Below are 115073 nucleotides of genomic sequence, written 5' to 3' on the forward strand. Positions count from 1 at the left end.
GCTGCCTGTCGCTGAAGCGCTCACCGGCATCCGCAAGGGCGTCGACGTCTATCTGTTCCTGATCGGCATGATGCTGATTGCCGAGCTGGCGCGCCGCGAGGGCCTGTTCGACTATCTGGCCGCCTATGCCGTGGAGCACGCGCGCGGCTCGCCGCAGCTCCTGTTCCTGCTGGTCTATGCGGTCGGCACCCTGGTCACCGTGCTGCTCTCCAACGATGCCACCGCGATCGTGCTGACGCCGGCCGTCTATGCCGCCACCCGCGCCGCCGGCGCCTCGCCGCTGCCCTATCTCTACGTCTGCGCCTTCATCGCCAATGCCGCGAGCTTCGTGCTGCCGATCTCCAATCCGGCCAATCTGGTCGTGTTCGGCGAACGCATGCCGCATCTCACCGAATGGCTGCGCCAGTTCACCCTGCCCTCGATGGCCGCGATCGCCCTGACCTATGTCGCGCTATGGCTGACCCAGCGCCGCGCGCTCCGTGAGGAGACGCTGCGCACCGATGTCGAGAAACCGCACCTGAGCCGCGAGGGCCGGCTCGCCGCGTTCGGGATCGGCGCCATCGCAGCGGTGCTTCTGACTGCCTCGGCGCTCGACGTGCAACTCGGCCTGCCGACCTTCGTCTGTGGCGTCGTCACGGCGACCGCGATCCTGCTGGTCAGCCGGCAATCGCCTTGGCCGGTGATCCGCGGCATCTCATGGGGTGTGCTGCCCCTGGTCGGCGGCCTGTTCGTGATGGTCGAGGGTCTAAGCCGCGCCGGCGCGATCGGACAGCTCAGCGCCTGGTTGCACCAGGGCGTGACGTCGTCGCCGCACGGCACGGCGTGGGCCGCGGGCCTGATCACCGCAGTGGCCGACAACATCGCCAACAACCTGCCGGTCGGCCTGGTTGCGGGCTCCGTCGCTGCCAGCGACCACCTGCCGCATGAGGTCATCCGGGCCATCCTGATCGGGGTCGATCTCGGCCCGAACATCTCGGTCACAGGCTCGCTTGCCACCATCCTTTGGCTGACGGCGTTGCGGCGCGAGAAGATCGAGGTGACCGCCTGGCAGTTCCTGAAGGTCGGACTCGTCGCAACACCGCCCGCGCTGATCGCGGCGCTGGCGGCAGCGATCTGACATCGATTGATTCGCGATGGGCACGTTGATGAGTGTGGGAGCCCCTACCGCTCCAGGGCTCCGTTGAAGAAGTCGACGAGCCCGAATGGCGCGCTGTCGCCGAGGCAGAGTTTGAGGATCATGTGCGCGCCCGCGGCCGCCGACTCGCTGCGCGGGAATAACGCCTCTTCATAGACGGTGAGTGCCGCTTCGATGTCGCCGGGGTGGGCGGCAATCGCCTTGCCGAGCTCGGCGCCGTCGAACATCGCCAGGTTCGCGCCCTCGCCCGCCGGCGGCGCCAGGTGCGCGGCATCGCCGAGAAGCGTCACTCCAGGCACACGATCCCATCGATGGTCGTTCGGAAGCGTGTGGATCATGCGCGGGACCGGCGGGGTTTCGCCGTCGGTGATCAGCGCGGTGAGCGCGGGCGCCCATCCGTCGAACTCGGCCGCGATCCGGGCGGTCGCAGCGGCAGCGTCCGTGAAGTCGATGCCGGCGATCCACGCGGCGGAGCGGTTCAGCGCGACGTAGGCGTGAAGAACACGATCCGCCTCGCGGTGCGCGAAGATCCCCTGCCCCGGAGCGAGCGCGAACAATGCGCCGCCGCCGACCGCCTCGGCCGCCGCGGTGTGCCGCTCGTCGGCATCATGCAGGTAGGTCTCAATGAACGTCGTGCCGACATATTCCGGCTTGGCGGCCGACAACAGCGGCCGAACCTTCGACCAGGCGCCGTCGGCGCCGACCAGGAGGCTCGTGACCACGCTCGACCCGTCCGCGAATCTCAGTTCATGCCTGTGGTCGCCGAGGGGCACGGCGCCGGTCAGCTTCTTGCCCCACCGGATCGTCTCTTCTGGAAGGGAATCGAGAAGAAGCCGCCGCAGATCGCCGCGCAACACCTCGGGGCGTCGACCGTCATCGGCCTGTGCGAGCAGCACCGTGCCATGCGGGTCGAGCACGCGCGAAGCCGCGCCGCCGTCATGGATGATCGCACGGAACGCGTCGATGAGGCCGGCGTCTGCGAGGGCACGTTGCCCGTCGTGCTCGTGAATATCGAGCTGGCCGCCTTGCGTCCGAGCTTCCGCGGACGGCTCCGCCTCATAGATCGTCGCCGGGACGCCGTGGACATGGAGGACGCGTGCGAGCGTGAGGCCACCGAGGCCCGCACCGACGATCGTGACGGGTGTCGTCATCATCTGCCTTTCAACCGGCCTGGAACACCGTTCCATGAAAGTTGATTGGAACAACGTTCCAATCATGTCAAGATGATGGTCATGGCGACCAGATCAATACGGACGGAACGGCGCGCGGACGCGCTCTCGAAGGAGAAGATCGTCGAGGCGGCGATCGAGATCCTGGACGCCGGCGGCGAAAGCGCTCTGACCTTCCGCGCGCTCGCGGCTCGGCTGGCAACCGGGAGCGGGGCGATCTACTGGCACGTCGCCAACAAGAGCGACTTGCTCGCAGCGGCCACCGATGACGTCATTGCCCGCGTCATGACCGGCGTCGGCGGCGATGCCGAGCCGCGACAGGCAATCCGTGCCGTCGCGCTCGGGGTGTTCGATGCGATCGACGCCCACCCGTGGGTCGGCGCCCAGCTTTTCCGTGAACCGTGGCGGTCCGCGATGCTGCAGATCGTCGAAAGCGTCGGCGGACGGCTCCAGACGCTCGGTGTCCCCGAAAGAGCCCTGTTCGATGCCGCGTCTGCGCTGGTGAACTACATCCTCGGCGTGGCCGGGCAGAACGCCGCGAACGCCCGCCTGCTGCCGCGCGAGACAGACCGTGCGGCGTTCCTCGGATCGGTCGCCGCGCAATGGGCGCAGCTCGATTCCGCCGAGTACCCGTTCGCCCATCGCGTGGCGACGGACCTGCGCGAGCACGACGACCGCGAGCAGTTTCTTGCCGGCATCGACCTCATCCTGGCCGGGATCGGAACCATCCGATAGGCAGCGACCGACTTGCAGCCCTGTCGTCAGAACGCAGGGAAAGACGCAAACCGGCGGGAGAAGATCGAGGTCGGCACCTTGGCAGGCTCCAACCAGCCACCAACGGTGCGACTCGTGACGACGCCGCCGGCGCTGGTGGCACGCTGGCGGCGGCGTTGGGGTCACGATCGACCTGACGATCAGGCCGCAGCTTCGTAGTTGACCGCGGTCTCAGCGATCTTGGTCAGCGTCTCGTCGGTCTTCCGCTCTTCATTCAGCGTCTGGTCGAGCAGCTTGGCGGCTTTCGGCAGGTTGAGCTTGAGGGCCCAGGCCTTCAGGGTGCCATAGCGCGACATCTCGTAGTGCTCGACCGCCTGCGCTGCAGCAAGAAGGCCGGCGTCGAGCGCCTGGGTCCCCTTGTACTCGTCCATGATCTCCTTGCCCTCGTCGATGATGCCCTCGATCGCATCGCACTTCTTGCCGCGGGCGGGCTTGCCGATCAGCTCGAAAATCTGCTCGAGCCGCTCGATCTGGCCTTCGGTCTCCTCCTGGTGCTTCTCGAACGCCGCCGCCAGCTTCTCCGACTGCGCCGCCTTGGCCATTTTCGGCAGCGTCTTCAGGATCTGCTTCTCGGCGTAGTAGATGTCCTTGAGGGTATCGAGGAAGAGCTCGTTGAGGTCTTTGTCGGCAGGCATGGTGTGCTCCTGTTGATTGTGAGCCGACAACCAGAAAGCCATACCCTAGTTCCTGCCACCGACGAGCCCGCCGCAAGAAAATCCTGCCCGGAGCGCTGTCGGCGGCCTCCGAGCCTCTTGTAACAAAACTGTCACCCGGCAAAACTAAAGCTCTTCCCTGCGGCGAGACGCCGCGATTCCGCCGATTGCCTTCAGGAGTTTTCAATGCGCCGCCCGCTCGTGCTGCTGTGCGCCGGACTGACCTTGCTGTCGTCTGGAGCCGCATTTGCGCAGAACGCCACCCCCCATAATCTCATCCTGTTCATTCCAGACGGCCTGCGTGCACTCAAGGTGACGCCGGAGACCGCCCCGGCCATGGCCGCCGTCCGCGACAAGGGCGTCAACTTCAAGAATTCGCACTCGCTGTTTCCGACCTTCACGATGGCCAACGGCTCGGCCATGGCGACCGGCCACTATCTCGGCGACACCGGCACATTCTCGAACACGATCTTCACGGGCTACACCTCGGCGCCGGCCGGCGATACCGTCGTGCCCTTCATCGAGAACGACGCCGTGCTCGGCGACATCGACGAGCATTTCAACGGCGACTACCTCAACGAGGACACGATCCTGAAGCTTGCCCGCAAGGCCGGTTATTCGACCGCCGCGATCGGCAAGCTCGGCCCGACCTATCTGTTCGACCACACCGGCTGCCCTTGCAAGCCCGGCGCGACCTCCTCGATCGTGATCGACGACTCCACCGGCAACAAGAATGGCGTGCCGGTGACCGACGAGGTCAAGGACGCCATGACCAAGGCCGGCCTGCCGCTGGCGACGCCGTCGCGCGGCGACAACGGAAAGGCGGGCGACGCCAAGACGCCGGGCACGACCTCGGCCAACGTCGCGCAGCAGGCCTACATGGTCGACGTCGCCACCAAGGCGGTGCTGCCGATGTTCAAGGCCCGCAACAAGCCGTTCGTTCTGGTGTTCTGGTCGCGCGACCCGGACGGCAGCCAGCACAATCACGGCGACAGCCTCAACACCATCACGCCGGGCATCAACGGCCCGACCTCGATGGCCGGCATCAGGAATGCCGACGACAATCTGGCGGCGCTGCGCAAGGCGCTCGACGATCTCGGGCTTGCCGCCTCGACCAACATCATGGTCCAGGCCGACCACGGCTTCTCGACCATCTCCAAGGAGAGCAAGACGAGCCCGTCGGCCAAGGTCGGCTACGACGACACGCCGAAGGATTTCCTGCCGATGGGCTTCCTGGCGATCGACCTCGCCAAGGCGCTCGATCTGCCGCTGTTCGATCCCAACGACAAGAACGCGGCCGTATCTGAGGGCAAGCACCCGAAGGCCGGCAACGGCGTGCTCGGCAAGGATCCTGCCAAGCCCGATCTCGTCGTCGCCACGAATGGCGGCTCCGACCTGATCTATCTGCCCAACAACGACAGGAAGCTCGCCCGCCGCACCGTCAAGGCGCTGCTGGCGCAGGACTACGTCTCCGGCATCTTCGTCGACGACAAGCTCGGCGAGATTCCCGGCACGCTGCCGCTGTCGCGGATCAACCTGCAGGGCAAGGCGGTGACGCCGCACCCGGCGATCGTGGTCAATTTCCGCTCCTACGTCGCGCCGGACTGCGACCAGCCGTCCAACTGCCAGGTCGAGGTCGCCGACACCGTGCTGCGCCAGGGCCAGGGCATGCATGGCTCGTTCGGCCGCGGCGACACCTACAACTTCATGGCGGCCATCGGACCCGACTTCAAGGCTGGCTTCGTCGATCCCCTGCCCGTCAGCAATGCCGATGTCGGCATCACCGCGGCGAAGCTGCTCGACCTCAAGGTCGCGCCGAAGGGCAAGCTGATCGGCCGCATCATGACCGAGGCGATGCCGAACGGCACAACGCCCAAGGCGACGTCGGACGTCATCAAGTCGGACCCGGCCGCCGGCGGCCTGCGGACCGTGCTGAAGCTGCAGCGCGTCGGCACCCAGCGCTATTTCGACGTCGCCGGCTTCCCCGGCCGCACCGTGGGCCTGGACGAGGAAGCGCCGAAGCAGAAGGCGGCGGCGAAGTAGTCAGGCGTTGCGACGCCCGTCCAAGACCAAAAGACTTAGTGCCCCGTGAAAGCGGGGCATTCTTGTTTGCTAGGTCAAAGGCTCCTTCCGCCTTGCAAATTCGCATTGGCACTAGACGACCGTTTCCAAAGTCCTGGCCATATTGATATGGACGTGCAGACCCCCGCTGTCATCGTCCGCGAAGGCGGACGATCCAGTACGCCGTGACGTCTCGGTTCAATATCTTCTGCCGCGGACTACTGGATGCTCCGCCTTCGCGGAGCATGACAGCCGTGGAGACGGCGAGAGCTCAACCCAGCAACCACCGTCGGTTCTAAGGAAACACTCGTCTAGCCAGACGCACGGACAGCTATCGTGGTCCGCATGCGCTGCAGTCTGAGCGCAACGAACGAGAAGCCGATCATCAGTCCCGCTGCGAGCGCGCCGGCCGCAGCAAATAGGAAGTACTCCGGAATCATGAGCATCTCGATTGCATAATCATAGTGCTGGCGACTCGCAGTTGCCGTGATGATGTCCCATTCGCGATGCACGGCCGCGACAAAGCTGCCGAGATAGCCGCCCGCGGCCCCGGTCCAGACAAACGCGATCGTGTTGAGCCGATAGAGCCACGCCAGACAAATGGCGACAGACATGATCGCAATCACGATCGCGATGTAGGGCTGCCATTCGAACCCGGATGTCCACTCGAGCATGAGGTATGTCGCCAGGGCAGCAGCAGCGAGCGACAGCAACATTAGCACCACCGAGTGCAAACTCCGCAAACGATCGATGAGACCTCGATCGTTCGAGGTCTGTAAGCCCCAGCGCGCCAGAATAAGCCTCACCTGTGCGGCGCAAATCCCTCCTAAGATTTCCAGCACAAGATCGCCAGAGAACGCGAAGTCCCGCGCGACCGCGAACCAGGCTCCCTTGAGATTCCACAACAGCCATAGTTGGAACAGGATCGGCGCGAACGCGCTCAGGAGCACCCGCGGAACGTAACGCCTGTTCCAGATGTAGGGCAGCGCACATACGAAGCCAAAAAGCCAAGCTTCGAGGCTTCGGATCACGATCTCCACGATATCCCCCGATCTGCGCAATCACGGCAGGTGCACCGGCGCCAGCGGAGTATTTCAATGCCACCGGTCCGCCTCGTCAAGCAGCGGGTCTGCGCCTACAGGAGCCGACGCACGCCACGCATACGCCGAAAAGAAAAGAGCGCGATGATGTCATCGCGCTCCTCGAACTCGGTCTCGTGGATGAGGCGTGCTGCGCTTACATCCCGATGTCGATCATCGACGGCAGTTGCGCCAGCGGCAGCACGGTGACGCCGACGAGCGTCGCGACCATGGCTCTCAGGACGCGGTTGCCCTGGCGCTTGCCGCGCATCTGCTTGGCGACCCATTCCAGCACGTCGGTGCGGACGCCGCGCGCATTGGCCGGCGCCCAGCTCGCGATGTCGGTCTCGGCGGCCAGCGCGACGCTGCGCGGCGGCACCGGCAGGCCGGATGCGGAGGCGGTGTGATGCGCAATCGCCTTGGCGAGCAGGTCCTCGAACCGGCCGTTATCGTTGCGTTCGGTCGCGGCCTGGTCGATCGCGAACAGGGCCTCGGCTTCGGCACGGCTCACCGGGGCATCGTTCACCGCAGCGGCGGTGAGGATGCGCACGCACCAGGCGACGTCGTCGGCATCGAGCACCCGGGAGAAATGCACGCGTCCCGCGGTGGTCGGACCCTCACCGGTGATCACGCCGTCGCGCACGATGCCGAGCGCGAAAGCAGCGGTCTCACAGGAGGACGGTTCGAGACCATCGATGCCGATGGTTTTTGGTGCAGAGGTAGCCATGTTCTCTTCTCAGTTGCTGTGTTGACCCACCTTGTCGGCGCGCGTCTGAACGAGTGGTTAACGGTTCGAAACGCTGCTGTGGGTTTTTGTATCGGTTGCCGATTTGCCGCAGTGACCTCGATCACGGTTCAATGCCGAGGGCCGTCAGGGGGCGGCGTGTTGCGACCGCCAGATGGCGAAATCTGGGCAACCGGTCGTCTCACGGATGTTTCGTCGCAGCGCGGGAACTCAAAAGAAGTTGTTGGCTCCGTGAGTTCCAGAGAAATCTTTTTCTCTTTCTCGTGAGACAGTTCCCTTGAGGAGCAGTATTTCCTATAGTGTTTAGAAGAATTTATTTCCGCCACTGCAATGAATTGAGGACTGCCATGGCTCTCCAGATCGGCTCCACTGCCCCGGACTTCGAGGCGCAAACCACCGAAGGCAAGATCAAATTCCACGACTGGATCGGCGACAGCTGGGCCCTCTTGTTCTCGCATCCGAAGGATTTCACCCCGGTCTGCACCACCGAGCTCGGCGCGCTGGCGCGGCTGAAACCGGAGTTCGACAAGCGCGGCGTCAAGCTGATGGGCCTGTCGGTCGACCCGGTGGAGAACCACGCCAAGTGGTCCGAGGACATTCGCGAGACGCAGGGTGCCGCGCCGAACTACCCGATGATCGGCGACACCGACTACAACGTCTCCAAGCTCTACGACATGCTGCCGGCGGCGATCTCCGGGGATCCGTCCAAGCGCAGCGCGGCCGACAACCAGACCGTCCGCAACGTCTTCATCATCGGGCCCGACAAGAAGATCAAGCTAATCCTGGTCTACCCGATGACCACCGGGCGCAACTTCCAGGAAATTCTCCGCGTCATCGACTCGCTGCAGCTCACCTCCAAGCATCGCGTCGCCACCCCCGCCGACTGGAAGCAGGGTGAGGACGTCATCATCGCCGGCTCGGTGTCCGACGACGAGGCCAAGACGATCTATCCGAACGGCTGGAAGGCGCCGAAGCCGTATCTGCGCGTGGTGCCGCAGCCGAAGTGACGGCGGCAAACGACGTTTAACGACGTCATCCCGGGACGCCTCGCAGAGGCGGACCCGGGATCTCGATAGACTGGGCTCGAACTCTGAGCGCTTCGGGCCGACGCCACTTCAGCCCCGTGGCGTCGCCCAGTCCGCGATCAGCAGCCCGAGTGTCGCCGACACCGCCGTCACGAACACGCCCCAGCTGATGTCGACCGCCACGACCGCCCAGGTCCATTGCTTGAGCATCGCCAGCGACGTCAGCTCGAAGGTCGCGTAGCAGAACAGCCCGAACAGCGCGCCGTAGAGCAAGGTCGAGCGCCATGTCGCGTCGGCCGTCCCGCTGACGAAGATCAGCACGCCCACGACATAGAGCAGATAGAACAGCACCGCCGGCACGGGGCGGATCTCGCCCAGCATCTCGCCGACCTGCGACTGGAAGAAGCCCCTGGCGACGACGCTCAGGAACGGGATGTCGAAGCCGAGCAGCACGGCCAGTGTCGCGAAATACAGAACGGCGTACCGGCTCATGCGCGGCTCCTCCCTGGTCCTGCCGATAACGCGGAGCGACGGCAGCCTCCGCCCGGGCCGGGCCGATCAGCCGCGGCGCTTGGCCTTGGCCTTCTTTCCACCCGGCGCCTTCGCCCGCGAGGGTCTGTCTGAATACGTCTGTCCGCCGTGGCTGGACTTGTCGCGATGCTGCTTTTTGTTCGCGAACGCCGGCTGTTGGCCGGGTTTCGCCGGCCCCTCGCGATGCGGCTTGCCGCGCGGCTTGGCGTCCCTGCCCCCGCGCGGCTCATCGTGCTGCAGCGGATGGTAGGCCGTCTCGTCCGCCTCGCGGCGCGGCGGCCGCTTGTCGGCGCGCGGCTTGTCCGGCGACGCCTGCCCCGAGGGCGCGCCCGCCAGCGGCTCGATCCGGATATTGTCCTCCTTGTCGGGACGGCAGATGTTCGCAGTGAAAGCGTCGGCGACGCGCGCGGCGATCTCGAACTCGGTCGTCGTGTCCTGGATCTTGATGGCGCCGATGTCGTGCTTGTCGATGCCGCCGCGGCGGCAGATCATCGGCAGCAGCCAGCGCGCTTCCGCATTCTTCCTGCGCCCGATCGCCGCCCGGAACCAGACGCTCGGCTCGCCCATGCCGTGGCGCGCCGACGGCTTTCCTGTCTTCGTTCGGGGCGCCGGCGGCCGCTCCTCGCCGCGCGCCGGCCTGGCGGTGTCGCGACCGCGATCCTCCCGCGCACGGCCGCGATCCTGGCCCGGATCGAGAATGTCCTCGGGCGACGGCAGCCGCGCGCGATAGAGCCGCGCCAATGCGGCGGCGATGTCCTCGGCCGACCGCTCCGCCAGCAGCGCCTGCGCGAGCGCCAGATCCTCCGCCGTCGTCTCCTCGGTGAACACCTGGTCGTGGAGCATGCGCTCCTGATCGAGCTTGCGGATCTCATCAGCTTGCGGCGCCGCGCCCCACGCGGCCTCGATGCCGGCGAGGTTCAGCAGCGTTTCCGCCCGCCGCCGCCGCGCCGGCGGCACCAGCAGCACGCTCACGCCCTTGCGGCCGGCGCGGCCGGTGCGGCCCGAGCGATGCTGCATCACCTCCGGATCGTTCGGCAGCTCGGCGTGGACCACGAGGTCGAGCTTGGCGAGATCGATGCCGCGTGCTGCGACGTCGGTTGCCACGCACACCCGCGCGCGCCCGTCGCGCAGCGACTGCAGCGCCGTGGTCCGCTCGTTCTGGGTCAGCTCACCCGACAGCGCGACGACGGAAAAGCCGCGTTCCAGCAACGCCGCCTGCAGGTGGCGCACCTTCTCGCGGGTGTTGCAGAATACGATCGCGCTCGGCGACTCGTAGAAGCGCAGCACGTTGACGACCGCGTGCTCGACATCGTCGGCGGCGATGCGGATGGCGCGGTACTCGATGTCGGCATGCCCGCCTTCGTCGCCCTCGACCTCGATCCGGAACGCGTCGTCCTGATACTGCTTCGCCAGCGCCACGATGCCGCGCGGGAAGGTCGCCGAGAACAGCAGGGTCCGGCGCGTTTCCGGCGTGGTCTCGAGGATGAACTCGAGGTCCTCGCGAAAGCCGAGATTGAGCATCTCGTCGGCCTCGTCGAGCACCACGGCCTTCAATTCCGAGATGTCGAGACGCCCGCGCCGGAGATGGTCGCACAGCCGCCCGGGCGTGCCGACCACGATATGGGCGCCCGCCTCGAGCTCGCGCTGCTCGCGGCGCGGATCCATGCCGCCGACGCAGGAGACGACGCGCGCGCCGGCGTGCTGATAGAGCCATGCGAGCTCGCGCTGCACCTGCAAGGCAAGCTCGCGCGTCGGCGCCACGATCAGCGCCAGCGGCGCGGTCGCCCGCGCAAACCGCTCGGCCTCGCCGAGCAGGTTCTTCGCAAGCGCCAGCCCATAGGCCACGGTCTTGCCCGAGCCGGTCTGCGCCGAAACCAGCAGGTCACGGTCGACGGCGTCATGTGCAAGCACGGCGAGCTGTACGGGCGTCGGAGTCTCATAATTGCGCTCGGCCAGGGCGCGGGCGAGCGGCGGATTCGTCGTGGGAAAGGACAAGTGACGGGAAACCTCGTTTCGATCCGGCTGCTTTACGCCATGCCGCGCCGGAACACGAGGGCCGTGAACGGTCAAATGCCGTCCTGCTCAGTGCGCCCAGCCCGCCCGGACGACACCGATGGTCGACGGCCGCGCGGCCGGGAAGGCGAGACGCGCGGCCACTGCCGCGCCAGCTCTCGGCTACTCGTCGCTCCACGGCCAATGCCAGTGATGCCAGCCCCAGTTGCGCGGACCGCTGGCGTCCATGGCCGCCTTCTGCTTGTCATCGAGCGAGTCGTACAGCGCCTGAAACGCCGGGCGGACGATCTTGATCGCCTGCTGCATCGTGTCGAGGCGCTGTTCCGCCAGTGCGAGGCGGTCGGTCGCCTTGACCGGCGGCGTCGCCGGGCAGTCCTTCGTGATCAGCTCCGCGGCCTTGGCCGATGCCGCCTTGAGATCATCGAGCCGCGCCCGCTGCGTGTCGTTCGGCTTGATGGCGGCCTCGATCTGCGACATCCGCCATTCGGCAAATCCGGCCATGCGGGGATTGCACAGGAAGCCGAAGCCCCGACCGCCCATCATCCCCGGCCCCATCATCATGCCGGGGCCCCACCCTGGTCCGCCCGCGCCCGGCTGGGCAACGCCCGGTGCGGCGGTGACGGTCACGATTGCGGCCGCGAAGACCAGCGCGCGTGGATCTAATCGCATGGCAGAACTCCTTGACGTGGCACCGATGAGTTTGCGCAAACTAAGCGCGCGGCGAGCTTTCGTGCTTGAGCGAGATCAACGGATCACTGCAGAGCCATGGCGAATTGAGGAGATGACAACGATACGCAGCTATCGCTGGATATGGACATCGGCGGTCGCATCGGGCTGCGGGACGCTGGCGCATATCGGCCTGATGGAGCTCAAGAGCCGGCTTCACCTGTTGCCGCAGTTCGATCCCGCCACGGCGCTTCTCGACACGCTCTCGCCCCTGTTCGCCCGAGCGATGCATGATGGGGCGCCGCTGTGGTTGCTCTCGCAGCTCAACGGAGCCTTCCTGATCGGCCTGCTGTTCGGGCGCTTCTTCCACCGCCTGCCCGGCGGCAGCGGTGTCGCCAAAGGCTTCCTGCTCGGGCTCGCCGGCTGGTTGCTGCTCGGAATCGGGTTGTTTCCCGCCATCGGCCTTGGACCGTTCGCAACGTCGCTCGGCCTGGGCGCCGGCCCGGCGCTGTTTTCGCTGGCGATGGTCGAGGCGTATAGCGTCGTGCTGGGCGCCGTGTATGCGGCCCTGCAGAGACCGGATCAGAAGATCGAGCCTGGCCGCGGAGAGAGCAATCACGCCTGACCGCCGCTGGGAGGTCGCCCGCCCCATTTCGAAAAGGCCGAATTTTCCTCTTTCGTTTTCTCGTAAATCGTGTATGATCCGCGTCGTCCTGCCCCATGCAGAGGGACGTACGCGTCGTCACGAACGTCGGTGCGGGATGCGGTGGCCGCGAACCATGCCGGACGCGCGTTTCGCGCAGACGACTGGCATGATCGCGGACGTGAAGTCGCAGCGTCCTGACACCCCGAAGCTGGTGTCACGTTCGCGACGGCGCTAACGCGCCGCGCGGATCATGGTGGCCAACACGCTCGGCGCACCAGGGAGACTGCGTATAAGCGTGAAGACATCGCGCAGGGAATGCCGGGGCGGATTCAATTGGTCGTCGCAACACTCGATGAGGAGGTTGCGATGGGCATTCGAAAGAAACGGTCAACGCGGGGCAAGCTGGGATCATTGGGGCGCCCACCAGTTGCGGGGCGTGCGGAACAGCAGAAATTTTGGCGTGGGATTGCCGCTGGGTTGAACAGCGAGAATGCTGCGCTGGCTGCTGGATTATCGGATGCTGTCGGCCCCCGATTATTTCGAAAAGCGGGCGGCGTGGCACCGGCAATGTTCCGACCTTCAGCGAAGCCGCTCTCCGGACGGCACCTCTCTTTTTCTGAGCGCGAAGAGATTGCGCTGCTGAATGCGCAGCGCCATTCTGTACGAGAGATAGCGCGGCGTCTCAATCGATCTCCCTCGACCATCTCCCGTGAACTCGATCGCAATGCGGCCACGCACGGCGGCAAGATGGCCTATCGGGCGACGGCCGCCCAGTGGCATGCAGATCGATCGGCCCGGCGTCCTAAGCCGAGCAAGCTTGCAAGCAACGCCGCCTTACGCGCTTATGTTGAAGAGCGGCTTGCAGGGTTTGTCGCACCTCCAGGCGGCGTTCGGCGGAAGGCCGGTCGTGCGGGCTCTAGCCAGAATCAGGGGTGGACGAAAGCGTGGAGTCCCGAGCAGATTGCCCGGCGCTTACCGATCGACTTCCCGGATGACGAGGCGATGCGCATCAGCCACGAAGCCATTTACCAGGCGCTTTTTGTTCAGGGCCGAGGAGCGCTGAAACGCGAGTTGTCGTCCTGTTTGCGAACGGGACGTGCGCTGCGCGTGCCCCGAGCGCGTACGCGGAAGCGCAGCAAAGGCTTCATATCGCCAGAGATCATGATCAGTGAGCGTCCGGCCGAAGTCGCGGATCGAGCTGTGCCGGGACATTGGGAAGGAGATCTGATCGTCGGCTCCGCCAGCTCGGCAATCGGCACGCTGGTCGAACGCAGCACGCGGTTTACAATGCTCCTGCACCTTCCACGGCTGCCGGGGTTTGACGATGGCCCACGTACGAAGGATGGGCCTGCGCTCTCCGGACACGGAGCTGAAGCGGTACGCGATGCGATCACGCGCACCATCGTCACCTTGCCCAAAGAACTCCGCCGCTCGCTAACCTGGGATCAGGGGACCGAAATGGCTCAACACAGTGACCTCAAGATCGATACAGACCTTCAGATCTACTTCTGCGATCCAAGAAGCCCCTGGCAACGTGGCACGAACGAGAACACGAATGGCCTGCTGCGGCAGTACTTCCCGAAAGGTACCGATCTGAGCGTCTACGATGCTGACGAGATCGCCGCCGTGGCCGCAGCGCTCAATTCCCGACCGAGAAAGACGCTAGGATGGAAAACTCCAGCAGAAGCGCTTGACGAGCTGCTGTCACGAATGAAAACACTTGGTGTTGCGACCACCGATTGAGCCCGCCGGTTGAATCGGCTTTGCCTGTGGTACCTGCCGCCTGCATTTTTTCTGCAGGCGGGCCATGGGTGAGGCCTTCACCCGGCATTCCCTGCGCCCTCTCGTTTTGCAGAGGGTAAACAGGCCGCAGAACTCGGGCTCATCGTGCCGCGGGAATGCGAGGTCATGTCTTGAGACGCTTGCGCAGATCTCTGTTGTCGTCCCGGGCACTGTTCGTGATCCAGGGCCTGACGGAGGACGGTCTCGGCTACATCGCGCGCGTGACCGCCCCCCACCTCCTCATCATGATCGCCTTCGTGCTTCTGCTCACGCTGTTTCCGGGCATCGTGACCATCCTGCCACGATTGCGCTACGGGTGAGCAGCCGTGTGTCAGGCCGCGCGCATGCCGTCGAGGAACTTCTGCACCTCGGCCTTCAGCCGCAGGCTCTCGCCGGACAGCGCCTGGGCCGAGGCGAACATCCGGTTGGAGCTTTCGCCGGTCTCGCCTGCCCCGCGCGCCGCGCTGCGGATGTTCTCGACGACCTCTGCGGTGCCGGTTGCGGCCGAGCGGACGCTCTGGGTGATGTTCTGCGTAGCGGCGCGCTGCTGTTCGACGGCGGCGGAGATCGAGGCGGCGATCCCGTTGATGCGCTCGATGGTCGAGCCGATCGCCTTGATGGCGTCGACCGATTCCTGGGTCACGGTCTGCATGTTGGCGATCTGGCTGGAGATCTCCTCCGTCGCCTTGGCGGTCTGGCCGGCCAGGGTCTTGACCTCCTGAGCGACCACCGCGAAGCCGCGGCCGGCATCACCAGCACGGGCGGCCTCGATGGTGGCGTTGAGCGCCAGCAGGTTGGTCTGCTCGGCGATCGAGGTGATCAGCTTGACGACGTCGCCGATGCGGTTGCCGGCGTCGGACAGCTCCTTGATGCGCTGGTCGGTCGCGGTCGCCTGGTTGACCGCCTCGGCGGCGATGGCGTTGGACTCCTGCACGCGGCGGATGATCTCGGCGATCGAGCCGGACAGCTCGTCCGATGCAGCAGCCGCAGTGCGGACGTGCTCGGATGCGGTCTCCGACGCGCCGGCCGAGTGGCCGGACAGGTCGGCGGTGGTGCGCGCCGTCTGGGTGAGCTGGCGCGCCTCGCGCTCGAACTCGCCCGACGAGGTCAAGACGTTCTCGATGATGCCGCCGATGCTGGCCTGAAACGAATCGACGAAACGCTGCAGCTCGGCCTTGCGCTGCTCGACAGCCGCTGCGGCCGCAGCGGTCTGCTCCTCGCGCATCCGGCGCCGCTCGCTCGCGGCACTGCGGAACACGACCAGGCTGCGGGCGATCTCACCGATCTCGTCGCTGCGGTCATCGGACTTGATCGCAACGTCCTCGCGGCCCTCGGCGATGGCGGTGAGCGCGTCGGTCACCGCGGCGAGAGGCTTGGTGACGCGGCGAACCGCCAGCATGGTCAAGCCGAGCACCAGCAGCGCGGCGATCGCAGCGGCGACGACCATGGTCCGCATCGCCTGCGACAGCATGGCGTCGAGCTCGGCCATGGGCACGCCGACATAGAGAATGCCGATCACCTTTCCAGCCGGATTGGTGACAGGAAAATAAGCGGTCATGAACGACTTGCCGAACAGCGTCGCGGGGCCCTTGTAGGCCTCGCCGCGGCGCAGCAGCGCCTGCGCCGGATGATCCGCGGCAAGCTGGGTGCCCACGGCGCGGTCGCCATTCTCCTTCTTCACATTGGTCGAGCGGCGGACGAACTGGCCGCTGTCATCAACCACGAACAGCGTGGCGCTGCCGCCGACATAGGACACCGCGCGATCGACGATCGCGTGATCCTTGATCTCGGGAATCGCCGGAATCTCGATGCGCGTAACGACGCCGTTCTGCACGCTGACTTTCGCGTCGCCGAACGTTTCGGTGAACGTCAGCGCGAAGGTGCGCAGATTGCCTTCGATGTCGCGTTTGGCGCGATCCGTGAAATCGGAGGACAGCGACCAGTACGCCGCGCCGACCACGAGAGCTGTGTTCAGGGCGATCACGACAACGGCGCCAATCAGCGCCTTGGTGCCGAGCTTCAATTTGACGGACACGAGATAAACCTTCCAGGGGAACTGCAACTGAATCTCAAACTGCCCGTAGTTGGTTTCAAAGCGGTTATTTTCCGGAGCGTAGAATACCGGAACTCTCGATAAAAACGGCAATAAGATACCCTGATCATGTCCTCCTCCCCCATCATCGTATGGTTTCGCGAGAGCCTGCGGCTGTCTGACCACCCCGCGTTGCATGAAGCAGCGAAGTCGGGCACTCGGATCGTTTGTAGTTACGTCCACGATCAGGAAAGCCCTGGGTTGCGTCCGCTCGGCGGCGCGGCGCGCTGGTGGCTCGCGCAATCGTTGCGTGCACTCCAGGCCGAACTACATGCGCTCGGCGCCGAGCTCGTGATCCGGCGCGGCTCCGCGGCCAAGGTGCTCGGCGAGCTGGCGCGCCAAACCAGGGCCAGCGCGGTGTATTGGAACGACGTCGCGCAGGCCGGCCCCCGCGCCGTGGCTGCCGGCGTCGAAGCAGCACTCGCCGAGATCGGCGTCTCTTCACGCGTGTTTCCCGATGACCTTCTGGTCGATCCGGCCGAGTTGCGCGGCAAGGATGGGCGCGGCCCGCGCGTGTTCACACCGTTCTGGAAGCGGGTGCTCGCTCTGGGTGATCCGCCGAAGCCGCTGCCGCGGCCGCCCCGGCTGTCGCACGCCCCCGGCGGCGCAAGCTTGCCGATCGGTGAGCTCGCGCTCGAGCCGCGCAAGCCCGACTGGGCCGGCGGCCTGCGAGCGTCATGGCAAGCCGGCGAGCGCGCGGCACAGGCGCGCCTCGCCAGCTTTCTCGAAACGGCCGTGCAGACCTATGCCGCCGATCGCGACCGGCCCGACATCGAGGCGACCTCCCGGCTGTCGCCGCATCTGCGTTTCGGCGAGATCAGCCCGCGCCAGGTCTGGCATGCGGCGCGATTTGCCGCCGCCGAGCGTCCAGCTTCCGCCGCCGGCATCGACAAGTTCCTGAGTGAGCTCGGCTGGCGCGAGTTCAGCCGCCACCTGCTCTACAACAATCCCGACCTCGCAACCCGCAATCTGCAGCCGGCCTTCGATGCCTTTCCCTGGGCGCAGGATCATTCAGCGCTGCAGGCCTGGCAGCGCGGGCGAACCGGATATCCGACCGTCGATGCCGGGATGCGCGAGCTCTGGCATAGCGGGAGCATGCACAACCGCGTCCGTATGGTGGTCGCCTCGCTGCTCGTGAAGCACCTTCTGATCGACTGGCGGCTCGGCGAACAGTGGTTCTGGGACACGCTGGTCGACGCCGACCCGGGCAGCAATCCGGCCAGTTGGCAATGGGTTGCGGGATCGGGCGCCGACGCCGCGCCCTACTTCCGCGTCTTCAATCCCGTGCTGCAGGGCGAAAAATTCGATTCTCGCGGGACCTATGTCCGCCGCTGGGTGCCGGAGCTGGCGCGCCTGCCGGCCACGCTGATCCACCAGCCCTGGGCGGCGAAGCCGCTCGAGCTCGCCGAGGCCGGGGTTGAACTCGGCCGCACCTACCCGGCGCCGATCGTGGATCACAAGCCCGGGCGGGAGCGCGCGCTGGCAGCCTACGCGAGCTTGCGCACAAGTGATTAGTTGGGGTGCGCTTTGACAGCACAGAGAATCCAGCTATCGTCGCAGGGTTTCCAACAAATCGGGGGACCCGATATGGACGACACTCCACTCTCTGATCCGACCGTGACCGAGACCAGCATGCCCGCCGAGGCACCGAAGGATCCGGTGATCACGACGGCACCTAAGGCCCGACGAGCGGCCAAGAAGACCGCGAAGAAGACCTCTAAGAAGGCTGCACCCAAGCGGGCCGCCGCCAAGGCCAAGAAGGTCGCGACCAAGAAGTCCGCCAAGAAGACCGTGAAGAAGGCGGCCAAGAAAGCTGCGAAGAAGACGGCCAAGAAGGCCACCAAGAAAGCGGCGAAGAAGACGAAGAAGGCCAAGCGCTGATTCTGCCTGGCTCGGGATCGAAGGCGACTCGTCACCTTCGCTGATGGTCTTGGCGAAACAATCCAGTGCCCGGTAGTGGGGACGATCTGGCGCTGGATTGTTTCGTTTGTCGCCGTGCGGTTGGGAGCCGGGACCTGGCATCCGCGGCGCGACGCAGCGACCGGTGATGCCGCGCGGACGCCGGGCCGGCTTGCGATTGGATTGCCGGCAGAGGTCTGCTGGGACAGAGATTCAGTGCGGGCGGTGCCCTCACCAGACGTCGGGACAGGGGTCGACGATCTTCCAGAGTTCGATGCCGTTCTTGATCCGCTTCATCTCGGTGGTGAGCCCGCCGTTGCGCCGGATCCAGTCCTTCACCGAATCGGGGTAATAGGACATCAGCTCGGACGTCCCCTCCATGCTGGTGACCTTGATGCCGAACGTGAACGCCTTGTCGTAATAGGCCTGGTGGAAGCCGAGGCTGGCCCTGGGCGTGACGCAGATCCTGTTGAGCGGCACGAAGCCGAAGACGAGCGTGCAGGCGGAATTGCAGATGCCGTCGATGATGACGCGCTGACGCGTTTCCCTGACGTGCCTGTACTTGGCCTTGTACTCTTCGATGTAGCCACCATGGTCGCGCGTAATGTGCAAATCCGCACGCGCCGGGCTAGCGGCGACCAGCAGGAGCACGACGCTTGGGATCAGGCGATTCATGGATCGGACGGCAAACCCGGTCTTTTCTGGCGCTGTCGCGACAACGCCTCGGGCCCAATGCACGACGGCACTTGCCGGACCTTGTCATGATCTTCTTAAGCACGCGGAAAAGGCCAAAATTTTGACGGGTTATCGCCTTTTGCGCACCCTTTCCGCCACTTCCGCGTTAGGCTATCAGCCAGACGGCCGGCCTTGACGTCGTTTTCCGGAGAAGAAAAGTCATGAGCAAGCTCGCATCCCTCGCCGCCGCCTTGATCGTGTCAATTGCCGCCCTGGTGCCGGCCACGTCCGAGGCGCGCAGCCATCATCGGCATCATCGCCACCACTACGGGCTGCCCTACGCCATCAGCTTCCTGCACAATTATGGCCCCGGCCCGCTGCCCGGCACCTTTGCGTTCTATGACGGTCCTTCCACCAACCACTGCTACCAGAGCTCGGCGGCCTATATCGGCCAGGACCGACGCCGGCATCCCTGCTTCTGACACCATCCATGGACGCCCCGCCAGCTTCGGCGCATGACCGTTCATGTCCTGCGGAGGCTGGCCTTGGCCATCCAAGTCTGGTATCCCGGTGACGCGGGAGATTTGGCCCGCATCGCGCGCTCGTAGCTCAGCTGGATAGAGCATCGGATTTCGATTCCGAGGGTCGGGAGTTCGAATCTCTCCGAGCGCGCCAGTCATCACCCGACCCAGCACTCGACCCTTGAGCCCGTACCACCCGACGCTGCGGGCGGCATGTCGAGAGCATCTCCGGCGACCGCCGCAGTTTCGATGCCGGGACCGGCGGCCTTCAGGCGCTCGCGATGTCGTGAGTGAGCCGGCCGACCTGGATCAACGGCTGCGTCGCATCGCCGACGCCACCGAAGACCTTCAGCTCGATCTCGACGCGGGCACGGCCCGACGTCGTTGGCTTCGTCGTCGCCCGCCACGTATCGATCATCTGCGCGAACGGGGCCACGAAGGGCGGCTTCACGCCCGGATCGACCGCTGACGGGGTCGGCGTCAGCAGGTTGATCGGCAGCCGCACGCGCGGGATCGCCGGCTGGCCGGCCACGATCTCGTAGCTGTACATGCCCTGCATCGCGACCTCGTCGCTGGTGCCGCCATTGCCGCCGGCATAGAGCCCCGCGAAGAACGTCGTCAGGCGCGCGTCGAGGTCACCGGTCGCCCCCGACATCGCGTCGAGCGAGAACGCCGTGTAGTTCAGCTGCGGAACCACTGTGGACGCGAACCGCACCTCCGGCGTCTGGAACAGGAACGCCGGGTTGGTGCTGGTGGTCTTGAGATCTGCCAGCGGGAACAGCGCGAGATTGCGCTGCACGAACACCGACGCCCAGCCGCTCTGGTATAGCAGCACGTCGAGCGGAGCGATCGAAACGGTTCGGGCCGGCAACCCACGTGCCTCCTCTTCGCCGAGATAAACCGTCTTGCCGTCGACCTGACGCGCATAGACGTAGGCGATCTGCACGCCGACGGGCAGCTCTGCCGGAGGCACGGCCTGGGGCGTATAGAGCTCGGGTGCAATCGCGATCGCGGGCGCCGGAAGCGTGGTCGTGCCGTTCGAAATCGTGTTGGCCGCCGCATTCCAGCTCGCCGCCGTTCCATCGATGGTGATGTTGACGAGATTGGTGCGCGCGTGCCCGTCGCTGGTGCTGTCGAGCGTCGACAGAAACTTCACGATCACATGCGCCGGTGCGACCGCCAGCCTTGCAGGCCCGACCGTCTCCCGCGCATAGGCATCCGCGATCTGCCTGGTCTCCAGCGCAAAGGCGGCGGTCGCCTTGCGCGCGGCGGCCAGCGTCGCCGGATCCGGCTCGGCGCCGTCGATGCCGACCAGATACTGGTTGAGGTCGCGCAGGATCGCCGGATAGTTGGTGACGAATTGCGCGAGCGCGGTGAACAGGTCGGGCTCGCCGCTCAACCTGGCCGAGCCGCGCAGCGTCGGCTCGGTCGGCCGGTTGAACTCCATCGTGCAGGACACTGCGTCGGCTGCCGCCTGCTGATAGAGGTAGTCGAACGAATAACCCCAGGCGTTCAGCTTCGATGGATCGGTCGTGCCCTCGCCGGTGAGCTGCCGCGCCTGCTGCGCGGAGACCGTCGGCGGCGTCGGCAGATCGCGGTTGACCACGGGAATGTTGGTGACCTGCGTCCCCAGCGGATAGCTGAACGGCCCGTTGACGAAGGCGAGCCATCGCGAATCGACATAGCCGTCGATTCCGGGGACGGTGCGCCGCGCGAATTCGAGATGAGTGAGCGAGAGCGTGAGCTCGAGCGGCACATAGGCCTGGTCGACGACGTTCTTGGTGGCGAACACGAAGGCCAGCCGCGGATCGTACCAGGTCTTGCTGGCGGGATCGTAGACTTCGCCGAGCGGGATGCGCGTCGGCGTCAGCGTGAAATTCTGATTGTCCGCGGCGCCCTTGATGCTGCCGCCCGGCTGACCGTAGAGGTTCGGCGGACCGGCCGGGTTGCTATCGCCTCCGCCGGTCACCTCGGTCAATCCGAACACGACGGCCGCACCGGCCCGATAGGCTGCGCCAAGCTGATTGAGCAGCTGCTGGCGCAGCTTCTCGCTGGCGGCGAATCCGGTTGAAGGATCGCCCGCGCTGGTCGACAGCACCGGCAGCGTCTTCAGGCTGATCGTATCGGCCAGCGATTCCTTGGTCGTCAGCACGCTTCCCAGCGAACCGTCCTTGAGCGGATCGGTCACGCCGTCGATCCGGTCGAGGATGAACGCGTGCGGCGCGTAGTCGGCCGACAGGAACTGATCGATGGCATCCAGCGCGCTCTGGAACCACTGGTTCAGATCGACACCGTCGAGATGCAGCGTGTCGGTGTCGCCGCTGTCATAGCGCGTGATCGTCGCATCGCCGCTGGCAAGCGCCTTGGCGATCGGCTTCGGCGCAAAATAGCTCGGTGACGTGCCCAGCTTGAAATGGATGCCCTGCCCGGCCGCCTTGCCGAAGCGGACGGCCCAGAGCTGCTGAGCGCCGTCGGCCGCATCCTCGCCGTCGCGAGACAGGCCCTGCCCGACCTTGAGATACCAGTCGGCGGTGACGAAGACCGTTTCGACGACCTTGCTGAACTCCGTGTAGGATACATTGCCGTCGCCGTCGGCGCGCGGCAGGATCGCCGCGGCCACGCCAGTGTCGCCCTGCAACGCCGCCACCGCCGGATCGACCAGCAGCGGATTGCGGCTGAACGTGAGCGTGACATCGAGCTCGAGGATGTTGCCGGCGGCGATCGCATTGACGTCGACCGGAAGCGACAAGGTCACAGCCGGGGCTGCGGGCGCCTGGCCGCGCGTCACGAGCTTCAGATACAGCACACACGCACGCACATAGCTGCGAATGATGTCCGCCTGCGCATCGGTGAGGTCCACGTCGGGCTTGGCAAGCAGCGAATTCGACAGCCGCATCGCTACCGCGTTACCGGAGACACCCGGCACGGGGACGGCGACATCGGCGGAATAATCCTGATGCAGCTGATAGTAGATTCGGGTGTAGAGCGAGAGATCGTCGGCGGCCCGCGCCGCTCCGTCCGGTCCGGCATAGGCGGCGGCGTTGAGGGATAATGCGAGCTTGAACGCGGCACCGCCCGCCGCGTCATAGCTGTAGCTGGCATTGGTATTGATCCAGGACCCCAGCCCGATCAGCTCATCGCGGTACAGCATCGACACCGCAGCCCCGTTGAGCGCGCCGCGGTACCCTTGCGGCGGCGCCTCGAACGGTGTCACCGTGGTGTTGCCGAAGATATCGCGCCATTGCAGCGCGACCTGCGCCATGGTGCCGACGCCGAGATAGGGATTGGCCGCCTTCGGCGGCAGATCCGGATCAGACGGGTCCGGCGCGGCGTTGACCAGCGCGAACTGCGCCCCAATGCCGATGGACTGGCGATAGTCGAGATCGGCGATCGCGACCTGCGCCAGGCGGTCGCCGCGCGTCCGCGCCGAGCGCGCATGGCTCTCGAACGCGCTGGACTCATCGTCGTCATGGTCTTGGGGACCGAACGGCATGCCCAGCGGAGTAGCCTTGTAGAAGACGTTGCCCGCGAGTCCCGCGGCCAGCGAGGTGTAGAGCTGATACATCGTCTTCTTGGCAAAGTCCGGCGCCGCTGGATCGTCCGGCGGCAGGCCGAGATTGTCGCGCGTCAACGAGAACCCGATGTTCTGCGGTGGCAACTGGTCGCGCAGGGAGAACAGCTGCGGATCGAGATCGAGCACGGCATTGACCGGGAACAGCCCGGGCGCTGCGCTGGCGCCACGGGCGATCAGGTCGACATCCAACCCGTAATAGGAGGCCATGCTGGCAAAGCTCATCCCGGGCGCGGCCGAGGAACTGACCTGATAGGCCAGCGGCGGGATGTAGAACACGGCGGCCAGCGCAACAGCGACTTGTGGATTGAATGTGGCGATGTCCTGGCCGGTGATCGGATGGACTGCACCGGCTGAGAACAGTCTGGCGAGCTTGTCGAGCGTGGCCTGCGCGTCGATGGCCGCCCCGGTGCCGCGAACCAGATCCGCGTCGGTCAGTTGGCGCACCGCGCCCACGATCGGCACCAGCGCGCCCGCGGCGAGCGGCTTGGTCGCGTTGACCTCGGCGATCCGCCCGGGCCCGGGGCCGTAGATCGCCGCGAGCGCATCGAGCGATGCTCCCGCCGCAACCGGTGCCGTCTGGGCGGTCGAGGCGAGCGACACCGTCTGTACCAGATCGCTCTGCGGATCGACAGCGTCGGTCGTCACGAAGGCGTTGACGAAGTCGGGAAGCGTGGTGCCGAAGGACTCGCTGCCCTGCGCCGCGAACGTCACGACCATTGTCACGATGCCAGAGCCGGAGGAATCGAAGACGGCCGCCGGCAGGCCTTCCTCGCTTTCGACGTTCTCGTAGTAGAGATAGTAGCCGCCGCTGCGGACCGTGCTGAGCTCCCACATCAGGCGGATGAACTGCGCCGGCGAATTGGCAATGCCGCGCGGCGGAGCGTCCTCGGCGCTCAGCATCAGGCGCAGCGCCGCCGCAGGATTGGTCTCGGTCGACAGGTTGGTCTGGGTGATAAAGGCGAGGAAGTCGGCGTCCGCAGGCGTCACCAGCATCGGCGCGCCGGGTCCGGACTGGTTGTAGAGCAGGAAGACGGCGGAGGCGATGCCTTCGCCCAGCGCATCCATGGCGGTCAGGATGCGCTGCAGCCGCACCGCGTCCTCCGAGCTGGGTCCGACGAGCTCATAGACGAACGGCAGCGACGGCGCCGATGCCGGACCGCTCGGCAGATCGCCTGCGCCGGTGCCCTGAGCAGCCAGCGCCGTTGTGTCCGGCAGACGCTTGATCTCAATATCGAGCCGCGTGCACCAGGCCCAGCGCCCCAGGTCCGCATAGTCGGTGCGTCCGGTCGCGGGATTGCTGCGCCCGGTCTGCGGCTGGAACTTCGGCAGCAGCGCGAAGGTCGAGCGGAGATCCGGCATGACCGCGCGGATCGACTGCTCCCGCGTGGCGACCAGATTGGTCTGCGCCGGCGGCAGGCTCCATAGCGTCGGCTGCACCTGCGCGCCGGCATCGGCCGCCGCGGCCACGCCGCTGCGGTTCGTCAGAGCCAACAGGCTCGCGACGGATCCGCTCGACCAGCGCGCGTAGCCGCTGGCGGTAAACGGCCGCGGCTGACGCTCGGCGAGCGGCAGCGCCGCAAACGTCGGGCTCGGGACGAAATTGCCCGGCGCCCTGGCCCAGCTGACGACGACGTTCAGCGCGGCATAGGCCTGACTCAGATCGACGTCCATGCTGAGGTCGGTGGTGTCGTTCAGCAAGATGAAATCGAGCGGGACGCCGTGGCTCTGAGTCTCGCGTGCGAAGCCGACCTTGTAGCTCGTGGCAGAACTGGGCGTCGGGAATTGCTGGCCGGTGAGCTGATAGACGCCGTAGCCCGATTGCGTCCTCGGATAGAGGAACGCAGGCGACAGGGTCAGTCCATCCCGGACCGGCAGCCGCAACCCATAGACCAGGAAGCGCGAAACCATGCCGGCGGTCTGCCCGACCTGGCCCGTGGCCGCGATGGCCGACCACAACGCGCCGACCGACAGGGCCTGAAGACTGCCGACCGTGAGCAGGCCGCGCTCCGCCTGCACCGAGAACAGGCCGGCGACGCCGCGATTGGCGTCCGCCACTGCAACCGCAGTGGTCTGGAACAGGCTCGCGACCGTCGACAAGGTATCGGATGACGGGCCGGAGGTCCCTGCGGTCCTGTAGGCGATCGGCCAGATCGCGAGCGGCAAGGTCGGCTGCAGCAGGCCGGCGACGCCGTAGAGCACGCTCTGTGCAGCGAGCGCGTCGATCGAGATCGCGCCGAGCTGCAGCGCGATGTCGTCGAAGCTGTCGCCCTGCCGCGTCACACAGATCTGCTCCTGGCCGTGGCTGTTGGTGAGCAGCAGGACGACGCCGCCCTGCAGCATGTGACGGGCCCGGTTGGCCACGATCAGGCGGTCCGGCGTCGTGATCCAGCGCGGCGGCAACGCCGCATCGGAATAGCGGCCGGCGATGCCTTGCAGGGTGTCCCCGCTCTGCACCACATATTCGAGGCCGTCGATATGCAGGGACAGCCCGGCCCCCAAGGCATGGTCGACATTGGGCTGTACGATATCCGCAATCGTCAAGGCGTTGCCGGCGATCCCGTTGAGCTCATCGAGAATGGCACCGATGCTGCTCGTCGGGGTCAGCGGATAGGCATAGCTCTGCAGCGCGTCGGCCGCGGCCTGGAGCAGTTGGCGCGCGATCAGCGTGAAGGTGTCGACGAACACCAGGGCCGCCATCGACTCCGCCGAGCTCGCATCGGTCTCCGCGGCAAGCCGGCGCGTTTCCTTGTTCTGGGCCTCGATGTTCGCGGCGACCTGCGCGAATATTTTGCTGACCGCGGTCGCGTAGCCGGGCGTGGCCGTGGTGTAGGTCTCGAACGCGATCGGCGAGGTCTGGCCACCGGACATGCCGGGGACCTGCAGCTTCAATCCGTCGAACACCGGAAACAGCACCGAACCGGCATCGAGCTTGGTCTTCAGCCCCGACGATTGCGCCGTCGCCGGATTGAAGATGTCGAGCGTGAAGCCGTCGGCCAGGAACTGCAGCAGGCCCTTGATCGACAGGAACGGATCGGCCGTGTCAGCGAGACGCGCGACATAGGCCTCGAGCTGGGTGAGCGTCACCGACATGGCCAGCGTCTCGGTGAGCTCGGCCGCATCCCCGCTCTCGTTTCCCAGTGCGTCGATGATCCAGGGGAAGTAGACCTCGGCCAGCACATCGAAGGACGTCTTGGTGGCGGACGGCGCGCTCGCCGCGGCATCCGGCGCGTCCATTGCGAGCAGGAGCACGAATGCCCCCTGGTTCGAGGCTGCGTCTGTGGCTGCCTCCGGAGCAAGCACGGTGTACTGCGCGCCCGCCATCAGCGACAGCTTCGGCTTGTTGCCATCTGCGGCGGCAAGGCCCATCCGGCGGGCGCTAGCGGGCCCGAGCCGCTTCGGTCGCGGCTTCAAGCTGCGCGCCAGCCGCATGGCCGCGTCCGGTCCGCGCGCGTGAGCCCGCTGCATCAGCAGCGCGTCGGCGCGTGCCCCCTGAACCTCCCATGGCGCCGTGCTGGTCTGTCCGATCACGAAGGTCGCAGAGACCTGGGCCGAGAACGACAGGCTGATGGAGATCGAGAACAGGCCGAGATTGATCTTGACCTTGAGGCTGATCGTCACGCTCGCGTTGGCGACCACCGGAATCTCGCGATAGCTCTCATAGGTGAGCTGGATCGACAGCACGATCTTGACATTGACCGAGGCTGAAATGATCGCGAAGTCGACGCTGCCATACAGCAGGCCGATGATGCCGACCGTTCCCGACAGCTTGAAATAATAGTCGCTCTGCAGCGCGCTGCTGCTGGCGCGCGATGCCAGCGTGCGCGCGGGGTCATAGGGATGCCACGGCGCCACGACGCCTTCGACGATGCCGAAGACGGTGAGCGCAAAGCCCGCCTTCAGAGGCCCCTTCTCGAAATTGTAGCCTAGACCGAGCTGCAGCCCGATGCCGAACTCGATGACGGGATCGAAAGTGCCGAGGTTGGTCTTCGGGATCTTGGTCGAGGTCGCGTTAGACAGTTTGCCGATGTAGAAGCCGCCCGCGCCCAGCACCGGCACGCCGTACACGATCACCGAGATCGAGAAGGAGCGGCGGAAATCGAGATTGTACGGGAAGCCGATGTCGATGAAGAAATCGCCGTTGGTGTAGACCTTGATCCCGAGCTGCGGCAGCGTGATCGACACCGCACCAAAATTGAGGTTGCGGATGATGTCCGGGAAGGTGAAGTCGATCTGGTAGACGCCGATGTCGTCGGTGATCTTCTTGTAGAGGATGTCGACGACGAGGTTGGCGAGCCCGCCCATCTTCTCGCCGGCGAGTGCCAGCCGCAGGCCGTAGAGATTCGGGTCGTTGAACACCAGCATGGCATCGATCGACCAGGCGCCGGCCACCTTCATCAGGCCGAGATGCCCGGCAATGAGCCAGTTGTTGGACTGGTCGTAATAGGGCAGTCCGGGCGTCCCGCCGTCGTCCGCATTGGGATCGACCGGATTCATCTTGCCCGTCGTGCTGGGGACAGACTGCAGTGCGCAGATCACCTCCTTGGTACTGTTGAAGCTGGAATGGCCGGTGATGCCGATGCGCTGCCCGAGCACCAGCAGGAACAGCTTGAACCATTCCTCGCCCCGGCCGGGCACCGACGGCAGGTTCTGCACGTCCTGCCCCTTGGCCGGATCGAGCAGATTCTTGAACGCCGGATCGTCGGCGACCAGTGGGCTCGAGCCCTCGATGGCGAGCGTCACCTTGCCGTCGGTGCCGCGACGGAAGGTCAGCGCGGTGATGCTGATGAAGCCGAGATTGATCGGGCTCGACAGCTCGTAGCTGGCCGACAGGCGCTGCGAGAAGCTCTCGCCGCTCTTGAGCGAGACGTTGACACGCAGCGCATCGAGCGAGATCTGGTTGAGCAGGTCCCATGGCGAATCCAGCGTGAAGTAAGGATTGCCGAGCGTACGCACCAGCGCCTGCACCAGCGAGCCGATGCTCCAGCCCTTGAGGCTGAACGTGACCAGCTCCTTGCCGCTCTCCCAATCCGCTCGAAAGCCCTCCCACTCGACGAACAGAATGTTGTTGGAGCCCGCCTCCGTCGTCTCGAACTCATAGCCCATCGTGAGTTTGAGGTTGATCGCCGAGTAGATCCAGGTGCCTTGCGCGAAGCCGGAGAACTGCTGCTGGGCCGGCTTCTGGCCGTCATAGCTGACGCCGAGCCGCGCCGGATCGATGCCGACGGTCTGATCGCCGAAGGCGAACGTCCAGCTGAAGCCGACGGTGATGTCGTAGCTCGTCTTCAGCTCGCCCTGCTCGGCCGGAATGGTCGCGGTGATCGCGAATTCGGAGATGATGAGGTCGCCGGGCAGGAAGCTCGGGAAACCGTAGGCGCTGCCGGGCGAAAAGAACTGGTTGATCAGGTCCGAGACCTCGAGCGGTTCCTCCAGCGAGGCGGCGAGGTCCCACCGCTTCGGCGTTTCGAACCCGTCATAGGTCACGCTGACCTTGGTGTGCAACGGGCCGACATCGAGGAAGCCTCCGACGCTCGACTTCCATTGCGTCTGCGAGGCGGTTTGCAGCGCGCCCCCTCGCGAGGTCCGCAGCATCGGCAGCGGCGCCGCCCGCAGCAGCGTCGTCGCATTGCCCCCGTCTGGCGTCTGCGTCGGAGTCTGCGCCGCGATTGAGACCGTCCCCTCTCGCACGGCAAGGATCGGCTGGTTGTTGATCTTGAGCAGATTGAGCGTGAGGCTGAAGCCGGCGTCGAACTGAAAGCTCTGCGCGCCGTAGTCGACCGCGACCGCGATGTCGCCAAGCTCGAAATCGCCGACATTCTCGACGTCGAGCACGACGGCACCGCCGGACAGTGCCGTCAGGAAGTCGCTCAGCTTCGCGGTCCCGGCGAAGGATGCGAAGAACTGCTTCGCGGAGGTGAACTGGACGGTGAACACGCCGTCGCCCTCGCCGTCGGGCCCCTTGAAGACGCTCGGCGCCAGTACGAACTCGGTCGTGAAGTCGTAGGTCTGTTGCCGCTTGGTGCCGTCGAACGGATAGGCCATCGACCATTGCAGCGCGAAGCTCGTGATCTTGAAGTCGAGCACCCCGGTCGGCGGCAGGATCTGCCAGCTCGTATCCTTCGAGCTGCCGATCTCGATCGAGACCGCCGTGATCGTCGGCGAGCGGCCGAGCGTGCCGGCGATCGAGAAGCCGTTGAGACCGACAAAGGCGAGGAACTGCTGCAGCACATCGGGAGTCGCGGCGAGATAGCCGCCATTGCCGCCCATCACCTCGATCACCGTGGCCGGCGTCAGCGGCGCGCCGCCTTCGACGACGGCAAGTGCCACCGAATAGTTGGCATCGGCGCCGGGTGTGATCTCGACGTCGAGCTGATAGGAGCCGGTGCTGCCGACGTCGAACTGCGAGGAGATCGCGAGCGTCGGCGCCTGATCTCCGGCATCCGGATCGGCGGGATCGGCCAGCACCAGCACGCCGTCGACCTCATCGGCGCCATCGGGCGCGGGAATGGTCAGAGCGAGGCTCGGATCCCTGACCGTGAACTGCGACGCGAGCTTGAACGTGCCGTCCTGGATCGCGGCCCGCAGCTGCCCCGGCGGGAACAGCACGGTCTCGCCGTTGAAGATGTCCATGTTGAGCGCGCCGCTCAGCAGCAGATCGCCGGTCGGCGCGGTGAGGCCTGGAAACAGCAGCAGGAACGGCTTGGCGACATCCGGCAGAGCGACCTTGGCAACGAAATTCTGCACCGCGCCGCCGCTCACGGCACGCCCTGCGGAGTCACCATACGGGTAGGTGCCGGTCGCCGTCGAGAACACGAAGCTGACGTTCTTCAGGGTGCCGAACTGATTGAACGGGAAGCCGCCCATGAAGGCGAAGCTGCTGGTCCAGGTCCAGTTCGATGGCGTCGCCTCGGCCTGCACGATCAGTTGGTCGCCGTCCACGGTGAAGACAAGCGTGGCCTTCGCGGCCAGCGGAGCCGAGGCGCCGATGAACGGGATCGTCGCCGACTGCACCGTGAACGCCGTCCCTTCGACGGGCCCGACATCGGATTTTGCCACCGTCACCTTGAAGTCGGCCGCGGCCTTGAGGAAGAAGGCCTGGCTCAGCCAGGCGTCGTAGTCTGCGGGGACCTTCACGGCGGGATCGGCGAGGCCCGCCGTCAGGAAGGCGGCATCGAGCGCGAAGGCGGTGTCGCCGGCGGCGGCTTCGACAGCGGCACGGAGATTGTCGATAGCGCTCATCAGCCGGCGCTCCCTCAGATGTCGGCAGAGATGCCGAAGTGATCGCTGGTGTTGCGAACGCGTCCGTAGTTGCTCCAGCCGGTCAGATTTCCGGCACCGCCGATCCCCGGATAGTTCGCCGCCGTCGGTGCGCCCGGCCACCCCATCGGCGGCGCGGTGAACTGGTTGGCCAAAGCGATTGCACCGGGGGGAGGATTGTCCGGCGGCGCCATGACCGCGTTCATCGGCGTGCCGGTCACCGTGTTCATGATCGTGGTCTGATAGTTGTGCATGCCGTTGTGCGGCCAGACCAGGACGTTGTCGATCGAGTAGAACGGCGCGGCGACGAAGTTCGAGCCGACATAGCCGTAGCCGGGATAAAAGCTCTGCCCCGGCCCGCCGCCGTTGGACCAGAGGAACTTGGACGCCGCCGTCTTGTCCTTGCCGCGAATATGGGTAGAGAAATAACCCTTGTACTGGTCGAGATTGACAGGAACGCCCACCGCCGTCGGACTGACGAGCAGCGTGTAGGCACCGGGACCGCCGGTGAGCGGATTATAGAGGCCCGAGGCGGTACCATTGACGGCGAACAGGTTGACGTTGAAATCGCCGCCGATCACCCGCGTCTCGTTCACGCCCAGAGCGCCGACGACGTCGTTGATCGTCGACAGCGTGGTGATGTAGTTCGCCGCCGCCGGATTGTTCGGCGGGGAATGGATGCCGAAGATGGTGAGGTCTCGCTGCACGACGCCGAGATTATTGGCCTCGGTGAACGTCGCCATGAACGGCTCGCGCAGCCCGGCAAAGGCAACAGGAGCGCCGAGCGTGGTCGTGAAGGCGATCCGCGCCGCGACGACGTCCTCGTTGAGGCCGCCATTGTGCTGGGCACCCGCAGGGATCTGGCGCACTCCGCCCAGGCCCGGAGGCACCAGCATTCCATTGACGTTGACGGCACCGAGGGGCACCACCATGCCATTGTACGGCGTGGCGACGCCGCCGCCCGGCGGCACCGACACGCCGCCATGCCCGCCGGTCCAGATGTTGGGCCCGGTGAAGTAGCGGTTGAGGGTGCCAGCGGTGTTGGTGCGGCGATAGAGAATGCCAACCGTCTCTGAGCGCCCGCCGACCCCGGTGTAGAGCGGCGGCACGGCGTTCCATCCGCCCGCCACCATCGTGGCGGGGTTGTTGAGCCCGAACTGCACCATGGCGAGCGCATTGATGCCGCCGGTCTGGCTCGCCAGCGCGTTGGGCGCATTGTCGCCCGAGCTCACCTCGATGATGACGATGATGTCCGGCTGCACGGCCGTCAGCACGGCATTGATCACCGCGCGGCGCTGGATCGCGCTCTGCATGTCGTTGAGACCGCCATGCCCGCGTTGCCGCTTGATCGAGGCCGAGAAGATCTTGTTGATCGAGAATTTCTCGATATTCCAGAACAGGATCCGCGTCATGATGACGGCTCCTGAAGCTCGGGCTTGCGTGCGGCGAATGCGAGCGACTGCTCGCAGCCCGGATTGTCGTCGGCGACATAGGCGGCGTACCAGCCGAGGCTGCCGGTGTTGTCGGGATCGCCGAACAGGAAGAACTGGATGTTGGCGGACGGCGGCAGCTTGGCGATGCCGAATATCTTGATGGCGATATCGTCGATCCGCAGGCAGTAGAACCACTTCGGACCGTCATCCGACAGCTTGCGTCCCGATGCGGTCGGCACCGGCTGGCGCAGGATCGAGATCGCCCCGACCGCAACCTTGATGACGCCCTGGATGCTGAACAGGCTGGCGCCGGGCGCCGCGCCCGGCAGGCTCATGCCGATGAAGACCGCGTGCTGCGCATCCGACCCGGTGGTGACCGGTGACCATGCCGCGAGCAGCTGCGACTGGAAGCCGACGCCAGAGGCGAGCGCCCCCGGACCGCCCAGCGTGATGTCGTAGACGACGCCGAACCAGGGCCCCTCGAGTTCGGTGAGGTTGAGCTGCGACGTCACCGGCAGGAAGCCGAGATCGGACGGCTTCTGATCACCGGTCGCGTTGACGAAGCTCTTCAGTTGCAGCGCGAAGCCGCGGAACAGGCTGGTGTCGCGCATCGTCGAGCCGTTGAGATTCCAGGCCAGGTTGCCGGTCGCGACCCCAAACCTCTTGGCTCCGGGCGTCGCCTGCGGATAGGTCATGCCGATGACGAGGCCGGAGAAGGCGAGCCCGACACCGAGCGCCTCCTCGGGCGTATCCGGCGGACTGCCGAACGACAGCAGGTCGAGCGTCTCTCCGATGGTGCTCTGAAGCGCCGTGAAATCGAGCTGCCCCCAGACGAGGAAGTTACTCGCCACCGTGGCGCCCTGGTCCTGGATGCCAATCGTGTTGAACTGCACCCGGTCGAAGGCCACGGCCGGCAGCACGTTCGACGGGCTGGTCAGCACGTTGGTCGTGTTCTGCTCGAAGACATAGGCGCCGCGGCCGCCCTGATCGACATAGCTGCCCTTGAGCACGATTCCCGTGAAAGGCTGCGGCTTGCCGCGCGAGTACAGCCGCGCCACCGGCGCGCCGAACAGCGCCGCGACCGAGAGCTGGACGTGGCTGTCGAACCGCGTCAGCCTGGCGTTCTCGAACAACGACTGCAGCTGCAGCACGGTAAAATCGAACTCGCCGCTCATCTGCACCGCCACCGGCACGTCAGGCGCAACGCCGTTGGAGATGTTCATCGCATAGCGCGGGTCTTCGTAGTCGATCAGGCCGAACAGGCTCGAATTGCCCTGCGGCATCGTGATCCGACCGCTCCGGCCGTCGACCGTGACGCGGCTGACGGTGAAGCCGAAATGATGGGCGTTGAAGCGGGTGAAGTCGATGCCGGCGGCAAGCCCCGCAATCTCGGGCGGCATGTCACGCTGGCCGAGGTCGGCCGCGAGCACGATGACGCCGGTCCAGTTCGGGTCTTGGGCGATGCGCGCGAAATTCTCGTAGAATGGGCCGGACGGTCCCTTCGAGCGTGCGATGGCGTCCGCGATGTAGTCCTGTAGCCATTGCGACAGGCCTGTGTAGGACAGCGCAGCGGTGACCGGCGGTGTGCCGGGCAACAAAGAGAACTGCTCCGCGGACGTCCACCGATTGGCATTCGTGACCCGCTCCAGCAACGAGCCGGAGCAGAACTTCATGATCATCACGTTGCGGTAGGCGGTGGCAGAGGCGCCGGCGCCGACCGCCGCGGTCATGGTCCAGCCCGCAATATTGACGGTGTTGGCGAACTGGGCGCCTGTGCCGAACGGCTCCGGATTGACGGCGACCAGAAAGAGCTGGTTGGTCTGCAAGGCGTCCTGCATCGCCTGGGAGGGAGCGGATAGCGCGAATGGCAGGGTGTTGCCGTCGCGGTCGATCGACTGCGCCATGCTGACCTTCAGATAGGCCCCCGTCGTCGGATCTCGCTCGATGATGAAGCCCTGCGGCGTCGTCCCATCGGTGCTCGGGCCGTCCGGCAGCGTGCCGCGCAACGCGTGAGCCCGCGCCGCCTGCACACGCGCCGACCACGTCTTGCTGCCATAGCTCGAGATCAGCGACTTGCGGGTTGCAGCCACGATCTGGCTTTCGAACTGGACGAGCGTCGCGCCATCGAGGCCGCTACTCGCAGCAGCTCCATAAGGCGCCAGCGGGAACGTCTTGTCGCTGCCCTGGGCGAGCGGCATGAATGGCGGTGCCGATTGCAGGATCTCCGCATTCGGAGCGCCGGCCGCGGCCGTACTATAGATCGCGCTGCCCTCGGGCTCGGCCAGATAGTCGACGGCCCCGCCCCCGGCGACGATGGTCACCCAGGAGGTCTGGTGGTCGTCGGTCAGGCGCGGCGCAACGGCACCGCTCGCGGGACGGTTGAGATCCGCCGTCTCGAATGGGAACACCGGCGCGTAGCCGGGCTTCGAGGGAATGGCGTTGAGACGATCGTTCTGCGCTGCGGGCTGGCTGGCGTCGTACGCCTTGAAGCTGAGCGCCTCCGATCCGAATAGTCCACCCATCAGCTTCGCAAGCTGCCCCGTCGAACTGCCATCGGCGCCGAGCGCATAGTGGCCGGCCAGGCTGAGATAGGTCGTGCCAGTGTCGACCGCGGCCGTCTTCGCGGCGCTGGTCGCAAAGGCGAAGCCCCCTGCTCCGAGCGCCGGCGCCGTATCCGTGCTGCTAGCCCCGAGCGGCGTCAGTTGCACGACACGCCCGCCGGTCGTGCGGAATTCGCTCGTCAGCGCAGGCGCCCCCTTGATGGCGAACCCCGAACGCAGATACCCCTGCTCGAGCTGCTCTCGGCCGATCACGCGGTTGGCCGGATCGCCGAGGTCGAAGGCACCTGCGATCGAAAGCTGCGACGGCAACGCCGCCACCGTCATGGCTGCATATTGCGCAGCTTGCAGCGACGTCGTCGCGCTGTTGTTGATGACGTAGCGGATGCCCTGCTCCAAGCCCTGGCTGACGAACGCCTGCTTCGAATCGAGCAGCCCATCGAAGGTTACGCAACCGGTGTTGGCGCCGCCGAACGGCACATAGGCGTAGATGCGATTGTTGGAGGTCGGCGCAAGGCGAATGCCCAGCGGGTTGTCGCCCTTGCCCGAAAAGCCGATGAACGGAGGTGAGCTCAGCGCCGAGCCCGACAGGCGCAGCGCCCCACCCTCGATATCGATCCGGCTCTGATCGAGGATGTAGAACTTGGCGTTGCTGGCAAACCACAGGTTCAGGTTGCCCGAGACCTGGTAGACCGGCGGCAGATTGATGAAGGAGACGCCATAGCGCTCGAAGTCGCCGAACGCGACCGGGTTGGCCGACGCGAGCCAGACGACAGCACGATTGCGCGTCGCCTTGCTGATATAGGCCCGGACACGCTCGGCGAACCCGCCGGGATCCCGATCGAGATCGGCGGGCCGCTGTGTCGCAAACAAATAACTGCCACCGTACTTCTTCAGCGAGTCGTCGTAATTGATGAACGGTGGCAGAGACGAGCCCGTGCCGAGAAGGTAGCCGGCCCAGCCAACCGAGCCGGCAACCCTGGTCTCGTAAATCGCAGAGGAGTCGACCTGCTCGAACTGCGCTGACGCGGACGCGTCCATGCTCGTATCACCCGATCGGGAAGATGCCGAGCAAGGTGCCCGCCAGTGAATAGAGGGCACGATCGTCGATGATGTCGCCCTTGATGATGGTCACCGTATATTGGGCCGAGCCCAGCGCAGCATATTGCACCGTGATGCCCGCCTTCCACGTCGTCGCGCCGATCGTGATATCAGCGGCGAGGACCGCAGTGATCTGGGACTGCGAGACGATCGGCGTCCAGACCGGAATTCGTCCCTGGTACTGGAATGAGACGTAGGTCGTGTTGTTGGTGTCGCCGCTCGGCGTCGTCACCACGTTGCTGTTCGGGCTGGTCGGGGTGTTCACCGTCGGCAGCGCCGTGAAGGCCGCGCGCGGATATTCCTCGGTCCGTGCGGTCGCGGATGGCGCTGCCTTGACATCCAAACCGATCGGGAAGATGCCGAGCGTCACGCCCTGGAGCAAGTAGAGCCCACGATCGTCCACGATCTCGCCCGAGATGATGGTCACGGTGTACTGGGTCGATCCCAGCGCCGCATACTGGATCGTAATGCCCTTGCGCCAAGTCGTTGCGCCGATCGTGATGTCAGCCGCCAAAACGACTTGAGGTTGTGCCTGCGAGACCACCGGCGTCCAGACCGGAATGCGCCCCTGATACTCGAACACGAGCTGCGTCGTGTTGTTTTGATCGCCCGTCGGCGTCGCGACGACCTCGGTGTTGGGGCTTGTGGGAGTGGTAACGACGGCAGGAGCCGAAAAACGCACGCCTTCATGATGAGCCATGGCTATCTCCTTTTATAAAACACAGATCAAAACCCGCAGTACGCAACTGCCGGCGCGGCTGAAACGAATGGAAAATCGACTAAGCTACCAATGATTGAAATCTATCAGAGGTTGTGGCGTGTAACAGGGTTCGCGACGGTGGTCAATCGGGCCAGATCACAGTCTTCCCCCAACGCCCGGTCACATTCTGGTGTTTACATTTCGGGCGAAGCCGGGCGTCGCTCAGCGGCTGACTTGTTTCCGAAGCATCTGCATCGCTCGCTTCATCGCTGCGGACCGGATGAACGAGCCGAGCACGAATCCGGTAAAGCTGCTCTCCTTTCCGGAATCGACAATCTCCCCGCTCATCGTGACCGTGTAGTAGCGACCCATCGGGTGCATGGTCACCGTCAGCCCCTTGCGCAGGACAATGCCTGCAATTGCAATGTCCTCGGTCAGTTCGACCTCTACTTCGCCAATCGACACCAGCGCTCTCCAGCACGGGATCGTACCGTTGAAAAAGAAGGTCACCCAGGTGCTGTCATTCGTGTCGAACGTTGCAGCCACCTGCGCATTGCAATTCGTCGTCAGCTGGGTGTTGACGGTTTGATCGGTGAGCTGAGATGGCGCAGCGGGCAAGGCGGCTTCCGTCCTCGTTCAAGCGCTCAGCGTCATGCAAAATGACCAGCCGGAGGGTGACAAATAACTAGCCGCCGCCGGTTTGCGAGTCCATTTGCAATCCGGTCCCGGCCCCCGCCCGGACGGGGGCTCCGCACCCCACGCAGGTGCGACCATGGCCCTGGCCGTCACCTCCCGCGGATCGAGGAGTCCCGGCGGCTTTTCGCAACAGGCACGATCCGCTGCAGGAGCTGCTCTACCCGGATTTCTTCAAACTCTGTCGGCCTGTTGCCCGACCTTCCCGCCGATCGTCTGCCGCGCCGGGAAATCGCTCGACCGTTGGCCGCCGATGCCAAGGCTAATTTTTCTATATTTTTCAGTTCGTTGACAGCAACGTGCAACGCCGCCACGGCGGACGTCGGAGCGATCACGGTGCAGAGTCATCTCTGGCCTGAACGCCAGATCGTCGCTCGAGCGGGCGGCAATCCCCGTCTCCGGCCGGCGTCGGGTTGCCTCCAGGCCCTGCTGTTTCTACAACAGCCGGAGCGCCTCCCAAGCATCAGGACCATCCCTCAAAGTGAACGAGCAACGCTTCATCGGCTCGCTGACCGGCTTACGCTTCGTCGCGGCCGCAACGGTCGCCGTCGGCCATGGCGCCCCGTCGTTGGCGCAAGGCCTGCTGCCCGAGCTCATCGCACAAGTCAGCAGCATCGGAATGACAATGTTCTTCGTGCTGAGCGGATTCGTCCTGTGGCTCAACTATGCCGCACGCTTCCAGTCGCAACCGCTCGGAAGCGCTCTTCGCGAATTTGCCATCGCGCGCTTCGCCCGGCTCTACCCCATGTACGCCGTGATTACGCTCGCAGTCGTCGCATACGTCGTGATCGCGCGAGGTCTCTCGGCCCCGTCGCTCGGCTTCATCCTCACGATGACGCAAGCCTGGTTTCCCGTGCAGAACGGCACCATGCTGGTCGCAGTCGTGCCGTCGCTGCAGCACCTCTGGTCCATCAGCGTGGAGCTGTTCTTCTACCTGCTGTTTCCATTCGTCTGCCTGCTGTTTGCAGCCGTCGTCCGGCTGCCCACGATCATCTGGATCGCGCTGGCGAACATCGTGACGTTCGCGCTGACGATCGCGGCCGCCTTCACCTTCGGCGATGCGTTGCTACGGGCCGCCGCGCCGAGCCTTACGCAAAACGGGATGCAGTGGCTGACCTACTACTCTCCCTATCTTCACATCGCTCAGTTCCTGGCCGGCTGCCTTGCCGCCATGATCTACAGGAGCCGCGCGGATGCCGGCGTCGGTGATCGGGAGCGACGCTGCGTGAGGCTCCTGTTCTGGCTTTCGCTGGCGAGCCTCATCTGTGCGCCTGTGCTGCTGTTTCTGCAGCCTCGTCTGCCCGGCTGGTCGTTCGCGATCGAACTTGCCGTACGTCTCATCGAGATCTCGGGATTTTCGATCGTCTTCGTCGCAGCCAGTCGGTACGGTCATGCCGCTTGGCTGTCGTCCAGAGCCCTGATCATTGGTGGCGAATGCAGCTATTCGATCTATCTGCTGCATCCCTTTCTCATTCGGCTTGCGATGATCGGAAAGTCAGATGCTCCTGGCGCTCTTGAGCTCGCACTGCGGCTCGGTCTGTTCGTTGCGATTGCGACGGCGATGGCCTGGGTCACCTACATGCTCATCGAGGCGCCCTCGCGAACATGGTTACGGAAAGCCTTCGGCACGAGCGCACCGCGCGACGTGATCCATGCGAGCCCGGTCTGAGCGCGCCGGGTCATCGGTCGGCCCGTTGCTTCGCGGTGCCCTTCTACCAGCGGTTTATTCGGACCATTTTGCACGAATTTAACATGATTGCCGCCAATCTCAGGCCTCCGGAACGGCAAGGGATGCAACGATGATTGTTGAGATCAAGGCGATGTGCGAAGCCAACGGGACCGTCCTTGCGACAACGAGCTACGACGATACCAACGAACGGGCGCGGGCGGTCGCGGTCATCGCCTTGCTCGAACAGGTGCTGGCGCATTCGGAGACCGCTGGGGATCAGCGCCTGTTCACTTTGGACGTCTCGCCCGTGTCGCCAACGGCAGCAGCTTCGTCTGCCTCCTGATACAAGGCCCGGCAAGGCTCGCGGCAGCCGGCAGTCCGATCCACGCTCCCGCGCCGATGATCAGCCATCGTATGTTCACCTGCTGACACAGGCCTTCGCCTGTTTGCTCCATTTGAACGCGGTTCCGCACGGCGGCCTTGGCCGAGCGCCCGCAGGGCATTCGTTCCACACCGGCGCTCCTACCTCCCAGCCATTCACGACGCAGCCGCCATTCGGCGCGACGTGGCACCCAGGGCCGCAGGACTCATTGGCGACCAACCGGCCCGCCCCTGCCGCAAGGCCGGTCAGCAGCACGACCCAAAACATCAGCCTCATCGCTTCGCTCCATTGGCTCTGAGGCGACGAGCCCCTGCGACCGCGCCCCAGCGGAAACCATGAAGGTGCCAAACCGTTCCTCCGTCTGTCCCCGCCTGCTCGGGCTGAGATTTCGTCGGAGATCGTCGCCGCCAGCCTGTGACGAAACACCGCGTCGCCACCACACTCCAGCCCTACTACGCGCACGACTGCGCCATATCCGTGCACGGGAATGGGAAACCATGTAGCGAGAAGGTTTTCACCATGTTGGGCGATGATTGCGCAGCCTGGGCGAGCCGGAAGCGAAAAAGTCACCTCTCCACGCCAGTTGATCAAGGCGTTGGGGCGCGCGCGCTTAGAAACGTGACGAGCCAAACAACATCAGGAGCCGGCGGCACGAACTGCCGGCCAGCCTTGGATCGTCCGGATGCGTGCCGGACGGGCCGTGGCGAATGCAGGGAGCGATAGATCGACATCATGACACGAAAGCTTTCAGTCCGCGAAGTCATCGCCAGATCCTATCCCAGTTGGGACTATGCCATGGCGGACCGGTTGATCGCATGGCTCGATCATTGCGGTTACGAGATCGTGGAGAAGAAGCCGGAGCGCACCGCGGCTCTCGTGACCGATGACGCGCGGCCACACCTGATCGGCGCTCGATGAATGGAGCCCCTTCCGCCGGGGCGCTGTGAACGATCGGCGCTCCTCAAGTGGCAGCGCTCGGGCGGCGCAGGAACTGCGCATCCCGTTCTGGGGTTCAAGATGACAAGACCAACGCTCGACGTTTCATCGAGCAGCATGAGATCAGGGAAGGATCACCAATGTCTCGCAAGCTCACACCACGCCAGGTCATCGCACGCTCCTACCCGACCTGGGATTACGCCATGGCCGATCGCCTGATCGCTTGGCTGGATGATTGCGGCTACGAGATCGTCGAAAAAGGAGCTGCGCACCTGGGCGCAAGCTTGGTGCCTGCTGCGCCGGAATCGACACCGTCGCATGAAAGCACACATTGATCCCGTCGCGGTCACCGGGACCGCGAACAGGGTCTCCGGACAGTCATTGGCATGAGAAAGCCCGACTCAGGCGAGCAGTTGTTTTTCGATTTCGTAGACCGGAAGCTTGACCAGATCCTTGTGGACCTCGCCATGCAGCGCCTTTCGTACCGCGTCGGAATAGTCGGCGCGGATGATCCCGAGCGCGCGCGGCGACGCCACCATCGTGACGGCTTTGGTTTCGCCTGAAATGACAGCATGATGCAGGCGATCAGCAAGCTGCTTGAGAAAGGCGCGCTCAGCCTGATCATGCCAATCCGTCTGATCCACTGAACTCCGAGCATTGCCGAATGACTGCTGCACCGAGCCGGGAGCGTCGGTGCCCTGAGCGCTCGTGCGGTCGTTCTCCTGCTCACGGACCTCTTTGGTGTGCAGGTTCGGAAACATGCTGTCACCGACGTTCTCGAGGATCAGCGCCTTGCGCCCGTCGCACACGACGATCCAATCACCGGTTCCGACCTTCATCTTGTCCATGAGATTACTCCATCATCCGAATTGCAGCGAAGAATGTGCTGGCGAGCCCATCGGGAGAAACTGCCCCCAGCTATATGCCTTCTTCGAAATCTTCCAAGGAAAGGCCGAACTCCGAGAGAGCCTCCTCCAGATAGTCGCCGAGCATCGGAGTTTCGATCAGGTACGTCGCGGTGCGATTGTTGTGTGCCTGAGCGGCCTGCGCACGAAGCTCATCCCAATTGTCCAGCGAGCCGTCGCCCCGGCCCAGCCACATCAGCGTGACCAGATCGATCTGTTCGTCGACATTGAGGCCCCTGATGAAGCTGACGAGCTCCGACCTGTCAGTGTTCAGGCCTCGCCCAGCGGTACCGGGCGCCGCGTCGTCATCTGCCAAATCTGCCAGCAATTCGGGTTCGGTCGCTTCCATTTCGTGCTTGTGGATTTTGGTCACGACGAAGGCGACCTTCTCCGGCGAGATTGAGAGGGTGGGCGTGGTAGTCGTCATTCAGCGTCTCCTGGGTCCCCGGGCAAACGCTCCCAGGTCCCATGCAGAGACGCTAGGCGTTCCGGAAGGAGCGCACTTTGCGCAAGATCAAGGCAGTGTGGCGGCGTGAAAAACGGCGCAACAGCCCGCGCGAGTTCAACCGCCCCGCGGCGCGATTGCAGCGGGACTGCTTGGATCGACCAGGGACTGCGGACGATCGATACTACCAGGTCCAATCGAAAGAGCCGACACGCGGCTGCTGCGCGACCAGGATCATCGGTCTGCCCGGATGAGCTCTTGCGATCCTTCGCTTCTTCACCTCTGCAGCCGGCTTGCCTGTGTCGGCAATCCGGGTCGCGCGAGGCTTCTCGGCGGCCTTCACTGCCGCAACCTGCGGGTTGGCCTCGACGGCGCTCATCTGCGCGAAGGCGTCTCGGGGACTGCTCTTGGCGACTTCTGCTGCAGGCTGCTCCGCCTTCGCGAGCTTCACCGGAGCTGGCGTGGCGATCGAGGTGTCCATCACGATCCGCTCCGGCCACTTTCTCGTGGACTGAATGCGCACCGGGGGAAGATCCGACGCAGACGACAGGCTTGCAGGCAATGGCACGCTGGGAAGCACGGCATCCGCCAGGACGAGCAGCGCCAGCAGAGTTCCACCGACGAACATAAAGTAACGCAGAATGGGCATAATTTACCGCTCCGTCGGCACCTGCGCCGACATCCACCTAACGGAGGATCATGACAGTATGTTCCCGCGTCGAACGCTCGGGTTCAAAGACCGCGGGAGACTAGCGCGACATAATTAGATTTTCGTCGCTGCAACCAGCGCGCATTTGGCCGCGCTGACGTTAACGTTGACGAATCCGACATGGACCGCCACGAAGGTCTTCCGGCTGCGCGACCCGACTTGGCCGGGCACGATCCGTCGGCGGTCGGTGACGTGACCACCGTCCCGCCGGCTGAAGGCGCAGGTGATTTCGATGTCCTTGATTGCGAAACTGTTGGCATTCCGTAGCGTGAAGGTCACCAGCGCCTTCGATCCAAGACCGCCGCGCCGCCAGGACTGGGAACTGATCCGCAGGCCGGACAGAGCCGCCGGGTCGAGCGCAGGGGATGACGCAGGCGGCATCGTCGGCGACAGGCTGGCATTCGCGTCCATGACGTTCCGGCCGGAGCCGACCACGGGGGACGAATCGGGGTGCGGATTGGATGCATCCGCCAGACTGGGCACCACGGGCGAGAGCCGACGCGACGTCTCAGTCCCGTCCTCGTCTCCTTCGTAGCCGCTGCTCGGGGGGGCCGATCCGACCCGCGTGAGGCTGGGGTCGGCCACCTCCTCCTCTTCGACCGACATGATCAGCCACCCGACTGTGCTGAACATGACCAGCGCGAAGATGGCCAACCCCGACACGGCGGCTCCCAAAGGGATGGACGCTCCGTCGCTTCGGCGCATGGCCAGCGACGCCGCGGCATCGGGCTTGCGTCCCAGCAAACGAAAGAGACCCGCGCTCATGTCTGCACCATCGGCTGCCCGGCGGGGGCATCTGGAAGCTTCAATCGGCAAACATCGATAGGGTTGCATGCAAAGCCGACAATTGGAGGGCAGGCCCGGATACCGGTCGGTCGGCCGGGCTGGCGCGGCCGCTGACAGACCGGTAGACATCCGCACAGTTGCCGACACCTCAAGAAACGCCGCCCCGCCGCGGGCGGTTCACTCTTTCGAAAGATCTCGACGATGTTGAATGTCACGTGGGACCACATCCATCTCCGCAGCCCGGACCCGGAAGCCACCGCCAGCTGGCTTCACGACATTCTCGGCGGCGAGATCATCCGCAATCCCGGCCGCATCGACGTCCGGCTCGGCGGTGCCAGCGTGTTCATCGCCAAGGTCGAGCCGGGCGACGGCATCAACGCGCCGCCTATGACGCCGCACCAGGGCCTCGATCATTTCGGCCTCACCGTGAAGGACATCGACGCCGCGGCCGCCGAGCTCAAGGCCAAAGGCGTCACCTTCACGACCGAGCCGACCACGATCCGCCCCGGTGTTCGCATCTGCTTCATCCGCGGGCCGCAGGGCATTTCCATCGAGCTCCTGGAGCGCGACAAGAAATACGTCTGACCGCCGTCCCGCACGGCTACGTCATGCTGCCCGGCATGAAGCAGCGAATCTGGAGGCCCTGATAGCCGCGCATCGGCCATACCATGGTGCGGCCGACACGGTTGGGCTCGGTGATGACCGCGTCGTCGGGAACATCGAGCCATTCCCCCTCGATACGGACGCGGTAGCGACCGCCCCTGCTCTCCCAGTCGACATCGCTGACGGCGCTGCCGTCGGCGTCAGAGCAGCATGGGCCCTTGCCGCTGCGCAGACCGTCGAACCATGCCTTGATCTCCGGCGACGAGTTCGCATACTGGCCGCGATCACGCGCCAGTGACGGTGGCGCGGCGAGTGCGATCAACAGCGCCGCACTGCTGACTTGGACAGGCGGCTTCCATCGCGCGACCGCCTGCCGCCTCGAACCCGTGTTGCTGATGTCGGCACGATCAGCGCGATGCGGCCCATGGCCGCGGGACACGATCCATTTGCTCATTTCCATCTGGTCCATCTGGCTCCTGCACCACCCCAGGGTGCGCGGGATGGAAATGCATCAACCGGGCCAGATTTCGATTCGATCTCGGCTTCGTGAGAGTCAATCCGGGGGTTTACGCAGATCTCCCTACTCGGCCGCCTGCTCGAGAGGTGCGACCCGCGGCAGAATGATCTGGATGCGCGTGCCCGCGCCAGGCTCGGAGTCCAGATCGAGCCGGCCGCCGAGCCGGCTGGTCACGATGCTGTAGACGATGTGAAGGCCCAGGCCGGTGCCGCCCTGGTCGCGGCGCGTCGTGAAGAAAGGATCGAAGGCGCGGCGGCGGACGTCGAGCGACATGCCGCAGCCATTGTCGGAAAAGACGATCTCGACACTGTCGCGGCCGGACTCCCGCGCCCTGATTTCGATCACACCGCTCCTGCCGTCCGGAAACGCGTGCGCGACCGCATTGAGGAACAGATTGGTCAGGACCTGCCCGTAAGGCCCGGGGTAGCTGTTCATCACCAGATCGGGCTGGCAATCCACGTTCACCGTCAGGTTCTGTCTGCGCACACCCGGGCGCAGGCTCATCACCACCTGCTCGGTAAGATCGGCGAGATCGAAGGTGCGCTGGTCCGAGTAGTTGCGGTCCGCTGCGACCTGCTTGAACGACTGGATCAGTTCGGCCGCGCGATTGAGATTGGCGACGAGCTGCCCCGCGGCGCTGCGGCTCATCTCGATGAACTCGTTGAGGCTCGACCGCCGCAGCTCGCCCCGCGTGACCGCCTCGCCGAAGCGCTCGGTCTTGCGCTCGAGCGCGGAGGCGACCGTCAGGCTGATGCCGACGGGGTTGTTGACCTCGTGAGCAACGCCGGCGACCATGCGCCCGAGCGCCGCGAGCTTCTCGGCTTCGATCAGCGAGGCCTGGGTGTCGCGCAGGTTCCGGAGCGCCGTCTCGGCGGCCTCCTTGGCCTTGCGCATCTCCAGTTCGCTCTTCTTGCGCTCGCCGATGTCGAGCGCCACCGTGACGATCTTGTCGACCTCGCCGTCGGCGTCGAGAAGCGGCAGCTTGTTGACCAGCCATTGCCGCATGACGTTGCATGAATCGAGGTATTCCTCCTCGTAGAACCCGAGGCCGGCCTTCGTCGCCAACACGCGCTTGTCGTTCGAGTCCGTCTTGTTCGCGCCGTAGCGCGACATCAGCTCGCCCGTGGTGCGGCCGAGCGCATCCTCGGGCTCGACGTTGAAGATGCCGGCCATGTAGCGGTTCATCAGGACATAGCGCAGCTCGCGATCCTTGACGTTGATCACCGCCGGCACCGTGTCGATGACCTGCTGCAGCAATCGCCGGCCTTCAGCGATCGCGTCCTCGGCGCGCTTCTGATCCGTGATGTCGCGGACCACGCCTTCGTAGCGAATCACCTCGCCGTTCTCATCCCGCACCACCGTGGCGCTGTCCGAAAGCCAGCGGACCTCGCCGGTGCGCCGGCGCACCTGGTATTCGAACTCGCGCACCATGCCGTCGCGCCGCATCAGCCGCTGATAGCGTTCGCGCGCCAGGGGATGGACATAGATCGTATCCGCGATGTCGTTGACGTTCTGGATCAGCTCGCTCGCGGATTCGTAGCCCATGATACGCGCGAGCGCCGGATTGGCATTGAGCACGAGACCACTCGGTGTGGTCACATAGATGCCGTCGATCGAAGCTTCGAACAGCTTGCGATAGCTCTCCTCGGCCAGCCGCTGCTCGGCCAGCGCGCGGACCGCCGCCTCACGCGCCGCGTCGGCATCCTGCAAAGTCTGCCGGAAGACTTCCGCCGCCCGCGCGATGTCGCCGATCTCGTTCTGAACGTCGGTCTGCGGGATCGACGCCGCCTTTTCGCCCGCCGCCAGCGCCCTGATCGAGCGCGCGATCGAGGCCAGCGGCCGCACGGTGCGCCGGACCACGAAGGACGCAGCGAAGATGCCGATCAGAACGCCCGCCGTGCCGAAGATGATGCTTTGCCATTTCGTCTCCGCCAAGGTGCGGGCGAAGTCGCGCGACAGCACCTTGCCCTGGCTTGCGCTCAGGGCGCGCAGCAACTCGGTGACCCGGCCGATCAGCCGCCCCTCGATGCCCAGCACCTCCTTGTCGAGGCGCGCGATCTCGTCCTCGGTGCCGGCAATGGCGATGATCGCCTCGGCATAGCGGTCGGCGGCCGCACGAAGCGCGCTGTCCTCGATCGGCATTGCGCGCATGCTGCGGGCGGCCTGCTCGGCGCCGGCCGGGTCGCGCGCCAGCAGCGCCGCGCCGACCTGATTCTGCACCTGGAACAAGGCCCGCGCCGTGGCGCGACCAGTCAGGCCGGCGATGGCGTCCTCGAAGCTCTCGCGCGCCGCCGGCAAACCCGACAGCAGCTCGGCACGCCGCGCGATCAGCGCGCTGATGCGGTCGATGCCCTCGCGGTAATTGGCGAGCCGCTGGGCAACGCCGTCGATGGTCGCCTGCTGCTCCGGTGCGAGCTGCAGGCGCGTCTTCTTCAGGAGCGCGCTGAGCTCGGTCGCGGCCTCCATGGCACGGTCGGAGCGCGAGCCGGGATCGGTGACGAAATCGCGCGCCGCGAGCCGCAGCTCGTTCATGCGCTGGTCGATCTCCTCGGCGAGATCGCCGACGCCCTGCAGCCGCTGCAACTCGGCAAAGGTCGAATCGATATGCCGAATGGCGATCACGCTCGCCATGCTGGTCGCGGTGATAACGGCAAGCAGCAGCAAAAAGCTGCCAAAGATCATCCGCCCGATCGTCATCGATCGGAGGCTGCTGCAGGCCGTGTCGAGGTCCGGTAATCTACTCATGGGATCCGATGGTCGGAACCGCACTATATACGAGCCGCTGGGCGGCCAAATGAACATATAGAGAACAATTTTCGTCCGCGCATCATCCGCCGGACGAAAAATAGCCTGTGCGGTTAACCGGCCGCACCGAACTCGAACACCTCCCCATCATAGCCCGCCTCGCGCGGAATGCGCAGCTGGCGACCGCCCTCGGCGGTCTTGGTCATGACCGGCATCACGGTGACGATGTCCATGTCCCGCGCCGCCGCCAGGGCGTCGGCCACCGCGGGCTGCTTGCCGAGCCGGATCAGGTTGCGCGTGGTCGGGAACGGCAGCTTGAACCGGCCGTCCTCGCCGCCGGCCAGCGCCTCGCGCGGCGAGACCCAGACGGAGTCGGTCGATTCCCGGCCGTCATGGGCGCCGAGTTGGTCCGGCGGCGCCGCCGCCAGAAAGAACCAGGTGTCGAAGCGTTTCGGCATGCCCTCGGGCGTGATCCAATGGGCGTAGGGAACGAGCGCATCGAGCGCCAGCACCAGACCGTGAGCTTCCAGAACCTGGAGAAAGCTGATCTTGCCCTCGCACAGTGCCAGACGATGCGCCGCCTCGATGTCGCGAGCGGCAGCGGCATCGATCAGCGCGTCCGATCGGCGCAGCCGCGCCAGCAGGATGCCGCTCTCCTCGAAGGTCTCGCGCACCCCGGCGATGCGGAAGCCGAGCGCCTCGGCTTCAAGACCCTCGTCGCCGGCATAGAGCTCCGGCCTGCCGGCGATCTCCTGATCGCCTCTGTCGACGCTACCGCCGGGAAACACCAGGGCGCCCGAGTTGAACTCGATCTGATGGTGACGCACCATCATGAACACCTCGATCTCGCGCGCGACTGCGCTGTCGCGCAGCAGCAGCACGGTCGAGGCGGGACGGACGGCGGCAGCGTCAGCCATGGTCACTCCGCGGCGGTGGCACGAGGTTGCAGATTGGCACGCGCGTCGTAACGCGCCACGCGCGACAAGAGATAGTCGACCTCGGCCCTGGCCGCGGCCGTGATCGCGGAGGCCGGCTTGCGCTGCGCGCTGGAGGCGATCGCGCCGCGCTTCTGCAGCACGTATTTGCGCACGGCGAGCCCTGCCCCCGGCTGCTGCTCGTAGCGCACCAGCGGCAGATGCGCGTCGAACAGGTCATGCGCGGCGTCGCGCTTGCCCGCCTGCGACAGCTTGACCACGTCGACCAGCATTTCAGGGAAGGCGTAGCCGGTCATGGCACCGTCGGCGCCGCGCTCCATCTCGAAGTCGAGGAACAGGCCGCCATTGCCGCACAGGATCGACAGTGGCCGCAGCGAGCCGTCCTTCTGGAACGCGCGCAGCGTCGAGATCTTCTCCAGGCCCGGCCAGTCCTCATGCTTGAGCATCACGCAGGAGGGGCTGTCCATGACTATCTTGCGGATGACGGCCGGCGTGAACTGGACGCTCAGCGTCAGCGGATAGTCCTGCAGCACCCACGGAACGTCCTCGCCGATGGCCTCCTGGGCCTGCTTGAAATAGCTCGTGATCTGATCATCGGTGCGCAGGCTCGGCGGCGGCGCGATCATCACGCCGGCAGCGCCCGCATCCATCGAGGCGCGCGCCAGTGCGCGCATGGTGGCAAAACCCGGCGCGGAGACACCGACGATGATCTGCAGGTTCTTGGCCCGCTTGGCAAAGCGCACTGCAACCTGCTCGGATTCAGCGGCGTCCAGTTTCGGCGCCTCGCCCATGATGCCCAGCACGGTGATGCCGTCGCAGCCGGCCTCGGCATAGAAATCGACCAGCCGGTCGATCGAGGCCTCGTCGATGCGACCGTCATCATGGAACGGCGTCGGCGCGATCGCGAAGGTGCCTTTGGCGGCGGCGGTGAGCTTCATCTCGTCTGGTCTCCAATCTCTCTGGCGTCATTCCGGACGCGCCAGGCGCAGGCCCGGAATGACGACCTGAATACATCAAAACCGCCGTGCGGACTTGGCTATATCGGCCTCCGAAAAGAATATCTCCTCTGCATGGGCGGCGATGTCCTCCGCTTTCCACGCCGACGACGGCGGTCTCCAGCCGTCCATTTCCATCATACGCAACTCGCGCACGCCGCGCGGACCGGACACGCCGAGCACTTTGCCGGTCTGATCCCCCGAGAGTCTGCTGACCATGTAGAGCACGGCTGGCGCGATGCCCTCGGGCGTCAGCGCCGCGCCCGGGTTTTCCTTGTAGCGCGGCAGGTCCGCGGTCATGCGGGTCAGTGCGCCCGGCGCCAAGGTCCACACCCGGATGTTGTACTTGCGGCCCTCGATCGCCAGCACGTTCGACAGGCCCCAGATACCGCCCTTCGCGGCGCCGTAATTGGACTGGCCGAAATTGCCGATGAGGCCCGATGTCGAGGAGGTGTTGACGATGACGCCGCCGCCATTGTCGCGCATCCAGCGAAACACGGGAAGCGTGCAGCAGAAGGTGCCCTTGAGGTGCACCTGGACCACCTTGTCCCAGTCGGCCTCGCTCGACTTGGCGAAGGTCTGGTCGCGCAGGATGCCGGCATTGTTGACCAGGATGTCGGCGCGACCGAAATGGCGGATGGCATCGTCGAACACCGACTGGCCGCCGGCCATGGTCGAGATGTCGGCGCCGTTGGCGACGGCGCGGCCGCCTTCAGCGGTGATGGCCGCCACCACCTGCTCGGCCATCGACAGGTCCGAGCCGGAGCCGTCGCGCGGGCCACCGAGGTCGTTGACCACCACAGCCGCGCCTTCGCGTGCGAATAGTTTTGCATAGGCCTCACCGAGACCGCCACCTGCCCCGGTGATCAGCGCCACCTTGCCGTCGAGCAGTCCCATGGGTGTCTCCTCCTGCGCCGTGTCTTTTGTTGCCCGTCATGGCCGGGCTTGACGGCAACTAACAGACGTGCCTCACATGGCAATAATCAACCCAGCACGGTCTTGCCGTTCTTGATCACGGTGACGTTCCGCTCCTTCACCCGCGCCTCGAACGAGATCACGTCGCCGTCCTTCCACAGATCGACCGTCACGGTCTCGCCGGGAAACACCGGCGAGGAGAATCGCGCGGCGTGCTGGCGGAAGGCTGACGCATCGTAGTCGGCGTAGGTCTGCAGCACGGCGCGGCAGGTCAGGCCGTAGGTGCACATGCCGTGCAGAATCGGCCGCGGGAAGCCCGCGCGGCGCGCGAATTCGGGATCCGAGTGTAGCGGGTTGCGGTCGCCGCAGAGGCGGTAGATCAGCGCCTGGTCGGGCCGCGTCGAAATCTCGACGCTGCGGTCGGGTGCACGCGACGGCACCGGATGCGGGTCGGGTATGCCACCCGAGGGACCGCCGAAGCCGCCATCGCCGCGGGCGAAGCGCGAGGCCACCAGGGTCGCCAGCGGAGCGCCGCCCTCGTCGCGCAAGATTGTCTGATGGCGGATGACCGCGCCCTTGTCCTTGCCCTTGTCGGACACCGCGAGCACGGAGGAATCGGCCGTGATCTTCGCCGCGGTCGCCAGCGGCTTGTGAAAGGTGATGTCGCGCTCGCCGTCGACGACCAGCACGCGGTTCAGCTTCATGTCGCCGGGGCCTGCGCCCCAGGCGGCGACGGAGGCAAAGGTCGGCACCACCTTCAGTGGACGCGGCCCGGCCGTGGCCTCGTTGACGAAGGCAAGCTCCTTCTCATCCATCGGATCGGCCCCCATGCCGATGCCGTAGGCGTAGAGCATCACCTCGCGATCAGTGTAGGCGTAGTTCTGCCCGATCGCCTTCATCGCCATCAGCTCATCGTAGTTGATCGGCATGTTGCCTCCCCAAACCTCGTTCTTTGTAGGGTGGGAAAAGCGAAGCGTGCCCACCGCCTTTCTTGGTAGAACGGTGGGCACGGCGCTCTGCACCTTTGCCCACCCTACGCACTCGTCGTGGAGCACACCGCTCGTTCCGCATCCGTCATTGCGAGCGGAGCGAAGCAATCCAGGGCTGCGCAAGGACTCTGGATTGCTTCGTCGCTTCGCTCCTCGCAATGACGCGTGGATGCATCTTTGCTCCCTCTCCTAAACCGGCGTGAAGAACGGCAGCGGGGCGCCGTCGGTCGGCTTGAACACCACCTTCACCTTCTGGCCGATCTTCAACGCGTCGAAATCGCAATCGACGAAATTGGTCTGCAGCGACGGGCCCTCCTTCAAGGTGACGTAGCCGATCGCGTAAGGGCCGGTCGGCGACTTCCGCATGATCGAGAACGTGTAGATTTCCCCCTCGCCCGCGCTCTGCTCCCACACCGTCTGGTCCGAGAAGCAGAACGGGCAGATCGAGCGCGGAAAATAATGCGCCTCGCCACAGGCCGTGCAGCGCTTGATCATGAACTTGCCCTCGGCGGCGGCATCCCAGAACGCCTTGGTCTCGGGATTGGTGATGGGGGCCGGCAGTTTCTTCGCTTCGGACGTCAGACGCGCTCCAGAATGCAGGTCGAGGCGGCGTGGCGCACGCCGAGCAGGCCACCGGTGCCATGGGCGATGGCGAGATCGCAGTTTTGCACCTGCACCTTGGGATGGGCTTCGCCGCGCAGCTGGCGCACGGCCTCGATCACCTTGGTCATGCCGCCGCGGTTGACGGGATGGTTGCTGCAGAGGCCGCCGCCATCGGTGTTGAACGGCAGCTTGCCGACACCGGAGATGAGATTGCCGTCGGCGACGAACTTGCCGCCCTCACCCTTCTTGCAGAAGCCGAGATCCTCGAGCTGCATCAGCACGGTGATGGTGAAGCTGTCATAGATCGAGGCGTATTTGATGTCCTTGGGGGTCACGCCCGCTTCCTCGAAGGCGCGCGGGCCGGACCACACACCGGCGGAATAAGTGAGATCGAGGTCCTTGCCGCCGCGCGGCCCCTTCATCGCCTCGCCATGGCCGATGAGACGCACCAGCGGCTTCTTCAGACTCCTGGCGATCTCCGGCGTGGTCACGATCAGCGCGCCGCCGCCGTCGGTGACGACGCAGCAGTCCATGCGGTGCAGCGGATCGGAGATCATCGGCGAGTTGATCACGTCCTCGACCGTGACGACCTCCTTCAGCATCGCATGCGGATTGTACTGCGCGTGATGCGAGGCCGCGACCTTGATCCAGGCGAGTTGCTCCGACGTGGTGCCGTAATCGTGCATGTGGCGCATCGCGCACATGCCATAGGCGTTGTGGGTGGTGGCGCCATAGGCCATCTCGAAATCGGCCTCGGCGCCAGCGGCACGCGGCGGCATCGGCCCGGTGCGCGGCTTGCCGGCCAAGGTGATCAGCGCGATCGAGCATTTGCCGGCGGCGATGGCCTCGGCGGCATGGCCAACATGGATGAGATAGGAGCAGCCGCCGGTCTCGGTGGAGTCGATGTGCCGGACCTTCAGCCCGAGATAGTCGACCATCGGCCACGCGCCGCCCGGCGCGTCGCCGGCGCAGAAATAGCCGTCGATATCCTTCGCGCTGAGACCCGCATCCTCGAGCGCGCCCTTGGCGACCTCGGCATGCAGCTGCGCGGTGGATTTGTCGGGTGCATGCCGGGTCGGATGCTCATAGATCCCGGCAATGTAGGCCTTGCCCTTGATGGTCAACTCCGTCTCCGCTTCCTGTCGTTTCGTCCCAGGTGGTTGGAGATTTTTTGGACCGTTGGATAGAGCTTGGCAAGCGTGGAAAATATTCCGCAGGGTGGAGATGGTCGCACCCGAGCGACATATTTCGATGTTGCACGCGACAGCGCCCACGCTGTCATCGTCCGGCTGACCGGACGTCCGGTCGTCCAGGGATCGCAATGATTGGATCGAGACGCCGCGGCGTACTGGATCGCCCGGTTCAAGCCGGGCGATGACAGCGGAGTGCGTGGTGGGATTCTCGCACAAGCCACACCATCGCAATCCCGCGACAGACACTGCCCGGGTCATGCTCATCTCTTTCACCCTCGTCAAGTCGGAGGGCGCAGGGAAGGCCAGGCGTCGGCTGACGCCTGCGGCCCGCCTGCGAGAAAAAATGCAGGCGGCAGGTACCACAGGTGCAGCCGAGAACGCCCGGCCTTCCCTGCGCGATGGTCTTAACGCTTATACGCAGTCTGCCTGGTGCGCCGGGCTTGTTGGCCACCATTGCCCGCGCGGCGCGCAAGCGCCGTCGCGAACGTAGCACCAGCGTCGGGGTGCCAGCACGCTGCGACTTCGCGTCCGCGGCCTCGCCGTTCGTCCGCGCATCCAGGGACACGCTGCGGCAAAACCACGGCCATCGCTCCCCGCCCCGCGTGTCGTGACGATCGCGCGCTACGCCCCTCCGTACCGAGGCGGGATGCGCACAATAGAGCATGATTTCTGATATTCGTAAAGCGAAATCTTTGGGCTAAAATGGTGCTTGCTGAACCGCTCCAACGAAGCAGCCGAGATATTCCAAACCGCTCTGCGGTCGCTACCGCACGACAACAAGGGCGGCGCCGGAGAATAGCGTTTCAGAGATCAGCGGCAACACGGCTCGAGCTGCACGACTGCTGCCTACAGGTTGTTCGCCCCCGACGGCCCATGCTATCAACACCGTCAAGCGCCGATTTGACCATCAGCTTGCGGGCGCGTCTCAAAATGCAGCTAAAGCGAACGTGTCCCGCATGGAAAATCCCTGCCGGCCGTTCTCTGAACGGAGGCTCCCATGCGGTTTGCGGCCATTGCCGACATTCACGGAAATTCCGACGCGCTGGCCGCGGTCCTGAAGGACATTGCGGCGCTCGGCATCGATGAGGTCGTCAATCTCGGTGATCATCTCAGCGGCCCGCTCGAACCGGTTCGAACGGCGGAGATGCTGATGGCGCGCGACTTTCCGTCGATCCGGGGCGATCAGGACCGGCACATGATCGATCTCTATCGTGCGGGAGACACGGGGCGCAGCGACGTCCGCGCCCTCGATCAGGTGCATGTCGGCTGGTTGGCGGCGCAGCCGGCGACGCTGATCTATCACGACGACGTCTTCCTGTGCCATGCCGCGCCGGACGACGACGCCGTGTTCTGGCTCGATGAGGTCACCGCCTATGGCACGCTGCGTCAGAGCCCCCTTGCGCGTATCGAAGCACGGGCCGCCGGCATCGATGCCTCGCTGATCCTGTGCGCACACAGCCACATTCCGCGCATTGTCCGGCTCAGCGATGGCCGGCTCGTCGTCAATCCCGGCAGCGTCGGGCTACCCGGCTATCGCGGCCGCCCTCCGCACGGCTACCACGTCGAGACCGGGACGCCCGATGCCTGCTATGCGATCGCGGAGCAACGGCTTGGACGATGGTCGCTGACAATCCGCTATGTGCCGTACGATCCCGCGCCGATGGCGGCACTCGCACGACGCAAGGGCATGCACGACTGGGCGAATGCCATCGCGACCGGCTGGGTCGGGTGACGGCCGTCGCCGGCCCTCATCGCAGGGCGTGTCGGCGCCGGCGCGATTGAGCCGGCCGGGGGTCAGACAACAAGCAGCACGCCGGACAGCAGCAGAATGCTCAGGATGAGCCTCCTGAACAAGGTGTCGTTGACCCTGCGGAAGGCGAAGATGCCGAGCGCCGTGCCGGCGAGCAGAGCCGGAATGCTCAGCGCGAGATCGACGATCACCCTCGACGACAGGTCCCGCCGGGCCAGCATCATCCCCAGCGAGGCGATCTGCATCACGGCAATGAAGGGCTGCACCAGGCCGCGCTGGTCGGTTTTCGGCAGGCCGTGCATCTCGCACCAGATGGTCGGCAATGCTCCGGGCATCGCGGTCAGGCCACCGATCAGACCGCCGCCGAATCCGACGATCGCCGTGCGATGTCTGCTCATGCGTCGAACGCTGCCGAGGCCGGGCTTGAACAGCATGGTGGCGGCGTAGATCGCAATCGTCGCTCCGAACACCTGCTGAAACAGCCGGGCGTCCGCGTTGTGCAGCAGCCAGAGCGCCAAGGGCACGCCGAGCAGCCCGCCCAGGATCAGGACCAGGCTGTCCTTCCACCGGATGCTGTTGCGCAACGCCCACAGATTCGTCGCCTGCACGCCGACGCTGCACGCCATCATCAGCGGCACCGCCTCCAGCGGTTGCAGACCATGCAGCAGGATCGCGCCGGCCACGGCCGAGAAGGCAAATCCGGCCAATCCGGAAACGAAGGCGCCAGAGAACACGGCGGCGCTGAGCAACAAGAAAGAGGCGAGCCCGGGCATGAATATCTCCGGCTGATGAGGGTTGAAATGAGCGAGCTTCAATCGTGGGATGGGAGCGTCGAAACCGGCTTCGCCTGCGTGCCGTCCCGCATGGCAGCACCTCGCAGGATCGCACCGGCGACAACGTGCAGGAGCAGAAAGATGGCGAGGACGCTCGCCGCCAGCGCCGCCTGCGGCGTGATCGACAGCTTGCGCCGCGGCGGGGTCTCGTTGGCCTGCATCTCCGTCACCTCCAGCTACTGCTGTCAGGCTGGTAGCACCGCGACGTCCCCTGGCCGTCCCTTGTGGCCGTGATCCCCGAGCTCGTCACGAAGGCGTGTTCGGCGGCGGAATCTCGTTTGCTCGCCGTGCGGCTGCTGTCGAGCACGACGCGATCGGTCGCTCCCACCGAGGCCGGCGAGCGTCTGCTGCACCGGATCGGGCCGCGGTCCGAGACGATCGAAAGCGAGCTCGTCGGGCAGAGCACGCCCGCCTTCGGGGTTCTGTTCGAGGCGCTACGCCATCGCGCCTGACCGGCGAAGGATTCCGCTTGACCAATCCATAACCAACCGGTTATGCGTTTATCCATAACCAACGAGTTATGTATCGAATGCCGCGCTCTCCTGACATGCTGTTCCGAACGCTTGCCGACCCGACGCGGCGCGCCATCTTCGAAGGCCTGTGCCGGCATGGCGAGCAGACCGTCGGGGCGCTGACGGCCAAGGCCGGCGTATCGCAGCCGGCGGTGTCGAAGCATCTCGGCCTGCTCAAGCAGGCGGGCCTCGTGCGAGAGCGTCGCGAAGGCCGCCAGACGCATTACCGCGCGCAACCCAAGGCGCTGGCGCCGCTGCTCGACTGGACGAGCCGGATGGCTGCGTTCTGGGAGAGCCGGTTCGACCAACTCGACACTCTGCTCAACAGGATGGATCAATGAGCTCACCTGCGCCAGAAACCCGCACCGTCGTCGTCGAGCGCGAATTCGCGCATCCGCCCGAAAAACTCTGGCGCGCGCTGACGCAGCCGCATCTGATCGCGGAGTGGCTGATGACCAACGACTTTGCGCCGTCGGTCGATCATCGCTTCAAGCTGAAGGCCGACTGGGGCGTCGTCGACTGCCAGGTCGTGACCATCGAGCCGCACAAGACGTTGTCCTACACCTGGGCGGCGGCCGGCCTCGACAGCGTCGTGACCTGGACGCTGACGCCGACCGCCTTGGGCACGCACCTGCGCATGGAGCAGACCGGCTTCGCAGCCGACCAGACCCGCGCCTATCAGGGCGCACGCTACGGCTGGCCGAAATTCTTCGATGCGCTCGAACAGAGCGTCGCGCGCCTCGGCTGAGGCGTGCGCATCACGACGTCATCAGGGGAGAAGCACTTGAACTGGAACAACACCGTCCGGCAGGTCCATCGCTGGGTATCAATCGCCTTCACGGTCGCCGTCATCGTCAACATCGCCGCGATGACGCAGACGCAAGCCCCGCTGTGGGTCGGCCTGCTGGCGCTGATTCCGCTCATCGTGCTGCTCGGCACGGGGCTGTATCTGTTCGCGCTGCCCTACGTCGCGACGAAGTTGACCGCCTCACGGGTGGAGCGCTGAACGGGCAATCGCGCCCGGCGTTTTCCGGAGGGAGTCAAGCCTCTTGGCGATCCGGCAGGTCGAGCGTGCGTCAGCGAAGACGATCGCTGGCCGCCTCCAAGGAACGTCTTGCGTTCGCGGCCGAACCGCGCCCTATTGCCGCGTCTTCCGCCAACGAGGCTATTCTGACGTGAACGCTCTTACGCTCTTCAGCTTCGCCATCGTCGCCTTCATCGGGATCGCGACCCCCGGTCCGACGGTGCTGCTGGCCCTCACCAACGGCTCGCGTGTCGGTGTACGCCGCGCCTGGGCCGGCATCGCCGGCGCGGTGGCTTCGGACTTCATCCTCATCGGCGCCGTCGCGGTCGGTCTGGGCGCGCTGCTGGCCGCTTCAGAATTCTGGTTCTCGGTCGTGAAGTGGATCGGCGTGGCCTACCTCGCCTATCTCGGGCTGATGCTGCTGCGGTCCAGCGGGTCGATCGACCTTGCGGCGTCCGCAGACGGCAAGGACGGGTCACGACAGCCGCACGCGCTGTTTCTGAAAAGCTTCCTCGTCGCGATCACCAATCCAAAGGGCTATCTGTTCTTCTCGGCATTCCTGCCGCAGTTCGTGGTGCCGTCCGCGCCGCAGCTGCCGCAATATCTCACGCTGGCCCTCACCTTCGCGATGCTCGATGTCCTGATCATGCTCGCCTACGCGAGCGCGGGCTCGCAAGCGATGCGTTTCCTCAAGCGCTCCGGTGCCCTCTGGCTCGATCGCATCTGCGGCGGCGCGCTGCTGAGCCTTGCCGGCGCCCTTGCGCTTTACCGGCGAGCCGGCCCCTGACCCGGCCGCGCGTCGCGGTCGTCCACCTACTCCGCCGACCGCCGCATGTGGCGCTCGGTCACCGTGCGCATCGTCACCAGCTCCTCCGCGGCCGAGGGATGCCTGGCGCCAACCTCAATCGCACGAGCTTATACGTCCGTCGCGGGAAGAGAAAAGCACGGCATCACGAAGGCCGGTCTCGTGAAGCCCTGCCGCCGGTTCAAGGCCGCAGCAACCAGCAGAATGCCTCGCGCAGGATCTCAGTGCCGTTCGTCCGGTGCCAGGCGCCATGGGCGATCACGATCCGCTCGGGGTGCCACGCCAGCATGGTCTCGACCGCGGCCCGCAACTCGGGTCGGTGCCGCCAGGTAAATGTCAGCCGGAGATCGCGCGGCAGGCCGCCATGCGGCGGACCGACGCCCCCGATCCAACTCAGGTAGCGCGCCAAGCCGGCACCGATCTTGGCCGGCTCGAAATTCTCCATCAGATCGGTCAGGATCAGCGTGCGCGAAGGGCGATGGAAGAACACGACCTCCGTCATATAGCTGCCGAGGACAGGCAAGGTCGCGATCTCATCATCCCAGGGATAGCCACCGCTGCGATCCAGCGGCCTGCCCTCGAATTCGATGCGGCCCTTCGCCTGCGCGCGAATGCCCGGCGCCAGATAGATTGCCGCGTCGGGAAAGGCCGCCTGCCAGTCGGGGATCCACCAATAGTGGATGCGATTCGGACCGACGATGTCGCGCACGCGGCCTTCCCGGTCGATCTCGGCCCGCAGCGCCGGCGTCAATGGCGTGGGCGAGTGGACGAACAGATCGCCGGAAGCGCAGCGCACCACGGTCATGCGGGTGGGAAACGGAAATTTCAGCCCGGGAATGCCGAAGCGGATCACGGGCCCGTCGACGATCCAGATGTTCTCGGCAACGGGCTTCAGGGTGTTGAGCGGCGGATAGGTCGCAAGGCAATCATCCTGGGACATGCTGGTCGCTCTCCAACCGCTGAACGGTTCCAACGGCAGCAAGTCCGATCGGCCACGGTGTGGACCGTCGTCAGACCGTGAGCACTGGCCCACCGCAGTCGCTACGGACGCCGGCCGCGCACGAGCCCCAAAAGCAGTTGGCGCCCTACTCCGCCGCCTGCCGCACGTGGCGCTCGGTCACCGTGCGCATCGTCACCAGCTCCTCGGCGGCGGAGGGATGCAGCGCGATGGTGGCGTCGAAATCGGCCTTGGTCGCCTTCATCTTGATGGCGATGGCCACCGCTTGCGTGATCTCGGCGGCCATGTCGCCGACGATGTGGCAGCCGAGCACGCGGTCGGTCGCGCCATCGACGATGAGCTTCATCAGAACGCGGGTATCGCGGCCGGACATCGTCGCCTTGATCGGGCGGAAGTTCGTCTTGTAGATGTCGACGCGGTCGTACAGCTCGCGCGCCTGCGTCTCGGTGAGACCGACCGTGCCCACTTCAGGCTGGCAGAACACGGCCGTCGGAATGTCCGCGTGGTCGACGCGCACGGTCTTGCCGCCGAACACGGTGTCGGCAAAAGCGTGGCCCTCGCGGATCGCGACCGGCGTCAGGTTGAAGCGATGGGTGACGTCGCCGATCGCGTAGATGCTCGGCACCGAGCTCTGCGAGAACGCGTCCACCGCGATGCCGCCGTTCCTTGGATTGATGGCGACCCCGGCCTTCTCCAGGCCGAGATTGGCCACCGCCGGATGGCGGCCGATCGCGAACATCACCTTGTCGGAGGCGATGCTGGAGCCGTTCGACAGATGCGTGGTGTAGTCCTGGCCGTGCCTGTCGACGCTGGTGACCGTGCAGCCGGTCAGGATGGTGATGCCTTCCTTCTCCATCTCGGAGCGGACATGTTTGCGGACGTCCTCGTCGAAACCGCGCAGGATGTTGTCGCCGCGATAGACGACGGTCACGTCGGAGCCGAAATTGGCGAAGATGCAGGCGAATTCGAGCGCGATGTAGCCGCCACCCTGGATCACGATGCGGCGCGGCAGCTCGTCGAGATGAAACGCCTCGTTGGAGGAGATGACGTGCTCGATGCCGGGAATCGGCGTGCCGTGGTTGGGCGCGCCGCCGGTCGCGATGAGAATGTATTTGGCGCGGACGGTCTCGCCGGTCGTCAGCCGCACGGTGTGGGCGTCCTCGAGCACCGCGCGGGTCTTGACGATCCTGGCGCCAGACTTCTCGACGTTGCTGGTGTAGGCCGCCTCGAGCCGGGCGATCTCCTTGTCCTTGTTCCTGATCAGCGTCGGCCAGTCGAAGGTCGCGGTCGGGATGGTCCAGCCGAAGCCGGCGGCATCGGCGATCTCCTGACGGACATGCGAGCCGATCACGAACAGCTTCTTAGGGACACAGCCGCGGATCACGCAGGTGCCGCCCATGCGGTATTCCTCGGCGACCATCACGCGGGCGCCATAGCCGCTCGCGATGCGGGCGGCGCGCACGCCGCCCGAGCCGCCACCGATCACGAACAGGTCGACGTCGAATTCAGCCATCTCTCCCCCGACCTGGCCTTTCGGCCGCAAGCCTCAGATCGGCTTGTTGCGTTTGCGCATCTCGGCGCGGAACTGCGCGGTGACAGTGTCGGAAAATTCCGCCGCCCACAGGTTCATCGCCTGCATGCTCATCTGGATCGCCTTCGGCTCCGCCGCAAGCAGCTTCTGGCCGATGGCAGACTTGTAGAAGGCGACGAGGTTGGCGATCTCCTGGTCGGAGAACTCGTTGCAGTAGATCTGCGCCATCTTCTCGCCGATCTCCTTCTCCTTGCCGGCGTAGGTCTGCGCGACCACCACGGCGACCTCGTCGAGGTCCTTCTGGTAGTTGAGATTGGACTGCAGCAGCGCCTGCTTGGTCTGCTGCACGATGCCGGGGACGGCATTGGCGTACATCGCAGCCGCGTTCTTCATCCCCAGAATCTCGCGCGCGCCGGCCATGCAGGCGGGCGAGGCCGGCTTCAGCGCAGGTGCCTGGCCCTGCGCCGCAACCGGGCTTGCCGAGGCCAAGGCCAGCACGATTCCGGCGGCCGGCAAGATTCTGAACACGCTCTTCATTCCAAGTCTCCTGTGAGTTGCCGCCATGAGCGCAGCCTCGTGCCGCGCTCAGGGCCGCTGGATAACGCGAATTCCCTGTGCGCCTGCCAGGATCGCCGTGCTGCCGAGGCCGATGAACAGCCCATGCTCGACCACGCCCGGAATTGCGCTCAAAAGACCCGCCAAGCGCGGGGGATCCATGATCTCCCCAAGGCGGACGTCGATAATCCAGTGGCCGCCATCGGTGACGAAAACGTGGCCGTCTGCGGACTTGCGCAGGCTCATCGGCCCGGACACGCCGGCCGTGGCGAAGGCGTCACTCATCTCGCGCTGAGTCGCGGCGAGGCCGAACGGAACCACCTCGACCGGCAGCGGGTAGCGGCCGAGCTGCGCCACCCATTTACTGTCGTCGGCGATCACGATCATGCGATCCGAAGCGCTGGCGACGATCTTCTCGCGCAGCAGCGCGCCGCCGCCGCCCTTGATCAGGTCGAGCGCCGGATTGATCTCGTCTGCGCCGTCGATGGTGATGTCGAGCCGGTCGATCTCATCGAGCGTGGTCAGCGGCACGCCGCACGCTTGCGCCTGCGCCCTTGTCGCCTCCGAGGTCGGCACGCCCACGATCTTGAGCCCGGCGCGCACCTTTTCTCCGAGCAGATCGACGAAATGCTTGGCAGTCGATCCGGTGCCGAGACCGAGCTTCATGCCGCTCTCGACCTCCTCCAGCGCACGCGCCGCTGCCTGCCGCTTCAATGCATCCATGTCGACCAAGGAACCCGCCCTTCACACCCCGAGACCCCCACGGACGGGGGCCGAAAGCCGGCGCATATCTAGCGATGTTTTGACGCGGGGCCTAGCTCTCGCCGGCCACGAAATCGGACAAAATGCCATTGCGGGCCTCTTGCAAGGACATGAGCCGGCCGCTAGCGGATACCGATGCCCATCTCCAGCACCATCGTCTTCGATCTCGACGGCACCCTGGTCGACACGGCGCCGGATCTCATCAGCGCGCTCAATCACGTCCTGCAGCGCGAGGGTCTGCGGCCGGTGCCGCTGGCCTCGGCCCGCAAGATGATCGGCCACGGCGCCCGCAAGCTGATCGAGCGCGGTCTGGAGGCGGAGGGTCGCTTCGCCAGCACCGATGACATCGGCCGCCTCACCACCGATTTCATCGATTTCTACGCTGAGAACATCGCCATCGAATCGCGCCCCTTCGAGGGGCTGGAGGCGGCGCTCGACGAGCTTGCCGGCCGCGGCTGCCAGTTCGCGGTGTGCACCAACAAGCTGGAATGGCTGTCGAAGCGGCTGCTCGACCAGCTCGGCCTGTCCTCCCGCTTCGCCGCGATCTGCGGTGCCGACACGTTCGGGGTCGCCAAGCCGGATCCGGCGATCCTGCGCCAGACCATCGCGCAGGCCGGCGGCGAGGTCGGGGCCGCGATCATGGTCGGCGATGCCGGCACCGACGTCGGCGCCGCCCGCCGCGCCGGCGTGCCGGTGATCGGCTGCACCTTTGGCTATACCGACGTACCGATCGCGGAGCTCAATCCGGACCACCTGATCGACCACATGCGCGAGCTGCCGGCTGCCGTCGCGGCCCTCAGCCCATCGTTCAGGATCGCCTGAACGGACTTGCGATTCCACTGCCGCATCGCACCCTAACCCACTGCCCTGTCGACCTGAATCCGCACCTTGCGGTGCGTTAACGTTCTGTTGAGAATAGGGTTGACCGCAGTTGCGCCGCTGTTCTGACGCTCCTATGGTCGCCCTGGGATTGCGGCCGATGGCCGCAGGGTTGTGGGGCGGACATCATGATGCGGCGTGTCATCGCAATTGCGGTTGCGGGAGCCGGCTTGGCCGGTTGCTCGTCCTTCTCCATGGACAGCTTCAAGATGGCAGCGCCCGAGGTTCCGGTGCAGCTCGACTCCGTGCCGCCGGGCGCCGACGCCAAGACCTCGCTCGGACCGGGCTGCAAGACGCCGTGCACCGTCTCGGTGCCGGCGCCCGATGCGGGCTTCAGCGTCACCTTCACGATGGACAAGTACCAGCCCGCGACCATCCCGGTGCAGGTGATCCGCAACTCCGGCGATTTCAACACCTCGCCGCCGGTGGTGATGGACCCGAGCCCGGTCGTCGCCGAGCTGCAGCCGATGCCCGGCGCGCCGCCGAAGGCCGTCAAGCGCATGCGGCCGAAGAAGCCGAAGCCGCAGAAGTCCGCCGCTGCGCCGGACGCACCAGCGGCCACCGGGTCCGCCTTCCCCGCCCCCGCGCCGGGACGCCAATAGCGGACCGTCGTCCCGCGCGTCCCCTTGCCAAGGCGAAGCTGCATTGCAGCATCGACGGATCCACGTCGATGATTGTGGGGCGCGGCGATCATGATTAGATTGTCGTGAGACCGACATCCGGCCGCGCTTGCGCGGCCGCCGCGTGGCATCGCCGCCACCTGGGCCGCCACCAGCCAAGGCTTTCCATGACCGCAGAGACGTTGAGTGACACCGCCCTGACGCGCCCAATGACCGACCCGTTCGGTCGCCGCATCAGCTATCTGCGCGTCTCGGTGACCGACCGCTGCGACTTGCGCTGCTTCTATTGCATGTCCGAGGACATGACCTTCCTGCCGAAGGCCGACCTGTTGACGCTCGAAGAGCTCGACCGGCTGTGCTCGGCGTTCATCCACAAGGGCGTCAAAAAGCTCAGGCTCACCGGCGGGGAGCCGCTGGTCCGGCGCAACGTGATGGGCCTGGTCCGCTCGCTGTCGCGACATCTGAAGAGCGGCGCGCTCAACGAGCTGACGATGACGACCAACGCGACGCAGCTCGCCAAATATGCCGCCGAGCTCGCCGATTGCGGCGTCCGTCGCATCAACGTCTCGCTCGACACGCTCGACCCGGACAAGTTCCGCGCCATCACCCGCTGGGGCGATCTCGAGCGCGTGCTGGCCGGCATCGAGGCGGCGCGCGCCGCAGGTCTCGCCGTGAAGATCAACGCCGTCGCGCTGAAGAACATGAACGAGGACGAGATCCCCTCGCTGATCGACTGGGCGCACGGCAAGGGCATGGCGTTGACCTTGATCGAGGTGATGCCGATGGGCGAGATCGGCGAGGGCCGCATCGACCAGTATCTGCCGTTGTCGCTGCTGCGCGCGCGTCTGGCGCAGACCTACACCATGACCGACCTCGACGAGACCACCGGCGGCCCGGCCCGCTACGTCCGCGTCGCCGAGACCGGCGGCACGATCGGCTTCATCACGCCGATGACGCATAATTTCTGCGAGAGCTGCAATCGCGTCCGCGTCACCTGCACCGGCACCCTGCACACCTGCCTCGGCCACGAGGACGCCTCCGACCTGCGCAAGCCGCTGCGTGCCTCTGCCAGCGACGAGGAGCTCAGCGCCGCGATCGACCGCGCCATCGGCCTCAAGCCGAAGGGCCACGACTTCATCATCGACCGCCGCCACAACCGTCCGAGCGTCAGCCGGCACATGAGCGTGACGGGCGGGTAGTCGGAGTCCATAACCATCGGGCCCTGCGATCAATCGCAGTCGGAGCCGGGCTGTTGGCCGGCCATTCAGCCGACGATCACGCATACCGTATGAGCGGATCGGCCCGAGGCGCAGTCACGACGCGGAGACTGATCATTTATCGGCTTGCGGCACGTCCCCATGCGGCGTAGCTTTCAGCTGCAGATCGCGCATTCGAAAGCAATTTGTCGGTTCGGCCTAGCGGGAGACAGCGATGGCAGACCCAGTCGCATGGCACCTGTCCGGTGACTATTTCGAGAATTGCAGCTGCAGCCTGCTGTGTCCGTGCCTCATGTCGGCCGCCCCTCCCCTGACCGCGCAACCGACCGAGGGGTTCTGCAACGTACCGCTGCTGTTCCACATCGAAACCGGCCGCTATGGCGATGTCGCGCTCGATGGCCTCAACGCGGCGGTGATGCTCCATGCGCCCGGCGTGATGGCGGATGGAGACTGGTCGATCGCCGCCTATGTCGATCAGCGCGCCGACGATCCGCAGACGGAGGCGATGGCCGCGATCTTCACCGGGGCTGCCGGCGGCCCGATGGCTGCGTTCACGCCGCTGATCAGCACCAATCTCGGCGTGCGCAAGGTCGCCATCAACTTCCGGATCGACGGCAAGACGCGATCCGCCGACATCACCGACATTCTGCACATGTCCGTCGAGCCGCTGCCGACCATGCACCCGAGCGGAGAGATGTGGGTGAACATCGGCCATCCCGTCAGCCCGGACAGGATGGCGCTCGCCGTCGGCGCGGCGGGCAACACCTACAGCGATCACGGCATGCGTTGGGACAATTCCGGCAAGAACGGCCTGTACGCGTCGATCAGTTGGTCCAACCAGGCCTAGTTCGACGTGGCGCAAGGCCGGCAACCCGCCTTGCAGATGGCCGGCAGCACCCTGGAAGCCGTGCTGCGGCGCGATCGCTGGATCGTCGGCGGCGCGATCGCGATCATGGTCGCCCTGTCATGGGCCTATGTTCTCTGGCTTGCCAACGACATGGACATGGGCGGCATGGACATGACCGGCTTCCGCATGATCCCGGCCGGCATCGGAATCATGTTGCCGGCCGGCGAGCCGTGGCGCGCGATCGAGTTCGCCTATGTGTTCCTGATGTGGGCGGTGATGATGGTCGGGATGATGGCGCCTTCGGCGGCGCCCATGATCCTGATGTACGCCCGTGTAGGTCGGCAGGGCCGAGCGCAGGGCCAGCCGTTCGCTGCGACCGGCTGGTTTGCGGCCGGCTATCTGCTCGCCTGGAGCGGCTTTTCGCTCGTGGCGACCGGCCTGCAATGGGGTGTGGAGCGGACTGCGCTGCTGGATTCGCGGATGGCGATCGACAACCATCTGCTCGGCGCCATCGTGCTGATCGCGGCAGGCATCTATCAGTGGACGCCGCTGAAGAGCGCCTGCCTTGCCCAATGCCAGTCGCCGCTTCTGTTCCTGATGCGTCACGGCGGCTTTCGCGGCGACCTGCAGGGCTGCGTGCTGCTGGGGCTTCGACACGGCGGCTATTGCGCGGGCTGCTGCTGGGCTCTGATGGCGCTGCTGTTCGTCGGCGGGGTGATGAGCGTGATGTGGATTGCCATTCTGACCCTGCTCGTGCTGTTTGAGAAACTGACTCCGGTCGGACGATGGGTCGCGCGCGCGGCCGGCATTGCTTGCAGTGCCGCGGGCGCCTGGATGCTGGTGTCCCTACCGCAATGACGCGCAACGACGCGATGCAGGTCGTCGCGAGAGTGGCGGCTGCCCCTTGGCATGGGATGCGGGCAACATGGTAAGCAGGCTCCAGCGTGGCGACTCCGTCGCGTGGAATGCCGCAACCGAACTGACGCGAGACGCCCGTGATTCCCTGGAAGCTGATCGACACCGCAGACGTGCCCGGCGGCGGTGAGCCGCTGCGGCTGATGCAGCGCGGCAAGGAGTTCTCGATCAAGCTCGGTTCGAACGAGCTGATGAACAGCCGGCTGCACGGATCCGAGGAAGCGCTGGCAACCCTGAGCTGCGCCCGCATCAAGGCCGAGCCGGCTCCGAGGCTGCTGATCGGCGGCCTCGGCATGGGCTTCACCTTGCGGGCGGCACTGACGGTGCTGGGTCCGCAGGCCCGTGTCACCGTCGCCGAGCTGGTGCCGGCCGTGATCGCCTGGGCGCGCGGGCCGATGGCCGAATTGTCCGGCGCAAGCCTTGCCGATCCGCGCGTCGACATTCACGAGGGCGACGTCGTGAAGCTGATCGCCGCAGGGCGCGGCACCTACGATGCGATCCTGCTCGACGTCGACAACGGCCCGCAGGGACTGACGCGGCAATCCAACGACGCGCTGTATGATTCTTCGGGCCTGCGCACCGCCTTCACCGCCCTGCGCCGCGGCGGCGTGCTGGCGGTGTGGTCATCACACCCGGATGATCGCTTTGCGCCGCGTCTGCGCAAGGCCGGCTTCGCCGTCGAGGAGATCAACATCCGCGCCACCGGCCGCGGCGGCGGCGCCCGTCACGTGATCTGGATCGCGACGCGGCCGGCGTGACAGCGGCAGCGTTGTCGCGCAGAGCCACCCACGCGGAGAGCTCGCTCCTTCGCATCTCCCGCCGTTCGCATCGGAGTGGTGCCACGTCAGCCATCGTCCTATGATGCATCATGGCTGCGAAGCCGGCGGATGCCTGCATCAACGCGCGAGCGCCTCGAGGATGCGCCCTTCTCTGGCGTGTCGACGTACGCTCTGCAACGAGAGCGCGCGCCTGAATGGGAGATTGTCATGGACGACCGCGCCACGCGCGCTGCCTTGCAGCACCATTGGGATGCATCGGACGTGAATGATTTCGAAGCCGAGCACGACATCTATCGCGACGATGCCGTGCTGGATTATCCGCAATCGGGCGAACGCATCCACGGCCGGCGCAACATTCAGGAGAGCCGCTTCGTGCAGCCCAGCAGGAAGCGCTTCGCAGTGCGCCGAATCATCGGGAGCGGCGATCTGTGGGTGACCGAACTGGTCCTGACCTATGATGGCGTGCCGTCTTACGTGGTGAGCGTCATGGAATTCCGGGACGGCGGAGTAGCGCACGAGACCCAATATTTCGGCGATCGCTTCGACCCGGCGCCCTCGCGCGCGCATCTCGTCGAGCGCATCAACTCGGCCTGAAGGGCGACGAACGGCCACGGCAACCGCATTTCGGTGACGGCGGCATTTCGGTAGCAGGGCAGTGCATTTCTCGTCCTCGGGTCGCCGCGTCGCTGCAGCGGCGCCCTCCGCATCCTCCGGCCACGCCGCCGAAAGCCTCACACCATCTCAGGTTGATTTCTCTCTCCTTCAGTTTACCCTTCCGCTCCTCGGCTCTCAATGTCGAGCGGGGTCCTTTGCATGGCGAGTCCCAAGATCATCATCCTGTCCGACGGGACCGGCAACGCCGCCTCGAGCGTGTGGCGAACCAACGTCTGGCGCATGTTCCAGGCGCTCGACCTGCAGGGCAACGCCCAGGCGGCCAAGTATGACGACGGCGTCGGCACATCGTCGTTCGTTCCGCTCGCCCTGCTCGGCGGCGCGTTCGGCTTCGGCCTCAAGCGCAACATCCTGGATGCCTACAAGTTCGTCTGCCGCAACTACGACCACGCGAACGGCTCGAAGATCTATCTGTTCGGCTTCAGCCGCGGCGCGTTCACCGTGCGGGTGCTCGCCGCGCTGATGCTCGATCAGGGGCTGATCGTTGCCGACACCGAGGCTGAGCTGCACGACGGCGCCGTGAAGGCCTATCGCGCCTATCGCGCCAAGGGGTACCATTCGATCTGGCGGATCGAAGTGCCGCTCCGCTGGATTCGCGATCATGTGCTGGTGCCGGTGATCGACCGCATCATGGGCCGTAAATCTCTCGACCTCATCGAGCGAAAAAGCCTCCCGGCGATCGAGTTCATCGGGCTGTGGGACACCGTCGCAGCCTATGGGCTACCGATCGACGAGATGACGCGGGGCATCTCCAACTGGGTGTGGCCGCTCGAGCTTCCCAATCGCGTGCTCAGTCCGCGGGTGACATGCGCGCGCCACGCGCTCGCGCTCGACGACGAGAGGACGACCTTCCACCCGGTGCTCTGGACCGAGGGGGGCGAGACCAAGCCGCAGGATGCCAGGACGATCGATGACGAAAGACTGGTGCAGGTCTGGTTCGTCGGCATGCACGCCAATGTCGGCGGCGGCTATCCGGACGATTCAGTCTCCTATGTTCCCCTGACCTGGCTCGTCGGCGAGGCCGTCAAACGGGGCTTGATCTTCAAGACCGCGCCCGAGGCCGATCCGGATGCGATCAAGTCGATCGTCACGTCGCAGGACAAGGACGGACGCCTCTACAACTCGCGCTCCGGGCTCGGGTCCTATTATCGATACGGCCCGCGCAAGGTGTCGGAGCTCTGCAACGACCCGGCGGCGGGCGTCCAGGTGTCGATGCCGAAGATTCACGAAAGCGTCTTCGACCGCATCGACAGCGGCTGCAATGCCTATGCGCCCATCGGGCTGCCCGACAACTACATGATCGTCCGCTACGACGGCACGCTGACGCCGCTCGGGCCGACCACGTTCGAAACGCCGGCCGGCGCGGCCGCCCGGTTCGCGGCCCAGGAGAAGCTGTGGAATCTGGTGTGGTTCAGGCGCCTCGCCTATTTCGCAACCCTGGCGGCCTCGCTGCACCTCGCGGCCTTCTGGCTGTTCCACGACCTCGATCGCACGCACGAATACGACTCGCGCATCAGGATGGTCTCCGAAGCAGTCAGGCTGATCGAATCGTTCCTGCCGACATCGCTGCACTGGTGGACGGACTGGTACGCCGCCAACCCCGAATGGTTCGCCGGCGGGATCATCATCCTTGTCATGCTGACCGCGCTCGGGACATTCCTCAGCGACCGCATCGGCGACCGGATGCGCGTGATCTGGCGCGAACGGGCATCGCCCCCGATGCCGTCCGGCCCGCTGCATCGGGCCATCTACGCGCTCCGGACCAATCGCGCCTATCAGTTTGCCATCAGGAACGGCAAGCGGCATGTCGGCCCGTTCTTGCTCGCTATCGGCACCGTCTGGCTCGCAGCCACGCTGATCAGCCATTTCCTGTTCAACGCCGCGGATTCGATGGGCGCCTTTTGCCATGGCACCCCTGCCCGCGAGCTCGTCGCAGTCGACAAAGGCATTCCGCAGGATGCCAGGGATTTCTCGACCGATGCGGTTTGCGCTCCCACCGGGTTGAGCGTCCGTCCCGGCTTCTCCTACGAGATCGTCGTCACCATGACCGACCCGTGGGAGGATGCCGGGCGTCCGGTCACCCCCGCGGGCTATCGCACCTCGACGGTCCGGGGCTACGCCCGCTGGACGTTCCGCGCAGGCATCCTGCTGCGCCGCGTTCTCTTCCGTCCCTGGTATCGGCTGATCGCCAGGGTCGGCGAGACCGGCGTCGACGAATATTTCCTCGACCCCGTTCCCGCCCCCAACACGACACCTCAAGCCTACAAAGCGCGCTTCAAGGCCGAGCGCGGCGGTGAGCTGTTCCTCTATGTCAATGACGCGGTGATCGGGCTGCCCTGGGTGTACGATGCATTCTATCCGAACAACACCGGCAAGGCGAAGGTGACCGTCAGGCTGCTCTGAACCGCCGACGCCACCAGGCGGAGACGAGGTCATGATCGGCGGTTCGCCTGCCAACCGCGGCGCGACCGCTTGGGGCCGTGGCAAGCGCGCCACCGCGCGCGTGTGGCTGCGCCCTGACGAGATCTCGCGTCCATCGCTGCCGACACTGCACCGCGTCAATACAGGCTCCGCTTGAACCGCCGGAACTGCGACCAGCCGGCCGAGTTGCAAACACGGAGCATCGAACGACGAGGCAGAAAACTCCTCATCAATCCCGCTCCCCTTTTGGCTGTTCTTGAAAAGAGAGGCGACGATGAAAGCACCCCTTCTTCTTGCCGGCGCAGTGATCATCGGATCGGTCGCGCCAGTGCTCGCTGACGAATACTACATCGTGCAGGGACCGAGCCATCGCTGCACCATCACCACCACGCGCCCCGCCGACCGCGAGGTCGTCACGCAAATCGGACCGATGGCGTTCACCAGCCGCGTGGAAGCCGAGGACCGCATCCGCCAGACCAAGGTCTGTGAGGACGAAGGCACGGTCGGCAGCTCGACCAGCACCACCACGGTCATCAAAGAGAAGTAGTCGGCGGCGTCATTGCGATCGGCGTTTGCCGCGACACGGTCGCGCCCATGTCCGTGGGCGCGACTTTCTGTTGTCCACAGATCAGTTTTCGATCGGGGCCGCGCCGCCGATAGACGCAGTCGCGGCGGCCACAGAAAACCGGGGTTATCAGTCCCTTCCCGACACCGAACCGCGTCCACCCTGGTTGCGTTCCGCCGCAGCGTTGGGTACCCCAGCGCGGGATCGGATCAGGACATCATGGCCTCGCAATCGCTCAAGCTCGCCATCGGCAGCCTCGTGGTCGGAACGATCGTGCTCGGCCTGAAGTATCTCGCCTATTGGATCACCGGCTCGGTCGCGCTCTACTCCGATGCCGTCGAGAGCATCGTCAACGTCGTCACCGCCGTGGTCGCGCTCGTCGCGGTGCGCATCGCCGCCAAGCCCGCGGATGCCAACCATCCGTTCGGTCACCACAAGGTCGAGTATTTCAGCGCGGTGATCGAGGGCGTCATGATCGTCGTGGCGGCGCTGCTCATCATCCATGAGGCCTACGGGAATTTCTTCGATCCGCGGGCGTTTTCCGCACCCGTCGAGGGGCTCGCGGTGAATGCGCTGGCGAGCGCGATCAATGCGGTCTGGTGCTGGCTGTTGATCACGCGGGGCAAGCGGTTGCGGTCGCCGGCGCTGGTGGCAGACGGCCGGCACCTGCTGACGGACGTCGTGTCCTCGGGCGGCGTCGTGGTCGGCCTCGGCCTCGCGGTGATGTTGCAGCTGCCGATCCTCGATCCGGCACTGGCCGTGCTGGTCGCCGTGAACATCCTGTGGTCGGGATGGCAGGTGCTGAAGGAATCCACCAGCGGGCTGATGGATGAAGCGGTCCCGGACGCCACGCTGGCGCGCATTCGCCTGATCATCAGTCAGCATGCCGGCGGCGCGCTGGAGGCGCATGATGTCCGGACCCGCCATGCCGGCAAGCTGACCTTCATCGAGTTCCACCTCGTGGTGCCTGGCGAGATGTCGGTCAACCAGGCGCACGAAATCTGCGACCGGATCGAGGCAGCCTTGCGCGAGGACGACGAGCACAGCTGGATCACCATCCACGTCGAACCCGAAAACAAGGCCAAGCATTCCGGCGTGGTGGTGCTGTAAGACCGCTGCGCACCGGACGTGGTCCGTCGGCCGCACCCGAGAGTCCCCCGCCCTCACGCTCGGCCCGTTGACCTTCATTCGCCGGCCGGCGATCGCCAGGCCCCGGCGACCTGCGACAGCTGTGGCGCGGCGTCGCCACTGCTGCAACATGTTGCGGCAACGCTCATTTTTGCCCATTTTTCCGATTGACGGCAACACGAGGCGCTGAAATGGTGCCCCCGTTTTTGAGCCTGCCGGGCCGGATAGGCCGTTGCGCCATGTGCTGCGCAGCCAGAACGGGCCATGGGACGTCGCAAGACATTTGGGGGAGGATTGCGTTGCAAGCGTTGCTGAAATTGAGCCGTGGGATCGATGCGTTCACGACCTGGACCGGCAAGCGGCTGGCGTGGCTGATCCTGCTCGCCGTCATCATCTCGACGATCAACGCCATCGTCCGCAAGACGCTCGACACCTCGTCGAATTCCTGGCTTGAGCTGCAATGGGTGCTGTTCTCAGCCGTCTTCCTGCTGTGCTCCCCCTGGACCCTGCTCGACAACGAGCACATCCGCATCGACATCGTCAACGCCATGATGCCCAAATGGCTGCGTGACACCATCGACGTCGTCGGTCACGTGCTCTTCCTCATCCCGCTCTGCATCGTGATGATCATCACCAGCGTGCCCTTCTTCCTGCGCTCCATCGAGATCAACGAGCAATCGAGCAACGCCGGCGGCCTGCCGCAATGGCCGGCGAAGTCCCTCATCATGCTCGGCTTCGCCTTCCTGCTGGCGCAGGGCGTGTCCGAGCTGATCAAGCGCATCGCGGTCATGCGCGGGCTGATCCCGGATCCCCACGCTTCGAAGCCCCACGGCATCGAGGCCGAGGTCGAGCACCTCGTCGAAGCGATCGAGAAGAAGTAAGCGGCGGGCTGGGGGATCATCCAATGGAAGCGTTTCTGATCGCCAATATGGCGCCGATCATGTTCGGGTCGCTGGTCGTGATGCTGCTGCTCGGCTATCCGGCAGCGTTCTCGCTCGGCGCCGTCGGCCTGTTTTACGCCCTCGTCGGCATCGGGCTCGGCGAATTCCGGCCGGACTTCCTGCAGGCGCTACCGGAACGCGTCTACGGCGTGATGAACAACGACACGCTGCTGGCGATTCCGTTCTTCACCTTCATGGGCCTGGTGCTGGAACGATCCGGCATGGCCGAGGATCTGCTCGACACCATCGGACAGCTGTTCGGCACCATCCGCGGCGGCCTCGCTTATGCGGTCGTGTTCGTCGGCGCGCTGCTCGCGGCCACCACCGGCGTGGTCGCCGCCTCGGTGATCTCGATGGGCCTGATCTCTCTGCCGATCATGCTGCGCTACGGCTACGACCGCCGGCTTGCCTCGGGCATCATCGCCGCCTCCGGCACGCTTGCGCAGATCATCCCGCCGTCGCTGGTCCTGATCGTCATGGCCGACCAGCTCGGCAAGTCCGTCGGCGACATGTACGAAGGCGCCTTCATCCCTGGCCTCGTGCTGTCGGCGATCTATGCAGCCTATGCCTTCCTCACCAGCATGATCTTCCCGAAATCGGCCCCCGGCCTGCCGGCCGATGCGATCGGCTTTCGGGAGGACTCAGGCGACCGCGGCCTGAAATCGCTGGGCGTGCTGTTTCTGGCGAGCTGTGTGTTCGGCTGGTTCATGATGCGCGGCTCGGAATATCACGGCGCCGACTTCGTCGTGCTGAGCATGTTCTACGGCATCGTGTTCGCCTTCGCCGTCGCCGTCGTGAACTGGGTGCTGGAGCGCACCACCGGATACCGCTTCCTGTCCCGCATGGCGCAGCAGACCACCTTCGTGATGGTGCCGCCGCTGTTCCTGATCTTCCTGGTGCTCGGCACGATCTTCATCGGGCTCGCGACGCCGACGGAAGGCGGCGCGATGGGCGCCGCCGGCGCGATCATCCTTGGTGCGATCAAGCGGCGGCTCAGCTTCGACCTGGTCCGCCAGGCGGTGGAATCCACTGCCAAGCTGTCGGCCTTCGTGGTCTTCATCCTGGTCGGCGCGCGCGTGTTCTCGCTGACCTTCTACGGCGTCAACGGCCATGTCTGGGTCGAGCACCTGCTGACTTCGCTGCCCGGCGGTCAGGTCGGCTTCCTGATCTTCGTCAACGCCTTCGTGTTCGTGCTGGCGTTCTTCCTCGACTTCTTCGAGCTCGCCTTCATCATCATCCCGCTGCTCGGACCCGCGGCCGAAAAGCTCGGCATCGACCTGATCTGGTTCGGCGTCATCCTCGGCGTCAACATGCAGACCTCGTTCATGCATCCGCCGTTCGGCTTTGCCTTGTTCTATTTGCGATCAGTGGCACCGAAGGAGTCCTATCTCGACCGTGTCACCGGCAAGAGGATGGAGCCGGTGACCACGGGACAGATCTACTGGGGCGCGGTGCCGTTCGTGGTGATCCAGTTGATCATGGTGATGCTGGTGATCCTGTTCCCCTCGATGGTCATGCACTACAAGGGCTCGCTCTCCACCGTTGATCCGAACTCGATCAAGATCGAGATCCCGCAGATCGACGCGCCGCCGCTCGATTTCGGCCCGCCTCAGATCGATGTCGGACCGCCGAAGCAGTGATGGCCGCGACGCGCAATCGCTCCGCCCACGAAAAACCCCGGCGCAACGCGCCGGGGTTTTGTTTTGTCGCTGGCTCCTGACGCGATACGGCGCCGGTCTCAGCTCAGCGGATTGCGCGCCATGAAGGCGTCGTAGCCGATCTCGGCGACCTGGAACCAGGAGTAGCCATTGCCGGCGAAGGCCGACAGCGACTCATAGGTCTTCTTGAAGTCGGGGTTGGTGGCCGCGACCTCGTTGTGCAGCTCGCGGGCAGCCTTCAGGCAGGCCTGCATGATCTCCGGCGAGAACGCATGCAGCTTGGCACCGGCGGCGAGCAGCCGGCGCAGCGCCGCCGGATTGCTCTGGTCGTACTTCGCCATCATCCAGTTGTTGGCATAATGGCCGGCATGCTCGAGGATCTTCTGATAGTTCTTGGGCAGCGCATTCCAACGATCCTGGTTGACGAAGGAAAGCAGTATCGGTCCGCCCTCCCACCAGCCCGGATAGTAGTAGTGGGGCGCGACCTTGACGAAGCCGAGCTTCTCGTCGTCGTACGGTCCGACCCACTCGGCCGCATCGATCGTGCCCTTCTCCAGCGCCGGATAGATGTCGCCGCCGGCGATCTGCTGCGGCACCGCGCCGAGCTTCTGCAGCACGCGGCCGGCAAAGCCACCGACGCGGAATTTCAGCCCCTTGAGATCGTTGACGCCGGTGAGCTCCTTGCGGAACCAGCCGCCCATCTGGCAACCGGTGTTGCCGGCAAGCAGCGAGACGACATTGTACTTCGCGTAGAACTCGTTGAGGATCTCACGTCCTCCGCCGAGCATGTACCAGGCCTGGTTGATGCGCATGTTCGGCCCGAACGGGACCGACGAGCCGAAGGTGAACGTCGGGTCCTTGCCGAAATAGTAGTACGACGCAGTGTGGCCGATTTCGACGGTGCCGTTCTGCACGGCGTCGAGGACCTGCAGGCCGGGCACGATTTCGCCGGCGGCGAAGGGCTGGATCTGGAATTTGTTGTCGGTGGCCTCACCGACCACCTTGGCCATGATCTCGGCGCCGCCATACAAGGTGTCGAGCGATTTCGGCCAGCTCGTCGGCATGCGCCATTTCAGCTCCGGCATCGATTGTGCGATGGCCGGCGCTGCGATCGCGGCCGCGCCAGCGGCGCCAAGCCCGGTCACCTTGATGAAGTCTCTCCGCTTCATAGTTCTTCCCTCCCTGGGGGTCATTGTGTTCGTTTCCTGAGCAGCCTTCTTTGTGAGGCTTCAGTTCCAGTGTGGATCAAAGTGCGTCGGAGTGCCATTGCGAAACGTTGTCGCAACGCAAAAGCCCGGCCTCTCGCGAGGCCGGGCTGACGTCGATCCGCCGATCTGAAGTTTGCGATCAGCCGCGGGTACGCGAGCGGATCATGAAGCTGTCGTAGGTATACTCGGCAACCTGCCACCACAGATATTCATCCGAGCGGTAGGCCTGCATCGCGTCGATGACCTTCTTGAAGTCGGCGTTCTTGGCCGAGATCTCGCCCCACAGCTCGTTGGTCGCCTTGAGGCAGGCCTCGAGCACCTCGTTGGTGAACGGCCGCAGCTGCGTGCCGCCGGCGACCAGGCGCTTCAGCGCCGCCGGGTTCACCTGGTCGTAGCGCGCGGCCATCCAGGTGTTGGCATTGACCGTCGCGTTGGCGAGGATCGACTGATAGTGCTTCGGCAGCTCGTTCCACTTGTCGAGATTGGCGAAGGCGTGGACGGTCGGACCGCCCTCCCAGAAGCCCGGGTAGTAGTAGTACTTCGCCACCTTCTGGAAGCCGAGCTTCTCGTCGTCATACGGACCGACCCACTCGGCGGCGTCGATGGTGCCCTTCTCGAGCGACGGGTAGATGTCGCCGCCCGCGAGCTGCTGCGGCACGACGCCGAGCTTCTGCAGCACCTGGCCGGCGATGCCGCCGATGCGGAACTTCAAGCCCGAAAGGTCGGCGACGGTCTTGATCTCCTTGCGGAACCAGCCGCCCATCTGGGTGCCGGTGTTGCCGCAGGGGAAGCCGATGACATTGGCGGCCTTCTTGAAGAACTCGTTGGCGAGCTCGTTGCCGCCGCCCTGATATAGCCAGGAGTTCTGCTGCCGGGCGTTCAGGCCGAACGGCACCGAGGCGAAGATCGCGAAGGTCGGGTCCTTGCCGACGTAATAATACGACACCGTATGGGACATCTCGACGGTGTTCTTGGAGGTCGCGTCGAGCGCCTGCAGGCCCGGCACCAGCTCACCAGCCTGGAAGACCTGGATCTGGAACTTGTTGTCCGTCATCTCGGCAACCTGCTTCGCCATATATTCGGCGCCGCCATAGATCGTGTCGAGCGACTTCGGGAAGCTGGAGGTCAACCGCCATTTGATCTCGGGCATCGACTGCGCGATCGCAGGCGAGGCCACCGCTGCCGACGCGGCGGCACCGGCGGCCGAGACCTTCAGAAAATCACGACGCTTCATATTAAGGCATCTCCTTGTTGGGGGCGTTTTCCCGTTGAAAAAGCATTTATCCGCCGATGCGATTGGCCGCACACGGTCGAAGGCGATCCGGGCCGGGCTTTAGCACGGAACCGGTTAAGCGAAAACGCGACGTTGGAATGACAAACGGTCCAATAGTCGCACACGCTTCGCTGCAGTGCATCAAGCAGCGGCGATCGCATCCTTGAGCTGATCCCGCACCGACGCGGCGATGGCCCGGTAGATCGCGGCATGTGGACCCTTCGGCTCGCTCTCGACCACCGGGTTGCCGGCGTCCGACGTCGAGCGGATGTCCATGTGCAGCGGGATTTCGCCGAGGAACGGCACGCCGAGCCGCTCGGCCTCGTGGCGCGCGCCGCCATGACCGAAGATGTCGGAGCGGGTGCCGCATTGCGGGCACTGGAAGTAGCTCATGTTCTCGATGATGCCGAGCACGGGCACGTTGACCTTGCGGAACATCGCAAGCCCGCGGCGGGCGTCGATCAGCGACAGGTCCTGCGGCGTCGACACGATCACGGCGCCCTTCAGCGGCACGTTCTGCGCCAAGGTCAGCTGGGCGTCGCCGGTGCCCGGCGGCATGTCGACGACGAGCACGTCGAGCGTGCCCCACGCGACGTCGCGCAGCATCTGGTTGATCGCCGACATCACCATCGGGCCGCGCCAGATCATCGGGCTGTCCTCGTCGACGAGAAAGCCGATGGACATGATCGACAGGCCGAACCGCGACAGCGGAATCATCTTCTTGTCGTCGGTGAGCTTGGGCTTTTCCTGCAGCCCGGTCAGCCGCGGCACCGACGGGCCGTAGATGTCGGCGTCGAGCAGCCCGACCTTGAGGCCGAGATCGCGCAAGCCCAGCGCGAGATTGATCGCGGTGGTCGACTTGCCGACACCGCCCTTGCCCGAGGCCACCGCGATGACGGCCGCGATACCCGGGATCGCGGCCTGCCGGGACATCGGCGAGTCCGCCGGATGCTGGTGCTGATGCGGACGATGCGCCGCGACCGGCTGCACGCCGCCCTGTCGCGGCGGCGGGGCGGCAGCGCCCGCCTTGCGCTCCGCGGTCAGCGCGATCATCGCCATGGTCACGCCGGGTATGGCGCGCACGGCGGCTTCGGCTTTCGCGCGGGTGTCTTCCCAGGCGCGGGCCTCGCTGGCCTCGACATTGATCGAGAAGAACACCTTGCCGTCATTGGCCGTGATCGGCGACAGCACGCCGGCGTCCGGCAGCGCCACGCCACGTGGCGAGCGGACCCGCTTGAGTGCCTCGATAACCTGCTGCTGCGTCACGCTCACGGCGCGTCTCCTGAAGAAGTTCAGAACGCGCCACATCGTCGCGCCCTATCCCGTTGGCCGGACATGATCTTCCGTCGTCTGCGACGGCACCGCTCCGGCCCTGCGTTGCGCTGCTTCATAAGGCCGACCGGCTCAAAACGCCACCATGGTTCCGATGTCGGAGGCGGTCTCGACCGGCGCATCCTCGGCCCGCTCCTTCGCTGCCTCGTAATTGAGCTCGATCATCACGCCGTTGGGGTCGCGCACGAAGATCTGCCACAGCTCCCCGCCCGGCACCTGCCGCGCCTCGAACGGCATGCCCTTGGCGGCGAGCCGCGCCTTCATGCCGGCGAAGCCGCGGCTGACGAAGGCGACGTGGTGGACGACGCCGGAGTCCGGCTTCTGTGCCTCTGAGGTCGGCGAGATGTCGACGAGGTGCACCACCGGGCGCCCCTCGCTGTACATCCAGGCGCCAGGAAAGGCGAAGTTCGGCCGGGCGCCGTTCTCCAGCCCGAGCACGTCTTCATAGAAGCGGACCGTCTCGGCGAGGTTGCGGGTCCGGATGTTGAAATGATCGAGCACGCCGACGCTGACGCCCATGCGAGACACTCCCCTGGCTGGTTCGTTGGTTGACTGGATTTCGTTGCGCAATGACGGCTTTGCAAGCCGTCATGATGATGCCTCTTTAGCACGCGGCGCCGCTTTCGCATCCGTCACGAAGCCGTTGCCCCCGCCTCTCAAGCCGTTATGGTGCGGCGTCCAGCACCGCCGCGACCCGCGCCGGATGCTGATGTGTTCCTTTCAAGAACAGCCCGGCCCTCTCAAGGCTGTCGGCAGAACCCCAAGGTCAAGGTAGCTCATATGGCTAAAGTCGCTTTCATCGGTCTCGGCGTCATGGGTTTCCCCATGGCAGGACATCTCGTGAAGAAGGGCGGTCACGAGGTCACGGTCTACAACCGTACCGCGGCCAAGGCGAAGGAATGGGCCGACAAGTTCGGCGGCAAGGCAGCCCCCACGCCGAAGCAGGCCGCGGAAGGCCAGGACTTCGTGATGTGCTGCGTCGGCAACGACAACGACCTGCGCGCGGTCACGATCGGCCCGGACGGCGCATTTGCCGGCATGGCGAAGGGCGCGACCTTCGTCGACCACACCACCGCCTCGGCTGAAGTGGCACGTGAGCTCGACGCCGCAGCCACCAAGGCCGGCTTCAAATTCATCGACGCGCCAGTGTCCGGCGGCCAGGCCGGCGCCGAGAACGGCGTGCTGACGGTGATGTGCGGCGGCACCGCCGACGCCTATGCCGGCGCCGAGCCGGTGATCGCGGCCTATGCCCGGATGTGCAAGCTGCTGGGACCGGCCGGCAGCGGCCAGCTGACCAAGATGGTCAACCAGATCTGCATCGCCGGCCTCGTGCAGGGCCTGTCCGAGGGTATCCATTTCGCGAAGAAGTCCGGCCTCGACGTTCCCGCTGTCATCGAGACCATCTCCAAGGGCGCCGCCCAGTCCTGGCAGATGGAGAACCGCTACAAGACCATGAACGACGGCAAATACGACTTTGGTTTTGCGGTGGAATGGATGCGCAAGGACCTGTCGATCTGCCTCAGCGAAGCGCGCCGCAACGGCGCCCATCTGCCGGTGACCGCGCTGGTCGACCAGTTCTATTCCGAGGTCGAGAAGCTCGGCGGCAAGCGCTGGGACACGTCGAGCCTGCTGGCCCGGCTGGAGAAGTGATTCCGCCGCTCTCCGACTGATCGATCTGCCGCTGCGCGTGTGCTGCGGCGGCAGATTTCCGATCCGGGACCTTGGCAGGCCCCGGCTCATCTGCCTTCCCCCATGTATTGCCGCAGACACGCGGCGGGATACGTCCGCCGCGGACGGGCGCCATTGCGCCATCTGCGACTCGCTGATACCCCTTGCAATCGCTAATCGTTCGCATGTGTTGCCCGATCGTCGAGACACCCACTCAGAGAAAAATGGATATGTAATGTTATAACATTACATATCCGTTGGGCTGAGCTAACTCTCGTCGTGGTGATCATGAACGTTGGCTGGGGGCGCAGATGGCCGGAAAGCCGGCTGCTGCGATGGGGAGCGGAATGAGCGTGCGCGACGTCTGGGGTTCGATATCGCTTGCGGGGCTGCTGGTGGCAGGCTGGTCGGCGGTGCCGGCGGCTTATGCCCAACAGACCTCCCCTCCGGACGGGAGGCAGGCCGCCGCAGACACCCTGCTGCCGGACGTGACGGTCGATGCGCCGCGGCAGCGCCCGGCGGCCGGCCGCGCGCCCTCCTCGACCCAAGCCGCCCGTCGGACCACACCTCCGGCGTCCCGGCGCATGGCCGCGCCCACGCCCGCAGCAGCGCCGACGCGGCCTTCGTCCAACACGGCGGCCACCACGCCGCTCAACGGCAATGCGACGCCCGCGAGCGGCAGCCGGCTCGGCCTCACCGTACGCGAGCTGCCGGCCTCGATCGAGGTGGTCGGCGCCGAGACGCTGCGTGAGCAGGGCTACCACACGACCGTCGACGCGGTGAAAGGCGCCGCCGGCGTCAGCGCGGGTGATGCCCCGAACGATGTCGGCTTCGCGATGCGCGGCTTCCAGGGCAATCAGGTCAACGTGCTCTACAACGGCATCAACATCGGCCCGACCGGCTTCACCGCGCTGACGATGGAGACGTTCAACCTCGACCGGGTCGAGTTTCTCAAGGGCCCCTCCTCGCTGATCTCGGGCCAGGGCGCGGTCGGCGGCACCGTCAATTTCGTGACCAAGACCCCGCACACCGGCCCGATCGAGAGCGAAGCCTTCGTCGGCTTCGACCAGCGCGGCACGTTCCGCAGCGGCTTCGGCTCGGGCGGCAGCACGACCGTCAAGGGCCTGGACTATCGCTTCGACATCAGCCGGACCAGGGAGGTCGGCTTCATCGACGACACCGAGTTCAAGAATATCCATGTCTCAGGCCAGCTCGACTACCGGCTGTCCGACAGCTTCAAGACCTTCTTTGCCGCCGAGTTCAAGGACTACAAGGCCAAGCCCTATGAGGGCACGCCGCTGGTGCCGGTCACCTTCAGCGGCGCCAACGCGACCAGCGGCATCGTCTCAGGCACCAAGGTGTCGGCCTACAACGGCACCGATCTCGGCGCCGTCACGATCGACGGCCGCACGCTGTCGACCAACTACAACGTGGTCGACGGCCACAAGACGATCAAGGAATCGTGGGTCCGCAGCGGGTTCGAATGGGACCTGAGCAACGACGTCAGGCTGCGGAGCCAAGTCTACAACTACAACGCCAGCCGCGACTGGTACAACAACGAGGTCTCGGCGTTCAACGCGACCACCAACACCGTCGATCGCGAGCGGTTCTTCGTCCACCACAACCACAACATGGTCGGCAACACCACCGACCTCACCTGGAACGCCAACCTGTTCGGTCTGGCCAACCGGCTCGTGACAGCGGTGGAAAGCTCGCATACCGACTTCACGCGGCCTGGCGCGGCGATCTTCCCGGGTGACAGCATTCCGCTGACCGGCTTCGACCGAGGCGTCTACGGCCCGCTCGGAACGCAGTTGCAGACCGCCACCATCGACAGCGTGGCACTCAATCTCGAAGACCGGCTGAAGCTCACCAACAATTTCGCGCTGGTCGGCGGCCTGCGCTACAACCCGTTCTCGCTCGACCGCAACTCGATCGACAAGAACGGCGTCGTGAAGAGCAGCTTCCCCTACTCGAAGAGCTGGCAGCCGGTCACGGGCCGCATCGGCTACACCTGGGAAGTGTTCCCGGGCACCACCTTCTACAGCCAATATGCGACCGCCACCGACATCTCCGCCGACAGCATCTTCCTGCTGAGTCCGACCCAGAACCTCACGCTCTCGGACTCCCGCAGCTATGAGACCGGCGTCAAGCAGCTCGCGTGGAACGGCCGTGCGGAGTGGACCTTCTCCGCCTTCGACATCGAACGCAAAAACGTCTACAGCGCCCAGGCCGGCCAGCAGCTCAACCTGGCCGGCAAGGTGAAATCTCAGGGCATCGAGGTCGCAGCCGCCGTGCGGCCGACACCCGAGAGCAGGCTCTGGGGCAACGTCGCCTATGTCCGCGCCCGCTATGCCGATTATGATCTCGCCGGCGGCGGCTCGTTCTCGGGCAACACGCCGCCCAACATTCCCGCCGTCATCGTCAATGGCGGCGGCTCCTACCGCTTCCTCAATCCCGGCTGGTGGCCGGTCGAGCTTGGTTTCTCCGTGCGCCACGTGGGCGATCGCTGGAGCACCGATGCCAACACGGTGAAACTGCTCGCCTACACCACCGCCGATCTGTTCGCGTTCGTCGACCTGCCGAGGGTGCCGCTGTTCGCCACCGCGACCAGCACGCGGCTCGCCTTCCGCGTCCGCAACGTTGCCGACAAACGTTATGCGGCTTGGAGCGATCCGTTCTATCCCGACCAGATCTTCCTCGGCGCGCCCCGCACCTACGAGGTCGAAGCCTCGTTCAAGTTCTGATGGCCGCATGATCCGGGCGCTGATCCTCACGCACCGCTGGCTGAGCATCCCGCTGGGTCCGCTGTTCGTGCTGTGGTTCGCGACCGGGATCGTGATGCACTACGTGCCGTTCCCGGCGCAGACCGAGAGCGAGCGCTTCGCCGCGCTGCCCGTGCTCGACACCGCCCTGTCGCTGCACGGTCCCGCGGAGGCCCTCGTCGCAGGTGGCATCGATCATCCCGACCGCATCCGGCTGATGCAGCGCGTGGATGGTCCGGTCTATGTCATCTCGGCCGCCGGCCGCAGCGCGGCCATTCGTGCAGACACGCTGGCCGCGGCCGATGTGAGCGCCCCCGACCTCGTGCTGTCGATCGCGCGCACGGCAGCCCGGCGGCGCGGGCTCGAGGCCGATGGCGCCACCATCGCCTCACTGGAGCACTACGACCAATGGACGGTGCCGAACCGTTTCGACGTGCATCGTCCGCTGCACCGGATCGCGCTCAACGATCCCAATGGCACCGAACTCTACGTGTCCTCGATCACCGGCGAGGTCGTGCTCGACACGACACGGTCCGAACGCGCCTGGAACTACGTCGGCAGCGTCGTCCATTGGATCTATCCGACCGTCCTGCGCAAGGACTGGGCGGCCTGGAACGCCGTCGTGTGGTGGCTGTCGCTCGCGGCGGTCATCGCCGCCGTGAGCGGCGCGCTGCTCGGCCCGATGCGGCTGAGATATCGGAAGGCGCGGCTGTGCTCGCGCTACCACGGCTGGCACCTCTGGCATCATTGGGCCGGCCTGATCTGCATGCAGTTCGTGCTGACCTGGATGGTCAGCGGCTGGCTGTCGATGGACCATGGCAGGCTATTTGCGACCGGCCATCTGACGCCGTCCGAGCAAGCCATTCTCGTCGGCGCACCGGATTGGACCGGCCTGGCGACGGCGGCGCTCGCGGCGGTGCATGGCGAGGTCCGCGAGATCGAGTGGTTCGCCTTCGGCGGCCGCCTCTATCAGCGCACCCGGCGCGCGCCGAGCCAGCAGCAGATTTCGGTGCTGGACGGCGCATCAGCACGCATCGTCGGCCGTTTCCTGCAGCCGGCCGACGTCAATGCCGCGGTGTCGCGCCTGCGCGGCGATTGCGGGCGCTCGACCGAAGTCGAGCCGGGCGACGACTATCCGTTCGTCTCCGATGTGCCGGGCGCGCCGGTCCATCGCGTGATCTGCGGCGACACCTGGTATCATGTCGACGCCGCGTCCGGCGCGGTGCTCGAGAAGCTCGATCCGTCCCGACGCGCCTATCGGTGGCTCTATCAGGCGCTGCACACGCTCGACTTTCCGGCCCTGCTCGCCCATGCGGCGCTGCGCACGGTTCTCATCGTCGGCCTCTGCGCGATCGGCCTCGTCTTCAGCATCACGGGCGTGGTGATCGGCTGGCGCCGCCTGCGAATGCAGCTCCGCTGAGCCTCGCCACAATCGTTAATTTAACGCGCGGTTAACGCAAATTTTTCGTTGTCTATAATCCGTCTTAAGGATTTGGGCCCAGTTATAGACAATGCAGAAAGCAGCCCGTACCTCGCGGGCAGGATTTGTGTTGTTTGATGAGTAAACCCGCTGAAAAGCCTGAGGTCGTCGAGCTTCCGGCAGATCCGCCGGCGCTTGCACCAGCAAGCCAGCGCCGGGCCGCGCAGCAGCGGGTGCGCGAGGCGCGCGACCGGTTAACGTCGACGTCGGGAACACGTCCGGCCTTCGATCGCGAGCTGCTGCGCCAATACGCACAGACCCGCATCTCCGCCTCCTACATCGTCGTGCTGCTGGTGGTCGCAACCGGCCTGATGCTCAGCGTCTGGCTGCATACGATCGCGGCTGGCGCATGGACGCTCGGCGTGCTCTGCATTCATGCCGCGATCGTGCGCAACTGCTCGAACTTCCTCGCCGACCAGCCGTCGCTGGCGGCGACGCGGCGCTGGCGCACGCGCTTCGTGCTGCTCGACTTGCTCTACGGCGTTTGCTGGATGGCGATCCTGATCCATCCGGCGCTCGCGGCGGTGTCGGGCACGCTGATGATGTTCCTGATGCTGCTGGTGATCGCGGTCTCGAGCATGCTCGCCGCCAACCTGCCCGTCGCCGCCGTCGCCGTCACCGCACCGATGACGGTCGCCATCACCCTCAGCCTCGCGCTGTCGGGCACGTTCGACAACTACCTGCTCGCCGGGTTCGCCGTCGCCGCCGAAGGCTACTTCGTGCTGCTCGCCCATCAGCTGCATGCGACGACGCTGGCCACGCTCGAAGCGCGCGCCGAGAAGGACGCCTTGATCGGCGAACTCGAGCAGGCCAAGGCGATCTCCGACGAGGCACGCTACCGCGCGGAGGCCGCCAACGTCGCCAAGTCGCGCTTCCTTGCGCAGATGAGCCATGAGCTGCGGACGCCGCTGAACGCCATCCTCGGCTTTTCCGAGGTGATGAAGAGCGAGATCTTCGGCGTCCATGCGGTGCCGGTCTACAAGGAATATTCGGCCGACATCCACAATTCGGGCGTTCACCTGCTCAACCTCATCAACGAGATCCTCGATCTCTCGCGCATCGAGGCCGGCCGCTACGAGCTGAACGAGGAAGCCGTGGCGCTGGTGCACGTGATCGCCGACTGCCACCATTTGCTGAAGCTGCGCGCAACGAGCCGCGGCATCACCATTCACGAGGTGTTCGAGCAGAAGATGCCGCGGCTGTGGGCCGACGAGCGCGCGATCCGCCAGGTCGTGCTCAACCTGCTCTCCAACGCCATCAAGTTCACGCCGCAGGGTGGCGACATCTGGCTGAAGGCTGGCTGGACGGCCTCGGGCGGACAATATCTCAGCGTCAAGGACACCGGCTCGGGCATCCCCGAGAACGAGATTCCGATCGTGCTCGCGTCGTTCGGCCAGGGCTCCAACTCGATCAAGTCGGCCGAACAGGGCGCGGGATTAGGCTTGCCCATCGCCAAGAATCTGATCGAGATGCATGGTGGCACGTTCACGCTGAAATCGAAGGTCCGCATCGGCACCGAGGTGATCGTCACCTTCCCGCCGGAGCGGGTGATGTCGGCGCTCGCTCCGCTGTCGGACGAGGCACCGCCATTGCAGCCGGAGCATGCGATCGCCCCCGCTCAGGAGAAGCGCCGGGTGCGCAAGCCGATCATGAATGCCGGAACGGGACTGTGAGATGATTGCACTTGCACGACAGTGTCAGAACCTTTCAAACTCGCGCCATGAGCCAGGATACGCCCTGCATCGCCGTCTGCATGATCGACCCCAAGACGAAACTCTGCTTCGGCTGCGGACGCACGCTGCCGGAGATCGCCCGCTGGGGCCGCATGTCGACCGACGAGCGGCTCGCGCTGATGGACGGGCTGCCGTCCCGCATGCACGACGCCGGTCTGCCCGCGCTGGCGCGTCGGCGCGACTGAGCGCCTCCGTGCCGACGGGAGGCGCGGCATGAACAAGGTCGTGCTCGTTTTCGTCACCATGGTGCTCACCGCGGGCGCCGTGATCGTCTACAAGGATCCCGAGCAGGCGGCGCTCGCGAGCGACACAGTGTCGGAGGTTCTGCGCAGCCGCGCGCTCAGGGCCAAGGCGAGTCCTCCGACCAACGCGGTCGAGATCGAGCGCACCAGAGGCGGCGAGTTCGCGTTGCGCGCCAAGATCAACGGCGTCACCGCGCCGATGGTGGTCGACACCGGCGCCACATCGGTGGTTCTGACCTACGAGACCGCCAAGGCCGCAGGCCTGCCGCTCGAACTGCTCGCCTACGACGTCGACGTCGAGACCGCTGGCGGCCACACCAAGGCGGCGCGATTGACCTTGGACCGGCTCGCGATCGGCAAACTGGTGGAACGCTCGGTTCCGGCGCTGGTGGTGCCGCACGGCCAGATGAAGACCAACTTGCTCGGCATGAGCTTCCTCGACCGGCTGGAGCGCTGGGAAGTGCGCTCCGACCGGCTGATGCTGCACGGCTTTCCCGATCGCAGCTGAGGGGCTGAGCCTCGTGGCAGCCTGCAATCCGGTCGCGCGACAGGCCGTTGTCGAACTGCCGCCGCTGGCCTGAGCCGCTCAGGCCAGCGCAGCAACCGCAGGGCGCTCCTCGACCATCGCGACCGCCTCGCGCAGCACCTCGATGCCGGCGCCCGGCTTGACGCCGCGCTCGGCGAGATGGCGGCGGAACGCGCGTGCGCCGGGCACCGCGTGATAGGCGCCGACGAGATGCCGCGTGATCGCGTGCAGCCGCGTGCCCTGCCCGAGCTGGCGCGCGATGTACGGCTCGAACGCCGCCAATGCGCCCTTCATGGTTCGATGCGGCGCGACGTCGCCGAACAGGACGGGATCGACATCGAGCAGCCGCCACGGCTCCTGATAGGCCGCTCGCCCGAGCATCACGCCATCGACATGCGCGAGATGACCTTGCGCAGCTTCGATGCTGCCGATGCCACCATTGATGATGACGGGCACGTGCGGCAGCCTCGCCTTCAGCCGGTACACCCTGTCGTAGTCGAGCGGCGGGACGTCACGGTTCTCCTTCGGCGACAAGCCGTCCAGCCACGCCTTGCGCGCGTGCACGATCAGCGCGTCTGCGCCGCTGTCGACGACCGCGTCCGCCAGCATATCGAGTGCGATTTCCGGATCCTGATCGTCGATGCCGATGCGGCACTTCACCGTGACGGGAATGCGAACGGCGTGCTTCATCGCGGCGACGCAGGCGCCGACGAGCGCAGGCTCGGCCATCAAACAGGCCCCGAAGCGGCCGTCCTTCACCCGGTCCGACGGGCAGCCGACATTGAGATTGATCTCATCGTAGCCGAACTCCTCGCCGATCTTGGCTGACGTCGCGAGATCGCCGGGATCGGAGCCGCCGAGCTGCAGCGCCACCGGATGCTCGCTTCGATCGAAGCCGAGCAGCCGCTGGCGGTCGCCATGTATCACGGCACCGGTCGTGACCATCTCGGTATAGAGCAGCGCCCGGCGCGACAGCAGCCGATGGAACACCCGGCAATGCCGGTCTGTCCAATCCATCATCGGCGCCACGGAGAAGCGCCAAGTCGTTGATTCCACTGTTTTATTCGAGACATCAGCCATTGGAAGTGTACCAGAGCCACCCGATCACCGCGCATTTACACCGGTTTCCACCGATTTCGACCCGTTTTTCGTGCGCAGCACAACAATGTCGGATCGGAGAGGATCGATGGTTTACCGAATTCAACCACAACGTTCCGCAGATCGCGGCTGCGTCTGGTCATCGCTCCCTGACGGGTCTCATGCGATACAACCATCTGCGCCGAGCCGCGTGCTCCCACAGCTTCTGTCAAACCACCGTCACGAAACACGAACACAAGGAAACGATCTCGACCTTGGCGGCCCATGCAGCCGAGCTTGATCCCGCGCCCGGAGCAGTATCCCGCACGGCGCGCTGCATCCGAAGACCGATCACGGGAATTGCAGGTACCAAATCTTGACCGAGGCACGCCACGCAGACCCGCGCGACAATGATCTGGTCGCGGAGAAGCAAGGCGCCCGGTCTTCCGGCGTCGATCTCGTCGCCCGCCAGAGCATGGCTCAGCTGAGAACGCTGAAGCTGCTGATTGCAGCATCCGGCCTCGCCGGGCTGGGCTATGAGATCGTCTGGACGCGCCAGCTCGCCCTCGCCTTGGGCACGGAGATGATGGCCGTGCTCGGCGCCATCGCAGGATTCTTCGCCGGGCTGGCGGTGGGCGCCTTCGTCCTCGATGGCCGGATCCGCCGCGCCGCCAATCCGCACCGGGTGTATGCCGTCCTCGAAACGGTCATCGGCGTGTGGGGGCTGTGTGCGGTCTGGCTGCTTCCCGCGTGCGCGCGCGCCCTCGCGCCGCTGCTCGGCACGGCGCCTTCCCCCGTGTTGTTGTGGAGCGCGAGCTTCCTGCTGCCGACGCTGGTGCTGTTGCCGGCGACGGTGGCGATGGGCGGCACGCTGACCGCGCTGGAACGCATGACGTCCGCGGCGCATGGCACGCGGCCCGTCAGCGCCGGCGTCTACGCCGCGAACACCGCCGGCGCCGTCGCCGGCACGCTGCTGTCCACCTTCGTGCTGATCCCCGCGCTCGGATTGTCGGCGACGCTGCTTTGCCTGGCAGCCGTCAACGCGGCCTGCGCGCTCGCAGCGCTTCGCCTCGGCCGAGCCCCGCAGGTCGACGCTCGCGCGCGCGACGATCGCAGGCGTGCTGTCGCCGGCCTCCGCCTGACAGGAACCCTGTTCGTCACCGGCCTGCTCGGCATCGCGTTCGAAGTCCTGGTCGTGCGCCTGGCCGCACAGATGATGCAGGACACGGTCTATAGCTTCGCCTGTCTGTTGGCCGCCTACCTGCTGGGCACTGCGATGGGCGGCATGATCTGGCAGCGCGTGGGGCACACGGTTGCGCGCGGCAGAACCGCGTTGATCAGCGGCACCGCGCTCGTCTGCCTCGGCACGGCGCTCGTGACGCCCTTGCTGGGCGGCCTCGCTGACAGCGCTGCGAGCCTCGGCGTCGTCGGCGAGCTCGGCATTGCGCTGGCGCTGTTCCTGTTGCCTGCGATGGCGATGGGCGCCTTGTTCGGCCAGCTCATGCAGGATGTCCGCAACGTCAGGGGATCGGTCGGCTGGGCCGTCGGCATCAACAGCCTCGGCGCAGCCATTGCGCCGCTGGTCGCGGCACAGCTGCTGATTCCCGCTTTCGGCACTTGGAGAGCATTGGTCCTCGTTGCCGTCGGATATCTTCTGCTGCTGCAGCCCCGACGCGCTGCGCTGCGCTGGGCGGCGGCGCCCGCTCTGCTTGCACTCGCGCTGTTGTGGCTTCCCGCCCCGCTGCTCATCAGGGTCCCGCCGGGCGGCAAGCTTCTGGCCGTGCGCGAGGGACCGATGGCGACCGCGAGCGTCGTCGACGACGCCTCAGGAGCACGCTATCTCGAGGTGAACGGCCACTTCCGCATGGGCGGCACCAGTTCGGTCCGATCCGATTTCCGCCAAGCCATGCTGCCGTTGCTCTTGCATCCAGCGCCGCGCAAGGCCCTCTTCCTCGGTGTCGGCACCGGCGCGACCGTGCTCGGCGCAGCGCAGATGCCGGATCTCGACGTGCGCGCGGTCGAACTCTCTTCCGAAGTCGTCGCGCTCCTGCCCTGGTTCGACAACCCCGCGGCCGAGAAGGAAAGGCCGCCGATCTCCGTTGCCGATGCCCGGCGCTTCATCATCGCCGATGACGGACGCTACGACGTGATCGTGGCCGACCTGTTCCACCCGGCGCTCGATGGCAGCGGCGCGCTGTACACGGTCGAACATTTCGCGGCCGTCAAGCGGCGACTGGCGGCCGAGGGCGTGTTCTGCCAGTGGCTGCCGCTCTATCAGCTCGATGCGCCGTCGCTGCGCGCGATCGTCAGGAGCTTTCTCGCAGTCTTTCCACAAGGGTCCGCCTGGCTGAACCATTACAGCGTGCGCACGCCGATGCTGGCTCTGATCGGATCAGGCACCCCGAGCCCGATCGACCCCGAACTCGTCGCCGCACGGTTCTCCGACCGGAAGCTTCACCCGATCATTCAACCGCTCGGCTTCGATCAGCCGATCGACCTTCTGGGCCAGTATGTCGCCGGCGCGAAAGCGCTCACGAGCTTCGCCGGTCCGGGACCGCGCAACACCGACGATTTCCCATTCGTCACGTTCGACGCGCGCAGCAACGTCCACGCTCTCTCGGCGGCCCCATGGCAATTGCTGCTGACGGTCCTGAGCCAGACAAAGACCGACGCGGCCGATTTGCTGGAAGACTCGAAACGCGGAATGTGGGAGCAACGACTCGGCGCCTATTGGCGGGCCCGCAACCAATTCATCCAGGTCGGCGCGGCGCTGACCGGCGAACCGCGCGGGCCGGCGCTCATCGCAGCCGCCGCACCCGGTCTCCTCGATTCCATTCGCGCCAGCGCCGAGTTCGAGCCGGCCTATGCGCCGCTGATGAGCATGGCAAAAGCGCTGCTTGCATCGGATCGCGCGGCTGCTGAACGCCTGCTTCGGGCAATCGACTCCGCCGCGCCGTCGCGACGCGAAGCGCGCGACCTGCTGTCGCGCGAGTTCGAACGATAGAGCGTCAGGACGCGAAGCTGACGCGGTAGCCCCAGCAATCCAGATGATCAGGAATCGCGTTGAAAGCGATCGTGATACGTTGGTCGCCCTGATTGCGCGGCACCTCGTGGTAGAGATAGCTTGGGAACAGCACGAGATCGCCGGGCTCCGCCTCCGGCAGCACGTATTTGCCGGCATTGAACGGGCCGACCGCGGCGCTGCGCGTGTGATGGCGGAACGAGAAGTCGCTGCCGCCGGGCGGCCGCACGAACACGGTGCGGCTGCCGGGGTGAGACGGCGTCAGATAGAAGACGCCGGAGATGAAGCTGTTGGCGTGGGCGTGCAGGGTCTGGTTGCCGCCGGTCTCCAGCATGTTCGTCCACATCTCCTTGACCGTCCAGCGCAGCTTCTCGCCGAACAGCAGCTCGCCGAAATCGATCAGCTTGGGCACGGCGAGCTCGGCGATGGTCTGAAACAGATTATTGGCGCGGGGATCGGCGACCTCGGTGTGGAACAGTTGTCCGGACCGCAGGTTGTTCTCGATCTTCGAATTGCGGATGGCTGCCACCGCCGCGTCCTTGAGCTCGGCGCTCAAGAGCCCAGGCGAACGCAACAACGGTATCGGAAAAAGAGCTTCGATCTGGTCCATGTCTCAAGGCCTTGCACGCGCCGCAACAGGACCGACAATTTGCCGACTTGCATGACAGCCGGATGACGAGAGTGGAGACGCGGTGCGCGCCCGTCAGCGCATCGGCATTTCGTCGGCACTGAGAATGTTGAGCCGCTCGCCGGGCCTCAGGCTGTGGGGCCGGTCGCGCACTTCCAGCACGGCCCTCTCGGCCTTCTCGACACAATCATCGAACTCGCCATTGCCGGCCTCGACCAGCGCCTGCTGAATGTCCCGCTCGGCGAAATAGCGCGACACGTCGTCCGTCGGCAGGGTCGCCGCCTGTGCGCGGGCCTCCGCCACTGCGGCGTCGCAGACCTCCTGCGTCGGCTCCTCGTCATGCGCCGACGCGACTGCGATCGTGAGGACTAGAACGGCGAGACTCACGGCGGACAAACGCGACATCACCTCGACGAACCCCAGGGAAAGGCAGGTTTCAAAGACGAAGCGCCGGTTCGCAAACTGGCGCTCGGAGTGAGCAGGATCCGACGGGACGATATGTCCCGCCGGATTGGTGCCGATCAATCAGTCGCGGTTGAACGCCCAGCGACCCCAGTGGCCCCAGTGACCCCAGTGGTCCCAATCGTGCCAGTGGTGATGCTCGTGAGCCAGCTTGCGGGCCAGCTCCTGATTCTTTTCGACCAGCAGCTTGGGCGTGCTGTAGGTTCGGACGAAGATCGGGTTCGCGTAGAACCAGACGTTCGACCAGGCCTGCACGTCGTTGGTCACCTTCTTGACGCCGCCGACCGTGCCGAGGTGCGAGGGACATGCCGGATCTGTGCAACTGACGGTGGCGTTGTTGGCATCGAGCAGCGGATTGCCGGCGCTGTCGGACACGTTCGGAGTCGCCGGCGGGATGTTGGTGCCGCGGGCGCGGATGTAGAACGGTGTCTGGCCGGCGATGAAGGTGGTCGTGAAGCTGAGGCGGGTCGAACCGTCGCGCAGCTTGTGGCTCCGCATCTTGGTCGCCTGGATCTGCTTCGCGATCTTGGCCGACGGGTTGTAGACGATGGCCGCACCATCGACACCCTTGGCATTGGCCACCGCATAGCCAGGGGCGCCCGGCGCGATCGGACCGGTGATGTCGCCGGTAATCAGATCGACGTGGTCGAGATAGGGCTTGTTCAACGGCTGCTTGATGCCGACCGGCAGCAGCAGCGGGTTGTTGAAGCCGTACGGGCTGTTGTTGGAGGCCGGAACGGTCATCTCCATCTCGAGCGTGACCTTCTCGCCCGGGCGCACGACGAGCGTCTCGCCCATCGTCTTCCAGTCGTCGTCCCACTCACCCTTCGCACGGAACTCCATGTCGGAGCCGATGATGTCGGCGTTGACCGAGTAGGAATTACCCGAGCGCATGCCGTCGATGATCGACTGCTGGGAGAAGCGCCGCTCGTTCGGCACGTACAGCCTGGTGTACTCGCCGGGGATGAAGTCCGCCGTCGTGCCGGGATCGCGCGCGCCATAGACGCCGCGGCTGTGCCAGTCCGAACTCTGGAACAGGAAGAAGTTGCGGCCTTCGCCGAGCAGACCGTCCCACAGCCCGCCGACCTTGGCGGTGTAGACGCCCTGCATGCCGTAGGTGCCGCCGCCGACTGCGCCCGAGCCATAGGAGCCCGAGCCGCCGTTCACGCCGCCCTCGGCCATATGACCCGGGGCTTCGATGCCGAACGCGACCGTCGGGCCGGCGTTGTTGAAGTCACGGAAGTGCTCGATGTTGTAGCCGGCCGAGCCGTTCGGATTGAACGGTCCCTGCCGCTCGGTATGGGTCGGCACAGCATAGGATTGCAGCGGGTGGTTCGCCTGCAGCCAGGCGATGCCGGCGACGGCCTTCTGGTGACCGGCCGTGCCGGAATTGTTGACATTGTCCTTGCCGGCCCAGACCGGGTTGTTGCTGGCATCGACCGGACCGATGGCGTCGGTGTCGGCGCGGTCGAAGCGATATTCGAACTCGGCCATCTTGTCGGCATTGCCGTAACCGCGCGGGTTCTGGCCGGCGATCACGGCGACGTCGCCATGCTCGTGACCGGGCAGGATCCACTCCAGGCCCTCGACCAGCACCTTGTTGTAGGTCGCGGTGCGATTGACGATGGTTGGGTACTCGATCTCTTTGATCGACTGCCAGCGCCACATCTTGGCGCCGGTATCGGTGCCGTTCGGCGTGCCCTTCAGGCTGGTGATCGTAATGCCGTCGATGGTCTTCCCGAGCGTCTGGCTCCAATACGTCGTCGTGTTGTCGCCGGGGATATTGGCGCTCGCATCGCTGAAGCGGCAATCGCGGTTGCCCGAACCGCCGTGGTTGCCGAGCGTGAACCAGTCGAGATCGAAATTGTTGCCGCCAGCCGCCGCGGTGCCCTTGCCGACCGAGCGGTCGATCGCATAGCCGGCAGCAACCGAACCGTCGGTGCAGGTGTTGTGGTTGTGCATGTCGCCCGCGACATACGGATTGTTCTTGGTCGTTTCCCCCCAACGCTCCCCAGCGTCGGCGCTCTGTGACAGGGCCAGCGAGACCGAGGCCGCTGTCAGCAGGATTGTCTTGGTAGATGGAACCATTATCGTCGCCCCTAAAGAATTCGATCGATCTCCAAACCGAGATGACAACGCGACCGATGCGCCGTCGTCATTCGCGGCGCGACCAAACCAAAACTCGGAGACAGTTTGTTGAAGGATTTATTTTTGCTGGCGTCTTCCCCACGAACATCGCGGTCGGCCGTCGTTGCGAAATTTTTGTGACACTGACGTTTGCCCGGTGACAACGGCAAGTGTGCCGTTGCATATACGCGCCGCGCAACGAGCGCGGTCCGAGTTGTAAAGAACGTATGTCAGCCCCTGCCATGTCGAATGCGGCGCAGACCTTCGAGAGCGCCTCTGCACGCTCCAATCAGCAAGATGGCAACAGCTCTTCCCCTGCGCGATCATCATCCGTGACCGCCCTGCGCGGGCTCAGCAGGGAGCCACTCCTGCACTTCCTCGTTCTCGGTGGCCTGATCTTCGCGGCCGATGCCATCATCCACCCGCCGGCGAAGGACGAGAAGGTCATCACCGTGACCAAGGCCCTGCGCCAGTCCTTCATCGACACGTTCGACGAGGACAAGCAGCGGACCCCGAGCGAGGCCGAGCTGCAGAAGATGGTCGAGGCCTGGGTCGCCAGCGAAATCCTCTATCGGGAAGGCAAGACGCTCGGCGTCGACCGCGGCGACGAGATGATCCGCGACCGTGTCGCGTTCAAGCTGCAATATCTGATCTTCGATCAGGTGCGCGTGCCACAGCCGAGCGAGGAGCAGTTGCGCGCCTGGTTCGCCGACAATCATGCCCGGTTCGACGAGCCCGAGCGTGTCAGCTTCTTCATGACGCCACCCAGCGACGAGGCGACGGCGCGGCGCTATCTGGACGACATTCGCGAGCAGCGCGAATCCGAGGAGCTGCGCGATCAGACGCGCGCGATTCTCGACCGACCGGTGCCGAGCCTGGCCGCCGGCTTCGGCGACGGCTTCAGCGACGGCCTGCTCAAGGCGCCCCTCCAGGAATGGACCTTGCTGCAGTCGAAGGACGGGTGGCACGTGGTTCGTCTCGACGCCCGGAAGCCGGGCGCTCCGGCGAAGCTCGAGGACATCCGCGCCGAGGCGGCCAAGATCTGGCACACCGAAGAGACACGGAAACGGGCCTGGGAGGCGGTGAGCCGGCTCAAGGCCAACTACACGATCAGGTACGAGCCGTGACCGGCGCGCGCGCCCTGATCGCCATCGTGCTCGCGCTCGCAGCGCTGCTGCCCGGGCGGCCGGCGGCTGCGCATCAGGCGACGATCGCCGTGCTCGAGTTTCGCGAGATGCGCCCCGGCGCGTATATCGGGCGATGGACGACCTTGCCGAAGGATGGCGTCAACCGCATCGATCTCAAGATGCCCCCGCATTGCTACCTGCGCCTGCCGGAGCTCAATTGCGGCGACAAGGGCCTCGTCGGGCAGATGACGATCGCCAATCTCGGCGAGGACATGTCGGCTGCCATCATCCGCGTGACGTCGCTCGCTGGAGAGACGCGCAGCTACACGATCTCTGCGGCCAATCCGGTCGTGACCGTGCTGGGCACCGATGCGCCGACGCTCGACACCTGGCTCGAGCTCGCCAAGACATACGTCAATCTCGGCATTGACCACATCCTGCTCGGCGCCGATCACCTGCTGTTCGTGCTCGGGCTGATCTGGATCGTCCAGGGCGGCTGGCGCCTGCTCAAGACGATCACGGCTTTCACGATCGGCCATAGCGCCTCGCTGGCCGCAACAGCGTTCGGATGGATCGGCGTCGCCGAAGGGCCGCTCAACGCCTGCATCGCGCTCAGCATCGTGTTTGTCGGCGTCGAGATCGTCAAACAGCAGCGCGGCGAGACCGGGCTGACCGCCCGCTACCCATGGGCTGTCGCTTCCAGCTTCGGTCTGGTGCACGGCATCGGCTTCGCCAGTGCGCTCGCAGGCCTCGGGCTCGAACGACGGATCCTGCCTGCGGCATTGCTCTTCTTCAATGTCGGCGTCGAGATCGGACAGATCCTGTTCGTGCTGCTGGTGCTGGCGCTGATCTGGGCACATCGCCGCCTCGGCGCGGCGCTGCCGCGCTGGGGCGCCGAGCTGCCGGCCTATGCAATCGGCTCGGTATCGATGTTCTGGTTCCTGGGCCGCCTGGTGCGGGTTCTGGCGGCCGCATGATGACGAATGGGACGAACATGATCGCGCGCAAACTCCTGCACACCGTGTTGGGTGCGGCGCTGCTCTCGCTGCTGACATCGAATCCGAGCCTTGCCCACGAGCAGACGGGCGTCGGCGGCGGGCTCGCCGGCGGCCTGCTGCATCCCTTGACGGGGCTGGATCATCTGATCGCGATGGTTGCAGTCGGCATCTGGGGCGCGCAGCTCGGCGGCGCGGCGATCTGGATCCTGCCGGTCGTCTTCCCGCTGGTGATGGCGTTCGGGGCCGTCCTGGGAATCCTGAAGGTCGGATTGCCCGTCCCGGAGCTCATCATCGCGCTGTCGGCCCTGGTGCTCGGGCTCGCGGTCGCGATCCGCATCCGTGTCCCGTTTGCAGTTGCGGCCATCATCGTTGCGATCTTCGCCATCTTTCACGGCCACGCGCACGGCGTCGAGCTTCCGACGGCGGCAAATCCCCTGGCCTATGGCTGCGGCTTCGTGGTCGCGACCGGTCTTCTCCACGCCTGCGGCATCACCATCGGCGCGCTCGCGCGCTGGCCCGGCGGCGAGCGCATCATCCAAGGCGTCGGAGCAGCCATCGCCGCGCTCGGCGGCTACTTCCTGGTCGCGAGCCTCGGAGTCGCGGCATGAGCACGTACCGCCGGACCGCCCTGCTCGCATCGGCGCTGCTGCTGACGCAAGCGCAGCTCGCTGATGCCCATATCGTGTCGGCCCGGCTCGGCGACTTCTACGCCGGCGCCCTGCACCCGCTGCTCGCGCTGCAGGACGTCGTGGTCTGGGTCGCCCTCGGGTTGCTGGCCGGCTCGCTCGGTACGGCGGGCGGACGCTGGCTCGTCGTGGTGTTCCCGCTCGGCTTGTGCACGGGGCTTGCACTCGCCGCCGGCTCTGGCGCAACGGCGGTGTCTCCACTCGGCGATGCCGCGACCATTCTGATTCTCGGGCTGCTGCTGGCGGCGGCCTTGCGCATTCCCGTGGTCCTGCTGAGCACCATTGCATTCGTGCTCGGCGTGATGCGCGGCGCCGCCAATGCCGGCGAGCTCGTGCCGCAGACCGACCGCCTCCTCTACGCCGCCGGTCTCGCCAGTGCGGGCTACGTCACCATCACCCTCGTGATGGCGCTGGCGGTCACCTTCAGGCGTCCCGAGACCGAGCCGGCATCGAGCTGGCGCGGGATCGCGGTGCGCGCAGTCGGTGGCTGGGTCGCCGCAATCGGCCTGATGATGGCGGGACTATCGCTCGCAGCCTGAGCTGGCCTATGCTCGGGCGATCCGACCCCGCGAATTCCAGGGCTGCGTGACCGACGCCATCAACATCGTTACGATCGTCGTGCTGCTCCTGACCTGCGCCGGACTGATCTGGACAGATCTGCGCAGCGGGCTGCTGCCGGACTGGATGAATGCACTGGTCGCCGCCAGCGGCTTCGCAAGACTGGCGACGCTTGTCGATCTCCCCGAGGCACTGTGGAATTGCGCCGCAGCCCTCGCCCTCGGCTCGGCGCTGCTGCTGCTGCGGCTGCTCTACGCAATGGCCCGCGGCCGCCAAGGATTGGGCCTCGGCGACGTCAAGTTTCTGATGGCTGCGACGCTTTGGGCCGGCCTGCCAAATATGCCGATCCTGCTGCTCATCGCCGCGACGACGGCACTCGCCGCAGCGCTCGTCCTCTTCATCATGGGCCGCCGGCTGACAGGCCAAACGGCGCTGCCGTTCGGCCCGTTCCTCGTCCTCGGCCTGCTTGCCGTACTCGCTCTGCAGGCCACCGGGAGCGAATTGCTCGTGACCTTCTGAATGCGGTAAGCCGTGACCTCAACGCGCCCGCCGCGCCATCCGCTCGCGTCCGCCCGGCGGCACGGGCGGGGTCATCGGTCCCGCCTGCACGTCGCCGCTGCCGGCTGTGCCGAGCTGCGGCATTTGCAGCGTGACGGTCTCCGGCGCCTTCAGCAGCGAGGCCTCACGCGGTCGCAGCGACTGCAGCACCCATCCCTCATGCGAGGCGCCGACCCGCAAGCGCAGCGACGCCTGCGACGAGGCATCGACGAAGATGCCGAAGCTCTCCTCGTCGCCGATCACCGTGCCGACGAGCTGCAGGTTTGGTCGTTCCGGCTCTTGCTGCGGCGGAGGCGGCGGCGCTCGCATGACCATGACGGGTGCGGCAACCGGTGGCGGCCGGCGCGAGGCCGAGAAGATCGGACGGTCGCGCGTCGCCGAGAGAGCACTGATCGGAACATCCCACAGCGGGTTGGCACTCCTGCGCCCCGGGACTTGCGCGCTGGGCGCCTCGGAAACGGCCGGCGGGTCGGAGGCGCCGGGCGCGGCCTGCGCGGGCGCAGCGGGCTCGAGACCATCCGCCGTCTCACCCCAGGCACGGCCGAGCGAAGCTGCAAGCACGCATACGGTCGCAACGGTGACGAGACCTGAACCGACGAACGATCGCATCACATTTTTCCCTGCCATTGGCCCGACACGGTGACCAGCACCGTCAGCCGCCCCACACCGCCGGCCGCGGCCGCCAGCGGTTGCTGCACGTGCAGCTGATCGACGAAGAGAAACGGCAATCCCGCTTCGAGATCATAGAGCAACTGCTGCAGCGCCGGCTGCTCGAGCTCGCAGCTGGCGACGACACTGATCAGGTTCTCGTTGCCGCGCGCCGCCGGTAGCTCGACCTGGGTCGACAGCACGCTGCCGCCGGCCTTGCTGATCGCCTCCGTGAGGCGCTGCACCAGCGCCGCGCCCGCGATGGTGACCGTTCGTCCCTCGACGAACACCGATCCGCCCGGAGCCGTCGCGCTGTCCGAGGAGGAACTGCTGGCCGGCCGTTTGCGTCCCGAAAACTGCGCCAGCTGCGCATTGGTGTCATTGAGCTGGTCGTGCTTGGCGACGAGATCGGCGACCGCTGCAGCACCAAGCCAGAGCAGTGCGACGATGGTCACCGCATAGAGGATCGCAGAAGCGGCCGGCGAGTTCACGAAGATCCGGCGCAGCGATGTCGACCAGTTCATGCCCGGTCCCCGAAATAGGCGTTGATGCGCGCCTCGATATGGAAACGCTCGCCCGCTTCCCCCGCGGTGCGCGTCGTCGGCGCATAGAAGGTGGCGCGGCTGAACTGCGGCGACTGCTCGATCAGCCGGATCAGCGCGGGGGCGTCCTGGGTCAGGCCGGAGATCTGCAGCCGATCGTTCTCGACATGCATCTCGACGACATACGTCCCGTCGGGCAGGATCTTCGACAGCGTGTCGAGCACGATGACGCTGGCGGGACTGATCTGCTTGCGCTTGGCGAGCAGCCCGTCGGCGGCGGTGGCGCCCATCGCGGGCCGCAGCGCCGCGCGCAGCCGCGTGACCTGCGCCTGCGCATCTTCGAGCTCGCCATCGAGATATCCGCCGATCAATGTCGTCGCGATCAGCAGCACGGCCGTGGTCGCAGCAACCGACAGCCAGCCGAGCTTGAGCACGCGCCCGAGATCGCGCCCGCCGGCAAGCGACGAGCGCAGCGACGTCTTGAAGATCTGGATCTGGCCGCCATCGGCTGAGTCGACATCGGCGGTGATGACGAGCCTGGCGGCGCCGACCTGATCGGCCAAGGCAAGCAAGGGCTGGACCAGAGCGCGCGGCGTCGCCGCGAGCGTCAGCGCGATCCGATCCCCGACTGCGCGCGGGGCGCTGCAACCGTAGAGGACCTGATCGAGATTCCACGGCGTCAACCTGCCGATCTGCGTCCGGATCATGCCGTCGAGAAACGGCTCGGCCTGCTTCGGAAAGTCGAGCGGGCGGACCAGGACGCTCTCGGCGGCCAGATGGATTTCCAGCGCGGCGCCGCGCAACGTTCGCAGCCACTCCGGCGAGAGCCCGGCCTGCGCAGCGCCGGCCGCCGGATTCACCCTTGCCGGCGCCGGCATCGGCTTCGCCTTCGGTCGCGCCTGAATCGTCAAGACGACGCTGTCTGTTCGGTCATGGCGGACCAGGACCTGCGGACGTCTGAGCTGCCGATCGGCCACGGCTTCGATCGCTGTCGCGACGCTGGCCGTCCACGCCGTCAGTCCGCGCTCGATCGCTTCGGTCAGCTTCATGGCATTCCCCGCGCCTGAAGCGCTCCCCTCGGTTGCGGCCCCTCGTCCTGGCGCGCCAGCACCCGATAAGGCTCCTCGCCTTCGCCGGGAACGATCACCGCCGTCGCCGCATGACGAAGCCCGCCCGCCGGACTGACGACGATGCGCAGCCGATAGGCCTTGCTCTTGCCCTTGGCGGCATCCTTCGCAACAGGACCGAGCGTCTGGGCCAGCGTATCGGCATCCTGTGACAGCGACGCCCTTGCGTTGAGGAAATCCTTCAAGATCAGCGGCGTCATTCCCGGCAACGCTGCAACGACCTCCGGCGCAGCGATCGTCGGATCGATTCCGGGAGAGCCGTTGAAGACGGTCACCAGCGGAAGGACCCGATCGACGAGCGATGCGGGAATGCCGAGGACGAGCGACAGCTCGCCGACATGTGCGAACGGCGCCAGGCGCGGGACACGCTTGAGACCGGCCACCGCATAGCGCGCCTCCTCCGCCTGGGCCCTGGCTGCATCGGACGGCTTGGAGCGCCACGCGACCACCCGCTCAGCATGATCCTTGGCAGCATCCCGGTCGACGCCCAGCGTGACGAAGAGGTTTTCGAGCATGTCCTTCGAGGCCGTGTTGAGATCGATCCGCGCCGCTTCGTTGACGAACGAGACTGCGATGTCGTTGCCTGCAAGGGCCAGGCGGAAACCGCCCTGCCGCGGCCGCTCCTCATCCTTGGACAGCAGCAGACGATAGGCCGACAGTTCGATGGCCGCCGAGATCAGCGCATCGGCCTCGACCGCCTCGTCTTCGAGCCGCAGCAACCGCGCCGAGCTGCCCAGCTGCTGCGAGACGACCACGACGAGGGCCGCCAGCGCCGCGAGCATCCACAGCGCAGCGATCAGGATGAAGCCATCCTGCGCGCCGCGCCTGTCGGCAGAGCCATAGCTGAAGAAGCGAACGGGCATCAGTCGACCGGCTCGCTCTTGTTCGGTTGGGCCGGCTCGGCCACGGCTGGCTGGTTCGCGGTGCCGCCCGCTCCCGTATCGGCAAAACCGCCCCCCGGCGCATCGACCTGAATACGGACTGCGCTGACGAGTACGGCCGCGCCGCCACGGCTGTCGTCGTAGATCGTCATGCGGACGGCGGACGGCAGCTTGGTCGCATCGCGCCATTCCGTCGTCCAGGCCATCGTCCTGTCGGCATACGCGAACGACATCCGGAACGGCGCCGACAGCAGCACCACGGGATCGACGAATTTGAAATGCTCGGTCACGGGCTGGCCGACCGACACGGGCTCGAACGCGGCACGCGATCGCCGCAGAGCGCGCTCGCCCCTGCCCCCTTCCTCGCCGATGCGCACGATATCTAGGCCATGTCCCGCATTCGGACCAAACTCGGCGCGCACGAACATCGCCGAGACCTCGTCGCCCACGAACAGCGGTCCCTTCTGCTCGCGATTGGCCGAAACAAACTGCACGGCAGCGAAATCATCGCCGACCCGCCGCAGCGCGGCGGCCACCATCTCGGCGCGCTGCACGCGATCCAATCCGCGCTTCCATGCCGGCAGCCATTGCGACGTCACCGCAGCCAGCGCCGACAACACGATTCCGGCAATCGCGAGCGCGCCCAGCGCCTCGATCAGCGCAAAGCCCTGCTGTTTCGGTCGATCGGGTGGGACGCGCATCAGCGCGCTCCTCGCGCGAGGCGAACCGTCTGCACATCGGCGACGGCGCCCGAGCCGGTCTTCACACGCAAGGTCACTGCCTCCGGAATCCACCCGGTCTGCCCGGCCGGCTCATTCCAATCACCACCGAGCGGCCTGACTTGCAGCACCACCGCCCCAGAGCCGGAGCGCTGATCGATCCTGCCCGGCTGCAGCCGGCTGCGATCAGCCAGCACCGTTGCCAATGCCAGCCTCATGTCGGTGACCAGGGTGACATGCTGTTCGAGCTTGCGAACACTGGCCGCGTTGCGCGACACCACGGCGCCGATGGCGATGATCGACACGCTGACGATGGCAAGCGCGACGAGCACCTCGATCAGCGTGAAGCCTGCGTCACTCCGGTCGCCTATATCAACCATTGGCAAGCGCGCGCGAGACAATGTCGATCCTCCCCGTCAGCCAGTTCACCCTGATCTCCAGGCTCAGATCGGCGCGCGACAAGGTAATCGCGCCGCCGCAGGACAGGCCATCAGGAAAGAAGCTGATCGTCGCCAGCACCGGCCGATGCTGGCAGCTGCGCGGCAACGTCGCCAGGAACGCGACGTCGTCGGGCAGCTTCAACGCAGCCGCGCCGCTACCGGAGCGGATCAAGCGGCGCGACGTGTCGATCTCAGTGTCGACGCGCGTACCTGTCCGCATCGACGAGGCACGATCGGACTTCAGGAGTACCGCAGCTTGCAGCGCATAGGCCTGCAGCCGAGGCCGCGACGTCTGTCGCGGCAGATAAGGCAGCGCGACGGACGCCAGCAGCGCGACGATCGCGAGCACGCAGACCATCTCGAGCAGCGTGAAGCCGCGCTGGCCGTCGTCACTCACTGCGCGCGCTCGTCTGCGTCGGCGTTCCCAGGACGATGTCCGCCGCCGTTCCGCTGCCGCCCTCCTGGCCATCGGCACCGTAGGACAGGATGTCATACGGGCCGTGGTCGCCCGGCGCGCGGTAGACATAGGCCGTATTCCACGGATCCTTCGGCACGGCACCGCCCTTGAGATAGGGGCCGTTCCAGGCGCTCAGTCCGGCCGGCCGTTGCGCCAGCGCACCGAGACCTTCCGAGGTCGAGGGGTAGCGGCCGGCATCGAGATAGAACAGATCGAGCGCCGCCGAGAAGCTCTGCAGTTGGATCCGCGCCGCCTTGGTCTTGGATTCACTGAGATAGTTCAGAACGCGCGGACCGATCAGCCCCATGATCAGTCCGATGATCGTGATCACGACCAGCATCTCGACCAGCGTGAAGCCGCGCTCCTGCTCGCGCCCGGCCCTCGTGGCCGGCTCGATCTGCGTATCTGATCTCATATCGTTCTCCTTGATGTCGGTCAGCCGACCAGTTGCGTCACCGAAAGCAGGGCCGTCATGATCGAGACGATCAGGCCCCCGACGACCACGCTGATCAGCAGAATGGCGGCGGGACCGACGATGCCGACGACACGGTCGAGTCCCCGCTGCAGCTTGGCTTCGTAGAATTCGGCGATCCGAGTCGACAGCGTCGGCAACTGGCCGGTCTCCTCGCCGAGCCGCAGCATGCGCAGCGCCATCGGCGGCAGCATGTTGTCGGCCGACAGCGCCTGGGACAGCTTGCCGCCGTGACGGACGCGATCCGCCGCCGCCGACCATGGCGCGCGCGACGACGTCACCGCCATCACGTCAACGAGGATGCGCAGGGCGGCGCTCAGATTGACGCCGCAGCCGAGCAGCAGGCCGAGATTGCGACAGAACAGGCTGGTCCGATAGAACAGCAGGAGGCTGCCGATGCCGGGCGTCACCGCCAGCACACTGGTCAGGCCGGCGCGAACCGCGGGCTGACGCAACAGCCACCAGCCTGCCGCAAGCAGCGCCGCGCAGCCGAGTGAGATCGCAACGGCATTGGCGCGCAGCAGATCCGACATCGTCATGAAGAAGCCGAGCGCGGTATCGGCACGGCCGCCGAAGTCGCGCAGCACGGCGGAGAAGTTCGGCAGCACGGCCACGAGAAAGAACAGCATCACGCCGATCGCCGCGAGGAAGACGAAGGCGGGATATTGCATCGCGTCGGTCAGTTTGCGTCGCGTCGCCTCGGAACGCTCGCGTTCGCCGGCCAGCGCAGTCAGCACGTGATCGAGCGTTCCCGACGCTTCGCCGACGCGCATCAGCGCGACATACATCGGCGAGAACAGCTGCGGCTGGGCGGCCGCCGCGTCGGCGAAGCTTTCGCCGGCCATGATCGCCGCGCGCAGCCGCGCCACCACGGGACGGAGGCGGCCGATGTCGGAGTCGCCGGACAGCAGGTCGAGCGCGTCGTCGAGCCGCGCGCCGGCCTTGAGCAGCAGGGCCAGGTCGCGCGTGAACGTGGTCACTTCAGCCGCGGACGGAGCGCCGAACGAGAACCCGGACGCAGCCCCCGTCCGCTCCTTCTTTTCCTCCACGGTTTCGATCGGCAGCAGTTGCAGATACGAGATGCGCCGTTCGACCTCGCTGCGCGACGGCGCGACGAGAGATCCGACGACGATTTCACCAGACTGCGTCAGAGCGCGATAGCGGTAGCTCGGCACGATCCACCTCACCGCGCAACGAGGACACGAAGCAGCTCGGAGGCCGAGGTGACGCCGGCGCGGCACTTGGCAACGCCGGCGTCCAGCATCGTCGTCATGCCTTCCCGGATCGCCAGCCGATCGATCGCGAGGCCGTCGGCACGATCCGCGATCAGCTCGCGCAGACCGCTGGTCAGCTCGAGCAGTTCGAACACACCAACCCGGCCTCGATAGCCGCTCTGGCCGCATCGCTCGCATCCCCTCGGGTGCCAGGTGATGTCGCCGGGGACGAGGCCAAGATGACCGAGGCGTGGGTCCTGGCGACACGTCTCCTCATCGAGCGGCTTCGGCGTCTTGCAGTGATCGCAGAGCTGGCGCACCAACCGCTGCGCGATCACCGCGCGCAGGGTCGACCGCAACAAGAAGCCTTCGACGCCGAGGTCGAGCAGGCGCGGCACCGCCGCCGCGGCGGTTTCCGTGTGCAACGTCGTCAGCACCAAATGGCCGGTCAGCGCAGCATGGACGGCGACATGCGCCGTCTCGCTGTCTCGGATTTCGCCGACCATGATGACGTCGGGGTCCTGGCGCACGAAGGAGCGCAGCGCGCTCGCAAATGTCAGCCCGATCGCCGGCTTGATCTGCGACTGATTGATGCCGGGGATCTCATATTCCACCGGATCCTCGACAGTGAGGATCTTGCGCTCCGGCGTGTTGAGCATGGACAGAATCGTCGCCAGGGTCGTGGTCTTGCCGCTGCCGGTGGGCCCCGTGATCACGATCATGCCGTGCGGCAGCGTGATCAGGCGCCGGAGTGCAGCGTCGTCGCGGGTCGCGAGGCCGAGGCGGCTCGCAACCAGCTGCGAGCGATCCTTCGGCAGGATGCGCAGCACCGCCGATTCACCGTGCTGGGTCGGCATGACCGCGACGCGGACGTCGATCTCAGCCCGGCCGGCGCGAATCCGCGCCGCGCCGTCCTGCGGCAGGCGCCGCTCGGCGATGTTCAGACCGGCGACGATCTTGATGCGCGAGATCACTGCCTGCGGCAGCACGCCTGAGGGCGCTGCGATCGGACGCAACAGGCCGTCGACACGCAACCTGACCACGAGGCCGGTCGAGAACGGCTCGATGTGGATGTCGCTGGCGCGCATCTCCACCGCCTTCTCGATCAGATCGTTCACCGCGCGGACGACCGGCGCGCCGCTGGCGAGATCGCGCAGACTTTCGATGTCGTCGTCACGGATCTCCTGTGCCGGCGAGATCTCGGCGTCGTCGGAATCGCCAAGCCGCTGGTCGAGGACGACGGCGATATCCTCATGCGAGGCGACCTTGAAGAGAGTCTGCGGGCCGAGCACCAGTTCGGCGGCCCGGCGCACGGCCTGATCGGTCGGATCGGCCATCGCGAACACGGCGGCGCCGTCAGAATCTTTGTATGGATAGCCGAGCACCTCGCGGAGGAAGCGGTCCGAGAACTCGCTCACCGCGGGCAGTGCCGCCATCAGTTCGCGCAGCGCGACGCGCTGCAGTCCGGTGAAGCCGGCGACCTCCTCCGCGAAAACGTCGGCGGTCAGGCCGAACCTGTCCCAGAGCGCGATCTGCGTTTCGCCCGCAGCTCCGCCTTCGCCCGCCGCCTGGGGATGGCGCTCGCGAAGATAGGCATGAAATTGGGTCGACAGTGTACCGCTCATGGCGTGATCCGGGTGGCGCCCGTGCCGGCCCCAACGTCTCGGCACGCCGCTACTGGTGACCCACGTTATTGATCGCGAACATGACGGCTGTACGAATGCCGGAGGCGCCGACATTTCCGACACACATGCGGCGCAAAGGTCGGGCGGCAGCCGCCAATTATACATAAGTGTCATATTGGACCGCTATGCAGGCTGCGCGGTCTAAACGAGGCGCAGCTGCGTTTCGGCCGGTCAACACGAGTAGATCGGTAAGTCCATGTTTCGTATCGGCAATCGAAGCCAGTCCGCTGCGGTTGTCAGACCTGCCTCGCTGCTGGCGATTGCGGTGCTGCTCGCCTCCTGCAACATGGCAACGCTCAATTCCCAGGCCAGCGCGCCGGCCGATGTCGACGTCATCGACAAGGTGCGCTCGCTCGATATCCTGCCGCGCGACAGTGGACCGGTCGCATCGATCCAGGGACGCCCCGAGGTCGAGCGCGCGAGCGCGCGGACATATCAGGGGACCACGGTTCAGGAGGTCGCCGAGGTCAGGCCGCTTCCGGCGGCCGATGGCAAGGGCTATGACCTCAATTTCGAGAACACGCCGATCGCGGTGGTTGCGAAGGTCGTGATCGGCGACATCCTCGGCGCGGGCTACTCGATCGATCCCCGCGTGCAGGGCAGCGTCAGCCTGGTGTCGGCGCGGCCGGTGCCGAAATCCGACATCCTGTTCGTGCTGGAGAGCGCGCTGCGCCTGTCCGGCGTCGTGCTGGTCCGCGAAGGCGGCGGCTACAAGCTGACCCCGCTCGGCGACGCCATCGGCGCCGGACGCGTCGACGGCGAGGCCGGCCGCGCCGAGCCCGGCTACGGCGTCTCCGTCGTGCCGCTGCAATATGTCGGTGCGCAGACGATCCTCAAGCTGATGGACAGCTTCGCGACCCGCGCCGGCAGCGTGCGCGCCGACACTACCCGGAACTTGCTTCTGATCCAGGGCACAGGAGCCGAGCGACGCTCCGCGATCGAAACGGTGATGAGCTTCGACGTCGACTGGATGCGCGGCCAGTCCGTCGGCATCTTCCCGGTCAGCAATTCGGCGCCAGAGCCTTTGATGGCGGAGCTGGAGAAGATCATGGACTCCGGTGAGAACGGATTGAGCCAGAATCTCGTCAAGCTGCAGGTCGTCAATCGCCTCAACGCGATCATGGTCGTGACGCGCAAGCCAGCGCTGCTGCAGAGCGCGGCAACCTGGATCCGCCGGCTCGATCAGGCCGACTCCGGGCGCACCAGCGTCCACGTCTACCGGGTCCGCTACGGCGACGCGCGCCAGCTCGCCAAGGTGCTCACCGACATGTTCGGCGGCGCCGGCTCGTCCTCCACCGACGGCGCCGACGGCCAGACCGCGCCGGGGTCCGACGGCACGACGACATCGGTCGCCGATCGGCTCTCCTTCAACACAAATGCAGCGGGATCATCGGGTTCGAGCGCCAATCCGACGAGCCGGTCCCAAGCCGGTGGTCTCTCGAGCATGTCATCTTCGAGCACATCGTCCTCCAGCAGTACGCCGTCCTCGACCGGGCTGGAGCCACGCAGCAGTGGTGCTGGCGGAGGCCAGGCCATCATGCCGAATGTCCGGATCACCCCGGACACGGTGAACAACTCGCTGCTCATCTATGCCGACCGCGAGAACTACCGCATCATCTCCAGCACGCTGCAGCAGCTCGACCAGCCGGTGCTGCAGGTCGGGATCGACGCCACGATTGCCGAAGTGACGCTCACCAACGAGCTGTCCTACGGCGTGCAGGCCTATCTTTCGAGCAAGGTGCTCGGCCTCGGGACCGACAAAGGATCGATCACCAATACGCAAGCCACGTCGGTCGCCACAGCGACGACATCCGCGGCGACGACGGCCTTGATCAACCGCGCTCTGCCCGGCTTCAACTTCCTGATCGGACACGACGCCTCGCCCAACATGATCCTCGACGCACTCCATACCGTCACCAGCGTCAAGGTGCTCTCCAATCCCTCGCTGGTCGTGATCAACAACCAGACCGCCACCCTGCAGGTCGGCGACGTCGTGCCGGTCTCGACCGGCAGCGCCACCGTGCTGTCATCGAGCAACACGGTGGTCAACACCATCGACTATCGCAACACCGGCATCATCTTGCGCGTCGTGCCGCGGATCGCCGCCAACGGCAACGTCCGGCTCGAGATCGAGCAGGAGATCAGCAACGTCGCCGCGCAGACGGCGGCGAGTCTCACGCCGACGGTGTCGCAGCGCAAGGTCAAGAGCGCCGTCTCGGTCGCCAACGGCCAGACGGTGCTGCTGGCCGGCCTGATCAGCGAGCAGCAGAACGGCAGTCGCAACGGCATTCCCGGCTTCGACGAGATCCCGGTGCTTGGCGATGCGTTCTCGCATCAGGGCAAGAAGGGCACGCGAACCGAACTGATCATCTTCATCCGGCCACAGATCATTCGCGACGGCAGCGATGCCCATCAGGTGGCCGAAGAACTCCGTTCCAAGCTCCGCGGATCGGTTGGAGCGAGCATTACGGATGATTTGCGTGTCCGCACCACCCGTTGACCCCAGCCAAGTGATCCGGCCGACGATGGGGCGCCTCACCATCGCCTGCACCGCAGCCATCCTGCTGCTCGGAGCACTCGCCTCGCCCGTTCGCGCCGATTCGGTCAGCACCGCACGCATCGCCTATGCGCGCGGCGACTTCGTCCGCGCCGTGCGCGTGCTGACCCCGCCTGCCCTGCGCGGCGATCCACGCGCTCAGGCGATGCTCGGCTTCATGTATGAAAACGGCTTTGGAACCCCGCAGGCCTACGAGGTCGCGAGCGATCTCTATTGTCAGGCCGCCGCAGCCGGCAATCCGTTCGGCCAAGCGATGCTCGGCCTGATGTACGACAAGGGTCATGGCGTTCCACAGGACGTCGTGCTCGCCTACAAATGGCTGAACCTTGCTGCCGGACATGCCAAGTCGACCCAGCGCAGCTACTTCCTGCGGCTTCGCAACGCCGTCGCATCCAAGATGTCGGCCAGCCAGATCGCGCAAGGCCAAGCCCTCGCGCTGAGCTGGGTGCCCGGCCAGCTCTGACCAGTATCACCGGTCCATAGCCCGGCGAGCGCTGGCTCCCGACAGCAATGGAGTCAAGCCCCCGGCGGCACACGCACTGCCAAGCTGGCGCTGTGACGTGCGTGTCCAGTATCCGCGCTGCTCCGCGCATTTCACAAAACCGAAGCAAGACCGACACCACGTTGCAATTTGTTGCCGCGATAGATCGTCGCAGGCAAGCGGCCATCAGCATGCGCGCCACCACCCTCCTCCGTCCGGAGATCTCATGACCAGAACAGTCACTCGGTCCAAGGCGCTCGCCCTTGCGACCACCGCCGTTTTCACGGCGACCAGCGTCGCACCAGCCTTCGCCGGGGCGGCGACCAGCACCCCGATCGAGCACGTCATCATCATCGTCGGCGAGAACCACACCTTCGACAATCTGTTCGGCACCTACAAGCCGAAGGCGGGTCAGACGATCGACAATCTGCTCAGCAAGGGAATCGTCAACGAAGACGGCACGCCGGGCCGGCATTTCAAGAAAGCGGAGCAACGGATCGGCCGCGACGAGGTTCGCTACACTGCCGAGACCGCGTCCACCGGCGCCTATGCGACACTTCCGCAGCCCTACACCACCTACGGGATCGGCCTGCCGCAGAACGTCCTCGACACCCGCTTCCCGGCCAATCTTCCCAACGGCCCGTACCAGATTTCGAAATACGTCTCCTATGCCGCCTACACCGGAGATCCGGTGCACCGCTTCTTCCAGATGTGGCAGGACATCGACGGCGGCAAGCACGACAAATTCGTGTGGGTCGAGCAGACCATCGGCACCGGCTCGAACGGTCAGCCCTATCCGGCCGGCGGGTTCAACCCGATGGAAGGCGCCATCTCGATGGGCTTCTACAATATGAACCCGTTCACCGACGCCGCCGGCAAGGCCCAGCCCGGTGACGCAGCGTTCTTCAAGCAGCTCGCCGACGAGTATGCGATCAGCGACAACTATCATCAGGCGATCATGGGCGGCACCGGAGCCAACTTCCAGGCGCTCGTGACCGGCCACGCCGCGTTCTTCACCAATCCCGAGACGCTGAACGGCGCCCCCGCCGTGCCCTACGCCAACCAGATCGAGAACCCGGATCCGGTTCCCGGCACCAACAACTACTACAAGCAGGACGGTTACAGCGGCGGCTCCTACGTCAATTGCTCGGACCCCAGCGCGCCCGGCGTCGCCGCCGTCAACGAGCAGCTTTTCAAGAACGGCGTCTATAGCAACAACTGCGCGCCGAACCACTATTATCTCGTCAACAACTACAGCATGTTCTGGAACCAGACCAGCGCCAAGCCGAATGCCCTCGGCTCGGACAAGTTCGTGCTGCCGCCGCAGAGCGCGCCGACCATCGCCGACGTGATGACCGCAAAAGGCGTGTCCTGGAAATACTACAGCGCCGACCGCGGTGACGATGCCACCACCTTCGCCAAGAGCGTCGACGGCGTGCCGCTGCTGTTCCACTCCTATTGCGGCATCTGCGACCCGCTCACCGGCTTCAACAACATCATGAAGAACCCCGCCGAGGAAGCCAAGCTGCAGAACTACGGCGCCTTCGTGAAGGACGTGCAGAACAACACGCTGCCCGCAGTGTCATTCGTGCGTCCGTTCGAGGCGCTCGCCGGGCATCCCGCCGATTCGACCACCGACCTCTACGAAAAATTCCTCGAGGCCCTGATCAATCGCGTCAAGGCCAACCCGCAGCTCTGGGCCAAGACCGCGATCTTCATCACGACGGACGAGGGCGGTGGCTACTATGACTCCGGCTATGTCCAGCCGGTGGACTTCCTCGGCGACGGCACCCGCATTCCCTTCATCCTGGTCTCGCCGCTGGCCAAGAAGGGTCATGTCGACCACACCTATTACGATCACGTCTCGCTGCTGAAATTCATCGAGCGCAACTGGCGGCTGCCCACGATCTCCGCCGTCAGCCGCGACCGACTCCCCAATCCGATCCATGACCGGGACGACAACCGCTATGTGCCGAAGAACCGTCCTGCGATCGGCGACCTGATGAATCTGTTCGCCTTCGGCGATAACGATGGCGATCACGATCACGACGGCGGCTGGCATCATCACGACCACGGTGAGCACGGATACGGCGACGACCGCTGATCGACCGGGAGTCTGCCGCTGTCAAGAACAGCCCGCCGCACACGTTGCGGCGGGCCATCTGCGCATTGTGCGCGGCGACGAGATTGATCGTGCACCGATTTGCAACATCGTGACGCCGTCAGCGGATTGTCAGCCGATCGTCACGCCCCCGTTATCGAGCCTCCGCATCGTCCCGCCGCCGCTTGAACGAAGCGGCGCGTTGCAACCGAGGTCTTGGGGGATCTTGCAGAATGTCACTTCGATCATCTTTCAAATCTGCCTTTCATGAATTGCTCGCATTGTCCGTCACGGTGTCTTTGCTGGCGTTTTCCGCTGCCGCGCCGAGCCTCGCGCACGACCATGGCTTCGACGACGATGACGACAGCTACGCCATCGGGCTGTGGGGCGACCTGCCCTACTCCACGCTGCAGGCCACCGTCGGCGTCCCCAACCTGATCGCCGACATGAACGCCCATCGGCTGAAATTTACGGCGCACGATGGCGACCTGAAGCAGGGCTCCAATTCCGCCTGCGACGCCGGCCTCTACGCCCAGGCGCTCGCCTTCTTCAACAGCCTCGAGGCGCCCGCGATGTTCACGCCGGGCGACAACGACTGGGTCGATTGCGATCGCCCCTCGAATGGCGGCTTCAACTCGCGCGACCGGCTCGATTACGAGCGCAAGGTGTTCTTCTCGACGCCGTTTTCGCTCGGCCAGCGCAAGCTGCGCCAGGAGGTGCAGACCGATCCGCTGTGTCTGAGCGCCAACGGCACCAAGGTCGGCTGCGTCGAGAATCGCCGCTGGACCGTTGGCCGGGTCACCTACGCGACCCTCAACATCCAGGGATCCTGCAACAATCTCTGCGACACAAATCCCGATCCGGACGAATACAACGCGCGCAACGCGGCCGTGATTCTGTGGATGCAACAGACCTTCGCGGAAGCCAAGAGGCGCAACTCCGCCGCGGTGATGTTCATCACCCAGGGCAACCCGGGCTGGGACCAGGCCGATCCGACGCGCGCGCCGCTCCGCGATCCCAGGACGCTCGCCGAAGCCGACGGGCAGCCCGATGGCTTCGTCAGCTTTCTGACCGCCTTGCGCACCGAAGTCGAGGCGTTCCGCAAGCCGGTCGCCTACGTCCACGGCGATTCCCATTACTTCCGGATCGACCAGCCCTTCCTCAACAGTGCCGGCCAGCGGCTTGAGAACTTCGTTCGCGTCGAAACGTTCGGCGACAATCAGGGCAACGGCAACAACGACGTGCGCTGGCTCAAGGTGACCGTCGATCCGCTCAGTCGCGACGTGTTCTCCTTCCAGCCCGTCACGGTGCCAGCGAACCGCACCGCCGTGCCGGCGCCGACCCGCAACTGAGCCTCATGATGATCGGGTCGTCCAGCTTGGCTGGGCGACCCTTGTCTTTCGCCTCTTTCGCGGAGTTCTGGAGTCGGACTCAACCGAGCGACCGCAGCCAGGCCAGCCGGGCGATCGCCTGCGACGCCAGCCGCTGCATCAGATCGAGCCGGTCCGGTTCGGTCGCTCGCTCCGCATGCTCCAGATACGCGTCCGCGAGCGCCTCCGCCAGCACGGCTGCATCGGCTTGCGCGAGCCCAGCCGGCAGGCGCAACAGGTCCGCAACCTCCGATGCCATTGCCGCGGCTTCCTGCGCAAGCTCGCGCACGCGATCCGCCGGGCGGCCAGCGGCGCGCGCAGCCATCGCGTCGAGCAACTCGGCGAGTCGACGCTCCAGCCGGCCGGCGTCGATCGTGCCGGCGTCCGACGCCACCGACGCCGCGCGCCTGGCGTCGGTCTCAAGATGATAGGCACGGCGCCGCTCCTTGCGCAGCGTCGCGACATGACCGAGTTCCTCTCGCGCCATCGCCTCGGACGCCCTCTTGACCTCGGGATCATCGGCAAATGCCGCAAGATAGGACCAGAACGCGAAGGCCCGCTCCTCGTTGCGCACCGCCATCGACAGCGCGCGGTACGGCGTCATCAGCCGCGAGTCCTGGATTTCGCGTGCCACGCCAGGCTCAAAGGTCTCCGGTGGTTGCCAGCGCACCAGCGACGCATCGGGGGCACGCCCCGTTCGCGCTTGCGACCATTGCGCGACACTGTCGACATGCTCGCGCTCGGCCGCGGCCAGCCTCGCGAAGACAGCGGCCAGATCGAGCCGGCCTTGACGCTGCATCTCTCCGGACAGCTCGTCGTAGCGATCGGCCGCCTCCTGCTCCATCGCATTGGCGAGCGCGAACAGCTCGTCGATCGAATGCAGGTTCCCGGCCGGTTCCGACTTGAGCGAGAGCGTGCGTGTCAACAACATATGATGGTCCGCCTGATTGTCCTGGCTTGTTTGATCCAGCGCAACGTCCGTCGGATTGCGACCCACTAGACAACCGGCACGATAAGGAGTCAATTTAACCCGACTCTATTTGCTCAGGGATTGTCAATGGCGACGATCCTTCCTTCCCCGAAACAGTCCTGACTGGAATACGGCCCCTTCGCGGGCCGTCCGTTCCGCTTGAGGTGATCATGGTTGCGAGTGATGTCGCCACCAATCGGTGGCGCATGCCTGCTATCCTGGTAGCAATCCTCATCGGGTTCTGCGCGATCGCGGCCCCGCGCGCAGCACATGCGGCCGGCGATCTCGCAACCTACCTCTCGAAGATCACGCCGGGTGAGCTGTTCCCGGATGCGGATCGTTTCGGCGAGCCGCAAGGCGAGCCGCCGATCATGCCGGTGTATCGCGGCGATCAGCTCAAGGGTTACGTCTATCTCAACTCCGATTTCGCCAATTCCGTCGGCTATTCGGGCAAGCCGATCCACATCCTCGTCGGCATCGATCCCAAGGGCGTCATCACCGGGCTGAAGCTGGTCGATCACAAAGAGCCCATCGTGCTGATCGGCATTCCCCAGCCACGCATCGTTGCCGCACTCAACGGCCTGCTCGGCAAGGACATGATGCCGATTGCGCAAGGCGCGGAACATGCGCCGCAGGCCGACATCGTCTCAGGTGCCACGGTCACCGTGCTGGTGATGCACGACAGCATCGTGCGCGCCGCCACGCGCCTGATCCGCAGCGGCCGCATCGGCGCCGGCTCAGCGGCGAGCGCCGCCGCAGCGCAGCCCGGCGTGACCAAGACGGTCGATCCCGACAAGAGCGAGATCCGCGACTGGAGCAGCCTGCTCGGCGACGGCTCGGTGCGGCGCCTGCATCTCAGCATCGGCGACGTCAACGACGCGTTCGCCAAGTCGGGCAATGCGGCGGCCGCGCAAAATCCGGAGCCCGGCGATGCCGGCGACACCTTCATCGATCTCTATGTGGCCATGGCCAGCGTGCCCACGATCGGCCGCAGCCTGCTCGGCGACGAGGGCTATCAGCGACTCAAGCAGCGATTGCAGCCCGGACAGCAGGCGATCGTCGTCGCCGGCGACGGCGTCTACTCGTTCAAGGGCTCCGCTTATGTCCGAGGCGGCATCTTCGACCGTATCGAGGTGCTGCAGGAGGGCGGAAGCACGCGGTTCCGCGACAAGAACCACATGCGACTCGGTGCGCTGGCCGCCGCCGGCGCCCCTGCCCTGCGCGAGATCGGACTGTTCGTCACGCCGCCCGAATTCACGCTCGACCCGACCGAGCCATGGCAGCTCCAGCTCCTGGTGCAACGAAGCACAGGCAGCCACGACAAGGCGTTCCTGACATTCGATGTCGACTACACGGTGCCCGACGCCTACTTGAAGCAGCAGACGCGCCCCGCTGTGTCGGCAGCGAAGGCGACGTCCGCACGTCCCGCCCCGACCACGGCGCAACCGGTCGCCGACGACACCGAGGAGCCGTTATGGATGCGCATCTGGCGCTCGCAGACGGTCTCCATCGGCATCACCGCGCTGGCGCTGGCCGCGCTCACAGGGATCTTCTTCTTCCAGAACGTTCTGGTGCGCCGTCCCCGGCTCTACACCTGGGTGCGCCGCGCCTATCTGCTGTTCGTGCTGGTCTGGCTCGGCTGGTACGCCAACGCCCAGCTCTCGGTCGTCAACGTCGTCACCTTCGTCAACGCGCTGCTGACCGGCTTCCATTGGGAGTTCTTCCTCGCGGCGCCCTTGATCTTCATCCTGTGGGCGGCAACGGCGGCTGGACTGCTGTTCTGGGGCCGCGGGCCGTTCTGCGGCTGGCTCTGTCCGTTCGGCGCGCTGCAGGAGCTGACCAACACAGTGGCAAAATGGCTCAAGGTGCCGCAGATCACGGTGCCCTGGGGGCTGCATGAGCGGCTGTGGCCGATCAAATACATCATCTTCCTCGGCCTGTTCGGCCTGTCGCTCTATTCGGTCGCGCTCGCCGAGCAGGTCGCGGAGGTCGAGCCGTTCAAGACCGCGATCATCCTGAAATTCTCGCGCAGCTGGCCGTTCGTGCTGTATGCCGCGGCGCTGCTCGGCATCGGCCTGTTCATCGAACGCTTCTTCTGCCGCTATCTCTGCCCGCTGGGCGCCGCGCTGGCGATTCCCGGACGCATCCGCACCTTCGAATGGCTGCGTCGCTGGAAGGAGTGCGGCTCGCCCTGCCAGCGCTGCGCCAAGGAATGTCCGGTGCAGTCGATCCATCCCGAGGGACACATCAATGTCAATGAATGCATCTACTGCATGCATTGCCAGGAGCTCTACTACGACGATCAGCGCTGTCCGCACATGATCCAGGTCCGGCTCAAGCGCGAGAAGTTCGAGGCGATGTCATCGCCGTCGATGCGCGCCGCCAAATCCGGTCCGAAGACCGTGATCACCCATGCCGGTCGGCCGACGACGGCGCCGGCTCAATCCAACGATCTCACTCA

At 65.6% G+C, this 115073-nt stretch carries 101 protein-coding genes, 1 tRNA gene and 1 pseudogene (2 of these 103 cut by a window edge); 51 read left to right on the top strand and 52 right to left on the bottom strand.

Going from position 1 to position 115073, the window contains the following annotated elements; all coding sequences use genetic code 11:
- Positions 1-1117, top strand: the 3' portion of a protein-coding gene (locus QX073_RS24415) for an arsenic transporter (protein WP_316226507.1). It extends 134 nt beyond the left edge of the window; 1117 of the gene's 1251 nt are visible here — the last part of the coding sequence; the start codon falls outside the window, past its left edge; it ends in the stop codon at positions 1115-1117.
- Positions 1118-1161: 44 nt separating this feature from the next.
- On the opposite strand, the gene QX073_RS24420 is transcribed toward QX073_RS24415, so the two are convergent.
- Positions 1162-2286 carry an NAD(P)/FAD-dependent oxidoreductase gene (locus tag QX073_RS24420; RefSeq protein ID WP_316226566.1) on the bottom strand — a complete coding sequence of 375 codons (1125 nt, stop codon included), beginning with the start codon at positions 2284-2286 and terminating at the stop codon, positions 1162-1164.
- A gap of 81 nt (positions 2287-2367) precedes the next feature.
- On the opposite strand from QX073_RS24420, the gene QX073_RS24425 reads away from it, so the two are divergent.
- Positions 2368-3039, top strand: coding sequence for a TetR/AcrR family transcriptional regulator (locus QX073_RS24425; protein WP_316170837.1), 672 nt, complete (start codon positions 2368-2370; stop codon positions 3037-3039).
- Positions 3040-3218: 179 nt separating this feature from the next.
- On the opposite strand, the gene QX073_RS24430 is transcribed toward QX073_RS24425, so the two are convergent.
- Positions 3219-3713 (bottom strand): ferritin-like domain-containing protein, encoded by a 495-nt coding sequence (locus QX073_RS24430; RefSeq protein WP_315776574.1) that lies wholly within the window; start codon positions 3711-3713, stop codon positions 3219-3221.
- Positions 3714-3917: 204 nt separating this feature from the next.
- Between QX073_RS24430 and QX073_RS24435 the strand changes: the two genes are divergently transcribed.
- The gene (locus QX073_RS24435; protein WP_316165046.1) at positions 3918-5774 is read left to right on the top strand and encodes an alkaline phosphatase family protein; all 1857 of its coding nucleotides are present in this window, start codon (positions 3918-3920) and stop codon (positions 5772-5774) included.
- 329 nt (positions 5775-6103) lie between these two features.
- On the opposite strand, the gene QX073_RS24440 is transcribed toward QX073_RS24435, so the two are convergent.
- Together QX073_RS24440 and QX073_RS24445 are read right to left on the bottom strand one after the other, a co-directional pair.
- Complete coding sequence (locus QX073_RS24440) at positions 6104-6832, bottom strand: hypothetical protein (RefSeq protein WP_315827866.1); 729 nt, start codon at positions 6830-6832, stop codon at positions 6104-6106.
- Positions 6833-7028: 196 nt separating this feature from the next.
- Positions 7029-7598, bottom strand: a complete 570-nt coding sequence (locus QX073_RS24445) for a hypothetical protein (RefSeq protein ID WP_315717695.1) — start codon at positions 7596-7598, stop codon at positions 7029-7031.
- Between the two features lie 365 nt (positions 7599-7963).
- Here QX073_RS24445 and QX073_RS24450 point away from each other — a divergent pair, with 365 nt between their 5' ends.
- Positions 7964-8623, top strand: coding sequence for a peroxiredoxin (locus QX073_RS24450; protein WP_315717694.1), 660 nt, complete (start codon positions 7964-7966; stop codon positions 8621-8623).
- A 108-nt stretch (positions 8624-8731) separates the two neighbouring features.
- Here QX073_RS24450 and QX073_RS24455 read toward each other — a convergent pair whose 3' ends face one another.
- The 3 genes from QX073_RS24455 to QX073_RS24465 form a co-directional block, all read right to left on the bottom strand.
- Positions 8732-9133, bottom strand: coding sequence for a DUF2177 family protein (locus QX073_RS24455; RefSeq protein WP_315717693.1), 402 nt, complete (start codon positions 9131-9133; stop codon positions 8732-8734).
- A 66-nt stretch (positions 9134-9199) separates the two neighbouring features.
- Complete coding sequence (locus tag QX073_RS24460) at positions 9200-11167, bottom strand: DEAD/DEAH box helicase (protein ID WP_316226508.1); 1968 nt, start codon at positions 11165-11167, stop codon at positions 9200-9202.
- A 180-nt stretch (positions 11168-11347) separates the two neighbouring features.
- Positions 11348-11854, bottom strand: coding sequence for a Spy/CpxP family protein refolding chaperone (locus QX073_RS24465; protein WP_316175958.1), 507 nt, complete (start codon positions 11852-11854; stop codon positions 11348-11350).
- Between QX073_RS24465 and QX073_RS24470 the strand changes: the two genes are divergently transcribed.
- The 3 genes and pseudogenes from QX073_RS24470 to QX073_RS24480 form a co-directional block, all read left to right on the top strand.
- Entirely contained in the window at positions 11853-12476 is a 624-nt protein-coding gene (locus QX073_RS24470; RefSeq protein ID WP_316226509.1) for a DUF6789 family protein, read from the top strand. The genes QX073_RS24465 and QX073_RS24470 overlap by 2 nt on opposite strands.
- A gap of 387 nt (positions 12477-12863) precedes the next feature.
- Positions 12864-14240, top strand: a complete 1377-nt coding sequence (locus QX073_RS24475; protein WP_315813921.1) for an IS30 family transposase — start codon at positions 12864-12866, stop codon at positions 14238-14240.
- A gap of 209 nt (positions 14241-14449) precedes the next feature.
- Positions 14450-14599: pseudogene (locus QX073_RS24480) on the top strand (C4-dicarboxylate ABC transporter permease); the annotation flags it as partial.
- A gap of 11 nt (positions 14600-14610) precedes the next feature.
- On the opposite strand, the gene QX073_RS24485 reads toward QX073_RS24480, so the two are convergent.
- Positions 14611-16314: a methyl-accepting chemotaxis protein gene (locus tag QX073_RS24485; RefSeq protein ID WP_315717688.1), complete on the bottom strand. Its 1704-nt coding sequence runs from the start codon at positions 16312-16314 to the stop codon at positions 14611-14613.
- 126 nt (positions 16315-16440) lie between these two features.
- Here QX073_RS24485 and QX073_RS24490 point away from each other — a divergent pair, with 126 nt between their 5' ends.
- On the top strand, positions 16441-17886 hold the full coding sequence (locus QX073_RS24490; RefSeq protein ID WP_316226510.1) for a deoxyribodipyrimidine photo-lyase: 1446 nt from the start codon (positions 16441-16443) through the stop codon (positions 17884-17886).
- Positions 17887-17958: 72 nt separating this feature from the next.
- Complete coding sequence (locus tag QX073_RS24495) at positions 17959-18252, top strand: histone (protein WP_315737661.1); 294 nt, start codon at positions 17959-17961, stop codon at positions 18250-18252.
- 249 nt (positions 18253-18501) lie between these two features.
- Here the strand turns inward: QX073_RS24495 and QX073_RS24500 are convergent, their stop codons facing one another.
- Positions 18502-18945, bottom strand: coding sequence for a hypothetical protein (locus QX073_RS24500; protein WP_315717685.1), 444 nt, complete (start codon positions 18943-18945; stop codon positions 18502-18504).
- Between the two features lie 221 nt (positions 18946-19166).
- Between QX073_RS24500 and QX073_RS24505 the strand changes: the two genes are divergently transcribed.
- Together QX073_RS24505 and QX073_RS24510 are read left to right on the top strand one after the other, a co-directional pair.
- Entirely contained in the window at positions 19167-19427 is a 261-nt protein-coding gene (locus tag QX073_RS24505) for a hypothetical protein (RefSeq protein ID WP_316226511.1), read from the top strand.
- Between the two features lie 116 nt (positions 19428-19543).
- Positions 19544-19620: transfer RNA gene (locus QX073_RS24510), tRNA-Arg, on the top strand.
- A gap of 114 nt (positions 19621-19734) precedes the next feature.
- Here QX073_RS24510 and QX073_RS24515 read toward each other — a convergent pair.
- The 5 genes from QX073_RS24515 to QX073_RS24535 all read right to left on the bottom strand — a co-directional run bounded on the left by QX073_RS24515 (position 19735) and on the right by QX073_RS24535 (position 36704).
- Positions 19735-30276: a LysM domain-containing protein gene (locus tag QX073_RS24515; RefSeq protein ID WP_316226512.1), complete on the bottom strand. Its 10542-nt coding sequence runs from the start codon at positions 30274-30276 to the stop codon at positions 19735-19737.
- A gap of 14 nt (positions 30277-30290) precedes the next feature.
- On the bottom strand, positions 30291-31706 hold the full coding sequence (locus QX073_RS24520) for a hypothetical protein (protein WP_316226513.1): 1416 nt from the start codon (positions 31704-31706) through the stop codon (positions 30291-30293).
- Positions 31703-35326, bottom strand: coding sequence for a hypothetical protein (locus tag QX073_RS24525; RefSeq protein WP_316165039.1), 3624 nt, complete (start codon positions 35324-35326; stop codon positions 31703-31705). The genes QX073_RS24520 and QX073_RS24525 overlap by 4 nt, the downstream gene beginning before the upstream one ends.
- 7 nt (positions 35327-35333) lie before the next feature.
- On the bottom strand, positions 35334-36086 hold the full coding sequence (locus QX073_RS24530; protein ID WP_315717680.1) for a hypothetical protein: 753 nt from the start codon (positions 36084-36086) through the stop codon (positions 35334-35336).
- Positions 36087-36308: 222 nt separating this feature from the next.
- Positions 36309-36704, bottom strand: a complete 396-nt coding sequence (locus tag QX073_RS24535) for a hypothetical protein (RefSeq protein ID WP_315717679.1) — start codon at positions 36702-36704, stop codon at positions 36309-36311.
- Positions 36705-37260: 556 nt separating this feature from the next.
- Here QX073_RS24535 and QX073_RS24540 point away from each other — a divergent pair.
- Together QX073_RS24540 and QX073_RS24545 are read left to right on the top strand one after the other, a co-directional pair.
- Positions 37261-38448 carry an acyltransferase gene (locus QX073_RS24540; protein WP_316226514.1) on the top strand — a complete coding sequence of 396 codons (1188 nt, stop codon included), beginning with the start codon at positions 37261-37263 and terminating at the stop codon, positions 38446-38448.
- Positions 38449-38578: 130 nt separating this feature from the next.
- Positions 38579-38791, top strand: coding sequence for a hypothetical protein (locus tag QX073_RS24545; RefSeq protein ID WP_315717677.1), 213 nt, complete (start codon positions 38579-38581; stop codon positions 38789-38791).
- Between the two features lie 75 nt (positions 38792-38866).
- Here QX073_RS24545 and QX073_RS34445 read toward each other — a convergent pair whose 3' ends face one another.
- Positions 38867-39106 (bottom strand): hypothetical protein, encoded by a 240-nt coding sequence (locus tag QX073_RS34445; RefSeq protein WP_409999270.1) that lies wholly within the window; start codon positions 39104-39106, stop codon positions 38867-38869.
- A gap of 456 nt (positions 39107-39562) precedes the next feature.
- On the opposite strand from QX073_RS34445, the gene QX073_RS24550 reads away from it, so the two are divergent.
- Together QX073_RS24550 and QX073_RS24555 are read left to right on the top strand one after the other, a co-directional pair.
- Positions 39563-39748 carry a hypothetical protein gene (locus tag QX073_RS24550; protein ID WP_315752594.1) on the top strand — a complete coding sequence of 62 codons (186 nt, stop codon included), beginning with the start codon at positions 39563-39565 and terminating at the stop codon, positions 39746-39748.
- 158 nt (positions 39749-39906) lie between these two features.
- A complete protein-coding gene (locus QX073_RS24555; protein ID WP_315827831.1) occupies positions 39907-40101 on the top strand; it encodes a hypothetical protein in 195 nt (64 codons plus the stop codon).
- A 66-nt stretch (positions 40102-40167) separates the two neighbouring features.
- Here the strand turns inward: QX073_RS24555 and QX073_RS24560 are convergent, their stop codons facing one another.
- The 4 genes from QX073_RS24560 to QX073_RS24575 all read right to left on the bottom strand — a co-directional run bounded on the left by QX073_RS24560 (position 40168) and on the right by QX073_RS24575 (position 42590).
- Positions 40168-40614, bottom strand: coding sequence for a host attachment protein (locus QX073_RS24560; RefSeq protein ID WP_315827830.1), 447 nt, complete (start codon positions 40612-40614; stop codon positions 40168-40170).
- 70 nt (positions 40615-40684) lie between these two features.
- Complete coding sequence (locus tag QX073_RS24565; RefSeq protein ID WP_315752592.1) at positions 40685-41098, bottom strand: DUF3775 domain-containing protein; 414 nt, start codon at positions 41096-41098, stop codon at positions 40685-40687.
- Between the two features lie 202 nt (positions 41099-41300).
- Complete coding sequence (locus tag QX073_RS24570) at positions 41301-41765, bottom strand: hypothetical protein (RefSeq protein ID WP_315827829.1); 465 nt, start codon at positions 41763-41765, stop codon at positions 41301-41303.
- Between the two features lie 114 nt (positions 41766-41879).
- A complete protein-coding gene (locus QX073_RS24575) occupies positions 41880-42590 on the bottom strand; it encodes a hypothetical protein (protein ID WP_316194027.1) in 711 nt (236 codons plus the stop codon).
- A gap of 222 nt (positions 42591-42812) precedes the next feature.
- On the opposite strand from QX073_RS24575, the gene QX073_RS24580 reads away from it, so the two are divergent.
- On the top strand, positions 42813-43196 hold the full coding sequence (locus tag QX073_RS24580) for a VOC family protein (protein WP_316170849.1): 384 nt from the start codon (positions 42813-42815) through the stop codon (positions 43194-43196).
- Between the two features lie 16 nt (positions 43197-43212).
- Here QX073_RS24580 and QX073_RS24585 read toward each other — a convergent pair whose 3' ends face one another.
- From QX073_RS24585 to QX073_RS24620, 8 genes are all read right to left on the bottom strand, one after another.
- A complete protein-coding gene (locus QX073_RS24585; protein WP_316226567.1) occupies positions 43213-43674 on the bottom strand; it encodes a hypothetical protein in 462 nt (153 codons plus the stop codon).
- Between the two features lie 120 nt (positions 43675-43794).
- Positions 43795-46476 carry a PAS domain-containing protein gene (locus QX073_RS24590; RefSeq protein ID WP_316226568.1) on the bottom strand — a complete coding sequence of 894 codons (2682 nt, stop codon included), beginning with the start codon at positions 46474-46476 and terminating at the stop codon, positions 43795-43797.
- Between the two features lie 113 nt (positions 46477-46589).
- Positions 46590-47393 (bottom strand): NUDIX hydrolase, encoded by an 804-nt coding sequence (locus tag QX073_RS24595; RefSeq protein ID WP_315717667.1) that lies wholly within the window; start codon positions 47391-47393, stop codon positions 46590-46592.
- A gap of 2 nt (positions 47394-47395) precedes the next feature.
- Positions 47396-48349, bottom strand: a complete 954-nt coding sequence (locus QX073_RS24600; protein WP_316226515.1) for a dihydrodipicolinate synthase family protein — start codon at positions 48347-48349, stop codon at positions 47396-47398.
- 75 nt (positions 48350-48424) lie between these two features.
- Positions 48425-49303, bottom strand: coding sequence for an SDR family oxidoreductase (locus QX073_RS24605; protein ID WP_316226516.1), 879 nt, complete (start codon positions 49301-49303; stop codon positions 48425-48427).
- Between the two features lie 86 nt (positions 49304-49389).
- Positions 49390-50250, bottom strand: a complete 861-nt coding sequence (locus QX073_RS24610) for a MaoC family dehydratase (RefSeq protein ID WP_315827823.1) — start codon at positions 50248-50250, stop codon at positions 49390-49392.
- A gap of 249 nt (positions 50251-50499) precedes the next feature.
- Entirely contained in the window at positions 50500-50892 is a 393-nt protein-coding gene (locus tag QX073_RS24615) for a Zn-ribbon domain-containing OB-fold protein (RefSeq protein WP_316226569.1), read from the bottom strand.
- Positions 50889-52037, bottom strand: coding sequence for a thiolase domain-containing protein (locus tag QX073_RS24620; RefSeq protein WP_315827822.1), 1149 nt, complete (start codon positions 52035-52037; stop codon positions 50889-50891). Before QX073_RS24620 ends, QX073_RS24615 begins: the two co-directional genes overlap by 4 nt.
- Positions 52038-53103: 1066 nt before the next feature.
- On the opposite strand from QX073_RS24620, the gene QX073_RS24625 reads away from it, so the two are divergent.
- Positions 53104-53838, top strand: coding sequence for a metallophosphoesterase family protein (locus tag QX073_RS24625; RefSeq protein WP_316226517.1), 735 nt, complete (start codon positions 53104-53106; stop codon positions 53836-53838).
- 62 nt (positions 53839-53900) lie between these two features.
- Here QX073_RS24625 and QX073_RS24630 read toward each other — a convergent pair whose 3' ends face one another.
- Together QX073_RS24630 and QX073_RS24635 are read right to left on the bottom strand one after the other, a co-directional pair.
- Positions 53901-54629, bottom strand: a complete 729-nt coding sequence (locus QX073_RS24630) for a sulfite exporter TauE/SafE family protein (RefSeq protein ID WP_316226518.1) — start codon at positions 54627-54629, stop codon at positions 53901-53903.
- A gap of 38 nt (positions 54630-54667) precedes the next feature.
- Positions 54668-54850 carry a hypothetical protein gene (locus QX073_RS24635; protein WP_315752580.1) on the bottom strand — a complete coding sequence of 61 codons (183 nt, stop codon included), beginning with the start codon at positions 54848-54850 and terminating at the stop codon, positions 54668-54670.
- 63 nt (positions 54851-54913) lie between these two features.
- Between QX073_RS24635 and QX073_RS34450 the strand changes: the two genes are divergently transcribed.
- The 5 genes from QX073_RS34450 to QX073_RS24660 all read left to right on the top strand — a co-directional run bounded on the left by QX073_RS34450 (position 54914) and on the right by QX073_RS24660 (position 57012).
- Complete coding sequence (locus QX073_RS34450) at positions 54914-55141, top strand: hypothetical protein (RefSeq protein ID WP_410052387.1); 228 nt, start codon at positions 54914-54916, stop codon at positions 55139-55141.
- Between the two features lie 77 nt (positions 55142-55218).
- Positions 55219-55542 (top strand): metalloregulator ArsR/SmtB family transcription factor, encoded by a 324-nt coding sequence (locus tag QX073_RS24645; protein ID WP_316226519.1) that lies wholly within the window; start codon positions 55219-55221, stop codon positions 55540-55542.
- Positions 55539-55949, top strand: a complete 411-nt coding sequence (locus tag QX073_RS24650; RefSeq protein WP_315717657.1) for an SRPBCC domain-containing protein — start codon at positions 55539-55541, stop codon at positions 55947-55949. The genes QX073_RS24645 and QX073_RS24650 overlap by 4 nt, the downstream gene beginning before the upstream one ends.
- Positions 55950-55985: 36 nt before the next feature.
- Positions 55986-56207, top strand: a complete 222-nt coding sequence (locus tag QX073_RS24655) for a hypothetical protein (RefSeq protein ID WP_315739639.1) — start codon at positions 55986-55988, stop codon at positions 56205-56207.
- 169 nt (positions 56208-56376) lie between these two features.
- Positions 56377-57012, top strand: a complete 636-nt coding sequence (locus QX073_RS24660) for a LysE family translocator (RefSeq protein WP_315739638.1) — start codon at positions 56377-56379, stop codon at positions 57010-57012.
- A gap of 199 nt (positions 57013-57211) precedes the next feature.
- Here QX073_RS24660 and QX073_RS24665 read toward each other — a convergent pair whose 3' ends face one another.
- The 4 genes from QX073_RS24665 to rpiA form a co-directional block, all read right to left on the bottom strand.
- Complete coding sequence (locus QX073_RS24665; RefSeq protein WP_316226520.1) at positions 57212-57970, bottom strand: DUF4336 domain-containing protein; 759 nt, start codon at positions 57968-57970, stop codon at positions 57212-57214.
- A 145-nt stretch (positions 57971-58115) separates the two neighbouring features.
- Positions 58116-59501, bottom strand: coding sequence for a glutathione-disulfide reductase (gene gorA / locus QX073_RS24670; protein ID WP_316226521.1), 1386 nt, complete (start codon positions 59499-59501; stop codon positions 58116-58118).
- A 33-nt stretch (positions 59502-59534) separates the two neighbouring features.
- Positions 59535-60056, bottom strand: coding sequence for a DUF2059 domain-containing protein (locus tag QX073_RS24675; RefSeq protein ID WP_315717652.1), 522 nt, complete (start codon positions 60054-60056; stop codon positions 59535-59537).
- A gap of 48 nt (positions 60057-60104) precedes the next feature.
- A complete protein-coding gene (gene rpiA, locus QX073_RS24680; protein ID WP_315752604.1) occupies positions 60105-60797 on the bottom strand; it encodes a ribose-5-phosphate isomerase RpiA in 693 nt (230 codons plus the stop codon).
- Positions 60798-60971: 174 nt separating this feature from the next.
- Here rpiA and QX073_RS24685 point away from each other — a divergent pair, with 174 nt between their 5' ends.
- From QX073_RS24685 to QX073_RS24740, 12 genes are all read left to right on the top strand, one after another.
- Entirely contained in the window at positions 60972-61658 is a 687-nt protein-coding gene (locus tag QX073_RS24685; RefSeq protein WP_315827819.1) for an HAD family hydrolase, read from the top strand.
- Positions 61659-61924: 266 nt separating this feature from the next.
- Positions 61925-62317, top strand: coding sequence for a hypothetical protein (locus QX073_RS24690; RefSeq protein ID WP_315717649.1), 393 nt, complete (start codon positions 61925-61927; stop codon positions 62315-62317).
- A 185-nt stretch (positions 62318-62502) separates the two neighbouring features.
- Complete coding sequence (gene moaA, locus QX073_RS24695) at positions 62503-63534, top strand: GTP 3',8-cyclase MoaA (protein ID WP_315717648.1); 1032 nt, start codon at positions 62503-62505, stop codon at positions 63532-63534.
- 232 nt (positions 63535-63766) lie between these two features.
- Positions 63767-64399 (top strand): DUF1326 domain-containing protein, encoded by a 633-nt coding sequence (locus tag QX073_RS24700; protein WP_316226522.1) that lies wholly within the window; start codon positions 63767-63769, stop codon positions 64397-64399.
- Positions 64400-64435: 36 nt separating this feature from the next.
- Positions 64436-65257, top strand: a complete 822-nt coding sequence (locus tag QX073_RS24705; protein ID WP_316226523.1) for a DUF2182 domain-containing protein — start codon at positions 64436-64438, stop codon at positions 65255-65257.
- Positions 65258-65394: 137 nt separating this feature from the next.
- Positions 65395-66072: a spermidine synthase gene (locus QX073_RS24710; RefSeq protein ID WP_316226524.1), complete on the top strand. Its 678-nt coding sequence runs from the start codon at positions 65395-65397 to the stop codon at positions 66070-66072.
- A 228-nt stretch (positions 66073-66300) separates the two neighbouring features.
- Positions 66301-66687, top strand: coding sequence for a nuclear transport factor 2 family protein (locus tag QX073_RS24715; RefSeq protein ID WP_316175975.1), 387 nt, complete (start codon positions 66301-66303; stop codon positions 66685-66687).
- Positions 66688-66906: 219 nt separating this feature from the next.
- Positions 66907-69168 carry a DUF2235 domain-containing protein gene (locus QX073_RS24720; protein WP_316226525.1) on the top strand — a complete coding sequence of 754 codons (2262 nt, stop codon included), beginning with the start codon at positions 66907-66909 and terminating at the stop codon, positions 69166-69168.
- Between the two features lie 292 nt (positions 69169-69460).
- Entirely contained in the window at positions 69461-69733 is a 273-nt protein-coding gene (locus QX073_RS24725; RefSeq protein WP_315717640.1) for a hypothetical protein, read from the top strand.
- A 237-nt stretch (positions 69734-69970) separates the two neighbouring features.
- Positions 69971-70861 carry a cation diffusion facilitator family transporter gene (locus tag QX073_RS24730; RefSeq protein ID WP_315752571.1) on the top strand — a complete coding sequence of 297 codons (891 nt, stop codon included), beginning with the start codon at positions 69971-69973 and terminating at the stop codon, positions 70859-70861.
- Between the two features lie 317 nt (positions 70862-71178).
- A complete protein-coding gene (locus QX073_RS24735) occupies positions 71179-71760 on the top strand; it encodes a TRAP transporter small permease subunit (RefSeq protein WP_315752570.1) in 582 nt (193 codons plus the stop codon).
- 23 nt (positions 71761-71783) lie between these two features.
- Positions 71784-73460 (top strand): TRAP transporter large permease subunit, encoded by a 1677-nt coding sequence (locus tag QX073_RS24740; protein ID WP_315752569.1) that lies wholly within the window; start codon positions 71784-71786, stop codon positions 73458-73460.
- A 98-nt stretch (positions 73461-73558) separates the two neighbouring features.
- On the opposite strand, the gene QX073_RS24745 is transcribed toward QX073_RS24740, so the two are convergent.
- From QX073_RS24745 to QX073_RS24760, 4 genes are all read right to left on the bottom strand, one after another.
- Positions 73559-74647 carry a TRAP transporter substrate-binding protein gene (locus QX073_RS24745; RefSeq protein WP_315752568.1) on the bottom strand — a complete coding sequence of 363 codons (1089 nt, stop codon included), beginning with the start codon at positions 74645-74647 and terminating at the stop codon, positions 73559-73561.
- Between the two features lie 178 nt (positions 74648-74825).
- Positions 74826-75920 (bottom strand): TRAP transporter substrate-binding protein, encoded by a 1095-nt coding sequence (locus QX073_RS24750; RefSeq protein WP_315752567.1) that lies wholly within the window; start codon positions 75918-75920, stop codon positions 74826-74828.
- 180 nt (positions 75921-76100) lie between these two features.
- The gene (locus tag QX073_RS24755; RefSeq protein WP_315752566.1) at positions 76101-77231 is read right to left on the bottom strand and encodes an Mrp/NBP35 family ATP-binding protein; all 1131 of its coding nucleotides are present in this window, start codon (positions 77229-77231) and stop codon (positions 76101-76103) included.
- 132 nt (positions 77232-77363) lie between these two features.
- Positions 77364-77810: a VOC family protein gene (locus QX073_RS24760; protein WP_315827817.1), complete on the bottom strand. Its 447-nt coding sequence runs from the start codon at positions 77808-77810 to the stop codon at positions 77364-77366.
- Positions 77811-78071: 261 nt separating this feature from the next.
- Between QX073_RS24760 and QX073_RS24765 the strand changes: the two genes are divergently transcribed.
- The 6 genes from QX073_RS24765 (at position 78072) to QX073_RS24790 (ending at position 85687) form a co-directional block, all read left to right on the top strand.
- A complete protein-coding gene (locus QX073_RS24765) occupies positions 78072-78941 on the top strand; it encodes an NAD(P)-dependent oxidoreductase (RefSeq protein ID WP_315717630.1) in 870 nt (289 codons plus the stop codon).
- 365 nt (positions 78942-79306) lie between these two features.
- Positions 79307-81706 (top strand): TonB-dependent receptor domain-containing protein, encoded by a 2400-nt coding sequence (locus QX073_RS24770; protein ID WP_315827816.1) that lies wholly within the window; start codon positions 79307-79309, stop codon positions 81704-81706.
- A 7-nt stretch (positions 81707-81713) separates the two neighbouring features.
- Positions 81714-83144 carry a PepSY domain-containing protein gene (locus tag QX073_RS24775; protein ID WP_316226526.1) on the top strand — a complete coding sequence of 477 codons (1431 nt, stop codon included), beginning with the start codon at positions 81714-81716 and terminating at the stop codon, positions 83142-83144.
- Positions 83145-83281: 137 nt separating this feature from the next.
- Positions 83282-84877: a HAMP domain-containing sensor histidine kinase gene (locus QX073_RS24780; RefSeq protein WP_315717627.1), complete on the top strand. Its 1596-nt coding sequence runs from the start codon at positions 83282-83284 to the stop codon at positions 84875-84877.
- Between the two features lie 47 nt (positions 84878-84924).
- Entirely contained in the window at positions 84925-85122 is a 198-nt protein-coding gene (locus QX073_RS24785) for a DUF1289 domain-containing protein (RefSeq protein WP_315717626.1), read from the top strand.
- A gap of 28 nt (positions 85123-85150) precedes the next feature.
- Positions 85151-85687, top strand: a complete 537-nt coding sequence (locus QX073_RS24790; RefSeq protein ID WP_315717625.1) for a TIGR02281 family clan AA aspartic protease — start codon at positions 85151-85153, stop codon at positions 85685-85687.
- A gap of 78 nt (positions 85688-85765) precedes the next feature.
- Here the strand turns inward: QX073_RS24790 and dusA are convergent, their stop codons facing one another.
- Complete coding sequence (gene dusA, locus QX073_RS24795) at positions 85766-86785, bottom strand: tRNA dihydrouridine(20/20a) synthase DusA (RefSeq protein WP_316193701.1); 1020 nt, start codon at positions 86783-86785, stop codon at positions 85766-85768.
- 373 nt (positions 86786-87158) lie between these two features.
- Here dusA and QX073_RS24800 point away from each other — a divergent pair, with 373 nt between their 5' ends.
- Positions 87159-89786 (top strand): spermidine synthase, encoded by a 2628-nt coding sequence (locus QX073_RS24800; RefSeq protein WP_316226527.1) that lies wholly within the window; start codon positions 87159-87161, stop codon positions 89784-89786.
- 4 nt (positions 89787-89790) lie between these two features.
- Here QX073_RS24800 and QX073_RS24805 read toward each other — a convergent pair whose 3' ends face one another.
- From QX073_RS24805 to QX073_RS24815, 3 genes are all read right to left on the bottom strand, one after another.
- Positions 89791-90414 carry a 2OG-Fe(II) oxygenase family protein gene (locus QX073_RS24805; protein ID WP_316226528.1) on the bottom strand — a complete coding sequence of 208 codons (624 nt, stop codon included), beginning with the start codon at positions 90412-90414 and terminating at the stop codon, positions 89791-89793.
- A 93-nt stretch (positions 90415-90507) separates the two neighbouring features.
- Positions 90508-90837: a hypothetical protein gene (locus tag QX073_RS24810; RefSeq protein WP_316226570.1), complete on the bottom strand. Its 330-nt coding sequence runs from the start codon at positions 90835-90837 to the stop codon at positions 90508-90510.
- Positions 90838-90957: 120 nt separating this feature from the next.
- Positions 90958-92982 (bottom strand): hypothetical protein, encoded by a 2025-nt coding sequence (locus QX073_RS24815; RefSeq protein WP_315717480.1) that lies wholly within the window; start codon positions 92980-92982, stop codon positions 90958-90960.
- Positions 92983-93263: 281 nt separating this feature from the next.
- Here QX073_RS24815 and QX073_RS24820 point away from each other — a divergent pair, with 281 nt between their 5' ends.
- Genes QX073_RS24820 through QX073_RS24840 form a run of 5 tightly spaced genes read left to right on the top strand, consistent with a single transcriptional unit; the run spans position 93264 to position 96909 of the window.
- Positions 93264-94148, top strand: coding sequence for a peptidylprolyl isomerase (locus tag QX073_RS24820; RefSeq protein WP_315717486.1), 885 nt, complete (start codon positions 93264-93266; stop codon positions 94146-94148).
- The gene (locus tag QX073_RS24825; RefSeq protein WP_316184391.1) at positions 94145-95125 is read left to right on the top strand and encodes a HupE/UreJ family protein; all 981 of its coding nucleotides are present in this window, start codon (positions 94145-94147) and stop codon (positions 95123-95125) included. The genes QX073_RS24820 and QX073_RS24825 overlap by 4 nt, the downstream gene beginning before the upstream one ends.
- Before the next feature lie 17 nt (positions 95126-95142).
- Positions 95143-95754: a HupE/UreJ family protein gene (locus tag QX073_RS24830; RefSeq protein WP_316184393.1), complete on the top strand. Its 612-nt coding sequence runs from the start codon at positions 95143-95145 to the stop codon at positions 95752-95754.
- Positions 95751-96371 (top strand): HupE/UreJ family protein, encoded by a 621-nt coding sequence (locus tag QX073_RS24835; RefSeq protein ID WP_316226529.1) that lies wholly within the window; start codon positions 95751-95753, stop codon positions 96369-96371. Before QX073_RS24830 ends, QX073_RS24835 begins: the two co-directional genes overlap by 4 nt.
- 46 nt (positions 96372-96417) lie before the next feature.
- Complete coding sequence (locus tag QX073_RS24840) at positions 96418-96909, top strand: prepilin peptidase (RefSeq protein ID WP_315717476.1); 492 nt, start codon at positions 96418-96420, stop codon at positions 96907-96909.
- Between the two features lie 18 nt (positions 96910-96927).
- Here QX073_RS24840 and QX073_RS24845 read toward each other — a convergent pair whose 3' ends face one another.
- From QX073_RS24845 to QX073_RS24890, 10 genes are read right to left on the bottom strand one after another with little or no spacing between them, the layout of a single operon-like run.
- The gene (locus QX073_RS24845) at positions 96928-97557 is read right to left on the bottom strand and encodes a hypothetical protein (RefSeq protein ID WP_316226530.1); all 630 of its coding nucleotides are present in this window, start codon (positions 97555-97557) and stop codon (positions 96928-96930) included.
- The gene (gspM, locus tag QX073_RS24850) at positions 97557-98120 is read right to left on the bottom strand and encodes a type II secretion system protein GspM (protein WP_316226531.1); all 564 of its coding nucleotides are present in this window, start codon (positions 98118-98120) and stop codon (positions 97557-97559) included. The genes QX073_RS24845 and gspM overlap by 1 nt, the downstream gene beginning before the upstream one ends.
- Positions 98117-99187 (bottom strand): PilN domain-containing protein, encoded by a 1071-nt coding sequence (locus QX073_RS24855; protein ID WP_316226532.1) that lies wholly within the window; start codon positions 99185-99187, stop codon positions 98117-98119. The genes gspM and QX073_RS24855 overlap by 4 nt, the downstream gene beginning before the upstream one ends.
- Entirely contained in the window at positions 99184-100128 is a 945-nt protein-coding gene (locus tag QX073_RS24860) for a type II secretion system protein GspK (protein WP_316226533.1), read from the bottom strand. The genes QX073_RS24855 and QX073_RS24860 overlap by 4 nt, the downstream gene beginning before the upstream one ends.
- Entirely contained in the window at positions 100128-100847 is a 720-nt protein-coding gene (locus QX073_RS24865; RefSeq protein WP_315717471.1) for a type II secretion system protein, read from the bottom strand. Before QX073_RS24865 ends, QX073_RS24860 begins: the two co-directional genes overlap by 1 nt.
- A complete protein-coding gene (locus QX073_RS24870) occupies positions 100847-101245 on the bottom strand; it encodes a type II secretion system protein J (RefSeq protein WP_315717470.1) in 399 nt (132 codons plus the stop codon). The genes QX073_RS24865 and QX073_RS24870 overlap by 1 nt, the downstream gene beginning before the upstream one ends.
- Positions 101238-101702, bottom strand: coding sequence for a prepilin-type N-terminal cleavage/methylation domain-containing protein (locus tag QX073_RS24875; protein WP_315827806.1), 465 nt, complete (start codon positions 101700-101702; stop codon positions 101238-101240). The genes QX073_RS24870 and QX073_RS24875 overlap by 8 nt, the downstream gene beginning before the upstream one ends.
- Positions 101695-102177 (bottom strand): type II secretion system major pseudopilin GspG, encoded by a 483-nt coding sequence (gene gspG / locus QX073_RS24880; protein ID WP_315717468.1) that lies wholly within the window; start codon positions 102175-102177, stop codon positions 101695-101697. Before gspG ends, QX073_RS24875 begins: the two co-directional genes overlap by 8 nt.
- A 20-nt stretch (positions 102178-102197) precedes the next feature.
- Entirely contained in the window at positions 102198-103409 is a 1212-nt protein-coding gene (locus QX073_RS24885) for a type II secretion system F family protein (protein ID WP_316226534.1), read from the bottom strand.
- Between the two features lie 8 nt (positions 103410-103417).
- Positions 103418-105073, bottom strand: a complete 1656-nt coding sequence (locus QX073_RS24890; RefSeq protein WP_316226535.1) for a GspE/PulE family protein — start codon at positions 105071-105073, stop codon at positions 103418-103420.
- Between the two features lie 256 nt (positions 105074-105329).
- Between QX073_RS24890 and gspD the strand changes: the two genes are divergently transcribed.
- The 4 genes from gspD to QX073_RS24910 all read left to right on the top strand — a co-directional run bounded on the left by gspD (position 105330) and on the right by QX073_RS24910 (position 111624).
- On the top strand, positions 105330-107633 hold the full coding sequence (gene gspD / locus QX073_RS24895) for a type II secretion system secretin GspD (protein ID WP_316226536.1): 2304 nt from the start codon (positions 105330-105332) through the stop codon (positions 107631-107633).
- The gene (locus QX073_RS24900; protein WP_315752547.1) at positions 107605-108153 is read left to right on the top strand and encodes a tetratricopeptide repeat protein; all 549 of its coding nucleotides are present in this window, start codon (positions 107605-107607) and stop codon (positions 108151-108153) included. The genes gspD and QX073_RS24900 overlap by 29 nt, the downstream gene beginning before the upstream one ends.
- A gap of 244 nt (positions 108154-108397) precedes the next feature.
- The gene (locus tag QX073_RS24905; RefSeq protein WP_316170901.1) at positions 108398-110275 is read left to right on the top strand and encodes an alkaline phosphatase family protein; all 1878 of its coding nucleotides are present in this window, start codon (positions 108398-108400) and stop codon (positions 110273-110275) included.
- Positions 110276-110505: 230 nt separating this feature from the next.
- Positions 110506-111624, top strand: a complete 1119-nt coding sequence (locus QX073_RS24910) for a hypothetical protein (protein ID WP_316184407.1) — start codon at positions 110506-110508, stop codon at positions 111622-111624.
- 79 nt (positions 111625-111703) lie between these two features.
- On the opposite strand, the gene QX073_RS24915 is transcribed toward QX073_RS24910, so the two are convergent.
- The gene (locus QX073_RS24915) at positions 111704-112573 is read right to left on the bottom strand and encodes a ferritin family protein (protein WP_316184733.1); all 870 of its coding nucleotides are present in this window, start codon (positions 112571-112573) and stop codon (positions 111704-111706) included.
- Positions 112574-112782: 209 nt separating this feature from the next.
- On the opposite strand from QX073_RS24915, the gene QX073_RS24920 reads away from it, so the two are divergent.
- Positions 112783-115073, top strand: partial view of a 4Fe-4S binding protein gene (locus QX073_RS24920; RefSeq protein WP_410052388.1) — the 5' portion only. The gene runs 10 nt beyond the window's last position; only the first 2291 of its 2301 coding nucleotides appear in the window; its start codon is at positions 112783-112785; the stop codon falls past the right edge of the window.

The sequence above is a fragment of the Bradyrhizobium sp. SZCCHNS3052 genome, assembly GCF_032484495.1.
Classification (GTDB): domain Bacteria; phylum Pseudomonadota; class Alphaproteobacteria; order Rhizobiales; family Xanthobacteraceae; genus Bradyrhizobium.

Excerpts from the sequence above, each read along its gene's own strand:
- QX073_RS24745 (WP_315752568.1), bottom strand. The coding sequence starts at position 74,647 with ATGAAGCGGAGAGACTTCATCAAGGTGACCGGGCTTGGCGCCGCTGGC.
- QX073_RS24425 (WP_316170837.1), top strand. The coding sequence starts at position 2,368 with ATGGCGACCAGATCAATACGGACGGAACGGCGCGCGGACGCGCTCTCG.
- QX073_RS24860 (WP_316226533.1), bottom strand. The coding sequence starts at position 100,128 with ATGCCCGTTCGCTTCTTCAGCTATGGCTCTGCCGACAGGCGCGGCGCG.
- QX073_RS24570 (WP_315827829.1), bottom strand. The coding sequence starts at position 41,765 with ATGCCCATTCTGCGTTACTTTATGTTCGTCGGTGGAACTCTGCTGGCG.
- QX073_RS24865 (WP_315717471.1), bottom strand. The coding sequence starts at position 100,847 with ATGCGCGTCCCACCCGATCGACCGAAACAGCAGGGCTTTGCGCTGATC.
- QX073_RS24685 (WP_315827819.1), top strand. The coding sequence starts at position 60,972 with ATGCCCATCTCCAGCACCATCGTCTTCGATCTCGACGGCACCCTGGTC.
- QX073_RS24915 (WP_316184733.1), bottom strand. The coding sequence starts at position 112,573 with ATGTTGTTGACACGCACGCTCTCGCTCAAGTCGGAACCGGCCGGGAAC.
- QX073_RS24705 (WP_316226523.1), top strand. The coding sequence starts at position 64,436 with ATGGCCGGCAGCACCCTGGAAGCCGTGCTGCGGCGCGATCGCTGGATC.
- QX073_RS24545 (WP_315717677.1), top strand. The coding sequence starts at position 38,579 with ATGATTGTTGAGATCAAGGCGATGTGCGAAGCCAACGGGACCGTCCTT.
- QX073_RS24805 (WP_316226528.1), bottom strand. The coding sequence starts at position 90,414 with ATGGACCAGATCGAAGCTCTTTTTCCGATACCGTTGTTGCGTTCGCCT.
- QX073_RS24815 (WP_315717480.1), bottom strand. The coding sequence starts at position 92,982 with ATGGTTCCATCTACCAAGACAATCCTGCTGACAGCGGCCTCGGTCTCG.
- QX073_RS24580 (WP_316170849.1), top strand. The coding sequence starts at position 42,813 with ATGTTGAATGTCACGTGGGACCACATCCATCTCCGCAGCCCGGACCCG.
- QX073_RS24855 (WP_316226532.1), bottom strand. The coding sequence starts at position 99,187 with ATGAAGCTGACCGAAGCGATCGAGCGCGGACTGACGGCGTGGACGGCC.
- QX073_RS24630 (WP_316226518.1), bottom strand. The coding sequence starts at position 54,629 with ATGCCCGGGCTCGCCTCTTTCTTGTTGCTCAGCGCCGCCGTGTTCTCT.
- QX073_RS24845 (WP_316226530.1), bottom strand. The coding sequence starts at position 97,557 with ATGCGATCGTTCGTCGGTTCAGGTCTCGTCACCGTTGCGACCGTATGC.
- QX073_RS24500 (WP_315717685.1), bottom strand. The coding sequence starts at position 18,945 with ATGAATCGCCTGATCCCAAGCGTCGTGCTCCTGCTGGTCGCCGCTAGC.
- QX073_RS24720 (WP_316226525.1), top strand. The coding sequence starts at position 66,907 with ATGGCGAGTCCCAAGATCATCATCCTGTCCGACGGGACCGGCAACGCC.
- QX073_RS24740 (WP_315752569.1), top strand. The coding sequence starts at position 71,784 with ATGGAAGCGTTTCTGATCGCCAATATGGCGCCGATCATGTTCGGGTCG.
- QX073_RS24780 (WP_315717627.1), top strand. The coding sequence starts at position 83,282 with ATGAGTAAACCCGCTGAAAAGCCTGAGGTCGTCGAGCTTCCGGCAGAT.
- QX073_RS24470 (WP_316226509.1), top strand. The coding sequence starts at position 11,853 with ATGGCAGAACTCCTTGACGTGGCACCGATGAGTTTGCGCAAACTAAGC.
- QX073_RS24715 (WP_316175975.1), top strand. The coding sequence starts at position 66,301 with ATGGACGACCGCGCCACGCGCGCTGCCTTGCAGCACCATTGGGATGCA.
- QX073_RS24550 (WP_315752594.1), top strand. The coding sequence starts at position 39,563 with ATGACACGAAAGCTTTCAGTCCGCGAAGTCATCGCCAGATCCTATCCC.
- QX073_RS24790 (WP_315717625.1), top strand. The coding sequence starts at position 85,151 with ATGAACAAGGTCGTGCTCGTTTTCGTCACCATGGTGCTCACCGCGGGC.
- QX073_RS24475 (WP_315813921.1), top strand. The coding sequence starts at position 12,864 with ATGGGCATTCGAAAGAAACGGTCAACGCGGGGCAAGCTGGGATCATTG.
- QX073_RS24590 (WP_316226568.1), bottom strand. The coding sequence starts at position 46,476 with ATGAGTAGATTACCGGACCTCGACACGGCCTGCAGCAGCCTCCGATCG.
- QX073_RS24435 (WP_316165046.1), top strand. The coding sequence starts at position 3,918 with ATGCGCCGCCCGCTCGTGCTGCTGTGCGCCGGACTGACCTTGCTGTCG.
- QX073_RS24495 (WP_315737661.1), top strand. The coding sequence starts at position 17,959 with ATGGACGACACTCCACTCTCTGATCCGACCGTGACCGAGACCAGCATG.
- QX073_RS24870 (WP_315717470.1), bottom strand. The coding sequence starts at position 101,245 with ATGGTTGATATAGGCGACCGGAGTGACGCAGGCTTCACGCTGATCGAG.
- QX073_RS24450 (WP_315717694.1), top strand. The coding sequence starts at position 7,964 with ATGGCTCTCCAGATCGGCTCCACTGCCCCGGACTTCGAGGCGCAAACC.
- QX073_RS24835 (WP_316226529.1), top strand. The coding sequence starts at position 95,751 with ATGAGCACGTACCGCCGGACCGCCCTGCTCGCATCGGCGCTGCTGCTG.
- gorA (WP_316226521.1), bottom strand. The coding sequence starts at position 59,501 with ATGGCTGAATTCGACGTCGACCTGTTCGTGATCGGTGGCGGCTCGGGC.
- QX073_RS24565 (WP_315752592.1), bottom strand. The coding sequence starts at position 41,098 with ATGACGACTACCACGCCCACCCTCTCAATCTCGCCGGAGAAGGTCGCC.
- QX073_RS24665 (WP_316226520.1), bottom strand. The coding sequence starts at position 57,970 with ATGTCCCAGGATGATTGCCTTGCGACCTATCCGCCGCTCAACACCCTG.
- QX073_RS24595 (WP_315717667.1), bottom strand. The coding sequence starts at position 47,393 with ATGGCTGACGCTGCCGCCGTCCGTCCCGCCTCGACCGTGCTGCTGCTG.
- QX073_RS24675 (WP_315717652.1), bottom strand. The coding sequence starts at position 60,056 with ATGAAGAGCGTGTTCAGAATCTTGCCGGCCGCCGGAATCGTGCTGGCC.
- QX073_RS24900 (WP_315752547.1), top strand. The coding sequence starts at position 107,605 with ATGATTTGCGTGTCCGCACCACCCGTTGACCCCAGCCAAGTGATCCGG.
- QX073_RS24910 (WP_316184407.1), top strand. The coding sequence starts at position 110,506 with ATGTCACTTCGATCATCTTTCAAATCTGCCTTTCATGAATTGCTCGCA.
- gspD (WP_316226536.1), top strand. The coding sequence starts at position 105,330 with ATGTTTCGTATCGGCAATCGAAGCCAGTCCGCTGCGGTTGTCAGACCT.
- QX073_RS34445 (WP_409999270.1), bottom strand. The coding sequence starts at position 39,106 with ATGAGGCTGATGTTTTGGGTCGTGCTGCTGACCGGCCTTGCGGCAGGG.
- rpiA (WP_315752604.1), bottom strand. The coding sequence starts at position 60,797 with ATGGATGCATTGAAGCGGCAGGCAGCGGCGCGTGCGCTGGAGGAGGTC.
- QX073_RS24610 (WP_315827823.1), bottom strand. The coding sequence starts at position 50,250 with ATGCCGATCAACTACGATGAGCTGATGGCGATGAAGGCGATCGGGCAG.
- QX073_RS24810 (WP_316226570.1), bottom strand. The coding sequence starts at position 90,837 with ATGTCGCGTTTGTCCGCCGTGAGTCTCGCCGTTCTAGTCCTCACGATC.
- QX073_RS24890 (WP_316226535.1), bottom strand. The coding sequence starts at position 105,073 with ATGAGCGGTACACTGTCGACCCAATTTCATGCCTATCTTCGCGAGCGC.
- QX073_RS24765 (WP_315717630.1), top strand. The coding sequence starts at position 78,072 with ATGGCTAAAGTCGCTTTCATCGGTCTCGGCGTCATGGGTTTCCCCATG.
- QX073_RS24555 (WP_315827831.1), top strand. The coding sequence starts at position 39,907 with ATGTCTCGCAAGCTCACACCACGCCAGGTCATCGCACGCTCCTACCCG.
- QX073_RS24600 (WP_316226515.1), bottom strand. The coding sequence starts at position 48,349 with ATGAAGCTCACCGCCGCCGCCAAAGGCACCTTCGCGATCGCGCCGACG.
- QX073_RS24430 (WP_315776574.1), bottom strand. The coding sequence starts at position 3,713 with ATGCCTGCCGACAAAGACCTCAACGAGCTCTTCCTCGATACCCTCAAG.
- dusA (WP_316193701.1), bottom strand. The coding sequence starts at position 86,785 with ATGGCTGATGTCTCGAATAAAACAGTGGAATCAACGACTTGGCGCTTC.
- moaA (WP_315717648.1), top strand. The coding sequence starts at position 62,503 with ATGACCGCAGAGACGTTGAGTGACACCGCCCTGACGCGCCCAATGACC.
- QX073_RS24445 (WP_315717695.1), bottom strand. The coding sequence starts at position 7,598 with ATGGCTACCTCTGCACCAAAAACCATCGGCATCGATGGTCTCGAACCG.
- QX073_RS24455 (WP_315717693.1), bottom strand. The coding sequence starts at position 9,133 with ATGAGCCGGTACGCCGTTCTGTATTTCGCGACACTGGCCGTGCTGCTC.
- QX073_RS24490 (WP_316226510.1), top strand. The coding sequence starts at position 16,441 with ATGTCCTCCTCCCCCATCATCGTATGGTTTCGCGAGAGCCTGCGGCTG.
- QX073_RS24820 (WP_315717486.1), top strand. The coding sequence starts at position 93,264 with ATGTCGAATGCGGCGCAGACCTTCGAGAGCGCCTCTGCACGCTCCAAT.
- QX073_RS24515 (WP_316226512.1), bottom strand. The coding sequence starts at position 30,276 with ATGAGCGCTATCGACAATCTCCGTGCCGCTGTCGAAGCCGCCGCCGGC.
- QX073_RS24560 (WP_315827830.1), bottom strand. The coding sequence starts at position 40,614 with ATGGACAAGATGAAGGTCGGAACCGGTGATTGGATCGTCGTGTGCGAC.
- QX073_RS24420 (WP_316226566.1), bottom strand. The coding sequence starts at position 2,286 with ATGACGACACCCGTCACGATCGTCGGTGCGGGCCTCGGTGGCCTCACG.
- QX073_RS24635 (WP_315752580.1), bottom strand. The coding sequence starts at position 54,850 with ATGCAGGCCAACGAGACCCCGCCGCGGCGCAAGCTGTCGATCACGCCG.
- QX073_RS24585 (WP_316226567.1), bottom strand. The coding sequence starts at position 43,674 with ATGGAAATGAGCAAATGGATCGTGTCCCGCGGCCATGGGCCGCATCGC.
- QX073_RS24520 (WP_316226513.1), bottom strand. The coding sequence starts at position 31,706 with ATGACGCGGATCCTGTTCTGGAATATCGAGAAATTCTCGATCAACAAG.
- QX073_RS24830 (WP_316184393.1), top strand. The coding sequence starts at position 95,143 with ATGATCGCGCGCAAACTCCTGCACACCGTGTTGGGTGCGGCGCTGCTC.
- QX073_RS24625 (WP_316226517.1), top strand. The coding sequence starts at position 53,104 with ATGCGGTTTGCGGCCATTGCCGACATTCACGGAAATTCCGACGCGCTG.
- QX073_RS24530 (WP_315717680.1), bottom strand. The coding sequence starts at position 36,086 with ATGGCTCATCATGAAGGCGTGCGTTTTTCGGCTCCTGCCGTCGTTACC.
- QX073_RS24760 (WP_315827817.1), bottom strand. The coding sequence starts at position 77,810 with ATGGGCGTCAGCGTCGGCGTGCTCGATCATTTCAACATCCGGACCCGC.
- QX073_RS24645 (WP_316226519.1), top strand. The coding sequence starts at position 55,219 with ATGCCGCGCTCTCCTGACATGCTGTTCCGAACGCTTGCCGACCCGACG.
- QX073_RS24785 (WP_315717626.1), top strand. The coding sequence starts at position 84,925 with ATGAGCCAGGATACGCCCTGCATCGCCGTCTGCATGATCGACCCCAAG.
- QX073_RS24770 (WP_315827816.1), top strand. The coding sequence starts at position 79,307 with ATGAGCGTGCGCGACGTCTGGGGTTCGATATCGCTTGCGGGGCTGCTG.
- QX073_RS24725 (WP_315717640.1), top strand. The coding sequence starts at position 69,461 with ATGAAAGCACCCCTTCTTCTTGCCGGCGCAGTGATCATCGGATCGGTC.
- QX073_RS24605 (WP_316226516.1), bottom strand. The coding sequence starts at position 49,303 with ATGGGACTGCTCGACGGCAAGGTGGCGCTGATCACCGGGGCAGGTGGC.
- QX073_RS24505 (WP_316226511.1), top strand. The coding sequence starts at position 19,167 with ATGAGCAAGCTCGCATCCCTCGCCGCCGCCTTGATCGTGTCAATTGCC.
- gspG (WP_315717468.1), bottom strand. The coding sequence starts at position 102,177 with ATGAGATCAGATACGCAGATCGAGCCGGCCACGAGGGCCGGGCGCGAG.
- QX073_RS24750 (WP_315752567.1), bottom strand. The coding sequence starts at position 75,920 with ATGAAGCGTCGTGATTTTCTGAAGGTCTCGGCCGCCGGTGCCGCCGCG.
- QX073_RS24730 (WP_315752571.1), top strand. The coding sequence starts at position 69,971 with ATGGCCTCGCAATCGCTCAAGCTCGCCATCGGCAGCCTCGTGGTCGGA.
- QX073_RS24700 (WP_316226522.1), top strand. The coding sequence starts at position 63,767 with ATGGCAGACCCAGTCGCATGGCACCTGTCCGGTGACTATTTCGAGAAT.
- QX073_RS24690 (WP_315717649.1), top strand. The coding sequence starts at position 61,925 with ATGGCAGCGCCCGAGGTTCCGGTGCAGCTCGACTCCGTGCCGCCGGGC.
- QX073_RS24465 (WP_316175958.1), bottom strand. The coding sequence starts at position 11,854 with ATGCGATTAGATCCACGCGCGCTGGTCTTCGCGGCCGCAATCGTGACC.
- QX073_RS24575 (WP_316194027.1), bottom strand. The coding sequence starts at position 42,590 with ATGAGCGCGGGTCTCTTTCGTTTGCTGGGACGCAAGCCCGATGCCGCG.
- gspM (WP_316226531.1), bottom strand. The coding sequence starts at position 98,120 with ATGAACTGGTCGACATCGCTGCGCCGGATCTTCGTGAACTCGCCGGCC.
- QX073_RS24775 (WP_316226526.1), top strand. The coding sequence starts at position 81,714 with ATGATCCGGGCGCTGATCCTCACGCACCGCTGGCTGAGCATCCCGCTG.
- QX073_RS24525 (WP_316165039.1), bottom strand. The coding sequence starts at position 35,326 with ATGGACGCGTCCGCGTCAGCGCAGTTCGAGCAGGTCGACTCCTCTGCG.
- QX073_RS24650 (WP_315717657.1), top strand. The coding sequence starts at position 55,539 with ATGAGCTCACCTGCGCCAGAAACCCGCACCGTCGTCGTCGAGCGCGAA.
- QX073_RS24905 (WP_316170901.1), top strand. The coding sequence starts at position 108,398 with ATGACCAGAACAGTCACTCGGTCCAAGGCGCTCGCCCTTGCGACCACC.